This is a genomic window from Paenibacillus sp. J22R98, from assembly GCF_059383835.1.
Map to the genome: position 1 here is coordinate 1 of NZ_JBXENW010000012.1, position 115343 is coordinate 115343.

At 52.2% G+C, this 115343-nt stretch carries 100 protein-coding genes, 1 other RNA gene, 4 pseudogenes, 2 riboswitches and 1 other annotated feature (1 of these 108 running past the window's edge); of the genes and pseudogenes, 35 read left to right on the plus strand and 70 right to left on the minus strand.

The features are described 5' to 3' along the window. Positions 1-365: 365 nt before the first annotated feature. From AC50Y3_RS26280 to rpoE, 16 genes are all read right to left on the minus strand, one after another. The gene (locus AC50Y3_RS26280; protein ID WP_494821675.1) at positions 366-629 is read right to left on the minus strand and encodes a pro-sigmaK processing inhibitor BofA family protein; all 264 of its coding nucleotides are present in this window, start codon (positions 627-629) and stop codon (positions 366-368) included. Then, positions 626-904 (minus strand): YaaL family protein, encoded by a 279-nt coding sequence (locus tag AC50Y3_RS26285; protein WP_494821676.1) that lies wholly within the window; start codon positions 902-904, stop codon positions 626-628. The genes AC50Y3_RS26280 and AC50Y3_RS26285 overlap by 4 nt, the downstream gene beginning before the upstream one ends. Before the next feature lie 277 nt (positions 905-1181). Then, a complete protein-coding gene (recR, locus tag AC50Y3_RS26290; protein WP_494821677.1) occupies positions 1182-1781 on the minus strand; it encodes a recombination mediator RecR in 600 nt (199 codons plus the stop codon). A gap of 127 nt (positions 1782-1908) precedes the next feature. Further along, a complete protein-coding gene (locus tag AC50Y3_RS26295) occupies positions 1909-2220 on the minus strand; it encodes a YbaB/EbfC family nucleoid-associated protein (RefSeq protein ID WP_091225096.1) in 312 nt (103 codons plus the stop codon). Positions 2221-2278: 58 nt separating this feature from the next. Further along, positions 2279-4078 carry a DNA polymerase III subunit gamma/tau gene (dnaX, locus tag AC50Y3_RS26300; RefSeq protein WP_494821678.1) on the minus strand — a complete coding sequence of 600 codons (1800 nt, stop codon included), beginning with the start codon at positions 4076-4078 and terminating at the stop codon, positions 2279-2281. A gap of 141 nt (positions 4079-4219) precedes the next feature. After that, positions 4220-5677: an ATP-binding protein gene (locus AC50Y3_RS26305; protein ID WP_494821679.1), complete on the minus strand. Its 1458-nt coding sequence runs from the start codon at positions 5675-5677 to the stop codon at positions 4220-4222. Positions 5678-5815: 138 nt separating this feature from the next. After that, an RNA gene (gene ffs, locus AC50Y3_RS26310) (signal recognition particle sRNA large type) lies at positions 5816-6081 on the minus strand. 89 nt (positions 6082-6170) lie between these two features. After that, positions 6171-6560, minus strand: coding sequence for a hypothetical protein (locus AC50Y3_RS26315; protein WP_494821680.1), 390 nt, complete (start codon positions 6558-6560; stop codon positions 6171-6173). An 83-nt stretch (positions 6561-6643) separates the two neighbouring features. After that, positions 6644-6841 carry a 50S ribosomal protein L31 gene (rpmE, locus tag AC50Y3_RS26320; RefSeq protein ID WP_161746059.1) on the minus strand — a complete coding sequence of 66 codons (198 nt, stop codon included), beginning with the start codon at positions 6839-6841 and terminating at the stop codon, positions 6644-6646. Positions 6842-6972: 131 nt separating this feature from the next. Continuing rightward, complete coding sequence (locus AC50Y3_RS26325) at positions 6973-8232, minus strand: radical SAM family protein (RefSeq protein WP_494821681.1); 1260 nt, start codon at positions 8230-8232, stop codon at positions 6973-6975. A gap of 70 nt (positions 8233-8302) precedes the next feature. Then, positions 8303-9682, minus strand: a complete 1380-nt coding sequence (gene rho / locus AC50Y3_RS26330) for a transcription termination factor Rho (protein WP_494821682.1) — start codon at positions 9680-9682, stop codon at positions 8303-8305. Between the two features lie 229 nt (positions 9683-9911). Next, positions 9912-11159: a UDP-N-acetylglucosamine 1-carboxyvinyltransferase gene (murA, locus tag AC50Y3_RS26335; protein ID WP_494821683.1), complete on the minus strand. Its 1248-nt coding sequence runs from the start codon at positions 11157-11159 to the stop codon at positions 9912-9914. A gap of 190 nt (positions 11160-11349) precedes the next feature. Further along, a complete protein-coding gene (gene fba / locus AC50Y3_RS26340; protein WP_494821684.1) occupies positions 11350-12204 on the minus strand; it encodes a class II fructose-1,6-bisphosphate aldolase in 855 nt (284 codons plus the stop codon). Between the two features lie 256 nt (positions 12205-12460). Next, entirely contained in the window at positions 12461-12859 is a 399-nt protein-coding gene (locus tag AC50Y3_RS26345) for a response regulator (protein ID WP_091225104.1), read from the minus strand. Between the two features lie 125 nt (positions 12860-12984). Continuing rightward, positions 12985-14589, minus strand: a complete 1605-nt coding sequence (pyrG, locus tag AC50Y3_RS26350; protein ID WP_494821685.1) for a CTP synthase — start codon at positions 14587-14589, stop codon at positions 12985-12987. Positions 14590-14799: 210 nt separating this feature from the next. Further along, the gene (gene rpoE / locus AC50Y3_RS26355) at positions 14800-15375 is read right to left on the minus strand and encodes a DNA-directed RNA polymerase subunit delta (RefSeq protein WP_494821686.1); all 576 of its coding nucleotides are present in this window, start codon (positions 15373-15375) and stop codon (positions 14800-14802) included. Positions 15376-15766: 391 nt separating this feature from the next. Between rpoE and AC50Y3_RS26360 the strand changes: the two genes are divergently transcribed. After that, positions 15767-16906, plus strand: a complete 1140-nt coding sequence (locus AC50Y3_RS26360) for a S8 family peptidase (RefSeq protein WP_494821687.1) — start codon at positions 15767-15769, stop codon at positions 16904-16906. A gap of 31 nt (positions 16907-16937) precedes the next feature. Here the strand turns inward: AC50Y3_RS26360 and argS (AC50Y3_RS26365) are convergent, their stop codons facing one another. The 7 genes from argS (AC50Y3_RS26365) to speE form a co-directional block, all read right to left on the minus strand. Further along, positions 16938-18617: an arginine--tRNA ligase gene (argS, locus tag AC50Y3_RS26365; RefSeq protein WP_494821688.1), complete on the minus strand. Its 1680-nt coding sequence runs from the start codon at positions 18615-18617 to the stop codon at positions 16938-16940. Between the two features lie 68 nt (positions 18618-18685). After that, on the minus strand, positions 18686-19162 hold the full coding sequence (locus AC50Y3_RS26370) for a YwiB family protein (RefSeq protein ID WP_494821689.1): 477 nt from the start codon (positions 19160-19162) through the stop codon (positions 18686-18688). A gap of 90 nt (positions 19163-19252) precedes the next feature. Continuing rightward, positions 19253-20992, minus strand: a complete 1740-nt coding sequence (gene argS / locus AC50Y3_RS26375) for an arginine--tRNA ligase (protein ID WP_494821850.1) — start codon at positions 20990-20992, stop codon at positions 19253-19255. Positions 20993-21062: 70 nt separating this feature from the next. Then, positions 21063-21367: a binding site (T-box leader), on the minus strand. Positions 21368-21440: 73 nt separating this feature from the next. Continuing rightward, positions 21441-21962, minus strand: coding sequence for a DNA-deoxyinosine glycosylase (locus AC50Y3_RS26380; protein WP_494821690.1), 522 nt, complete (start codon positions 21960-21962; stop codon positions 21441-21443). 62 nt (positions 21963-22024) lie between these two features. Next, a complete protein-coding gene (locus tag AC50Y3_RS26385; protein ID WP_494821691.1) occupies positions 22025-22276 on the minus strand; it encodes a DUF7667 family protein in 252 nt (83 codons plus the stop codon). Between the two features lie 306 nt (positions 22277-22582). Further along, positions 22583-23452 carry an agmatinase gene (gene speB / locus AC50Y3_RS26390; protein ID WP_494821692.1) on the minus strand — a complete coding sequence of 290 codons (870 nt, stop codon included), beginning with the start codon at positions 23450-23452 and terminating at the stop codon, positions 22583-22585. Between the two features lie 19 nt (positions 23453-23471). Further along, a complete protein-coding gene (gene speE / locus AC50Y3_RS26395; RefSeq protein ID WP_091225112.1) occupies positions 23472-24299 on the minus strand; it encodes a polyamine aminopropyltransferase in 828 nt (275 codons plus the stop codon). A gap of 299 nt (positions 24300-24598) precedes the next feature. On the opposite strand from speE, the gene AC50Y3_RS26400 reads away from it, so the two are divergent. From AC50Y3_RS26400 to AC50Y3_RS26410, 3 genes are all read left to right on the plus strand, one after another. Beyond that, the gene (locus tag AC50Y3_RS26400; protein WP_494821851.1) at positions 24599-26629 is read left to right on the plus strand and encodes a transglycosylase domain-containing protein; all 2031 of its coding nucleotides are present in this window, start codon (positions 24599-24601) and stop codon (positions 26627-26629) included. A 696-nt stretch (positions 26630-27325) separates the two neighbouring features. Next, positions 27326-27781 (plus strand): VOC family protein, encoded by a 456-nt coding sequence (locus AC50Y3_RS26405; RefSeq protein WP_494821852.1) that lies wholly within the window; start codon positions 27326-27328, stop codon positions 27779-27781. 15 nt (positions 27782-27796) lie between these two features. After that, positions 27797-28492 carry an SDR family oxidoreductase gene (locus tag AC50Y3_RS26410; protein ID WP_494821693.1) on the plus strand — a complete coding sequence of 232 codons (696 nt, stop codon included), beginning with the start codon at positions 27797-27799 and terminating at the stop codon, positions 28490-28492. Positions 28493-28595: 103 nt separating this feature from the next. Here the strand turns inward: AC50Y3_RS26410 and AC50Y3_RS26415 are convergent, their stop codons facing one another. From AC50Y3_RS26415 to AC50Y3_RS26425, 3 genes are all read right to left on the minus strand, one after another. After that, positions 28596-30437: an ABC transporter ATP-binding protein gene (locus AC50Y3_RS26415; protein ID WP_494821694.1), complete on the minus strand. Its 1842-nt coding sequence runs from the start codon at positions 30435-30437 to the stop codon at positions 28596-28598. Next, positions 30434-32194 carry an ABC transporter ATP-binding protein gene (locus AC50Y3_RS26420; RefSeq protein WP_494821695.1) on the minus strand — a complete coding sequence of 587 codons (1761 nt, stop codon included), beginning with the start codon at positions 32192-32194 and terminating at the stop codon, positions 30434-30436. The genes AC50Y3_RS26415 and AC50Y3_RS26420 overlap by 4 nt, the downstream gene beginning before the upstream one ends. 174 nt (positions 32195-32368) lie before the next feature. Next, complete coding sequence (locus tag AC50Y3_RS26425; RefSeq protein ID WP_494821696.1) at positions 32369-32893, minus strand: YwhD family protein; 525 nt, start codon at positions 32891-32893, stop codon at positions 32369-32371. A 254-nt stretch (positions 32894-33147) separates the two neighbouring features. Between AC50Y3_RS26425 and AC50Y3_RS26430 the strand changes: the two genes are divergently transcribed. From AC50Y3_RS26430 to AC50Y3_RS26440, 3 genes are all read left to right on the plus strand, one after another. Further along, positions 33148-35148, plus strand: a complete 2001-nt coding sequence (locus AC50Y3_RS26430) for a M1 family aminopeptidase (protein ID WP_494821697.1) — start codon at positions 33148-33150, stop codon at positions 35146-35148. Between the two features lie 36 nt (positions 35149-35184). Further along, entirely contained in the window at positions 35185-36003 is an 819-nt protein-coding gene (locus AC50Y3_RS26435) for a hypothetical protein (RefSeq protein WP_494821698.1), read from the plus strand. Positions 36004-36322: 319 nt separating this feature from the next. Next, positions 36323-36482: riboswitch (cyclic di-AMP (ydaO/yuaA leader) on the plus strand. Positions 36483-36486: 4 nt separating this feature from the next. Next, complete coding sequence (locus AC50Y3_RS26440; protein WP_494821699.1) at positions 36487-36984, plus strand: C40 family peptidase; 498 nt, start codon at positions 36487-36489, stop codon at positions 36982-36984. A gap of 111 nt (positions 36985-37095) precedes the next feature. On the opposite strand, the gene AC50Y3_RS26445 is transcribed toward AC50Y3_RS26440, so the two are convergent. After that, the gene (locus tag AC50Y3_RS26445; protein WP_494821700.1) at positions 37096-37515 is read right to left on the minus strand and encodes a hypothetical protein; all 420 of its coding nucleotides are present in this window, start codon (positions 37513-37515) and stop codon (positions 37096-37098) included. A 687-nt stretch (positions 37516-38202) separates the two neighbouring features. Here AC50Y3_RS26445 and AC50Y3_RS26450 point away from each other — a divergent pair. The 5 genes and pseudogenes from AC50Y3_RS26450 to AC50Y3_RS26470 all read left to right on the plus strand — a co-directional run. After that, positions 38203-38904, plus strand: a pseudogene (locus AC50Y3_RS26450) (DEAD/DEAH box helicase); the annotation flags it as partial. A gap of 444 nt (positions 38905-39348) precedes the next feature. Then, a pseudogene (locus AC50Y3_RS26455) lies at positions 39349-41046 on the plus strand (helicase-related protein); the annotation flags it as partial. Between the two features lie 723 nt (positions 41047-41769). Further along, positions 41770-43107 (plus strand): annotated as a pseudogene (locus AC50Y3_RS26460) (Lhr family ATP-dependent helicase); the annotation flags it as partial. 261 nt (positions 43108-43368) lie between these two features. Continuing rightward, positions 43369-44589, plus strand: coding sequence for an MFS transporter (locus tag AC50Y3_RS26465; RefSeq protein ID WP_494821701.1), 1221 nt, complete (start codon positions 43369-43371; stop codon positions 44587-44589). A 30-nt stretch (positions 44590-44619) separates the two neighbouring features. Continuing rightward, complete coding sequence (locus AC50Y3_RS26470) at positions 44620-45579, plus strand: acetylxylan esterase (RefSeq protein WP_494821702.1); 960 nt, start codon at positions 44620-44622, stop codon at positions 45577-45579. Between the two features lie 258 nt (positions 45580-45837). Here AC50Y3_RS26470 and AC50Y3_RS26475 read toward each other — a convergent pair whose 3' ends face one another. Further along, positions 45838-46722: an alpha/beta fold hydrolase gene (locus AC50Y3_RS26475; protein WP_494821703.1), complete on the minus strand. Its 885-nt coding sequence runs from the start codon at positions 46720-46722 to the stop codon at positions 45838-45840. Between the two features lie 144 nt (positions 46723-46866). Here AC50Y3_RS26475 and AC50Y3_RS26480 point away from each other — a divergent pair, with 144 nt between their 5' ends. From AC50Y3_RS26480 to AC50Y3_RS26490, 3 genes are all read left to right on the plus strand, one after another. After that, entirely contained in the window at positions 46867-47370 is a 504-nt protein-coding gene (locus AC50Y3_RS26480) for a DUF5946 family protein (protein WP_494821704.1), read from the plus strand. 290 nt (positions 47371-47660) lie between these two features. Beyond that, entirely contained in the window at positions 47661-49235 is a 1575-nt protein-coding gene (locus tag AC50Y3_RS26485) for a methyl-accepting chemotaxis protein (protein WP_494821705.1), read from the plus strand. A gap of 346 nt (positions 49236-49581) precedes the next feature. Then, positions 49582-49992: a hypothetical protein gene (locus AC50Y3_RS26490; RefSeq protein WP_494821706.1), complete on the plus strand. Its 411-nt coding sequence runs from the start codon at positions 49582-49584 to the stop codon at positions 49990-49992. Between the two features lie 99 nt (positions 49993-50091). On the opposite strand, the gene AC50Y3_RS26495 is transcribed toward AC50Y3_RS26490, so the two are convergent. Both AC50Y3_RS26495 and AC50Y3_RS26500 read right to left on the minus strand, forming a co-directional pair. Further along, positions 50092-51006: a polysaccharide deacetylase family protein gene (locus AC50Y3_RS26495; RefSeq protein ID WP_494821853.1), complete on the minus strand. Its 915-nt coding sequence runs from the start codon at positions 51004-51006 to the stop codon at positions 50092-50094. A 23-nt stretch (positions 51007-51029) separates the two neighbouring features. Next, the gene (locus tag AC50Y3_RS26500) at positions 51030-52013 is read right to left on the minus strand and encodes an MBL fold metallo-hydrolase (RefSeq protein ID WP_494821707.1); all 984 of its coding nucleotides are present in this window, start codon (positions 52011-52013) and stop codon (positions 51030-51032) included. Between the two features lie 144 nt (positions 52014-52157). On the opposite strand from AC50Y3_RS26500, the gene AC50Y3_RS26505 reads away from it, so the two are divergent. Next, complete coding sequence (locus tag AC50Y3_RS26505; protein ID WP_494821708.1) at positions 52158-52937, plus strand: exodeoxyribonuclease III; 780 nt, start codon at positions 52158-52160, stop codon at positions 52935-52937. 57 nt (positions 52938-52994) lie between these two features. On the opposite strand, the gene AC50Y3_RS26510 is transcribed toward AC50Y3_RS26505, so the two are convergent. Both AC50Y3_RS26510 and AC50Y3_RS26515 read right to left on the minus strand, forming a co-directional pair. Beyond that, on the minus strand, positions 52995-53654 hold the full coding sequence (locus tag AC50Y3_RS26510; RefSeq protein WP_494821709.1) for an HD domain-containing protein: 660 nt from the start codon (positions 53652-53654) through the stop codon (positions 52995-52997). A gap of 30 nt (positions 53655-53684) precedes the next feature. Beyond that, positions 53685-54185, minus strand: a complete 501-nt coding sequence (locus tag AC50Y3_RS26515) for a CYTH domain-containing protein (protein WP_494821710.1) — start codon at positions 54183-54185, stop codon at positions 53685-53687. Between the two features lie 166 nt (positions 54186-54351). On the opposite strand from AC50Y3_RS26515, the gene AC50Y3_RS26520 reads away from it, so the two are divergent. Beyond that, positions 54352-54675, plus strand: a complete 324-nt coding sequence (locus tag AC50Y3_RS26520) for a 2Fe-2S iron-sulfur cluster-binding protein (RefSeq protein WP_494821711.1) — start codon at positions 54352-54354, stop codon at positions 54673-54675. A gap of 58 nt (positions 54676-54733) precedes the next feature. On the opposite strand, the gene AC50Y3_RS26525 is transcribed toward AC50Y3_RS26520, so the two are convergent. Both AC50Y3_RS26525 and AC50Y3_RS26530 read right to left on the minus strand, forming a co-directional pair. After that, a complete protein-coding gene (locus AC50Y3_RS26525) occupies positions 54734-55012 on the minus strand; it encodes an antibiotic biosynthesis monooxygenase family protein (RefSeq protein WP_494821712.1) in 279 nt (92 codons plus the stop codon). Positions 55013-55096: 84 nt separating this feature from the next. Further along, the gene (locus tag AC50Y3_RS26530; protein WP_494821713.1) at positions 55097-55675 is read right to left on the minus strand and encodes a TetR/AcrR family transcriptional regulator; all 579 of its coding nucleotides are present in this window, start codon (positions 55673-55675) and stop codon (positions 55097-55099) included. 168 nt (positions 55676-55843) lie between these two features. Here AC50Y3_RS26530 and AC50Y3_RS26535 point away from each other — a divergent pair, with 168 nt between their 5' ends. The 6 genes from AC50Y3_RS26535 to AC50Y3_RS26560 all read left to right on the plus strand — a co-directional run bounded on the left by AC50Y3_RS26535 (position 55844) and on the right by AC50Y3_RS26560 (position 61931). Continuing rightward, entirely contained in the window at positions 55844-56584 is a 741-nt protein-coding gene (locus AC50Y3_RS26535) for an SDR family oxidoreductase (protein ID WP_494821714.1), read from the plus strand. A 39-nt stretch (positions 56585-56623) separates the two neighbouring features. Then, positions 56624-57025, plus strand: coding sequence for a nuclear transport factor 2 family protein (locus AC50Y3_RS26540; protein ID WP_494821715.1), 402 nt, complete (start codon positions 56624-56626; stop codon positions 57023-57025). Positions 57026-57224: 199 nt separating this feature from the next. Continuing rightward, a riboswitch (guanidine-I (ykkC/yxkD leader) is annotated at positions 57225-57361 on the plus strand. Between the two features lie 51 nt (positions 57362-57412). Further along, positions 57413-58405, plus strand: coding sequence for an ABC transporter substrate-binding protein (locus AC50Y3_RS26545; protein WP_494821716.1), 993 nt, complete (start codon positions 57413-57415; stop codon positions 58403-58405). A 19-nt stretch (positions 58406-58424) separates the two neighbouring features. Beyond that, a complete protein-coding gene (locus tag AC50Y3_RS26550) occupies positions 58425-59033 on the plus strand; it encodes a cysteine hydrolase family protein (protein WP_494821717.1) in 609 nt (202 codons plus the stop codon). A gap of 181 nt (positions 59034-59214) precedes the next feature. Next, the gene (locus tag AC50Y3_RS26555; RefSeq protein WP_494821718.1) at positions 59215-59913 is read left to right on the plus strand and encodes a metal-dependent hydrolase; all 699 of its coding nucleotides are present in this window, start codon (positions 59215-59217) and stop codon (positions 59911-59913) included. A gap of 80 nt (positions 59914-59993) precedes the next feature. Beyond that, entirely contained in the window at positions 59994-61931 is a 1938-nt protein-coding gene (locus tag AC50Y3_RS26560; RefSeq protein WP_494821719.1) for a beta/alpha barrel domain-containing protein, read from the plus strand. Here AC50Y3_RS26560 and AC50Y3_RS26565 read toward each other — a convergent pair. Continuing rightward, positions 61916-63109, minus strand: a complete 1194-nt coding sequence (locus AC50Y3_RS26565) for an FAD-dependent monooxygenase (protein WP_494821720.1) — start codon at positions 63107-63109, stop codon at positions 61916-61918. The genes AC50Y3_RS26560 and AC50Y3_RS26565 overlap by 16 nt on opposite strands. Before the next feature lie 59 nt (positions 63110-63168). Between AC50Y3_RS26565 and AC50Y3_RS26570 the strand changes: the two genes are divergently transcribed. Then, positions 63169-64077, plus strand: a complete 909-nt coding sequence (locus tag AC50Y3_RS26570; RefSeq protein WP_494821721.1) for a nucleoside hydrolase — start codon at positions 63169-63171, stop codon at positions 64075-64077. Positions 64078-64132: 55 nt separating this feature from the next. On the opposite strand, the gene AC50Y3_RS26575 is transcribed toward AC50Y3_RS26570, so the two are convergent. The 6 genes from AC50Y3_RS26575 to AC50Y3_RS26600 form a co-directional block, all read right to left on the minus strand. Next, on the minus strand, positions 64133-66898 hold the full coding sequence (locus AC50Y3_RS26575) for an S-layer homology domain-containing protein (RefSeq protein WP_494821722.1): 2766 nt from the start codon (positions 66896-66898) through the stop codon (positions 64133-64135). 144 nt (positions 66899-67042) lie between these two features. Further along, entirely contained in the window at positions 67043-67975 is a 933-nt protein-coding gene (locus AC50Y3_RS26580) for a DMT family transporter (protein ID WP_494821723.1), read from the minus strand. Between the two features lie 28 nt (positions 67976-68003). After that, the gene (locus AC50Y3_RS26585; RefSeq protein WP_494821724.1) at positions 68004-68369 is read right to left on the minus strand and encodes a VOC family protein; all 366 of its coding nucleotides are present in this window, start codon (positions 68367-68369) and stop codon (positions 68004-68006) included. A 22-nt stretch (positions 68370-68391) separates the two neighbouring features. Further along, positions 68392-68769: a VOC family protein gene (locus AC50Y3_RS26590; protein WP_494821725.1), complete on the minus strand. Its 378-nt coding sequence runs from the start codon at positions 68767-68769 to the stop codon at positions 68392-68394. 4 nt (positions 68770-68773) lie between these two features. Next, positions 68774-69538 carry a sigma-70 family RNA polymerase sigma factor gene (locus tag AC50Y3_RS26595; protein WP_494821726.1) on the minus strand — a complete coding sequence of 255 codons (765 nt, stop codon included), beginning with the start codon at positions 69536-69538 and terminating at the stop codon, positions 68774-68776. A 7-nt stretch (positions 69539-69545) separates the two neighbouring features. After that, the gene (locus tag AC50Y3_RS26600) at positions 69546-69971 is read right to left on the minus strand and encodes a VOC family protein (protein ID WP_494821727.1); all 426 of its coding nucleotides are present in this window, start codon (positions 69969-69971) and stop codon (positions 69546-69548) included. Between the two features lie 277 nt (positions 69972-70248). Here AC50Y3_RS26600 and AC50Y3_RS26605 point away from each other — a divergent pair, with 277 nt between their 5' ends. Then, the gene (locus AC50Y3_RS26605; RefSeq protein ID WP_494821728.1) at positions 70249-70746 is read left to right on the plus strand and encodes a HugZ family pyridoxamine 5'-phosphate oxidase; all 498 of its coding nucleotides are present in this window, start codon (positions 70249-70251) and stop codon (positions 70744-70746) included. A gap of 19 nt (positions 70747-70765) precedes the next feature. Beyond that, positions 70766-71236 carry a DinB family protein gene (locus AC50Y3_RS26610; RefSeq protein ID WP_494821729.1) on the plus strand — a complete coding sequence of 157 codons (471 nt, stop codon included), beginning with the start codon at positions 70766-70768 and terminating at the stop codon, positions 71234-71236. 60 nt (positions 71237-71296) lie between these two features. On the opposite strand, the gene AC50Y3_RS26615 is transcribed toward AC50Y3_RS26610, so the two are convergent. Next, positions 71297-72115: a peptidoglycan-binding domain-containing protein gene (locus tag AC50Y3_RS26615; protein WP_494821730.1), complete on the minus strand. Its 819-nt coding sequence runs from the start codon at positions 72113-72115 to the stop codon at positions 71297-71299. Positions 72116-72470: 355 nt separating this feature from the next. Between AC50Y3_RS26615 and AC50Y3_RS26620 the strand changes: the two genes are divergently transcribed. The 3 genes from AC50Y3_RS26620 (at position 72471) to AC50Y3_RS26630 (ending at position 74206) form a co-directional block, all read left to right on the plus strand. Beyond that, entirely contained in the window at positions 72471-72917 is a 447-nt protein-coding gene (locus AC50Y3_RS26620; RefSeq protein ID WP_494821731.1) for a VOC family protein, read from the plus strand. Positions 72918-73083: 166 nt separating this feature from the next. Next, positions 73084-73590 carry a hypothetical protein gene (locus AC50Y3_RS26625; protein ID WP_494821732.1) on the plus strand — a complete coding sequence of 169 codons (507 nt, stop codon included), beginning with the start codon at positions 73084-73086 and terminating at the stop codon, positions 73588-73590. Then, on the plus strand, positions 73583-74206 hold the full coding sequence (locus tag AC50Y3_RS26630) for a TetR family transcriptional regulator (RefSeq protein WP_494821733.1): 624 nt from the start codon (positions 73583-73585) through the stop codon (positions 74204-74206). The genes AC50Y3_RS26625 and AC50Y3_RS26630 overlap by 8 nt, the downstream gene beginning before the upstream one ends. 64 nt (positions 74207-74270) lie before the next feature. Here the strand turns inward: AC50Y3_RS26630 and AC50Y3_RS26635 are convergent, their stop codons facing one another. The 9 genes from AC50Y3_RS26635 to AC50Y3_RS26675 form a co-directional block, all read right to left on the minus strand. Next, positions 74271-75257: an aldo/keto reductase gene (locus AC50Y3_RS26635; protein ID WP_494821734.1), complete on the minus strand. Its 987-nt coding sequence runs from the start codon at positions 75255-75257 to the stop codon at positions 74271-74273. A gap of 30 nt (positions 75258-75287) precedes the next feature. Further along, positions 75288-76913, minus strand: coding sequence for a response regulator transcription factor (locus tag AC50Y3_RS26640; protein WP_494821735.1), 1626 nt, complete (start codon positions 76911-76913; stop codon positions 75288-75290). After that, positions 76910-78688 (minus strand): sensor histidine kinase, encoded by a 1779-nt coding sequence (locus tag AC50Y3_RS26645; RefSeq protein WP_494821736.1) that lies wholly within the window; start codon positions 78686-78688, stop codon positions 76910-76912. Before AC50Y3_RS26645 ends, AC50Y3_RS26640 begins: the two co-directional genes overlap by 4 nt. A 39-nt stretch (positions 78689-78727) precedes the next feature. Further along, positions 78728-79612, minus strand: coding sequence for a carbohydrate ABC transporter permease (locus AC50Y3_RS26650; RefSeq protein WP_494821737.1), 885 nt, complete (start codon positions 79610-79612; stop codon positions 78728-78730). 13 nt (positions 79613-79625) lie between these two features. Next, positions 79626-80522, minus strand: a complete 897-nt coding sequence (locus AC50Y3_RS26655; RefSeq protein ID WP_494821738.1) for an ABC transporter permease — start codon at positions 80520-80522, stop codon at positions 79626-79628. Between the two features lie 96 nt (positions 80523-80618). Beyond that, on the minus strand, positions 80619-82343 hold the full coding sequence (locus AC50Y3_RS26660; RefSeq protein ID WP_494821739.1) for an extracellular solute-binding protein: 1725 nt from the start codon (positions 82341-82343) through the stop codon (positions 80619-80621). 150 nt (positions 82344-82493) lie between these two features. Then, a complete protein-coding gene (locus AC50Y3_RS26665; RefSeq protein ID WP_494821740.1) occupies positions 82494-84164 on the minus strand; it encodes a glycoside hydrolase family protein in 1671 nt (556 codons plus the stop codon). A 57-nt stretch (positions 84165-84221) separates the two neighbouring features. After that, positions 84222-85529, minus strand: a complete 1308-nt coding sequence (locus tag AC50Y3_RS26670; protein ID WP_494821741.1) for a glycoside hydrolase family 140 protein — start codon at positions 85527-85529, stop codon at positions 84222-84224. Positions 85530-85556: 27 nt separating this feature from the next. After that, complete coding sequence (locus tag AC50Y3_RS26675) at positions 85557-86699, minus strand: glycoside hydrolase family 172 protein (RefSeq protein WP_494821742.1); 1143 nt, start codon at positions 86697-86699, stop codon at positions 85557-85559. 306 nt (positions 86700-87005) lie between these two features. Here AC50Y3_RS26675 and AC50Y3_RS26680 point away from each other — a divergent pair, with 306 nt between their 5' ends. From AC50Y3_RS26680 to AC50Y3_RS26690, 3 genes are all read left to right on the plus strand, one after another. Further along, positions 87006-89576 carry a bifunctional 2',3'-cyclic-nucleotide 2'-phosphodiesterase/3'-nucleotidase gene (locus AC50Y3_RS26680; RefSeq protein WP_494821743.1) on the plus strand — a complete coding sequence of 857 codons (2571 nt, stop codon included), beginning with the start codon at positions 87006-87008 and terminating at the stop codon, positions 89574-89576. A 231-nt stretch (positions 89577-89807) separates the two neighbouring features. Continuing rightward, complete coding sequence (locus AC50Y3_RS26685) at positions 89808-90257, plus strand: MarR family winged helix-turn-helix transcriptional regulator (RefSeq protein WP_494821744.1); 450 nt, start codon at positions 89808-89810, stop codon at positions 90255-90257. Then, on the plus strand, positions 90254-91750 hold the full coding sequence (locus AC50Y3_RS26690) for a DHA2 family efflux MFS transporter permease subunit (RefSeq protein WP_494821745.1): 1497 nt from the start codon (positions 90254-90256) through the stop codon (positions 91748-91750). The genes AC50Y3_RS26685 and AC50Y3_RS26690 overlap by 4 nt, the downstream gene beginning before the upstream one ends. 56 nt (positions 91751-91806) lie before the next feature. On the opposite strand, the gene AC50Y3_RS26695 is transcribed toward AC50Y3_RS26690, so the two are convergent. The 13 genes and pseudogenes from AC50Y3_RS26695 to AC50Y3_RS26755 all read right to left on the minus strand — a co-directional run bounded on the left by AC50Y3_RS26695 (position 91807) and on the right by AC50Y3_RS26755 (position 101425). Next, positions 91807-92418 carry a DUF975 family protein gene (locus tag AC50Y3_RS26695; protein WP_494821746.1) on the minus strand — a complete coding sequence of 204 codons (612 nt, stop codon included), beginning with the start codon at positions 92416-92418 and terminating at the stop codon, positions 91807-91809. A gap of 78 nt (positions 92419-92496) precedes the next feature. After that, the gene (locus AC50Y3_RS26700) at positions 92497-93129 is read right to left on the minus strand and encodes a DUF2306 domain-containing protein (RefSeq protein ID WP_494821747.1); all 633 of its coding nucleotides are present in this window, start codon (positions 93127-93129) and stop codon (positions 92497-92499) included. A gap of 140 nt (positions 93130-93269) precedes the next feature. Further along, positions 93270-94478, minus strand: a complete 1209-nt coding sequence (locus AC50Y3_RS26705; protein ID WP_494821748.1) for a DUF2705 family protein — start codon at positions 94476-94478, stop codon at positions 93270-93272. Then, the gene (locus AC50Y3_RS26710) at positions 94475-95401 is read right to left on the minus strand and encodes an ABC transporter ATP-binding protein (RefSeq protein ID WP_494821749.1); all 927 of its coding nucleotides are present in this window, start codon (positions 95399-95401) and stop codon (positions 94475-94477) included. Before AC50Y3_RS26710 ends, AC50Y3_RS26705 begins: the two co-directional genes overlap by 4 nt. Positions 95402-95618: 217 nt before the next feature. Next, positions 95619-96221 (minus strand): DUF975 family protein, encoded by a 603-nt coding sequence (locus tag AC50Y3_RS26715; RefSeq protein WP_494821750.1) that lies wholly within the window; start codon positions 96219-96221, stop codon positions 95619-95621. A gap of 65 nt (positions 96222-96286) precedes the next feature. Beyond that, a complete protein-coding gene (locus AC50Y3_RS26720; protein WP_494821751.1) occupies positions 96287-96478 on the minus strand; it encodes a hypothetical protein in 192 nt (63 codons plus the stop codon). Then, positions 96478-96753 (minus strand): annotated as a pseudogene (locus AC50Y3_RS26725) (flavodoxin domain-containing protein); the annotation flags it as partial. The pseudogene AC50Y3_RS26725 and the gene AC50Y3_RS26720, both read right to left, overlap by 1 nt. Positions 96754-96996: 243 nt before the next feature. Next, positions 96997-97575 carry a TetR/AcrR family transcriptional regulator gene (locus AC50Y3_RS26730; protein WP_494821752.1) on the minus strand — a complete coding sequence of 193 codons (579 nt, stop codon included), beginning with the start codon at positions 97573-97575 and terminating at the stop codon, positions 96997-96999. An 87-nt stretch (positions 97576-97662) separates the two neighbouring features. Beyond that, positions 97663-98433, minus strand: coding sequence for an SDR family NAD(P)-dependent oxidoreductase (locus AC50Y3_RS26735; RefSeq protein ID WP_494821753.1), 771 nt, complete (start codon positions 98431-98433; stop codon positions 97663-97665). Positions 98434-98700: 267 nt separating this feature from the next. After that, a complete protein-coding gene (locus tag AC50Y3_RS26740) occupies positions 98701-98952 on the minus strand; it encodes a type 1 glutamine amidotransferase family protein (protein WP_494821754.1) in 252 nt (83 codons plus the stop codon). Between the two features lie 50 nt (positions 98953-99002). Further along, positions 99003-99644: a DUF2306 domain-containing protein gene (locus AC50Y3_RS26745; RefSeq protein WP_494821755.1), complete on the minus strand. Its 642-nt coding sequence runs from the start codon at positions 99642-99644 to the stop codon at positions 99003-99005. Positions 99645-99669: 25 nt separating this feature from the next. Then, positions 99670-100260, minus strand: coding sequence for a GNAT family N-acetyltransferase (locus AC50Y3_RS26750; RefSeq protein ID WP_494821756.1), 591 nt, complete (start codon positions 100258-100260; stop codon positions 99670-99672). Between the two features lie 73 nt (positions 100261-100333). Further along, positions 100334-101425 carry a branched-chain amino acid aminotransferase gene (locus AC50Y3_RS26755; protein ID WP_494821757.1) on the minus strand — a complete coding sequence of 364 codons (1092 nt, stop codon included), beginning with the start codon at positions 101423-101425 and terminating at the stop codon, positions 100334-100336. 137 nt (positions 101426-101562) lie between these two features. On the opposite strand from AC50Y3_RS26755, the gene AC50Y3_RS26760 reads away from it, so the two are divergent. Next, positions 101563-102450, plus strand: coding sequence for a LysR family transcriptional regulator (locus AC50Y3_RS26760; protein ID WP_494821758.1), 888 nt, complete (start codon positions 101563-101565; stop codon positions 102448-102450). Between the two features lie 68 nt (positions 102451-102518). Here the strand turns inward: AC50Y3_RS26760 and AC50Y3_RS26765 are convergent, their stop codons facing one another. Further along, positions 102519-107750 carry an SGBP N-terminal domain-containing protein gene (locus tag AC50Y3_RS26765; protein ID WP_494821759.1) on the minus strand — a complete coding sequence of 1744 codons (5232 nt, stop codon included), beginning with the start codon at positions 107748-107750 and terminating at the stop codon, positions 102519-102521. Positions 107751-108077: 327 nt separating this feature from the next. Between AC50Y3_RS26765 and AC50Y3_RS26770 the strand changes: the two genes are divergently transcribed. Both AC50Y3_RS26770 and AC50Y3_RS26775 read left to right on the plus strand, forming a co-directional pair. Further along, complete coding sequence (locus AC50Y3_RS26770; RefSeq protein WP_494821760.1) at positions 108078-108887, plus strand: CPBP family intramembrane glutamic endopeptidase; 810 nt, start codon at positions 108078-108080, stop codon at positions 108885-108887. Between the two features lie 140 nt (positions 108888-109027). Beyond that, complete coding sequence (locus AC50Y3_RS26775; RefSeq protein ID WP_494821761.1) at positions 109028-109828, plus strand: TetR/AcrR family transcriptional regulator; 801 nt, start codon at positions 109028-109030, stop codon at positions 109826-109828. Between the two features lie 50 nt (positions 109829-109878). Here the strand turns inward: AC50Y3_RS26775 and AC50Y3_RS26780 are convergent, their stop codons facing one another. From AC50Y3_RS26780 to AC50Y3_RS26800, 5 genes are all read right to left on the minus strand, one after another. Then, positions 109879-110670, minus strand: a complete 792-nt coding sequence (locus AC50Y3_RS26780) for an ABC transporter permease (RefSeq protein WP_494821762.1) — start codon at positions 110668-110670, stop codon at positions 109879-109881. Beyond that, positions 110667-111554, minus strand: coding sequence for an ATP-binding cassette domain-containing protein (locus AC50Y3_RS26785; RefSeq protein WP_494821763.1), 888 nt, complete (start codon positions 111552-111554; stop codon positions 110667-110669). Before AC50Y3_RS26785 ends, AC50Y3_RS26780 begins: the two co-directional genes overlap by 4 nt. 527 nt (positions 111555-112081) lie before the next feature. Then, positions 112082-114370: a glycoside hydrolase family 3 N-terminal domain-containing protein gene (locus AC50Y3_RS26790; protein ID WP_494821764.1), complete on the minus strand. Its 2289-nt coding sequence runs from the start codon at positions 114368-114370 to the stop codon at positions 112082-112084. A gap of 83 nt (positions 114371-114453) precedes the next feature. Beyond that, complete coding sequence (locus AC50Y3_RS26795) at positions 114454-114969, minus strand: GNAT family N-acetyltransferase (protein ID WP_494821765.1); 516 nt, start codon at positions 114967-114969, stop codon at positions 114454-114456. A gap of 133 nt (positions 114970-115102) precedes the next feature. Next, positions 115103-115343, minus strand: the 3' portion of a protein-coding gene (locus AC50Y3_RS26800; protein WP_494821766.1) for a hypothetical protein. The gene runs 44 nt beyond the window's last position; 241 of the gene's 285 nt are visible here — the last part of the coding sequence; the start codon falls outside the window, past its right edge — the gene reads right to left on this strand; it ends in the stop codon at positions 115103-115105.

Genomic DNA, 115343 nt, shown 5'->3' on the forward strand with positions numbered 1-115343 from the left:
TCGTCCTGAGCCAGGATCAAACTCTCCATAAAAGTGGTAAGCCCGAAGGCTTGGCCATTTTTAAGAATTCGCTTGTTAGCTCATTCAAAAAACTAGCTTTGCGAAACGTTAATTTCGCGATTTATGACCATTTGACTGGTCGCTCATTGTTCAGTTTTCAAAGAACAAATACTTCGTGTTTTGTGCGCCCATGTCTCAGCGGCGACTTGATTAATATATCACATTCGGTCATTTAATTGCAAGCACTTTTTTTAATTTGTTTTTGCAACTCATGTTCCGTCGTGTGACGCGAGATCTAATTTAACATATACGCAAGTCCTTGGTCAAGTGCTCTTTAACATTTCAGGCTTACTAATGTTATCCACCTATAACAAGGTCATTTGCAGACCCAAGATTAATGCAATCCCCGGGATACCGAGCAATACGGTGGTACCGATCGTCATCGGATTCAGCGGCACTTCCATTCCTGAGATCAGTCCCGAATAATTGAGGACATACAGGGTCAAAGCTGCCGCAACGAGATGTAAAGAAAATCGCCTCACCCACTGCAGCGGCAATCGGTGCCTCAGCATAACTACAAGTAAGAGCAAGGAAGATACAATTAGACTAACCAGCCAAATGATTTTCATCCACTTACACCTCCCTTTAAACTGGACCATTCTACCGGCAGCCGCTTCGCTTTTCTTATTAGCATTTCATAACGCTTCTCCGCCGCACCTATTGCAAATATGGCGTAGTCAATTTGATCTTTGCCGAGCGCATTGTCGAAATACCGATACGCATTATCCCACTCTTGTTTCGCTGTTTTAATCTCCGCGTAAAGCTCCATCTGTTCATCCTGCTCGCTCTTCTTATGCTTAAGTGCAGCAGCCTGTTTCTTCGTACGCAGCCACTTCGTCCACATCGCATTCACTCCCCGCTCATTTTTGTTTCGCTTACAGCTCGCAATTGGCACGGCATATAGTTGAAATGTATGAGAGAGAAAGAGAATTAGAACAAGCTTTCCTTGGTACAAAAAGCGGCTCAAACAAGATGAATCGACTATCGCCTTCCTTTTGGGGTCGCAGCGCGTTTCATTCCGGAACAAATAAGCTTAGTAGAAGATCAAACTTATACCAAGCTTATTTTCATCAAAAAGCCCCGCGAGAGGAATCTCTCACGGGGCTTGTCTTCAATTATGATTATCCTAATTCTCTGCGGCCTTCAAGCGCCTTGGACAAGGTAACCTCATCGGCATATTCCAAATCGCCCCCAACTGGGAGCCCATGCGCAATACGCGTTACTTTGATACCAAACGGTTTGACGAGCCGCGATAAGTACATCGCCGTTGCTTCGCCTTCAATATTGGGATTCGTTGCGAGAATCATCTCTTGTACACGTTCGTCGCTCAGTCGTCTCAATAATTCAGCAATGCGAATCTCGTCAGGGCCAATTCCCTCCATTGGCGATATCGCCCCCTGGAGGACATGATATTGTCCCTGAAACTCCTTGGTCCGCTCCATCGCAACCAAATCCCGCGACTCCTGAACGACGCAGATAACGGAATTGTCTCTGCTCTTGTCCTGGCAAATCCGGCAAGGATCGGTATCGGTAATGTTGCAGCATACGGAGCAATAATGCAGGTTGCGCTTGACGCTAACAAGCGACTTCGCGAAATCTATAACGTCGTCTTCCTTCATTTTCAACACGTGAAAAGCCAGTCTGGCCGCCGTCTTCGGACCGATGCCCGGCAATCGGCTGAAGGCATCAATAAGTTTGGCTATCGGTTCGGGATAATACAAGGCGCAGCTCCTCTACTCGTTTGGAACGTTTCAAGGTGAAACGGCTGTCGCCTTGGTGACGCAGCGCGTTTCAATCCGGAGAATTCTAAGCTCATTTATACATGTGAAACCAATAAATTCTTAGAATTTAGAATAGGCCCGGGATCTTCATGCCGCCCGTAAATTTGCCCATATCTTTGTTTGCCAGTTCATCTGCTTTAGTCAGTGCATCGTTAACCGCTGTCAGGACAAGGTCTTGCAGCATTTCGATATCATCCGGATCTACAGCTTCCGGTTTGATAATGATGCTTTGTACATTCTTATGGCCGTTTACTTGTACAGTAACGACACCGCCGCCTGCAGAACCTTCGATTAGCTTTGTTCCAAGCTCCTCTTGCGCTTTAAGCATTTGCTCTTGCATTTTCTTAACTTGCTTCATCATCTGGTTCATGTTGTTCATCGTGAAAGTCACTCCTCAATTATAGTTAGATTCGTAATCGCATTGCGCCTGCATGACATCACTTGTCTTCAATAACGACAAGATCTTCGCCAAACAGCTTAACAGCCTCTTCGACCCACTCCGGTTCCGAAGGCGCCGCACCTGCTTCATCTTGCTGAAGCATGAGCAGCTCGCCTGCGGGTGCAGGTCCGTTCTCGGTTGCCGTCTGCCATTCTTTCAGCATGACGGTAGCCAGGCGAATCGGCCGATTGAACGCTTCATGCAGCGCCCGTTCGATAACCTCACGATTGGCAGGCTTCTCTGTCGTTTCCCGGTGAATGGAGTTCTTGAACGCAACAAGGATTGTATTATCAGCAGCTGAGACGGGATCGCCATTCACGAACCACGCATGTGTCGAAATATTATTCCCTTTCACACGCTGCAAAATGTCGCTCCATCTCATGCGTACCTGCCCTGTCGCCTGGCTCTCCGCCGCGGCAAGGAATGGATCCAGCTTAACGCGGGCTATCGAGCTTGTGCCCCCGCCGGCTGCGCCGCCCTTCGCACCGAAGTTCGAAGAACCTCGCGCACCGCGCTGCGCCGCTCCCGCTTGATCGCCGCTTGGCGCTGCGCCGGCATCCGCGCGCACGCCGCTGGCGACAAGCTGTTCAATCTTGCGCTCCAATGCATCGATACGCTGCTGCAGACGCTGTACCTCTCCGGAAGAAGCGCCGCCCGCCGCGGAGTCTCCTGTGCCAACAGACGCCGAAGCGACAGCCTGTGCACCGCCGGCCTCTTGCATGGTGCAGATTTTCATAAGTGCGATCTCAAATATCGTTTGCGGCAGTGCAGCATGCTTGATCTCAAGCTGATAGCCGTTAAGTACGTCTATCATACGAAACAACAGCTCTGCGCTAAACGCTTCGGCTACCTCACGGTATTTGGCCTGATCAACGATCCGCTCTGTCGCGGCTTTCCCTTGCGGAGCAAGCTTCAACACAAGCAGATCCCTGAAATAGTATATTAAATTCTCCAGACACTTATCTGCACTCTTGCCGGCCTGCATCAGCCCTTCTACCAGCGGCATTACTGCCCCGGCATCACGGGCTCTGATTGCATCCGCCAGTTGTTCGAACTGCTCAGCAGCTAGTCCACCGGTTACATCCACGGCATCGTTCAACGTAATGCGCTCTCCGCTGTAGGCCGACACCTGCTCGAGTAAACTGATCGCGTCCCGCATCCCGCCATCCGACAGTCTCGCAATATAAGCGAGTGCATCATCTTCAGCATGAATGCCTTCTTCCGTACAAATTTGACGGAGACGTTCTGTCTGCTCCGGCAAAGAGACTTGACGGAAATCAAACCGCTGACAGCGCGAAATAATCGTAGCCGGCAGCTTATGAGGTTCCGTCGTTGCCAAGATGAAGATCACATGAGCCGGCGGCTCTTCAAGTGTCTTGAGCAGGGCGTTGAATGCTTCGGTCGTCAGCATGTGCACTTCATCGATAATATACACTTTGAAGCGCACTTCAGAAGGTGCATAGCGAACCTTGTCCCGAATATCCCTTATTTCGTCTATACCGCGGTTGGATGCCGCATCGATCTCCACAACATCCATAATCGTTCCAGCTGTAATTCCCCGGCACGCATCACAGACGTTGCACGGTTCGGTGGTCGGTCCACGTTCACAGTTGATGGCTTTGGCCAAGACTTTAGCCGCGGTTGTTTTTCCCGTTCCTCTGGGACCGTTAAATAAATAGGCATGGGATACACGATCTTCGCGTATCGCATTCTGCAAAGTTTGAATGATATGCTGCTGGCCGACCATGTCCTGGAACGTCTGCGGACGCCAGGCACGATATAAGGCGATATGTGACATACGTTCCGTTCCTTTCGGCTGCTGTCGTTCGCGGGGCAATAACGCCCGGTTCTTCTATTATACACGATGCCGCCAGCCAAAAAAACCGTTCCCCTGCACGTTTCTTCCTTCCCCTTAACAGAAAACGTACAAATCGAGGTTTTAACAAGGGAGCACGACCTGCAGAAGTGCCCCTGACTGTCTGTCCGCCGCTGTGACGCTTCCGCCAAAGTCATGCAAAATCCGCTGGCAAACCGAGAGGCCAAGACCGGTTCCGTTCTGTTTCGTCGTCACGAACGGATCGAATATTTTATCAATCAGATCAGCGGGTATGCCCGGACCTGTATCTTCAATTTCAATAAGCAGCTGCGACTTCCTTCCTGCCCTTACAACGGAGCCCTTTACGGTAAGCGTACCGCCGGCAGTCATCGCTTCTATGCCGTTCTTGCATAAGTTCAGAAACACCTGCTTCAGCATCTCGGCGTCTGCCAGCACCCGGGGAAGCTCAAGCTCTTCATCCCAAATCACATTTACATTATGAAGCAGCGCCTCACTTGCTACGACAGGCATAATGTCGCGCAGCACCGATCCCACTTGTATGGAGCTTGTCATGACTTCCTTTGGCTTACTCAGCAAAAGAAACTCCCCTACAAGATGATTGATCCGGTCCAGCTCGTTCAGCATAATGTCCGTGTATTCCTTTTCCTTGTTCATTTCACGTTCAATCATCGTTTTGCGGAACATTTGCAGGAAGCCCCGAATCGCTGTTAGCGGATTACGAATCTCGTGCGCAGCCCCCGCTGCGATTTGACCGATCATTGCGAGTCGATCGCTACGCTGCACTTGCGTCTCCAGCGAACGTAAATTCGTGACATCCTTAAATATGATGTAGGCACCTTCTCGACCTTCCCCACAGCTGCGAAGCAGTCCAACATCCATGAGCAGATCGCTTCGCTTCTCGTCGTGGATCCAGGTGATCGGATAGTTCCGAACCGGTTCCCCACTCTCCAGCGCCTGACAAATAAGTGCATATTCCTTCTCTGCGCTTGCGAAAAATGACGACAGCTGTTCATTTACGAGAGCTGACTTCGCAACGCCAAGCAACTGACAAGCAAGGGGACTGATGTCGAAAATTTGCAGCGTCTCCGGATGGAGCAAGATTACGCCGATATGCTCGTCTTGCAGCATGGTTTCCCCGAAACGCTCAATGAGGCTGGCACCCTGCCCCACTTCTTGATTATATAACAAGAGCAGACAACGAATCCCCTGCTCTGTTTGTGCAATAATGGGCACGGTCGTCGCGTGCATCACAACCCCGCCGGCTTTTCGTATATGTATCGAAATGGATTCTCGAGTAGGAAGAAGCAGATGTTTCACAATCGCTTCTATTGATTGTTCAGGTTCAGAACGAAAGAGCTTACTGTCCGCAACGCTGCGGAAAGCTGTATGGAGCAAATCCGATTCCGTATAGCCCGTTTCTTTCAGGAACTGCGTATTTACGTGGACCATGCGGGCGAACTCGTCCAACACAACAATCATTGTACCAGCGAACTGCGCACAATAATTCTCAAGCGCCTGCAGACTTAAGTGAACAATAGAAGCAGAAGGTATATCGTACATGCGTTATCCCCTTTACGTAGATCCAATCCGTCTCTATTCCTTTCGTCCACAAAAGTTGATAATCCTGCCAGAAAATAAAAAAACATCCTTATTGGCTCTTAACGAGTCAAATAAAGATGTCGTTTGTTGTTGTTAGGACCGTGCACCTAACTTCGATTGATGTGACATGGACGGCACTTCCACTCCCAGCTCTGGTCAAGCACTCCTCCGGCACATGAGCTAACCTGCTTATGGCTGCTTCCTTCCGGACCTGACCCGTTCACAAGCGCCCATTGCGGAGGACCCAACCGTCAACACTGTTCATGAACACCAGCCCCACATCAGCATAACCTCAGAAAAGGGATTCAACCTCGCTACAGCGGATTGCGAGCTACAGGGCACCGCTACCTCCCCGTCTAGCACGGCAAAAATAAGTATAGCTTGTTCTATCTCAAAGTGCAACCGCCTATTGGCTGGAAGTTGTCACTGGGTTGTCATGAGGGCTATTCTACTGCTACCCTGCCATTCGGACATGTACCTTATAACGCGGGAAATTGTCCCGTAATACCGCAAGTGCTTTTACCCGCAGCTTCTCTTTGTCTACACCTGGTTTAGCCTTGACGTTTACGTACATTTCAGGTCCTTGAAACATGATGTTGGCTCTTTCAACTCCATCGACCTTCTTCAGCTGCCGCTGCGCAAAATCCCCATCGCTATCATAATTCAGAAACTGACCGTTGCGGTTGGGCAGATGCGGGTTGCTGTTGGAAAGCCCCAAGTAACCATCGTGGCCATAGGAGTTCGAATTATAATGATTGGTGGCGTCTTTATTGCCTCCGCATGCAGATAACGAAATCGCAGTTATGAGTGTTAATGCGCTAAGCAGGACATGCTTCTTCCACATAAAAAAACCTCCCTTTAACCATTAGGATGGCTGCGGGAGGTTCTTGTATTCTGTTAATTTCCGGAAATCCCGGCCAATAAGGCTTAGATACCGTATTTCTTTTTGAATTTGTCGACGCGACCGCCGGCATCCAGGAACTTCTGCTTACCCGTGAAGAATGGGTGACAGTTGGAGCAAATCTCTACGCGCAGGTTCTGTTTGATCGAACCAGACTCGAAGCTATTGCCGCAAGCGCAAGTTACCGTCGTGACGTGGTATGTCGGATGAATACCTTGTTTCATCTCGTTCACCTCTTTCTGCCCTGAATCAACATGTGGATCCAGAGTGTATTGCATACATAAGAAGAGTATAGCATGGACGATCTAACGAAAGCAATGCTTTTGTGGGCGACCAAAAGCTTACCAAGGAAGCTCTATAATGGCTGCTTCACAGGCGCCGGAGGCACGTGGGTGTAGGATCCAACCACAACATCAGGCAGTTCATCCGCGAAGATTTCCAACATTTGCTTCATGCCATAGATCTCTCCTTGCGGCTTCGGAATAAGCTCCAGATAGCTTTCCGGATCTATATTCAAATTCCGCATTTGGATGAGCTTGAGGCCCGTACGTTTGACGAAACCGAGCATCGCTTCGATTTCTTCTTCACGATCCGTAACGCCAGGGAAAATAAGATAGTTGATGGACGTGTAAACACCCTTATCTGCTGCATAGCGAAGCGATTTCTCGACATTCGCCAGATTGTAGCCGCGCGGCTTGTAGTACGCATTATAGTGATCATCGAGCGCACTAATGGTACTGACACGCATCAGATTAAGGCCGGCATCCACGATACCGCGGATATGATCCGTCAGCCCCGCATTGGTGTTGATATTGATATAGCCCATCGAAGTCCGTTTGCGGACTTCGCGCATCGCATCAATAATAATTCTGGCTTGTGTCGACGGTTCGCCTTCACAGCCTTGTCCGAAGCTGATAATGGACTCCGGTGTAATGAGATGCTCCATCATGACGTCAACGATTTCTTCAACCGTCGGCTTAAAGTTCATGCGAGTTTGCGGAGCCACAAAGCCGCTATCGTCCGGTTGCTCCGAAATGCAGCCATAGCAGCCGGCATTGCAGGAGAAGGAAACAGGCACTGCACCTTCCCAGCGCTGAAGAAACGTATTGGATGCGGTTAAGCATTCATAGCCAAGCGCGCAATTCGACAGGTGCTTATAAAGCCGGTTCTCCGGATATTTGGCAAGCAGCCGCTCGACACCGACATTCAGTTCAGTCGTGTCGCAATTGAGTGGATTCCAGCGTTCCGGATCGTCGCTTTTCTGCGCAGTCACGTAGAAGCCGTCTTCCTTCCAAACTACAGCAGAATAACCGAAGAGCGGCAGCTTATGTGTCTTGTCACTCTTCATATAACCCGGGATGCAAAGACGAGTATAGCCCTGCGGCAAAAGTGCGCCAACCGCCTGCACGTTGCCCGGCAGCGGACGCATCTCACCAGACGCATTATGGATGCCGATCGGCCGCGTATGCGGCAAACCAACCATCGTTGCGCCCTCAGGAAGAGGAATGAGTTCATCCTCCATCAGCTCGACGATCATGTCGCCGCTGCGGCCAAGACCCGTCCAATCGGGATGATCGAACAAATTACCGTGTTCGTCTGCGTAAACGAGATTCATGGTGTACCTCCTAAAAGTTTTGCTTCAAGCATGTACGATGAAATGCCGCGTGAGCAAAACGACTTCCAATCTATGTTACAGGTGTCGTACGTGTTGACGGTCTTCTCGAAGCACTTGTTGCACTGCTGCTCGAGCCTGAGCTCGGTCTGCTGCTGCTCCCGCTTGTACCGGGTCTGTTTCTAGGCGCCGGTGGTGGCGTTACGGCAGAAGTGTCGAGCGAGGCCAAGAACTCCTCGTTATCCTTCGTATCCGCGAGCTTCTTCAAGAAGCCATCCACAAACTCCATGGAATCGTTCATGTTCTTGCGAATCGCCCATACTTTATCCAGCTGCTCTTTGGTTAAGAGCATCTCTTCGCGGCGAGTTCCCGAGCGCCGAATATCGAGTGCAGGGAAAATACGGCGTTCCGCAAGCTTGCGGTCCAGATGAAGCTCCATATTACCCGTACCTTTAAATTCTTCATAAATAATATCATCCATACGCGAGCCCGTCTCGATAAGCGCAGTTGCCAGAATCGTCAAGCTGCCGCCTTCCTCCACATTACGCGCCGAACCGAAAAACCGTTTCGGACGGTGGAATGCCGCCGGGTCGATACCGCCGCTTAGCGTACGTCCCGATGCAGGAACAACCAAGTTATATGCACGCGCAAGACGCGTGATACTATCGAGCAAAATAACGACATCCTTCTTATGCTCCACAAGCCGCAAAGCACGCTCGAGCACCAATTCCGCTACTTTAATATGATTTTCCGGCAATTCATCGAACGTTGAAGCAACGACCTCACCTTTTACCGAACGAGACATATCCGTTACTTCCTCCGGACGCTCATCGATAAGCAGTACAAATAATTCAATTTCCGGATTATTGGTGGAAATGCTGTTGGCAATTTCTTTAAGCAGCAATGTTTTCCCTGCTTTAGGAGGTGCTACGATAAGTCCGCGTTGGCCAAGGCCGACCGGTGCAAGTAAATCCATAATCCGAGTAGATAATTTAGGCTGGGCGGTTTCGAGAACTAGTTTCTTTTCGGGATAGAGAGGAGTAAGGGCTGGAAAATGAAGGCGTTCAGCAGCGTGTTCGGGGCTTTCTCCATTAACGGCATTTACTTGAAGTAATCCAAAAAAGCGTTCGTTTTCTTTGGGAGCTCGGCATTTGCCTGAAACTAAATCGCCTGTGCGGAGGTCAAACTTGCGGATTTGCGAGGCTGAGATGTAGATGTCCTCTGGACTTGGCAAGTAGTTAATCGGTCGTAGAAATCCGAAACCTTCCGGTAAAATCTCGAGTACACCCTGCATAAACATGAGTCCGCTCTGCTCTGCTTGCGCGCGCAGGATAGCAAAAATCAATTCTCTCTTCTTCAGCTGGCCATAGCCCTGTATTTGATGCTGTTTGGCCAGTTTATAAAGCTCTGTGAGCTTCATCACTTCAAGATCCGCGATCTGAAGTTCAGACATAGTATCACCACTTTTATCAAAGTTCAAGGTGAAACGGCATTCATCGTCTTTATGGCGGTGCAGCGCGCTTCACTCCGGAGAAACATAAGCTTAGTATAAAGTGAAACTTATACTATTCTATCGTTCACAAAATAATTCCAAGCCTCATCCATCATTGCCGGAATCGGCCTACTCTATTCCAGAGGCCGATTCCTATAGCGGAATAGCTTCCAGCTATCCGCCTATTCTACTACTCGCGCCAAACGTCTGCGCCGAGCATCCGTAAATTCTCGACCAAATTGTCATAACCTCGGTCAATGTATTCCACACCGGTGATCTCCGTAACGCCTTCACTCACCGTTAATGCCGCCACCACAAGCGCCGCGCCTGCACGCAAATCCGCTGCACGCACTTTCGCCGCATTCAGTGCACCGCCTTCGACAATCGCCGAACGGCCTTCTACCCGAATATTAGCGCCCATTCGCGTTAATTCCGGGACATGCTTGAATCGATTGCTATAGACATAGTCACTTAGGATGCTTACTCCTGTCGTCTGTGTCAGCAGGCTGGTCATGGGGGATTGCAAATCCGTGGCAAAGCCGGGGTACACAAGGGCTTTCACATCAATTGCTTCATACTTCGGCTGTCCGACAATACGAATGGACTCGTCCATTTCATACACATGAACGCCCATCTCTTGCAGCTTAGCCGTTACTGCTTCCATATGCTTCGGAATGACATTATCAATTAATACGTCGCCGCGCGTTGCCGCTGCAGCAATCATGTACGTGCCTGCTTGAATTCGGTCAGGTATGATGGAGTGTCTGCAGCCATGAAGCCGCTCCACGCCTTCAATACGAATCGTTTCTGTTCCGGCGCCTTTGATCTTGGCACCCATCGCGCTAAGAAGCGTAGCTACATCTATGATTTCAGGCTCTTTTGCCGCGTTTTCGATAATGGTTGAGCCTTTGGCCCGGGAGGCCGCAAGCATGATATTAATCGTCGCCCCGACACTTACGACATCGAGGTAAATCTTCGCGCCGCGCAGTTCCTTCGCCACAATCCGTACGGAGCCGTGGTCATTGGTTACTTGCGCACCCAGCGCTTCAAAGCCTTTAATATGTTGATCGATTGGGCGAGGCTCGAAATTACAGCCGCCCGGCAAACCGATTGTCGCTTCGCCAAATCGGCCAAGCAGCGCACCCATCAAGTAATACGATGCACGAAGCAGCTTTACTTTTCCGTTGGGCATCGGAATGGATTGCATAGCAGAAGGATCAATAACGATGGAGTCCCCGCTCCAATGCACATGTCCGCCAAGCTCTTCTAGTATTTCACTGTATACGGCCACATCGCTAAGGTGAGGCAAATTATCAAGCGTGACCGTCGATTCTGCCAATATGGCGGCAGGTAGTAAGGCAACTGCACTATTCTTCGCCCCGCTGATTTGCACGGTGCCGCGCAGCGGACGTCCGCCGCGGATCATTAATTTATCCATCAGTTCTTATTATCCTCCCATCCGGAAGAGAGCAACGAAACGAGCAGCCGCTATCCGGCGCATAACATAAACATAAACCCTATATGCCACAAAGCAAGCGCTCCTTCTATCAAGAGATTTCTTGACGGACGGGAGCGCCTGCTTCTGATTCGCGCTAAACGCGGCTGTTCGATTCTATAGCTTTCGGAAGTTAAGCCTGGTTGCTGCTGCCGAACAACCGGATTTTCTCTTGAACGACTGCTTTCATTGCGGAACGAGCTGGTACCAAGTATTTACGCGGATCGTAAACCGATGCACTTGCGCCAAGCACTTCGCGGATCGCGTTCGTGCAAGCTACTTGGTTCTCTGTATTTACGTTGATTTTGCCTACGCCTGCAGCGATGGACAAACGAATTGCTTCGTCTGGTACGCCGGAACCGCCATGCAATACAACCGGTACCGGAATAGCATCCGATACTTTTTGAATGATATCATAATGAATTTTCGGTTCGCCTTTGTACATACCGTGTGCTGTACCAACAGCAATCGCCAAGCAGTCAACGCCAGTTTCTTCGTAGAAACGGATTGCTTCAGCCGGCTTAGCAAGCGATGCATCTTCTTCGTCAACGCTGATATCATCCTCAACGCCGCCGATTGTGCCAAGCTCACCTTCAACGGATACGCCCATAGCGCGAGCCGCTTTAACAACTTGTTTAGTCAATTCGATATTTTCTTCTAGTCCGTAGTGGGAACCGTCAAACATAACGGAAGAGAATCCTGCACGGATACATTTCATCGCAACTTCAAAGCTGCTGCCGTGATCCAGGTGAAGTGCGATTGGCAAACCGGATTTCTTCGCTGCTGCTTCAGCAATAGCAACTGTGTACTCAATACCCATATATTTAAGGGCACCTTCGGATACACCAAAAATAAATGGCGAGTTCTCTTCCATAGCGGCTTCTGTGATCGCTTGCGCGAACTCCAGGTTGTTCATGTTGAACTGGCCGACCGCGAATTTGTTTGCTTTTGCCTTTGGCAGGAATTCATTCATCGAAACGAGTGGCATGGTTCTCTACTCCTCCTAGTGTTTTATGAAACTTACCGCTTCATAAATTTGTCTTTGATATGCGACGCTTCGCAAAACCGCCTCAGCACGGATGCTGACAACCGGCATTGAAGACATGCGCTTATATAACGAAAACACGCTTCAAATATCGCACCAAATGATTATAACACAATCATGAATCGTTTGGTACAAGTCTTGGTAATCGAAGCCTTGTTCCCCTGTTATTCGACAAAAAAAAGCAGCAGGATCCTTGTGCTTAGGATCCTACTGCATACCAGCCGCCCGCTTCTTCGCTGCGCAGCTGTAAGTTAACCGCCATTCGCATCTCATCGATATCGAACGGTTTGGTGAAATGCATAAGCGCGCCGTGATCAGTCGCTTCTTTAATCATGTCAAGCTCGCCATAGGCCGTCATCATGATGACTTTAATGTCTTTGTTGATCGCTTTGACATGCTTCAATATTTCCAATCCGTCCATACCCGGAATTTTCATATCAAGCAAAACAAGATCCGGTGCTTCGTTTCTCACGATCTCCAATGCCAACTTACCGTTAGGAGCTTGGAAAGTAGTATAGCCCTCGCTGCTGAACACTTCCATCAGCAAAATGCGAATACCATTCTGATCATCGACAATTAAGACTTTCTTGTTTTCCAACTTGAAACCCTCCTATGAATGTACGACAACCATCGTCACGATTGGATTGGAATTCCATATTCGTTAATGATTTCGAGCCATGTCATCCATATTCCTGCTTTTGCTGGAAAAAAACTTCAAAACGATTATTTCTCCGCTCTCTCAAGCGCCGCTCTTACGAATCCGCGGAACAAAGGCTGCGGTCTGTTCGGACGGGAAGTAAACTCCGGATGGAACTGAACCGCCAGGAACCATGGGTGCCCCGGAAGCTCTACCATCTCAACCAGGCGGCCATCCGGGGATGTACCCGTAATGCGCAAACCTGCGGATTCGATTGTTTCGCGGTACTCATTGTTGAACTCATAACGGTGACGGTGACGCTCGTAAACAAGCTCATCATCGTACTCACGTGCGGACAGGGAGCCCGGCGTCAGCTTACAAGGGTATAGTCCAAGGCGCATCGTGCCGCCCATATCTTCAATGTCCTTCTGCTCCGGCAGCAGGTCAATAACCGGATATTGCGTAAGCGGGTTGATTTCGGAGCTGTTCGCATCCTTCAATCCCGAAACATTTCGTGCATATTCAATGACCGCTACTTGCATGCCCAAGCAAATACCGAAGAACGGCACCGCATTCTCACGCGCATAACGAATCGCAATGATTTTACCTTCAATACCGCGATCGCCGAAGCCGCCCGGTACCAGGACGCCGTGCACACCGTGCAATTTATCAGCAACGTTCTGATCCGTTAATTCTTCTGCATTTACCCAGCGCACTTTCACATCCGCATCCGCGTCAAAGCCTGCGTGGCTAAGCGATTCCACAATACTCAAGTATGCATCATGAAGCGCAACGTACTTACCGACAATCGCAATTTCGGTTGTACGGCTAAGCTGCTTTACGCGGCGAACGAGCGCTTCCCACTCCGTCATATCCGGAGGAGTAGTAGTCAGCTTCAAGTGATTAACAACGATATCGTCAAGGCCTTGCTCGCGCAGATTCAGCGGCACTTCGTAAAGCGTCGATGCATCGCGGCATTCCACGACGGCATTGGCATCAATATCGCAGAACAGCGCGATTTTGCGTTTCAAATCGTCTGCCAGCTCATGCTCCGTACGACAAACGATCACATTCGGCTGAATTCCGATGCTTCTCAGTTCCTTCACGCTATGCTGTGTCGGCTTTGTCTTTACTTCGCCTGCCGCTTTAATGAACGGAATCAGTGTAACGTGAATGTACATCACGTTATCACGGCCGATATCGCTCTTAATTTGACGAATCGCTTCCAGGAACGGAAGGCTCTCGATATCGCCAACTGTACCGCCGATCTCCGTAATCACAACATCCGCGCCTGTTTCTTTCCCTGCACGGAATACGCGATCCTTGATCTCGTTCGTGATGTGGGGAATAACTTGAACCGTTCCGCCCAAATATTCACCGCGACGTTCTTTCGAAATAACGGTGGAGTAGATTTTGCCCGTCGTCACGTTGCTGTTCTTCGACAAATTGATGTCTATGAAACGCTCATAGTGACCCAAATCCAAATCCGTCTCGGCACCATCGTCCGTTACGAATACTTCACCGTGCTGGTATGGACTCATCGTTCCCGGGTCCACGTTGATGTACGGGTCGAACTTCTGGATCGTCACTTTAAGACCGCGATTCTTGAGCAAACGCCCAAGCGATGCGGCTGTGATCCCTTTGCCCAGCGATGATACGACACCGCCTGTTACAAAAATGTACTTAGTCACTGATGATACCCTCCACGCCTGTATGTTAAGTATAGGTTCTCCAATTTCCGAAGAAAAATGGTCATAAAAAAGAAAAAAGTGACACCCGTATAAACGGGGCACTTTCTGTTTTCGCTTATTGCGTGCATGTCCGAACTTGAAGCCCATGCAATAGTTTACTCTGCGCGGATACCCCATGTCAAGAGACTCTGGGGTCCCGCAGAATCGAACCTATTTCTCTTCTTCGTCTTCCTCATCGTCGAAGTCTTCCTCAGCATCTTCTTCGTCAGCCGCGCCATCTGCGCCCTCAACGTCGTCAATGCCGTCCTCTTCAAGCTCTTCGTCGTCGATGACAACTTCCTCGTCAACTTCCGCTTCTTCTTCGGCTTCGTCGAAGAGTTCTTGATCCTCATCATAGGAATCGAAGTCATCCTCTTCCGCAGCGTAGGTTTCTTCTTCCTCGTCCGGATAGAGATCGTCGTCGTCCTCTTCATCATTGATGATGCGCGAACGCTTCGCATTACCGACCGGATCCTCATTCTTCTCTACCGGATACCAGCGCTTCAATCCCCACATATTGCTGCCAACGCACGCGAAACGTCCGTCGATATTAATTTCTGTATATACTTGCGCAATCACTTGGTTGATTTGATCTTGGGAAAAGCCCCGAACTTTTGCAATCTCCATCATTAGGTCGCGATAGTAAAACGGCGTATTGGCCGCTTTCAGCAATTCAAATGCCAAATCAACCATCGGCATTTCCTTGATGCGCTCAGGATCGATTTTCAAGACAATCTCGCTGCTCATTTCGGACACTTCCTCTCATGTCAAACTGCATGAACGCTAGAAAACCGACTTCGCTGTCCTAAGCAGGTGAAATCGTTTTGCGCGTTAGCAATCCATTATCAAATTATAGTAAAACCTATTTCTTTGGAAAAAGCAAGCGTACCTGCTTACGAGAGCAAAAAGAAAAAGCGAAGGAGGCGCCTTCGCTTTGACTGTATCCTTCCGGATGAGGCGTTGCCGCTGTTTCCGGTTATAAGAGCCCGTTAATGACTCTTGGTCTATACTATGTGCCCGTACGGCGAATGACACGGTTTGCAGCCTAATTATGTGAAAAAAGGCAAGTTGCTCATACAGCTTGTTGCGCTCGTTCATACAATACTGCAGCATGATTCGCCATGGAGGGGAAGCCAACTTGGACAGATCCGCAGTTCTCCGCCTGCTGCACAGCGCATTAACTCTTACTACATCAGCCGCCAAGCGACGAATCGTCCGCTTCCGGCAAAAGAGCGACTATGAGCGCTTCCTTCAAGAATGGTCGAATGTCGACAAAACGGCGTCGAGCGCAGCCGATGCCATCCGTCATCTGCCATTCATCCAAGGCTTCTCTTTGCGCGTGCCCAATGATGTGCTTCGCTCTCTAACCCATGACGGAATTTGGATCGAGAATGACCCGCTCTTATCCGTGCATTCCTCCTCCATATATAAACCGGTGATCCGTGAGAAAGGCATTCCTTGGGGCGTGCAGGAAATTAAAGCACCGCTGGCTTGGAGCACAACCACCGGCCACCGCGTGAAAGTCGGCGTCATTGATACCGGCGTTGATTTCAGCCATCCGGATTTGAAGCAATCGCTTGGCCGCGGCATCAACCTGCTCAATCGCGGGTCGCTTCCACATGACGACAACGGACACGGCACCCATATTGCCGGCACGATCGCCGCAGCCAATCAGGTACATGGCATGATTGGCGTCGCTCCGCGTGCGACGGTCTACCCCGTGAAAGCGTTCGATCAGAATGGAAGCGCCTTTGTCTCAGATATCGTACTCGGCATCGACTGGTGCGTGCGCAATAATATGGACATCGTGAATATGAGCTTCGGCATGAAAACAAAGAGCAAGTCGCTGCTGACCGCGGTAACCAATGCTTACAACGCAGGCGTCATCATCGTCGCTTCCTCCGGAAACGACGGCAAACGAAAGTCGATCGACTATCCGGCGCGGTATCCGCAAACGATTGCCGTCGGCGCAACAAACCGGATGCGGCGAATCGCCCCGTTCAGCAACCGCGGATTGTATATCGACGTGTATGCGCCGGGCGACAAGATTCTCTCCTCTTGGCTGCGGGGCAAATACAACGAAATGAGCGGCACCTCGATGGCCACTTCACATGTGAGCGGCGCCATCGCTTTGCTTCTCGCGCACCGGCCCGGATTGTCGCCAAACGACATTAAGGCTGTCGTCAAACGTTCCATGCTGCCTCTAAGGGGCACAAAAGCTCCCCGGATCACCGGAGAGCTCGATGTAATGCGAATGCTTCAGGCCGGGGACCGATAAGGTTCGCGGCCTTGATTGTTTGCAAGGCGGACTACATGCGCTCCGGCGCGGAAACTCCGACCAAACGCAGAACGTTCGCGATCGCTGTGCGAGTCGCACCAAGCAGGGCGAAACGCGCTTGGGTTTGAGCCGCGTCTTCGGTAATAACGCGATCTGCGCGGTAGTAGCTGTGGAACAGTGACGCCAGCTCGTAAACGTAACGAATCAAGCGATGCGGCGCGTATTGCGATGCAGCTTCCGCGATTTCCTGCGGCAACTCGCCGATTTTGCGAAGAAGATCAAATTCATGTTCCGTTGTCAGCTGGTTCAAATCCACTTCCGCAAGCGGCAAGATCGCGATGCCTTGCTCCTCGGCCTGACGGAAAATGCTGCAGATCCGCGCATGCGCGTATTGCACATAGAATACCGGATTCTCATTGGAAGTCGAGATGGCGAGATCCATATCAAAATCAAGATGAGAGTCCATAGAACGCATAGTGAAGAAGTAACGGATCGCGTCGATACCCACTTCCTCGCGCAGATCCTCCATTGTAACGGCTTTACCTGTCCGCTTGGACATCTTGACCTTCTCGCCGTTCTGGAACAAGCTCACCATCTGTGCGATGAGGACGACCAGCTTCTGCGGATCGTTGCCCAGCGCTTCCATCGCCGCTTTCACGCGCGGAATGTAGCCGTGATGGTCGGCGCCCCAGATGTTGATCATTTTGTCGAAGCCGCGGCCGAATTTGTCGCGGTGGTAAGCGATGTCCGGCGTCAAATAGGTGTACGAGCCGTCATTTTTCACAAGCACGCGATTCTTGTCGTCTCCGTAAGCCATCGTGTTCAACCACGTTGCGCCGCCTTCTTCGAACACTTGGCCACGCTCGCGAAGCGCTGCCAGCGCCTGCTCGACTTGACCGGATTGATACAGCGAAGTTTCGCTGAACCATACGTCGAATTCCACGCGGAAGTCGCCGAGGTCGCGTTTGATTTTATTCAGCTCACGCTCCAAGCCGTAGTCACGGAAGAAGGTAAAACGTTCTTCGTCGGATAACGATAGCAGACGGTCGCCTTCGGAAGCTGCCAGTTCCTTGGCGAAACCGATAATATCTTCGCCGTGGTAGCCGTCTTCCGGCATTGCCGCATCTTGGCCAAGCGCCTGCTTGTAGCGTGCCTCAATGGAAAGCGCCAAGTTAGCAACCTGGTTGCCTGCATCATTAATGTAATATTCTCTAGTAACCTTGTACCCTGCAAAATCGAGCACATTACATAGTGCGTCGCCAACCGCCGCACCGCGAGCATGACCCAAATGCAGACTGCCTGTCGGATTCGCGCTGACGAACTCCACTTGTACGGTTTCTCCCACTCCGGTATCAATCCGTCCGTAGTCGGCACCTTGCTCAAGCACTTGACCCACTACCGGATACAAGTAGCTGCGGTCCATCCGGAAGTTAATAAAGCCGGGACCGGCAATCTCTGCGCCTTGAATGGAAGCTTTCTTCGTGTCGAGGTTCGCGATAATCGCTTCTGCGATTTGACGCGGGTTCTTCTTCGCAAGCTTCGTCAGCTGCATCGCCGCATTCGTTGCGAGATCGCCATGCGCCTTATCCTTCGGCACTTCCAGTACAAACAATGGAAGCTCTTCGCGGGCTGCCAGCCCTGCCGCTACGACCGCATCCGCGATCGCCTCTTTCACCTGCTCATGCAGCTTTACTATCACATTCGTTTCCATGTAATTCTTCAATCCCCCTGGTTCGCTTATCAATCTGTAAGGTAAAGCATTATCGATATAGGTAGGTCCTAGGTCAACGGCTCCTGCTCCTGCTCCTGCGCCTGCAGCCGAAGCCGGAACTCCCCTGTCGGTTCATCGTTAACAAGCAGCGTATAATGCCATTCGAGCAGCATAGGCAAATTCGGCTTCAACTGGCCATCGCTCGGTCCGGGCTTGGTCAAATCGCCGAACTGAACCCAAAGCAGCTTCGTCTCCGTCTCCAAATGAAAGGCGGCATGCGCCGATTCATAATGACCGGTTCGCTTGGTGCCTGCGACAAACGTCTGCAGCGACTCCACATCGCCGCGGCGCGTCACACTCAGCTCGCCGTCCCGATAGCGAATAATCGTCCGCACGACGCTGTCGCCTTCCCCTTCGCTGGTTTCCTCATAGCGGACAAATACGGATGAGCCTTTCCGAAACCACTCACCGCTAAACGTATTCTGTTCCACTTCCCCATCGATGTCGCTTCGCAGCGATATCGTTACATTCGCTCTGTCTGTCATGATCACGGTCTCCCGTCGCCTGAAATGCTTATGTCCTCACTATATACAGGAGCACCCCTAATTTCAATGCCTGCGCGTATCGGCGCGCTTCTAGATCTGTGCCGGTGTCCGCAGTCCGAGCAAGGCCAGCCCCGAACGAAGCACGCCCGCAACCGCCGCAGTTAACAGCAGCTTCGCTTCCGTTTCCGCTGGATTCTCCGTCAGAATGCGCTCCTGATGATAGAATCGATTGAAGCGTTTGGCCGCATCTAACAGGAAACGCGCCACAACCGCCGGTTCATTCTGGCGCAGTGCGCCGGCAATCGCCTCGGGATAGGCAGCCAGCAGCTTCATGCACTCCCATGCCGCCGTCCCTGAGAGATAGCTCCCCAGCTCGCTGCCGGTCACGGCACCGGATAAGCTGCGCGATTCGGTTTCCGCCAGCGTCAGCCCCCCTTTGGCCAGCAGCTTGAACGCTCTTGCCGCCGTATATTGCACGTAAGGGCCGGTTTCTCCCTCGAAGCGAAGCGCCTCATCCAGCGAGAAATCCACCTCCAGCATCCGGTGGTGAAGCAAGTCCCCGAACACAATCGCGCCAATTCCCACTGCCTCCGCGGTATCCTGCGCATCCTCCAGATCAGGATTCTTCTCTGCGATAATGGCCGCCGCCTTGGATACGGCTTCGTCCAGCACCTCATCCAGGAAGATGACCTGCCCTCTGCGCGTGGACATTTTGCGGCCTTCGAATTTCATCAGCCCAAATGCCAGATGGCGGCACTGGTCTGCCACTTCCTCCCCCATACGCTTCAAGACGGAGAACACCTGTTGAAAATGCAGCTTCTGTTCCGCGCCTACCACATACAGCAGCAAATCCCCGCCCATCTCCTTCTTTCGATAGAGAGCCGTAGCCAGATCACGAGTAGGATAGATCGTCGTGCCATCCGACTTGAGGATGAGGCACGGCGGCAATCCTTCCTCCTCTAAGCGAACAACCTGCGCACCGTTACTTTCCTCAAGCAGCTGCAGCTCTTGCAGGCGTGATACGACGGCAGCCATTTTATCGTTATAGAAGCTCTCGCCGAGCGTATAGTCGAACTGCACGCCAAGACGCGCATACACACGGTCAAATTCCTCCATGCTGAAGGATACAAAATAACGCCACAACCGATGCGCTTCCTCATCGCCGTTCTCCAGCTTCCAGAACCAGTGGCGCGCCTTGTCTTCCAAAGTCGGGTCCTGCTCCGCTTCTTCATGGAACTGGACGTACAAACGCAAGCTCTCGCGAATCGGCTCTTCCTTGAGTTTGGCTTCGTCTCCCCAGCGCATGTACGCTTCCATCAGCTTGCCGAATTGCGTGCCCCAGTCGCCTATGTGGTTGACGGTGACAACCTCGTAGCCGGAACTGCGGTACATATGAGCGAGCGAGTTGCCGATCATCGTAGAACGCAGATGGCCGACGCCAAATGGTTTGGCGATATTCGGAGAGGACATATCGATGATGACGCGCTGTCCCGTCCCGACCTGCGATTGCCCGAAATCCGCAAGCAGCAGAGGTGCAAGCAGCTTCGGCGCCCATGCTTCCCGTACGAGGAAGAGATTGAGGTACGGGCCTTTCGCTTCGGCGCGAATCGTCGGTGACATTCCGGAATCGGCACCGGCACCGATCTGCTCCGCGAGCTCTGCAGCTATTGCCGCAGGCGCACGTTTCAGTTCACGCGACAGGGCAAAGCAAGGAAATGCGACATCGCCAAGCTCCGGGTTTGGCGGAAGCTCCAGCAGCGCCACGATGTCTTCATAGGCCAGCGATGGTACATGCGGCTGCAGTTGTGAGGCTGCCCACTGCAATAACAGGTTCATCATGTTCATCCTCCCCGAAATGTGGTCACAACCCTCTAGAGACAAATAAAACCCCCGTCTCTAATAAAGAGACGGAGGTTGATTTCCGCGGTACCACTCTTCTGGTTTCCAATATGGCTGCACAAACAACGAATAGCGGCGGCCATGCTAAAAACCTCTCAAGCACGATAACGGGGTGACCGGATTCATCTACTTACAGAGGCACACTTCGCTTGATCAAGCTGCCCTGCCTGCATGTTCAATGGATCTACTCCCGGGTCCGCTTCCCTTACGCCGCTGCACCGGCTTTCACCAAGGATGATTTGATCATCCAACCCGGCTCGCTGCTAGCACCGATCTGCAAGGTACTGTCCCGTTCATCGTATGTAGCTGTTATAACTGACTGTGTTTTCCCTATTATATGCAACCTCGCGAAAAAAGCAAGCCTCTTGTGAAGGTTTGCCTATGTCTGTTCGAGCGGAATTAAATGCGGCAGCAAAATGCGCCAAGCTTCGATCCGATCTGCAGTCGTGCGCATGGCAGCCGTCGGGATGGGACTGGTCGAGGGCAGCTTGAGCAGCGTGATTGCCGTGCTGAGCTCGGGTAAGCTCTTAAAATACTTCAGGAACGTGTCATACGACTTGCTCCCGTTACAAACAATGCAGCTGATCTCCGGATAATCCGCTAGCAAGCCCGGAATGTCGTTAGGCAGCTCCTCGCGAATGTTCACGTCGAGACTGCCCTCCCGTTGGCAAGAGGCAATCACATCCCAGAGCGCAATGCCACGTGCCTTGGCAAAAGCGAGCCGTTCCTCGTAATCCTCATCGGGCGTTAGGCCGAACAAGCCATACACCACCGGCCATAGATGGTTGCGCGGATGTGCGTAATATTGATGCTTCGCCAGAGAAGCCGTTCCCGGCATACTGCCAAGGACAAGCACCCGCGCACGAGCGCCGATCTCCGGCGGAAATGAATGTACTCTCATCACGCAGTCCCTCCCCTCTTCTCCATAGGAAACCAGAAAGAGACATTTTAATCAAGCCCCATCTAGAGCTGGGGCGATGCAGGCGGCGTTCCGGTCAATCGTTCGATTTTGCGACATATGTCGTGCTGCCACTCCGTATCGCCTGTCATCGAAGCCAGCAGCGAGAGATTGTACAAATTAGCAACTTGCCGGCAAATCATCGCATTCACCGCCAAGCAATGCTCAAAGTCTGCCAGCTCCTCCGCCGAGAGCGGCCTCTTGCTTCGAACCGTCCACAGCTCCGCGAGCCGCTCGTGAATTGGCAATAAGCTCATAACTTGCTCGCCCCCTCAATTGTTAGAATACTACTATTCATTATGACCAAAAAATGAAGCCCTAAGCCGGCGGGCATACGGTAGTACTCTAAACGAAGGTGCTTTCATGTTATTTTATAGCTGATTCCGACACTCGGAAACTTGACCGCCGAAAAAGAAGAAGCCTGATTTAGTATGGAGAATAGAGCGGGTTCCGCTGTTTGAAGAACAAGACGGCAAACATTCCGCAACTCGTCCCCCTGCGCTAAGCCGCTCATTTATCGGGCTAACAAAAAAGGACGGGAGCGTCGCTCCCGTCCTTCGTTATTATTTAATAAAGCCAAGCAGCATTTCGCGGATGACTTTCGCCGCGACGATCTGTGTTTGTTCCGTAGGGTCGTAGGCCGGCGCAACCTCAACAAGGTCACAGCCCACAATGTTCACGCCGGAACGCGCGATCGCGTGTACCGCATCGATCAATTCCTTCGACGTAATACCGCCTGCTTCTGCCGTACCCGTTCCCGGCGCTGCCGATGGATCCAGCACGTCGATGTCGATCGTCAGATAGACTGGACGGCCTTCGAGCTCAGGCAGTACTTTCTTCAAAGGCTCAAGCACTTCAAACGGGAAGAAATTGATGTTCTCGCGTGCAAACTGCCACTCTTCGCGGGAACCGGAACGGATACCGAATTGGTAAACGTTCTTGCCGCCGATTAGGCCGGCTGCTTTGCGAAGCGGCGTGGAGTGCGAAAGCGGTTCGCCTTCGTACGACTCCCGCAGATCCGCATGGGCATCAAAGTGAATGATCGCCATGTCCGGATACTTCTTGTACACCTCTTGGAAAATCGGCCACGATACGAGATGCTCGCCGCCAAGTCCTACGGGCATTTTGCCATCGTCCAATACGCCGCGAACGAATTCACCGATCACTTCCAGCGAGCGAGCCGCGTTGCCGAAAGGCAACAGCAAATCGCCTGCGTCGAAATATTCGATATCTTCCAGGCTGCGATCCAAGTACGGGCTGTACTCTTCCAGACCGATCGACACTTCGCGAATACGCGGAGGGCCGAAACGGGAGCCTGGGCGGAACGATACGGTAAAGTCCATCGGCATACCGTAAATAACGGCTTTGGACGTGTTATAGTCATCCGAGCTAAGGATAAACACATTGCCGGAATATTTTTGATCGAGTTTCATAGGTTGTGTTGGTCTCCTCTTACTTCACCAGGTCTTCCACAAATTTCGGCAGAACGAAAGCCGCTTTGTGCAGACGCGGGGAGTAATATTTGGTGTCGATTTCCGGGATGCTGGACTCGTCCACTTCAAGCGGATCGTATTTCTTGCTTCCCATTGTGAATGTCCACAGGCCGCTTGGGTACGTTGGCACGTTAGCCCAGAATACGCGAACGATCGGGAACACTTCTTTCACATCGCGGTTTACGTTCGAGATGAGCTCAGGTGTAAACCAAGGGTTGTCCGTTTGCGCTACGAAAATACCGTCTTCCTTCAGTGCATCGTAGATCCCTTGGTAGAAGCCGCGCGTAAACAAGTTTACCGCAGGGCCAACCGGCTCCGTGGAGTCAACCATAACAACATCGTATTCATTCTTGTGATCGTGGATGTGCATGAAGCCATCGTTCACGATTACTTCTACGCGAGGGTCGTCCAGACCGCATGCGATTTGTGGAAGGTACTTCTTGGAGTACTCGATTACTTTGCCATCGATATCAACCAGAACAGCCTTCTCCACGTTCGGGTGTTTCAGGATTTCACGGATTACGCCGCCGTCGCCGCCGCCAACAACAAGCACTTTGCGCGGATTCGGGTGTGTGTATAGAACAGGGTGAGCAACCATTTCATGATAAACCCACTCGTCTTTATCCGTTGTCATAACCATGCCGTCCAGAACAAGCATCGTGCCGAATTCTTCCGTCTCAATCATATCGAGCTGTTGGAATTCCGTTTGTTCGCTGACATAGGTTTCTTTGACTTTCATCGTAATCCCATAAGTCGGGGTCTGTTTCTCCGTGTACCACAATTCCATTGCTAAATCCCTACTTTCGTTTATGTAGTGGTGCTATTGATCATATGGTCCAATGTTTCAATCTGTATTATAAGTTAACGGGGGGAAAAAGCAACCTTTTGCCAGCTCCGCACAAAAATTTCATATTACGCAAACCCTCTTTCTGAATAGGGTGTCCCATTGTTTTCCATACTAGTTGGATAAAGCGGACTTTCTTTCGGTTAGGAGACTTGCAGATGAAAAGATGGTTGAAACCTATATTCAGGCAGGGCGGCGTTATGAAGCGTCGACTGCCTGTTTCTATTCAATTGGAAAAATGGATGCCGCTTCTGAAGCATGTCAAAAGGTGGCTGATTTATTCGGGTGCTGCGTTACTGCTGTTGTTCATATGTGCCTTCGGCTTCCTCTTTTATTTGCGGGAACAGGCACTCCCCGCTTCGGCGATCAGCCAAACGTCGCAAATGCTCGACGCGCAGGGCCATATCATCGACACGTTTCATGCCGGCGAGAATCGCCAATCGGTGCCGTTGAAGCAAATCTCGCCCTATCTTGTAGAGGCGACGCTCGCCATTGAGGATCAGCGTTTCTACGATCATCTCGGTTTCGACATGAAAGGGATGGCCCGTGCGGCGGTCGTTAACGTTGAAAACATGTCGCGCAAGCAAGGAGCAAGCACGCTGACCCAGCAGCTCGCCCGCAACCTGTATTTGACGCATGAGCGAACCTGGTCGCGCAAGCTGAAGGAAGCGATGTATACGATTCAGCTGGAGATGCATTACTCCAAGGATGAGATTTTGGCCATGTATTTGAACCAAATCTACTACGGCCACGGTGCCTATGGCGCTGAAGCTGCAGCGGAGTTGTATTATGGGAAACACGCGTCGGAGCTCACTTTAGCTGAGAGCGCGATGCTCGCGGGCATTCCGAAAGGCCCCAAATACTACTCCCCTTATATGGATATGAAAAATGCAAAGGACCGGCAGCGCACCATCCTGCAAACGATGGTGGACCAAGGGATTTTGCTGCAGCCGGATGCGGAAGCGGCGGGTGCTGAGTTGCTGCGGTTCGTGCCGCTTGGAACGAGCAAGCAGGCCGGGACCGCGCCGTACTTCCGCGATTATGTGCGGTATATGGCGGTCGATAAGCTTGGCATCGATGAGCGGACCATGAGCGAGGGCGGCATTCGCATCTATACGACGCTGGATCCCGATGCGCAGCGTGCGGCGGAAGAGGCGGTCGCGGCCGGTATCCCGGCGGATTCCGAGCAGCAGGCTGCGCTCGTCTCCGTCGATCCGCGTACCGGCTATATTAAAGCGATGGTCGGCGGTCGCGACTATAAGACCAACCAGTATAATCGCGTCTTCGCGAAGACGCGGCAGCCGGGGTCGGCTTTTAAGCCTATCTTGTATCTAACTGCCTTGCAGGAAGGCGTGTTGACGCCTGTTTCGCAGTTCAAAAGCACGCCGACGATCTTCACCTACGATGAAGGCCGCAAGACGTATTCGCCGAGCAACTACAACAGCAAATACGTGGGCGATTTCATTAATATGCGTCAGGCTATCGCGAGCTCCGATAACATCTATGCGGTCAATTCCATCATGACCGTCGGACCGGAGAAGGTCATCGCCATGGCTCGGAAGCTTGGCATAGAGAGCCCGATGAAGCCGGTGCCTTCCTTAGCGCTTGGCACGTTCCCGGTCAGCCCCTTCGAGATGGCATCCGCATTCAGCGCGTTCGCTAATGGTGGTATTCGCATGGAGCCAACGGCGATCTTGCGGATCGAGGACGCCAAAGGCGAGGTGCTGTATGAAGCACAGCCTACTTCCTCCACCGTTGTAGATGCCGCGCATGCGTATGTGCTCACCAGCTTGATGGAGAGCGTGTTCGAAACCGGCGGAACCGGCAACCGCGTGTCGGCGATGATCAAGCGCCCCGTCGCAGGCAAAACCGGCACAACCGCGACGGATGCTTGGCTGGTCGGCTATACGCCGGAGCTGGCTACGGCGGTATGGGTCGGCTACGACAAGGGCCGTAAGCTGACGCCTGTGGAAGCTCGCCGCGCCGCGCCGATCTTCGCCTCGTATACGGAAGCGGCGCTGTCCGCCATTCCGCCGAAGATCTTCCCGCTGCCCGATGGCGTCGTATCCGTCTACATCGACCCGCAGAGCGGCAAGCTCGCCGGGAAGTCCTGCCCGGACCGGCGGCTCGAATCGTTCGTCAGCGGCACCGAGCCGGTGGAAGTGTGCGGCGTGCACGGCGAAGGCGATGCCTCCGCTTCGCCGGACGGCGGCGCACAAGCCGAGCAGACGCGCCACTGGTGGAAGCAGCTCAAGCGCTGGTGGTCGAATTAGCGCCGCAGCTGTCTAAATGCTAGTCGCGATGGAACCAGGTTAAATTGAAAAAGGGTTGCCTCGTCATCCAACGTTCTTGGATGATGTGAGGCAACCCTTTTCTTGCGTTGGAAGGTGATGTAGCTCTCCACGTGTGCCTCTTTGGATAAAAAACCTCAATTTCCTCCTATGTAGATCTCCTCATTAGCTTCATTGCACGAAAACTCACGCTTTACTCACATGTAGACCTCTACGCGCGCATCTTACCTAACTACTCCAAACTATGAACGGTAACCAATACCTCTCATGAGCCAAACTCACGAATTCCACTCAATGTGCGGTAACCTGTTCCTCTCTTCGAGCTAAATGGCCGTGTTATATCCAATGTACGGTAACTGTTACCGTACATTGGGATATCATCCGTCAGTAGAATGTGTGGCTCTAGAAGCAACTCTTATGCTACTTTCTGCGTTTTCCCACAGGTGTATGACCTTAGAAGCTACTCTTGAGCTAATTTCGTTACTTTCCAACCAATGTGTGGCCCTGGTAGCTACTCTTTCACTATTGCATTGGATACCACAATAGACTAAGCACGAGAGTGAGGGTAATGGGAATTGACACTCATTTTGCCGATTGGATAAGATAGCTGTGTAAGTGTTGTGGAAAATTGTGTAAGAGTCTATGTCTAGCTTCCCAACTATGGAGAGGATGTGTTCGCTGTTGTCAGGACTACTCGGCAATAAAGTCATTACGCAAATCGGCATACTCGTCAACGATATCGACAAAGTGAGTCAGGCTTATGCGGATTTTTTTGGGATCGAGAAGCCGCAAGCTATCATTACCGACACGCTGGATAAGGCGCAAACGGAGTTTAACGGTGCACCTACCGTTGCGCGCGCTAAGCTTGCTTTTATTGATATGGGATCCTTGCAGCTTGAACTGATCGAACCGGACGAACATCCGAGCACGTGGCGAAACTATTTGGACGAGCATGGCGAAGGACCTCATCATATCGCTTTTGAAATTGAGGGTATGAAGGAGAAAGTCATGCTGCTGGAGGGCAAGGGTTTTCCGCTTCAGCAGAAGGGCGAATATACCGGCGGACGATATGCTTATATCGATACTATCCCAGCACTGAAGGTACTCGTGGAGCTGCTCGAGAACGATAAATAGGAGTGATCAGGGCACATGAATATACTACTAACCGGCGCAAGCCGCGGACTTGGCTTAGCGATTGCCGCCGAGGCACTTGAGCGCGGACATGCCGTGATTGCCGGGGTTCGCGATGTGAGCGGCGACAAGCTGGCGACACTTAGCGCGACGTATGGGGACCGGCTCATTATAGCCGAGCTCGATGTTACCAGCGAAGAGAGTGTTGCTGGGCTCGCCTCCGCATTGAAGCGCGAAGGCCGATCACTAGGCGCGATCATCAACAACGCTGCCATCCTTAATGCCCGCAACACTCAAATAGAAGAGCTCGATATGAGCGACGTTGCGCAAGCATTCGAGGTTAACTTGTACGGGCCTATGAGGGTCGTGAAGCATTTTCTGCCTCTGCTTACGGAACCAAATGGCGCACTCCTGAATATCTCGTCCGAAGCAGGCAGCATTTCGAACGCCTATCCCGGCGACTATCCCTACAGCATCTCGAAGACGGCGCTCAATATGTTCTCGCAGCAGCTTCACCGCTATGTGAAAGAACGCCATATTCAGGTGCTTAGCATTCACCCGGGCTGGATGAAGACGGATATGGGCGGCGAGAACGCCCCGACTGACCCGAATGCCAGCGCCCGTGGCATCGTCGCCCTATTGGAGCGCCGCATTGTCCCGGAAGAACTCCGGTTTCAATTCGTAGACTACACAGGAAAAGAAATGCCGATCTAGCCGGATCGGCGTCGTTGCAGTTTAGTTATACGGCCCACCTGTATTCACCACACAAAAAAGCCTCTACAGCTACGGCAACACGCCGTACCTGCAGAGGCTTTTCTTAGAGTTTGGGCTGAAGCGCTAACCCTTCCGTCGCATCAGCGGGCAAGACGGCATCCGCCGTCCGTTCGTCGCCGCTCCACAGCTCCTGGAAGGTCGCGCTTGTGCGCAGCAGCTCTTCGGCCGTCCCTTCCGCTTCGATGCGGCCGTCCTTCATGACGATAATATGATCGGCATGCGTCAATGCCGCTCTTCGGTGCGAAACGACCAGGCAGGTGGCATCGCCTCTGCTCTGGAACAGCCGCTCCCACAGCTTCTGCTCGGTCTCGACGTCGAGCGCGCTCGATACGTCGTCGAACACATAAAGCTGTGCGTCGCGCACGAGCATGCGCGCGGCTGCCGTCCGCTGCATCTGACCGCCGGAGAGCTTCACGCCGCGCGGACCGATCAGCGTCTCCAGTCCGTTCTGCAAATGATCGAGGTCATACTCCATCACGGCAGTATGGATCGCCTGCTGCAAGTCATCCCCCTGCTCCTGTTGACCGAGCAATATATTGTTGCGCAGCGTATCGCTGTACATACGAGGAATTTGTGCCGAGTAAGCACTGTTTGCCGGTGTGAAGAAGGTACCCGGATCGCGAACCGGCTTTCCATTCCACACAATCTTCCCTTCATCCATAGGCAGCAACCCAAGCAGCGTGCGGACAAGGGTCGTTTTTCCAGAGCCGATCGCGCCGGTCACAACAGTAAACGAGCCGCCCTTCAGCTGAAGCCGAATATCCTCGATCCCTCTGCCCGTCTCCGGAAACCGATAGGTCAACCCTTCGACTTCCAGGGAACGCAGCGGTTCAACAACCGCCTTATCGGTTGCCGCAGTACCCACCGATAAATTCTCCTTCGATGCGCTGCCTTTACTTAACCGCAGCCCTTCCTTCAGGATCAGCACACCGGCAGGCGCGCCCTGAAGCAGCCCCTTAAGCCGATCCAGCGCCACGCCCATCTGCTTGAAATACGTAATGAACTTACCCACATTCGTAATAATCGAGGTTACGAACGTCAAGTAATAGACAAACAACGAGAAATCTCCGACGGTGAACGTGCCTCCGCGCAGCTTCTGACCAGCCAGCAAGAGAATGAGTCCGATGCCAAGGTTCACGGAATTCGTAAAGATGGAATCCAGCACCTCGCCCATCAGCTTATCCTTCAGCATCGTTTGGCGCCTCGTATCATTAAACTTCCGGAACCGTTCAATGACACGTTCTTCTGCACCGGCAATCTGAATGGCTTGCACATTGCCGAACATCTCGCTAATCGCGCCCGTCACCCTGGAGGTCGCTTCGCGGCTCGCCGCGCGGTACTTCTGCAATCTTGAGGTCGCAAGCTGCGCAACCGCAATAACGATAACGATCGGCACAAAAACAAGCAACGTCATTTGCGCGTCGATCCCGATCAGAATATAACTGGAGACGAGCGCGAAGCAGGTCATTCCGAACACATCGACCGACCAGCTAGCCGCTTCCTCGGACTGCTCCACGTCATCGCGGAAATAGCTAATTGCCTCTCCCGGCGAGCAGGGAATCGCGCGCGCACCGGGCTGCTTCAGCACATGCTTCAGCATATTGCGTCGCAGCATCATCCCCATGCGGAATCGAAAATTGACGTCGGTTATAAACCCGACAATGATTAGAACGACACGCGCGAGCGCTGCTGCGAGAAGCAGCGCGATAATGCCCCAAGTGCCCATCTTCAGGGATGCGTCACCTGTGAGCGAATCGAAGAACTCTTTCGTAATAAGCCCCGGTATAATAGGCACCATGTAAATGACCGTCCAAGCGGTCGCATTAATGACGTAACGCCATGTCCGGTACGTAATGAGCCCCATCAGAAATCGAAAAGTCGTCATACGAGCACCTCCTCAAGACCGGTCGCCAGCATGGCACTGAAACGCGATGACGGATCGGCTGCTAGCGCCGTTCTGCTGCCTGCTTCGATGACGCGGCCATTCTCGAGAATCAAGATACTGTCAGCCCGCTGTACGGTAGCCAATCGATGCGCAATGATAATACAAGAACGGTTCGCAAGCAGCGTGCTGATGGCCTGTTCAATGCGCTGCTCCGTCATCGGATCCAGCCGTGACGAAGCTTCATCCATAATGACAAGGCCCGGATTCGTCAGAAAGACGCGGGCAAAAGCGAGCAGCTGCGCCTCTCCTGCAGAGAGGCTTCCGCCGCCGGAAGCAAGCCTGGTGTCCAGCCCCTCCGGCATCGCCTCATACCAGTTCGTTAACCCAAGCTGATGCAATACGGCAATGATTTGCTCATCCGGAATAGCCTCATCATAGAAGGTCAGATTATCCCGGATCGTGCCCTCCATAATTTCAATTGTCTGCGTAACCATGGCTACACGGTTGCGAAGCTGACTTAGCTTCAGCTGGCGGATATCCGTCCCACTCAAGGAGACGCTGCCTTCCTGCGGATCATAAAACCGAAGCAGCAGCCGGGCCAGCGTCGACTTCCCGCTCCCCGTCCGGCCGAGCAAGCCGAGCACCTCGCCGGGCTTCAAATCCAATACCAACCGATCCAGCGTAGGCTCGCCCGTACCATCCTCGTAGCTGAAGGTAACTTCATCAAACTTTACGCCAAGCGCGCCCGCGGGAAGCGTAGCACCCGGTCCGTCCACAAGAGCTGAGCGCGTTTCGAACAAAGCCCGAATTCGCGATATGCTGGCGTCCGCTTTCTGCAAATCTTCCATCTGTGTGCGGATCTTCTCAATCGGCTTAGCGAGCAGCTCCGTGTAATAGAAAATCAAATACACCGTACCGATCGAAATCGAGCCCGCCTTCCATAGATACGCGCTGATTGCGAAAGCCATTGCATTGCCTAATGCAAAAACCACGATGGTCGTGCTCCACATCGCGCCAAAGCCGAGAAAAGCCTTCACGCGAAGCGGCAGCATCCGCTGCAGCATGCCGTAGAAGCGATTCATAACGAACCCGGATGCCCCATTGGCCCGAATATCCTCGGTTCCTTCCAGCTGCTCGCCGATAAAGCCGTACATATCGGCATTCGCTTGCCGCCAGTCCTTCCACAGCGGCGCAGCCATCTTCCGTATACGCTGAATGACCAGAATCGCCAGAATCACAAACACCGTCATGCCTGTGCCGATCAACCAGCTCTCCCGAAACAGCAGAACCAAGATGCCCACCATTAACAGGAAGTTGCCGACCAAATTAATGATCATGCTGGAGAAGAAATTCGCCAGCGCATTTACGTCACCGTCTACCCGTTCAATAATAGCCCCTGATGTATGCGTCTTATGAAACGGCATATCCAGCGACAGGCAATGCGCAGCCAAGTCGCCGCGCAGTACATTCGTTGTTTTCCAGCCTACGTTCTCACTGAAATAGGTAGCCGCGACCGACACCACCCCTTGAGCGAGGGAAAAGCCAATGAACAGGCAGGCCGCGATGAGAAGCGGCTTCATACTGCCTTCTGATTGTGCGGTATCAATAAAGAAACGAATGATTTGCGGGTTGATCAGCTGTAAGCCAATCGAAAGGAAAAGAAGTGCGGCAAGGCCGATTAATGTCCGCTTCTGCGGGAGCAGATAGCGCCGGAGCAGCTCCGAATAATGATTGCGCGATTCGCGCGGTAAATTCATTCCAGTTCCCCCTAATTTTAGAACAAATGTTCTGTCATTCGACTATACCATAATTAGGATGCTCTTCGAAACAACAGAATAATAAAAAGCCGCTTCACCCTTCTCCACATAAGAGAGACGGCAAAACGGCCTATTCGGCAGCAAAAGTGCTTGTCATGCGTTACGTGATTTACATTAAACGTCCAATGCTTCCTTCAACTTATCCGGCGAGCGGTCCCACCACTCCTGATTGTTGGTGACGAGCAGCTTCTTAAGCGCCGCTTTCTCGTCCGTTCCAAGCTCATCAAGCACGAAACGGCGTTTGATCGCGTAGTCCAAGTTGTTTACGTGCTGCGCAAGGATTTTCCAACCTCTGCGTGCTTCCGTGTCCACCAGCATTGGGCAAGCAGTAGCCCCTGCATAGAATGAACCTTCTTCATTGCGGTCGACGGCAACCCAGACGATCCAGCACAGACGGCCGTTAGGCACATCCTCTTTGTTCGTGCTGAATTTGATCCCCTTCTCGATCTTGCTCTTCGCATGCATCGCACCTACATCAATGTAAGCCTCGCCGTTATCGATCATGACGCAGGATACGCTGCTCAGGTCAATCGTCCCTGCACCAAAGCCCTTATGTTCCTTATTGCTCACCACGTTCAAAGAGAGAGACTTCTTCTCTTTCTTCTCCACGGGCTGTTGATCTTTCTCTTGTTCACTCATCTTACGCTTCAACTCCCATCTCCAAGGTGAACCGGCTGTCGCCGTCCGTCTGGTGGCGCGGCTCGTTTCATTCCGAAGAAATCTCAGAGAAGGATATCGATATTCTATCCTTCCTGAGATTTCCAAAACGCTGCGATTCCACGTCCGGCGCGGTTTTAGCGCCTGTCCGCACATTAATTCCATTTTAGCTAATAATCTCGGAAAAGCAAACATATACATGCTTTAGATGCTTGTCAACGGGAGGGAATCTTTCAATGAATCCACGTCACGCCAAACGTTTTCTACTCTTTGCCCTCGTCGCCGTGATTCTCGGCTTAACGGCAAGGCAAGGGTTCGGAGATGCCTGGATTTCGCAATATACATACGCCTCCGCTCCTGCCAAGAAAGACACGGCGCCGAAGCCTGCTGCTCCGTCCACCGCGCCGGAGCCCGATATTGTGATGCAGCCAAAGCCGGTTGCGCTCAGCAAACGGGTGACGGAGTACCACATCGATGTGAAACTCCAGGAGGATACGCATATGTTGATCGGGGAGCAGTCTGTCACATGGACAAACCCCGGCAGGCAGCAGGTGTCCGAGATGTATTTTCATCTGTATCCGAACGCCTTCCGCTCCAAAGACACCACCTTCATGAAAGAGTCCGGCGGTCAGCTCCGAAATGATAAAGCGACTGCGGACAGCATCGGTTATATGAACCTGCTCTCATTGGAGACGACTGAAGGCTACAGCCTTCTCCCGCGCCTGCATTATGTGCAGCCAGACGACAACAATCCCAATGACTTAACGCTGGCCAAGCTGCGGCTGCCCAACGCTGTCGCACCGGGCAAGAGCGTTACGCTTCGCATGAAATTTGAGGTCAAGCTCCCCGAGGTATTCGCGCGGATGGGCTATTCCGGCAACTTCATCATGGCCGGCCAATGGTTTCCGAAGCTGTGCGTTTACGAAACAGCAGGCACACGCGGCCGAGCAGCCGAGGGCTGGAACATTCATCAGTACCACGGCAACTCGGAGTTCTACAGCGACTTTGGTATCTACAGCGTGAAGATTAACGTCCCTGACAGCTATAAAGTAGCGGCAACGGGCTTCCAAACCAAACCTTCCGTCGTAGCGAATGGGCGCAAAACCTACCAATACTACGCCGATGATGTGCATGATTTCGGCTGGTCGGCCTCACCGGATTTCGTCTATGCGGAGGAGCCATTCTCCACGGACGGCGTTCCGGGCGTTCGAATCAAGCTCTACTTGGATCCCCTGCACGCGAAATTCAAGGACCGCTATATGCACGCAGCCAAGTCCGCGCTCGCCAAATATGCCCAGTGGTACGGCGCTTATCCATATACCACGCTCTCTGTCGTAGTTCCGCCTAAAGGCGGCAACGGTGCGGGCGGGATGGAATATCCGACACTGATTACCGCATTCTCCGCAGACAACGATAACCCCGGCTACGATCTGGAGCGAACGGTCGTCCACGAGATCGGCCATCAATATTGGTACGGCATGGTCGCCTCCAATGAATTCGAAGAGGCATGGCTCGACGAAGGCTTTACCTCCTATGCCGAGGACAAAGTGATGGAAAGCGAGTATGGCGTGGAGCCGAATTTGCCGGTGGAAGCAAGCTACATGACGAACCCGGCCCCGCTGAAGCAGCTGTCCTGGTCGTATCACAGCAACAATCACTACGCGGAAAATGTGTACATGCGCGCGAAGCTTGTGCTCTTCGGCATTGAGAAACAAGTAGGCGCACAGACAATGCGTAAGATCATGCGGACTTATTTCCAAAAATATAAATTCAAGCATCCTTCCACCGCCGACTTCCAGCGTGTCGTAGAATCCGTAACGAAGACGAAGTGGAACGATTACTTCAGTCATTTCGTGTACGGCGATGAAATGTCCGACTACTCGGTCGCTTCCATTCACGTACGTCCGGTGAAACAAGGCAATGAGACACAGTATGAATCGGTTGTGCTCATTAAGAAGACAGGCGGCAGCTCCGGGCCGGTGTCGGTGGTGTTCCATTTTGCCGACGGAACGCTGATGCCTAAAGTGTGGGATGGCCGAGAATCCCACATTCAATATAAAATCGTCCATTCCTCCAAGCTGCTATGGGCCGCCGTCGATCCGCACAACGACAACGTGCTCGACAACAAGCATATCAACAACTTTATGAAAGCCGAGCTAGCTGAGAAATCACGCACACGCTGGAGTGTCGGCGTCTCCAAGCTGATTGAGAGTATTTTTGCTTCCATCGCATGGTGACGAGCCTCGTAAAAATGATCTGGGAGGTGATGATAAATGAGAACGCACATGAAGCAAGGCTGGCGACTGACCGTTAAGCACTTCTACATTATCATTATGTTGTTTCTATATGAGCTGATATGGGGCTTCTTCCTCTATCGAACCATCGAAGGCATTACCGTGCCGCTTCTAAAAAGGTTCCCGGACAGCATCGGCAGCAGCGGGACGGCCGTTCAGCTCTTCATGACGGAGGCGCAGTTCCAGCTCATCAAGACCGATCTGATCCGCCCATACATCTGGCTCTTCTGCGGGCTGCTGGCTGGGCGCATTGTGATCACCCCTTTCCTGAATGCAGGGCTGTTCCACTCTCTCCATCATGTGACGGACGCGGACGGAACAAAATTTCTAAAAGGCATTCGAGCGGCTTGGAAACCGGTAGCGCTGCTCTACTTGGTGGAGACGACGCTCACGCTCCTCCCGGCCATCTGGCTGCTGCCTCGGGCTTTAACAAAACTACTGGCAAGCAATTCACTGCTGGAGTTTGCGCAGCATGCAGGTCCGTGGGCGGGTGCTTGGCTCGCTTGGGCGGTTCTGATCCACCTGCTCTTCCTCTCCATGCAGTTCGGAGCGGTCGCCGGAACCGGCACCCTCCGGTCCTTATGGACATGTATTGCGAACTTCCTGCCTTTCGCCGGCATTTCCCTTCTCATGTGGGCCATCGGAGCCGTGCTTAGCATGACCATTGCCTCCGTCTCGCTGCTTTGGGCAGGTTTGCTGGCACTTATCCTGCATCAAGGCTACCAGTTAATCCGAACCATCATGAAGGTGTGGACGGTAGCCGCCCAGTACGACGCCTGGCAGTCGAAACAAGTCTAATCCGTGCGCAGAGGCCGCCCACCATGTCATGTTAATGGCAGTGGGACGGTCTCTTTTTCAACTAATAACTGGCATATAAAAGACAAACCCCTCGACAGAGCGGGTTTTTTTGACATGCGTCTTTATTCAAGATGAGACATGCTTTGCAGGGATGGGCTGCGCGTGAGCGCGGTGGTGAGCGAGACCCAAAACGGCTCAAACCAGCGGCCGCTATACGAAAATGAGAGGTAAAAGGTTGCATTCTAATAATTTTAATTTGTGAACAAGTTGTGAACTAGGAAGGAGAAGGAAGAAAATGATCGAATAATTATGCCTAGAAATGAAAATTTTGCCGAATTCCCATCACGGGAAACGGGGGAACCATCTTGGGTGAATTGATCCCGACATCCGCAAAGCGAGCCGCGGAATGCCAGAGGTGATCATAGGGAGCCTTCAACCGAACCCCACAGCTAACCTCGTAGGCACTGGAAGGAGTTTCCCGTTTTGAAAAAGATTTCTGCACTTTTGATCGGACTGGCGATGCTTCTACTTTTTCAAACAGGAAGCGTTTTCGCGCAATCCAAAATGGATGGGGTCATCTCAGATCTGATCGGTACACCTTATGTGTACACCGGCACGACAACGAAAGGGTTTGACTGCTCCGGATTCACCATGTACGTGTTTAATAAACTCGGCGTGGATATCCCGCATGCATCCCGTTCGCAAGCACAGCTGGGCAAGAAAATCGCGAAAGCGGATTTGATTGCCGGCGACCTCGTATTTTTTAATACGACAGGCAAAGGAATCTCGCATGTTGGCGTCTATGTTGGAGAAGGCAAGTTTGCACATTCCTCCAGCAGCAAAGGTGTGACCATCAGCGCACTAAGTGATTCCTACTATTCCAAACGGTACGTTACAGCACGTCGCGTGATGAGCCCGGAAACGTATGAGAAATACGCGAACGAGCCTTCTGACGAAGCAGATGGCGGCGACGACGAGTAAGTTTGATTGCACCTGCCTAGGTGCCTGTGTGAGCACAAAAGAAGCCGCAGCTGTTCGTCCTTCGGGACAAGCATCTGCGGCTTCTTTTGTTTCACTATAAGATATTCGGGATTACCGCCTTAAGTAGCGCACCCACCAGAACGTTCGGCCAACCTGGATATCGAGCTTGCTGCCAAGCGGCGCAAAGAGATCATGCAGCTCGATTGGCGTCGCACAGCCCTCGCTCCGGCGATCGGCCATGACGACGATCGCGCCTGAGGCAAGCCGCTCATGCCAGGCTTCGAGAAAGTTTTGACGCTCACCTGCCGGCAGCTCACCGAGGCAGAAGCAAGCAAGCCCCGCATCGAACGTATCCGCTACTGCCTTGAGCTCCTCTTGACGAACCGCCTTCGTCACCGGCGTTGTCAGACGCGGCGTTCTCGGCCCAGTCACCCGCAGCACACGCCGTCCCGCCAACGTATCGGTTAACCCCACCTCTAGCTTCTTCCACTCTGCTCGCCGATTCTCTAAGCTGTCCCGCCATCCTGCCATGCCGGATTCCTCCTGTATGGGTTCTTTTTTTAAGTTTATGTAACGAAGCCTAACAAATGACCGATTTTTGCAGCCGCAACCGGTGGGGACTGTCTAAAGAGGAATCGATTGACTCATGATGAATAGTAGGATGATAGAGATGGGGATGAGCGTCGGCGTGACCGTGGGGAAAGGCGCTGGCTCGACGGTTGAGTGCCGAGAGAATGGGAAGGCGTCGGTGTGACGGCTGGTACGGACGAAAGGGCGAAAGGCGCTGGCTCGTCGGTTGAGTGCCGAGAAGGTCGTTTCATTGCAGTGGGGCTGCTGTTCGCCTGGACGGCGCTCCGGGCCGGGGTCAGCGGCAGTGGTCCTCCGTGTTAATGCAGTGGTTGCACGCTAACGAATCGTAGAGGTCTTATTTTAGGGAAAATCGCTACTTTTCGATTCTAACGAATCCTAGCGGTCTTATTTAGGTGAATTGGGCTGGAAAAGGGCAGTTTCCGGCCAAATAAGACCTGTAGGATTCGTTAGATTTTTATATCGTGATTATTGGCCGAAATAAGACCTGTGGGATTCGTTAGAATTTTTTAGCGAGTTCGTTTGCTGAAAAAAGGGCTCTGAGGTGCGCTTTACCGTTAAAAGTAGCTGCTAACGTCTTCTGGAGATGGAATTATACGTTTAAGTTTTCATAGATAAGGAGGTTTCGCTATGTCACTCTCTTCTCCCGCGCTCGCGGGATTTCATAAGACGCTGGCCGGTTGGTTTGGGCATACGTTCGGCGAGCCTACGCCTGTCCAGCTGGAAGCTTGGGCCGCCATTGTGGAAGGCCGTCATACGCTGATTGCCGCGCCAACCGGCTCGGGCAAAACACTGGCAGCGCTGCTGCCCTGTTTGAATCGGCTTGCTCAGCGCAAGCTGGCTGCTGCCGCACGGGGTAAAGCCCTCTCGGCAGGCGTCCGTGTGCTGTATATCACGCCGCTAAAAGCGCTCAACAATGACATTCAGCACCATTTGATTGGATTTATGGAGGACATTGAGCGGTTTGAAAGTGGCGAAAGCGACGACGCGACTGAGACATGGCCGGGCATCCGCTCAGCGGTACGGACCGGCGATACGCCTTCAAGTGAGCGTGCCCGCATGGCTCGGCGCCCTCCCGACGTGCTCGTGACGACGCCGGAGTCCCTCTATTTGCTGCTCACCTCGGACAAAGGTCGCAGCATGCTCGGAACGGTCGAGACCGTTATCGTCGACGAGATCCACAGCCTTGCCGGCGACAAGCGCGGCGCGCATTTGTCGCTCTCGCTGGAGCGGCTGTCCGCGCTCGCGGCGCAGCCCGTGCAGCGGATCGGCGTGTCTGCGACGCAGAAGCCGCTGTCGCGGGTCGCGCGATTTCTTGGCGGATGGGAGCCGGCGGCCGGCGCGGGGTTTGGCGCAGGTGCACGCGCTGGAGAAAATGTAGGACGAGACAGTGCGGGGCGCAGCGAAGGGCTCGGTGCGGGCGAAAGCAATGCGGTGCGCAGTGACGGGCTCGGTGCGACCGATGGCTATGCCTTGCGGAGTGACGGGCTCGCCGCGGGCGATGGCTATTCGGAGAGCAGTGGCGGGCTCGGTGCGAGCGATAGCATAGGTGCGGCACAGCGCGGCGGTTTTGGTGCGGACGTAGCCGATAGCGGAGATGCATCGCGAGATGGCGGCGAGGCTATTGGCGCATTCGCCTCCGGGCGGCAAGACGAGCCCGAGCAGGCGCATCCGCTCGGCTACGCGCAGCGCCCCGTGGTCATCGTCGAGAGTACGATGACCAAATCCATAGAGGTCCGGGTTACGATGCCGGACCTCAGCCGCCCTGCCCGCACGCGCGATGGCGTGTGGCAGCCCATCATCGAGCGGATGATGGCGCTGATGGAAGGCGCACGCTCCGTGCTGCTGTTCGTGAACAGCCGCCGCATGTGCGAGCGGCTGGTGCTGCGGCTCAATGAGCACGCCGGTTACGAGCTGGCGCGCGCGCATCACGGCAGCCTCTCGCGCGAGCGGCGGCTCGAGGTCGAGCGCATGCTCAAGGCCGGCGAGCTGCGCTGCCTCGTCGCCACTTCCTCGCTCGAGCTCGGCATTGACGTGGGCCATGTCGACCTCGTGATTCAGGTCGACTCGCCTAAAGCGGCTGCCGCGGGCATCCAGCGAATCGGCCGCGCCGGCCACGCCGTTGGCGACGTGAGCCGCGGCTTTATCATAGCGCGATCACGCAGCGAGCTGCCGGAGGCGGCTGTGCTCTGCCGCAACATCGGGCGGCGCGACATCGAAGCGATCACCCTGCCGCGAGAGCCGCTCGATGTCTTGTCGCAGCATATGACATCCATCGTGGCGGCGGAAGATATCTCGGTAGATGCGTTATACAGACTCGTCATACAAAGCGAATGTTTCCGCAGCTTCCCGCGAGAGCGGCTGGAAGCGGCGCTCAAGGTGCTGTCGGGATTTTACCCATTTGCACGGCCTTTAATGGAATGGGATCGCAGCACTGATATGCTTCGCAAGCGGGCCAATACATCTATGGCAGCTATCACCGGCGCGGGCACGATTCCACAGAGCTCCGCCTATCCTGTTCATCATGCTGACAGCCGCACTCATTTAGGCGAGCTTGATGAAACCTATATTGCCGAGAGCCGTGTTGGGGACGTGTTTCAGCTGGGCACGAGCTCTTGGATGATTAGCAGCATTGAGAACGACCGCGTATATGTCCAAGAAGCACCGAACCGCTTCAGCGAGATCCCGTTCTGGCAGGCGGAGAATGCCAGCAGAAGTGTCGAGGTCGGCATTCAGCTCGGCCATTTTCTGGAGCAGCTATCCACTAGGCTGGCACTGGATGACCCCACTAATAAAAGCGACTCCGAGCTGGAAAAAACACGGGAAGACGTCACCATCGCTTGGCTCGACGCGGAATATGGACTTGATCATTATGCTGCTTCTGAGCTGATCGGGCTCGTCCAATCCCAGCATCACGCACTCGGATTACCGACCGAGCGGCGGATCATTATCGAGCATTATCGCGATCTGATGAACCAGACGCGCATCATTATCCATAATCCGTTCGGCAGACGCATTAACCGAACGTGGCTGCTCGCAATCGAACGGCAATTTCAGCGGCTGCTGCCCTATTCGATGTACGGCAACGCCAAAGACAACGGCATCGAGCTTGTAGTGCCCGATTGGGATGCCTCCTGGCTGCAGACGCTGTGGCAAATTACGGCCGACAGCGTGGAGTCCCTCCTCACAGAGGCGATTACGGGCTCACCGTTTCTCGGACTGTCCTTCCGTCGTATCGCAGAGACGTCGCTTCTTCTCTCCCGCAGCTTCACGCGTACACCAATGTGGCAAAAGCGTCTGCGCTGCGAAGAGCTGCTGAAGCAATCGCTCCCTTATGCTGAGCAGTTCCCTTATCTGGAGGAGGCTATGCGGGAATGTCTGCATGACTACCTCGATACGAACGGGCTGAAGCAGCTGCTCGAAGCCATTACCGCAGGTCAGATCGAGGTGCTTGTTAAGGAATCGCATGCGCCATCGCCTTTTGCCGTTCAATTCCTCTCCGACTACGCCAATATGATGCTCTACGAAGGCGACGGCTTGAGTGAAGCGACCCAGCTCCAATTGCTCAGTATAAGCAAATCGCTGGCCGGCCAGCTCTTCGGCGAGGAAGCCGTTCAGCGAGCGGTCGATCCCGGCATTGCACAGAAGGAGCAGGAGCGGCTGGAGACAGGCGGCCGACAAGTCCCGTCAAACGCCGAAGAGCTGTATATGTTGCTAAAACAGCGCGGCGATCTGTCGACCGAAGAACTTATCGCCATTGCCGGTGAAGGGGTGCCGGGATGGCTGCAAGTTCTTCAGCAAGCAGGTCGGATAGCGGAGCAGACGATTGGCCGCGGGCAGCGCCGCTGGATATGCGCGGAAGAGCAGGACATGTACGCTGCTTTCCCGAAGGGCGACAGCGCCATTGCCTTTATTGCCGGTCGCTTTGCAGACCACCGGCTGTCTTTTACCGAGGAGGAGCTGCGCGAGCGCTATCCTCAGCTTTCGCCAGCAGATACAGCACGTATTCCTGAGGTGCTGCTGCAGCTGGATCGGATCGAACCCGCTCCTTTCGCCGAAGGCGATGAAGAGCGGATATGGACGAGCCGGCAAGTAGCCAAACGCCTGATCCGCCTGACCATGGAGCAAGCACGAAAGCAAGCTGAGCCAATCGATCCCATTCGTTGGTGCACGCATATGTCCATGCTCCAGCATGCTCTTTCGGGCTCGCAGCTAAGCGGCATCGATGGTCTGCGCATGGTTATCGAGCGGCTGCAGGGTTTCTTCTTGCCCGCTTCGCACTGGGAGTCCGTTGTGTTCCCTTCGCGGGTAATCGGCTATCGCAAGGATGACCTGGATTTGCTCTGCGCCTCCGGCGAGATCATCTGGATCGGCCGCAAGGAAGAGAGCGAGAAAGAAGGCAAGATTGCCTTCTTCCTCTCGGAATCCAAGCCGCTCTATGCGCCTGTCATCGCACGAGCCGTCCAAGCTGCCGACAACACCAAACATCCTCGCCTGCTTGCACTGCTGCAGGAAGGCGGGGCCAGCTTCCTGACTAAGCTAAGCCGCGACTATGGTAAAGTACCGTCCGAGCTGCTGATCGATCTGCTCGATCTGATCTGGGAGGGCACGGTCTCGAACGACCAGTTCGCGCCGCTGCGTCTGCAGCTGCAGACCAAGGGCAAGCAGCTCGCCCGCACCGGTTCCGGCCTTGGGCGCTGGTACTGGACGGGTCCGCTCAGCGAGCAGCCCGCCCGACCAGCCTTGCCCGTTGCGCCTGCCGTGCCCGCCCAACCCGTTCAGCTCGGCCAGCACGCCGATCCCGGGCGGCCCGACCTTGCGGCCAGCGCCTTAGCCGCTCCGATCGACGCCGCCCAGCTGCGCTCCGTATCCTCCGAGCTGTCGGAATCGGCGCTCCACTGGACGCAGCATTTGCTGGACAGCTACGGCATCGTATCCAAGGATCTTGTCGCCCAGCTCTCGCCATTCAGCTGGGAGGAGCTGCTGCCCATGCTCAAGCAGCTGGAGCAATGGGGCGTCGTAACCCGCGGCCTGCTGGTGCAGGGCGTGCAAACCTTGCAGTTCGCGCGCCGCGAGCAGATCGCTTCGGTCCGCCAGCCGCTGCCCGGCCAAGACAATGCCGCCGTCACTGTCCTCGCCGCAACGGACCCGGCCAATCCATTCGGCCTGGCTGCCGATTGGCCGAGCGTACGCGGCACCGGATTCGCTCGCAAGAACGGCAATTACCTCGTGCTGCAGCACGGGCAATGGCGCTTCTGGCTCGAAAATAACGGCCGCCACATCGTCGACCTATCTTCATTATCGTCTTCGTCCGATGCCGCCCCACCAAGCAGCAACAGCAATACCGTCGGCACGGCCGAGCTCAAAGAAATTTTCCGCATGCTGCTTCGCCAGCACGGACTCAGCAAGATCAAGATCGAGCGCTGGAACGGGGAGCCGATAACCGAATCGGCCGCCGCCCAAGAAATGCTGCGAGCCATGGGCGCCGAGCGCGATAACCGCTCACTAGTGCTGTGGCCAAGCAACCTTCGCTAATACAAGCAGCTTCTCTTTCCACAACCAATCAACCGTCACAAATACAAGCAGTCTCTGTTTCTGCAATCAAGTAACCTCGCTAGCACTAGCATCTTCTGCAATCAAGTAACCTTCGCTAAACACAAACAAACCTCTCTTACCGCAGACCTATGCTGCGGGCAGGGAGGTTATTTTGTTATGGAAAACCGTTATATTTTCATATCGTTCCTCTCTCCCAGATATGTTATGGTGGAAATAATCTATCACGTGAGGAGCACGAGAATGTCTCGGTTAGTCTATCTGGGTTGTTTCGCTTATCTGGTTGTCGGGCTCGGTCAATTGGTCATCGGCGCTATCATGGAACCGATGGTTCACGCTTATGGCGTACAGTACGGTGATGGCGGTCAGCTCGTCATGCATCAGTTTCTCGGGGGTATGGTTGGTATTCTGTGCGCACCTTGGCTCATCGGGAAGATTGGCAAAAAAGCGGTGCTGCTGTCCGCCATCGGCTTCATGACGGTAGCTGAATTCCTATACACACTGCTGCCGCCATGGTGGGTGATGCTCACGATTGCGCCTTTTGCCGGGGTTGGTCTTGGCATGACGGAAGCGGTCGTAGGATCCTTTATTATCGGGGCATCCGGGGAAAAGGCCAACACGGCGATGAGCCGCGTGGAAACTTTTTTCGGCGTCGGCGCTTTGCTAATCCCGTTCGCGGGCGCAGCATTGATTGAGGCTGGATATTGGAAGCTTTCGTTTGGCATTGTCGGCGTTCTCGGTGCTGTCACCTTCTTATTGTGGTCGATCTGGTGGCCTTCCGTTCTGAATCAGCCTGCTTCATCGGTAGGCATTGCCGGCCATAGCGGGCATCAAGCCCATGCGGGAGCAGTACCGAAGCTCACAACCCGCTCCCTCATAATTCTGGTGGCATGCGCGGTATTCTTCATCGTTTATGTGGGTCTTGAGATGAGCTATATCCACTACCTGCCTTCCCTGCTTGTTCAAACGAACGGTCTCGTGGAGTCATCAGCTACATTGGCGCTTAGCCTCTTCTGGGGTGCGATGGTCATCGGCCGTTTGGTTGCCGGGCAAATCGCCGACCGGGTGGGCGGTTCGGTCTACTTGATCGGTACTTGTATCATCACTGCTGTTCTATTCATCCTCATGACCTTGTTCACCGCCGCATTACCGGCATTCGTGCTCGCTTTTGCCGTCGGTTTGACGATGTCAGGCATGTTCGCGATCGCGCTTGTGTTTGCCAACCGGGCAACGCCCGGCAGGACCGAACGGACGACCAGTCTGCTCATGGCTTGCGGCGGTATTGGCGGCGCGCTGCTGCCTAAAGGAACCGGCTGGTTCCTCGACCAGCATGGTCCGGATGCGGTTCGCTGGCTTTTCGCAGGTACGGCGGCATTAATGCTGCTTGTTATTCTCTGGGCTTCTCTGTCATCCCGTCGATCTGCTTCAACGACTGCTTCTGTACTCATGACGATGCACAAATAATACTCAATACCGACTTGGAGGCGTATCCTTGTGAACGACGCGATTTCTCGCCGCAAGCGCGAGCTTATGAATTGTTCTGCTGAGCTGACGATTGATCCGGATCAGCTTACTTCCTTTTGGGACCGTGTTTTGCAAAAATACGACGATATTCCGCTGGAGCTCCGGCGCGTGCGCGAAGAATCCCCTTTCCCGGGCGTTACCGTCGATAAAATTACCTATAAAGGCTACGATGACACGCCGATTCACGGCTGGTTTATCATCCCTCCTCACACAAAGGCAGACGAGCAGTTCCCCTGTATCGTAACCTTCCCGGGCTATACCGATGATCGCGGGTATCCGGAACGCTACGCAAGCTGGCTGCTTCTCGGCTATGCCGTATTCGCTGTTGATGTGAGAGGCCAAGGCGGCGAAACCGGCAATTACATGCCGGAGCAAGCCGGCTCGGTGAAAGGCTGGGTTTCCAGCAATCTGCTCGAGCCGGAAGGCTCGTACTACCACGCCCTTACGCTCGATGTCGTACGTGCCATTGATGCCGCTGCTGCTCAGCCTGAGGTTGATCCGGCCAGACTCGCTTCGGTCGGCGGCAGCCAAGGCGGCGGACTCGCATTAATCTCGGCAGCGCTGAACAGCAAAGTAACGGCCGTCATCGCCGACATTCCGAACATGTGCAATATGGATCACGGCGTGCTCAACTCCGGCAGCTCCTTATCGGAAATTGCTCAACATCTCAAACGTTATCCGGAGCAGCTGGAGCCTGTTCTCCACACGCTGGCTCACTATGACATGCTCAATCTCGCTTCACGCATCAAGGTTCCCGTCTTAATGTCTGTTGGTTGGAAGGATGGCGTCTGTCTGCCGGAGACGATCTATGCGGTTTACAACCGGATTACATCGGAGAAAGTCATCTTCGATTACCCGTTTAGCGGCCATGAAATCGGCGAGTACCACAATAGGGAACGGATTCTTTTTCTGCAGAAGCAGTTTCGCTAAATTCCGTCAAAAATAGCGATGGACGCCTTGCTTCAATCCGCTATAATTTAGGTAAGTCTGACTACGGTTACCTAAAGGAGTGAGCAGAATGAAGCGATCCCTCTTGCCTCTGTTTCGTACGGTTAACATGATGGCTCGTCATGCTGCTACGCCTCTTTTTACCGGTGGTCTGGCTGTGCCGCCGCCATGCTCGAATTTGCCATAACACCCGGGTTCAACCGGGTTACCCGGAAGAACCTCTGCCACCCGCTGCGCCTTTTACAGCGAGCTGCCCGAGGTTCTTTTGTTCATTGGCAGCCCTTCTCCGCCAAAATACCGCTTCAATCGCTCGGCAATCTCCTTCTGGTTGAACAAGTCCGGCGCATTATGACCAAGTCCCTCCATTACGGAGTACGATGCGTTCGGAATGACAGCCGCGGCCGCGCTTGCGCCTTTGAGCAGAAATGCAGGACTAGTGCTGCCGGCCAGAATGAGGGTGTCTATTCGAATGGCGCTGTAGTTTTGGAAAGTGGAGTCGAGGCGGAACACCTCATCCATCTCTTTAATGAGCGTCGGCAATTTATCGCGAAGCTTACGCCCTTCCTGGAATAGCAGGGAAGGAAGCAGCATCAGCTTGATGAGCCAACGCGGCAGTTTAACCATCTGCTCCGTCGTTCCGATTCCTTTGAGGAAGGTAATGAAGGCATCCAAGTCTTTGCCCTTCTCCATTTGCCGCTTATAGTCGGCCATCCAATCGGAAGGAAACTCGTCGTCGACCGAAACAGCCGGTTCATACACGGCTAGTTTCGCCATCATGGGCTGGGCAGTTCGAGCAAGCTCCAGTGCGATCAATCCGCCAAAGCTGTGGCCAAACACATAGGGAGCCCCCGTTGCTTGAAGAACGGCCAAGGCATCCTCGCATTCCTTCTCAATGCTGTACTGCATCCCCTGCGGCCCGCTGTATAGGCGACCGCGCCGATCAACGACAAAGACGGTAAACGTGTCGGAGAGCTCCTGCGCCAGCTTCTCGTATTCATGTCCGGATACGAAGGCGCCATGAATGACGACAAGCCCAGGGCCATGACCCGACTGTCTGTATCCGATGACAGTTCCATCCTTGGAAACGGTGCTGAGAAGGGTATAGCTTTTCTTGTTCTTCTTCATCCCGTGCTGCTCTCCTCTCTATGCTCATCGTGTTGTGTTGTGTTGTCCGTCGTATAGCCGATTATGTAGATTGATGGGATTCATTTTGCCGAAGCTTGATTATGCAGCGGACGCAGTTTATCGATTAGAGGAGGCGGAATGTCCATGAAACAATCCATCGTCAAATGTCCCGGGTGCGGTCTGATGCTGCCCAATCAGTATTTTGCAGAACCCTCGCGCTTTCATGCAACCGGCGAATGTATGGAGCTGTTCAATCAATTATCTTATTACACGACGTCACACGGACAGCCCGAATTCATTCATCAGTTAGCACTGGACTCCTATGGCGCGCAGCATTCCGGCGGAATCACTCGTCCCATTACGACAGCCTTCTCGCTGATTGGTCTCTATCTGGTCGTAGAGCACGGGTTTACAGGTAAACAGGTGCAGCAAGCACATATGGAGTTAGGCCGTAAAAAGATCGCATGGCCCGAGCTCGCCCCGCCGCAAACGAGTGCAGCCATTACGATTCAAGAAGTGCTCCATGCGGAAGCCGGTGAACCTCGAGATGCGATGATTCACCAATGGGTTCACGCCGTTTGGAACAGCTGGGCGCACGCCCATGATTGGGTCAAGGAAGCCGCTCAGCCCGTCCTTCATGCCGAATAGCCAAAAAAGGGTCTCTTCCAAGCAGCTGCTGCTTAGAAGGGACCCTTTCTAATTTTGCGCCTGTGCCCGGGTGATTCATAGATACGCTGCCCACGATGAACTCGCGTTCTTGTTCATAGTTTTACTATTTTCCCTGTAGCGCGGCTCAAATATACGACTGTTTATGAGCGACCTGCTCAAAATCAAACACAATTTAAACATTTACTGTCAAACTTCCTAAACACCTTGTCTCTATAATGGGCTCTAAAGCTGCCAAAGCTGGCTTGGACCAAGACAAAGGGGTTGTCCGGATGCTGAATAATATTTCGTTAAAGAAGAAATTGAGTGGCCTGCTTGCCATTCCGTTAGTGCTCTTTGTTGTTGTTTGCTTTTACTTGATTCAGAGAAATAATGCCGATTTGAGTCACATGAAAACAATGATGTACGACGTCAGTGCGCAAACCACTTCGCTGATTCTTAATGCTGACCGCGACATGTACCAAGCACTGGTGGCTTATCAAACCATTGAACACGGTCATTTGGCCGATGATGAACTGCAGAAGCAGCAGCAAGATTTGAGCGATAATATCGGGCAAATCGCGGAACGGGTCGGAAGTGCCGGTAGCATCCTGACCGAGAACGGGCTTTTGGCCGAAACGCATGAGCAATCCAAATTAACCGTTCAGCAGAACCTTGATCGGTTCAATACTCATTTCGCCGCTTGGTCCGATAAGACCGCTGCAGGTACGAGCGACATCGCTGATTTCGACACGGCCAGAGAGAGCTTGAATGAGCTTGGTGAGTTTCTCGACACGACCGCCATTACGCAAGCAAAGCTGATTCAGAAGACCAACGAGAGCATGCATGTGTTTATCTATATCATCATCGCCCTTTGTGTGTTAATTATTGCGGTGACCGGTTTTGGCATCATTCGGCGAATTACGAAGTCTGTCGATCATATTTTGCATCGCGTGAAGCAGGTTTCCGAAGGTAATCTTCATAGCGATGATCTAGCCCAGCATTATAAGGACGAGCTTGGCACCATCACGCAATCCATCGATAACATGGCAAATGGACTTCGGGAGCTGATCAGCCAGGTGCTGACATCCGCCGAAGCCGTGACGGTAGCCGCTTCAGAAATTTCCGCGACAACCGATGAAGTAGCCAGAGGGAACATGTATCAAGCCGAGTCGGCACAGACGGCTTCGGAGGTCGTTACGAAACTTTCGGAAGGCGTGCGCACCGTTTCGCAGCGTGCCAAGGAAGCGACCGAGCTCACCATCAACACCAACAAAGATGCCATTGCTTGCGGCAAAACGGTGCAAGAATCCCTCAGCAGCATGAATCTACTATCGCAGCGAATGAATGAGCTGGAGAAGGATTCGAATCAAATCGGCAACATCATTGGTGTCATCGACGACATCGCCGAGCAAACCAATTTGCTCGCGCTGAATGCCGCAATCGAAGCGGCACGGGCTGGCGACCAAGGGCGCGGCTTCGCAGTCGTGGCAGACGAAGTGCGCAAGCTGGCTGAACGCAGCGGCGAAGCCACGAAGCAGATCGCCGATATTATCAAGGGGATGCAGCATAGTACGCATGAGAGCGTAAAGGCGATGTCGACTACCGAAACGCTCTACCGGCAAGCCGGTGACGCGCTCGGCAGCATTGTGCTTCGAGTGGGTGAGGTAACTGAGCAGACCAAAGAGATCGCATCCTCGAGTGTCAGCCAAGCGTCGCAGTCCCAAGAAGTCATGAAGCAGATCGAATCCATCGCTTCCATCAGTGAAGAAGCCGCCGCAGCCGCCCAGCAAACGGCGAGCTCCTCCCAGTCCCTCGGCTCGCTCGCGTATCAGCTCAACACGATGGTCAAGCGATTCCGTATCTAACAGAGCCGTTTGCGAAAAGGCCGGGTTCCATAATGGAACCCGGCCTTTATTGTGCGTTTAGAGAGTAGTTGAAATGCTCTCCTGGTGCGCTACATGAGCTTGTTTCGCCAAATTCGCTCCGATGTAGATCTCATAGTGCGCTACATGAACTCGTTGCGCCGAATTCGCTCCAATGTGCTACACGAGCTCGAACAAGCTAGAAGAAGCTGAGAGTACGGAAATCGAACTCTCAACTTCACACTTACCAACCATGTACTTCCTGCTTCGGCAGCATGTCGCCGAGTTAGCTCCAGTGTAGTTCTCCTGACGGGCTATTCCCCCACCTTTCCGCTCAGTTCCACCCGATGTGTTGCTCTACGAGCCACTCATTCGCCATTTCCGCTCGTTTTCCACCAATGTGTCGCCCTACGAGCTACTCATTCGCCATTTCCACTCGTTTTCCACCAATGTGTCGCCCTACGAGCTACTCTTCCGCCATTTCCGCTCGATTCCCGCCAATGTGTTGCTCTACGAGCTACTCTTCCGCCATTTCCGCTCAGTTCCACCCGATGTGTTGTCCTACGAGCCACTCTTCCGCCATTTCCACTCGTTTTCCACCAATGTGTTGCTCTACGAGCTACTCTTCCGCCATTTCCACTCGATTCCCACCAATGTGTTGCTCTACGAGCTACTCTTCCGCCATGTCCGCTCGGTTCCCGCCAATGTGTTGCCCTACGAGCTACTCATCCCCTACACTCTCTTGCCGGCGCATCTGTAGCTACTCGCGACTAACGAACTTCTCCTCCCCGCGCCTTACGAGCCACCCGCACCTAGCGAACTCCCGCTCGCCAGCACTAGCGTCGCCCACCGGCGACCGCTACTTGCGCAGCAGCTCCGCGCCGAGCGCCCAGACGGAGCGAAGGCGCGATGCGCGGCCATGCTGATGGATGAAAGTGTAGTCCGTCAGCGTGACGCCCACGTCCTTCAATGCAGCGTGCATATCGTCATCGAGCATGAGCCGGTATTCCCACACCCGCTTCTCCCAGTGGGGAATCGCCGCCAGCATGGCGGTATCCTCTACAGCGGGATGGATATACGTTTCGCTGATGCCCTCGGGTAGGCGGTACATTTTGGCGATGATGGATTGTTTGAAGGACTCGTATGTTTCTCCTTCTTCCACCTCGAAAGGATGCGACAAGAGATAGTCCGGTATCGCTACGCCGAGCGTGCCCGCGAGCGCCGAAGCCTTGCCGACGGCACGCTCCACGCCGGGAACAGCGGCCATCATATCCTCCGGATGAACGTGGCGGAACAATCGAAACGACACTTTCCACTTGGCGCATTTCATCAGAACTTGCGGAATGTGGCTGCGGCCGGTCGCTATGCCGTACAGACTGCCCATGTGGTTGTCTGCATGCGTAATGGCAATGCCCGCTTGGCGCACCCGCTCATACTGAGCATCCATCTCCTGCACGACCGCCGCTGTATTCGCACCTCGCTCGAACGCCTCAACAGTCTGATACATATGCCCGCTCGCATCATGCAGCGATGGATGGCCCGTCAAACTCCCCCATCGAAGCGCATCGAATTCGCTGGTCAGCGTCAGGTGCAGCCCGATATTGGACTGCCCGCGTTTCTTGCACCAAGCCGCCGCTTCCTCGAAGCCGGGCGCCGGCGCCATGATCGTTGCCGACGACACTCGCCGCTCCTCCAGCAAATGCATAATGGCCGCATTCATCGGCGCGCTTTGGCCAAAATCATCGCAATTGATGACGAGATACTTCCCTTTCATCACGTTCTCCCCCTCCAAGGACACTATCCCCGCCACCAAGCAGCAGTTGGATAATCCGCACTGCCTACGGTAACGGTTTCTCCGATCTGTGGTGTTGCCACTTTAACGCCCTGTGCATGAGCTGCTCTCACGGCACGCTCAACCGGGTCCGTCCAATCGTGGTAAGCCAGCGTAAAAGCACCCCAATGAACGGGAATCAACAGCTTCCCCCTTACATCGCTATGCGCCTTCACCGTTTCCTCCGGCATCATATGTATCGCCGCCCAGCGCTCATCGTATTGACCGCACTCCATGAGCGTCAGATCGAATGGGCCGTACTTCGTGCCGATCTCTTTGAAATGCGGCCCGTAGCCGCTGTCCCCGCTATAAAAGACCCGGTTGCGCTTCCCTGCGATCACCCACGAGCACCACAGCGTACGGTTCCGATCGAACAGCCCTCTGCCTGAAAAGTGCCGCGCCGGCATACACGCAAGCGTAAGCCCGGCCAGCTGCAGCTCATCGCCCCAATCGTGCTCCGAGATTTTCGCAGAATCTACGCCCCACTTGCGAAGCCGTTTCGCTACTCCGAGCGGGACGATAAAACGGCCCACCTTGTCCTTCAGCTTCCGAATCGTGCCCTCATGCAAATGATCATAATGATCATGCGACTGAATGACCGCATCGATAGCCGGAAAATCCTCCGCCTGCAGCGGAAGGCCGCCGCTATAGCGCTTGCCTCCGAACAGCGCTACCGGAGAAGGCGAATCCGCAAACATCGGATCAAAAAGCAGCCGTTTTCCTTCGATCTCGAGCAAAAACGCAGAATGCCCAAACCACGTCACCTGCAAGCCTTCTGCCTGAGGCTGAGCCGGCAGCGACAGCTTTTTATACGGAATCGCCTGCGCCGGCTGACGGTTCGGGTTGCCTTTGAACTGATCCCGAAGCATGCTGACGATCGCCTTGAAGCTCATATCCATCTTAGTTTCTATGGCGTTGACGAATTTATTGTTTTGCCGGGTGGAAGCCATCTGCGATCATGCCCCTTCTATTGTCCAATTCATCCTTATGATTCCCATTATAGTGCAAAGCGGTACCCAGCCACCATGAGCGCAGCCATCTGTGCTAAACTGGTAGTAATTCATTCGATAAGCAGCAAGGAGAAGAACGAACCGATGAAATTGGTCTCATGGAATGTAAATGGGCTGCGCGCCTGTGTGAACAAAGGGTTTATGGATTATTTTACGGAGATGAATGCGGATATTTTCTGCTTGCAGGAGACGAAGCTTCAGGCGGGCCAGATCGAGCTTGAGCTTGGTGACGACTACGAGAGCTACTGGAACTATGCGGAGAAGAAGGGCTACTCCGGTACGGCTGTTTTCACGAAAATCAAACCGCTATCCGTGCGCTATGGCATGGAAGAGGATTATGAGCCCGAAGGCCGCCTTATTACGCTGGAATTTGATGATTTCTACCTCGTCACCGTGTACACGCCGAATGCCAAACGCGATCTGGCACGGCTCGATTACAGAATGGAGTGGGAGGATCGGTTCCGGAACTACCTGCTGGAGCTCGATGCGAAGAAGCCGGTCATCGTCTGCGGCGACCTGAATGTCGCCCATGAAGAGATCGACTTGAAGCACCCGAAGCCCAATATGGGCAACTCAGGCTTCACGCTCGAGGAACGCGGCAAAATGACCGACCTGCTCGCGTCGGGCTTTACCGACTCCTTCCGCTATTTCTATCCGGACCTCGCTGATGTGTACTCATGGTGGTCCTACATGCCGAAGGTCAGAGAGCGGAACGTGGGGTGGCGGATTGACTATTTCCTGGTTTCCTCCAGACTTGCGCCGGCACTGACCGATGCGCAAATCGACTGCCACATCATGGGCAGCGACCATTGCCCGGTTGTGTTAACGACAGGCGAATTAAGCACCACTGCAGCAGCAAAATAAACGAAAAGCCGGGCTTTCTCCCTCGCGGAGAACACCCGGCTTTCTTATTTCCCCACGCTATTCTCCATTCCACTCCTGCATGAACCGTTCTACATATTCCGCCATGTACCGGTGCCGCTCCTCGGCAATTTCTTTGGCCGAGACCGTGTTGATTCTGTCCTTCAGCTTCAGCAGCTTCTCGTGAAAATGGTTAATCGCCGTGCTTTTCCCTTTGCGATATTCACCGGGACTCATCTCATCGCGCGGCTGCAGCTTCGGGTCATAGATGGGATCTCCCTTCCAGCCCGCATAGAGAAAACATCGCGCAATCGCAATGGCCCCGATCGCATCGAGCCGATCCGCATCTTGCACCACTTGTCCCTCCAGCGTCCGCATCGGCGGGTTCGTACCGCCATTAAACGACATCGTGGCGATGATCTCCATAATGTGCGCCTGCTCCTCTTCTGTCAGCGTTTGGCTAGCCAGCCAGCTGCTCACCTTACGCAGGCCGCTCTCCTTAGAATCGTTGAGCTTCTCGTCTGCCACATCATGCAGCAAGGCCGCAATGATACAGATTTCCGCATCCGCACCTTCCCGCAGGGCGAGCCGTTCAGCCATTTGTACGACGCGGTGCACATGCCACCAATCATGGCCGGTGGCATCATGCTCCAGCTCGGCTCGCGCGAACCGTTCCGCTTCTTCAATCACGTGCTGCTTCTCGCCAAGTTGGCGCTGCATGTTCACAACCACCTTTTTCACGACTTCGTATTAGTTGCTGCGTTCTTGCAGCTCGCGCCAAACCTTCTTATTGCTGTATTGCTTCTCTGTGCTGATATCCTTGCCGAACCAAACGGGAGGTTCAAACGCCACAGCTGCCTCTTCGGAATCAAACTCTACCTCGAGCACCATCAGCTGAATTTGATCATAGATATCAATCTCCACCACTCTATCGCCCCAATGTGCGGTAAGGCGGTTCTTCGTCAGGGGAACAGCCCCGAAGGCTTGGATAACCTGTTCGTAAATCCCTTGCGAGATGCTGTATTCAACCTCTTCGCGCGCCAACCCATGGCCGGATTTGAAGGTATGCGTGTAGCTCACCTCATCCGTTGCGAGATCAACAATTCTGCGGACTCTCAGCTCCTGCGGGCCATCAAGTGCCAGATAAGTCTGCTCGATCCGATGCTCCGACACCCTCAGCAACTCGCCGGTGCCAATAAGCCCCTCCGGGAATTCGGTCAACAAAAACTTGCGTTCAATTTCTAAAGGCATAACGACATCTCCTTACGGGGTAGACTGCTTGGAATCCAATACGACTAGTATAGCTGTCCGCGTGTAACTATGTTATACGTTCTGCAAAAATAAGCAAATGCTTATGCGCTGACTCCTCTGTATAACAGGCGGCAATATGGCAACGATGAGGGAAGGAGGGATTACGATGCCAACTGTTCAAGTTCAAGGAAGAGGTACATTCGAAGCAGAAGAGGGCAAAAAACTTGTCCTCGTGCTCGAAGACAATGGGGTTGATATTCTGCACCGCTGCGGCGGCAATGCGAAGTGTACCACCTGCAGCGTCGAGGTATTAGCCGGGGATGCCGGGGAAATGGGCGAGGCCGAGGCGGCCGTTCGACAGGCAAAAGGGATCACAGAACCGAATATCCGCCTCTCCTGCCAAATTCGGGTACATGGTGATCTCACCGTGAATCCGCTCAAGACCGCCACTTCGACAGGTTTAGAGCCGGGTACTCGTCCGCAGGATTAATCCGAAATGCAGAAATGGCGGTGCCACGAGTCCGGCGCCGCCATTTTCATTTCCCAAGCTATACCTTGCTGAGCCAAAACCCTTCCGACGCGTCCTCCCAATCCTCGAACGGATCGTTCTCAACGGCTGAACGCGCAGCATTCACGCCTGCCCGAAACGCCTCCTCGGATTCCCAAATCGCCAATCCGATTAGCTTGCCGGTACGGCTGTCCTGCAGTGTGTGCACCTCTCTTAAACCGGCTGCTCCTTCAAGCGCGCTTCCGAAACGGTGCATGGAAGCAATTAGGTCCTCACTTTTACCCGGCTTTGGATGGTGGATCGACATATGAACGAACATAAACTTTTTGCCTCCCTGTCGGCTTATTTTGTTGTCGGAAGTCAAGAACATTGTCCCATTCCCGACTGTCCAGCGATGTCTCGTTTAACTGATGAGGTAAACGTCGTACTTCTCGAACAATTTCCATACTTGCTCAGCCATATAGCTGGGGGGATGCGGCATCCGATTCACGATCCACCATTCCACCATGCCGTAGAAAGCGGAAGACATGAATTGAACGGTTAATTCCTTATCGATATCCCGGACGGAGGAACGACCTTTCAGCTTTCCCCTTAGATTGACTTCCATGATCCGCAGCATCCGCTCGCGAAACAGAGAAGCTCGGTTGTTGGCCAGCATGGAAGAGAAAAACAGGAAGTTCTTCTCAATATAGAAGAAAATCGGAAGCAAGGAGCCGATAAGATCGATCGGTTCGCCGTCCGAGCTGTCTCGTTTGCAGTTCGTAAACATGTCGGCCAAATGATGCTCGATGCTCTTATCCAGCAGATCGTATTTATCCAAATAATGCAGATAAATCGTTCCTCGGTTCACGTTTGCCCGGTCGGCGATCTCGTTGATCGTGATTTGTTCGAACGGTTTCGCGGAGAAGAGTTCGAGAAACGCTGTGTTGATCGCTTCTTTCGTTTTCAAGACGCGTCTGTCCGTCTTCGTTTCGTTTCCCATCTTGGGGAACCCTCCTTCGGATAATAAACACTTTCCGGTCGATCGTCGTTTATGAAACAAACCGCCGACGATTAACGATTGAGCCAATATCCAAAACCCCTATAATAATAATCAACAACGGTAAATTAATCAACACCTGTTGAAATTATAAATAGAGGAGAGACGAAAATGAACAACACAGCATCCAAAGTCGTCATCATAACGGGAGCATCCAGCGGAATCGGGGAAGCGGCGGCGAGGCTGCTGGCCAAACAAGGAGCGAAGCTCGTCTTGGCGGCAAGAAGGGAAGAGCGAATTGCGGCGATCGCGAAGGAAATCGAACAGGAAGGCGGTTCCGCCGCGTATCTGAAAACCAACGTAACCTCAAGAGAAGACATGCAGTTGCTTGCGCAGTTTGCTCTTGCGAAATACGGACGCATCGACGTGTTGGTCAATAACGCCGGCGTTATGCCGAATTCCTATCTGCGTGACTTGAAAGTCGATGAATGGGATCAAATGATCGACGTCAACGTCAAAGGCGTTCTGTACGGCATCGCCGCCATATTACCGATCATGAGGGAACAACAATCCGGACATATCATCAACGTTTCTTCGATTGCCGGACACGAGGTCCACGAGACGATGGCCGTTTACAGCAGTACCAAATTCGCGGTAAGAGCCATTTCGGAAGGGTTGCGCAAGGAAGAATCGCAGACTAGCCGCATTCGTTCGACAATCGTTTCCCCCGGATTTACGGGAACCGAGTTGTACCTCACTATCAGCAATCCCGAGATAAGAGCGTACGCGGAATCGATACTCGATCAGGCGATTTCTCCAAATAGTATTGCCAAAGCGATCGCATACGCGATCAACGAACCCGACGACGTCTCCGTGGGCGAGATTATCGTTAGGCCTACGATGTTCGCTTAACTCGTTCTTTGAAACCTCTGTAATCGAAAGGAGTGTACCATGGAAAAGCAGCCTATTGGATTTACGAATGCCGAACCCTTTTTTAACATCGTTATGGATGGACTTAAAGGCGAAGTTGACGGGGAACACTTTTGGGATGCAGTAGCGAATGATGCAGTATTTGATTTTATATATAACATTCCTGGATTTCCAAATCGGATGGACCGTTCGAGATTTATGAGTTGGTTTAGTAATTATGGTGTGAAGCTAAATAAAGCCGACAACCTTAAGACTTATAAAGTGCAGGGAGAAAATATTATCGTCATGGAGTATCAGGTCCACGGAATCCAACCTAACTCCGGTAAGCCTTACGATAATAGATTTTGCTCAATAGTTACGATTAAAGACCGAAAAATCGTTTACTGGAGAGACTATATGGATTCGCTTGCTGTTATGCCGTAGAACAGCAGCTAAAAGAAACCGATTCATGAGACCCCCAGGTCCAGTAATCGGTTTCTTTCTGTATTGAACTGCACATCGATCGGATTATGTTACATTCGCGTTATATATATCGGTAAATTTAATTAATTTTTGAATTATATGTAATGTTTATTGACACATAAATCGTCCGTAGGCTACAATTCAAACTAACAACTACATAGAAACAGCTTTCTAGGGTTCCGCCAACCTAAATGTTCGGTTTTAACGTAATATAACCTGACAATTAGATTGGGTTTGGTCCGAGAGGAAGCGGCTGATGCTGCATCAGCTACACGGAGGGATAAAAACCCGGGAGAGTAGATACCATCTATTCTCCCGGGTTTTATTTAGTTTAGAGGAGGGTTTGAGATGAGAACGAAATTACCGCTTCTGCTGCTCATGATCATGCTGACGTCTGCCCTAACGCTTTCCGCTTGCAGCACATCCACATCCGGTTCGGAGAAAGATGATATTACGCTGCGGGTCGCTTACAACCTCTGGGTCGGAAGTGCGGGACTGTTTGTTGCTGAAAGCAAAGGTTTCTTCGAGGAAGCCGGCGTGAAGGTTGAGCTTATTCAATTCCCAAGCCCTACCGAAGCAACGCAAGCCTTAATCAGCGGCAACGTGGATGTGGCTCTCACAACTCTGGATACGGCCGTGATGGTGAAGACCAATGAGCTGAAGGATCAGAATTTGAAGGTATTTAGCTTCACGGATCTATCCATGGGGGCAGACGGCATCGTCGCTTCGAAGGATATTAAAACGATCGCGGACCTCAAAGGGAAAACTGTAGCGGCTACGATCGGAACGGTGAACCACTTTCTGCTCAATCATGCGCTGCAGCTTGCCGGGTTAAGCGAGAAGGATGTGAAGTTATCCAACGTCTCGCCCGAACAAACCGGACCGCTGTTTATCGCCGGCCAAGTCGACGCAGCCGTAACCTGGGAGCCCTATCTCTCCGAAGCCTTAACAGGAGGCGGTAACCTGCTCTACTCCACGAAGGATGCACCTGATCTTATTGTCGATGGTGTCATGACTCCTCAAGCGATGATCGACGATCATGAACGGGCACTTCGCAACCTGGTTGCCGCGATCGATAAAGGCACGGCTTTCTATTATTCCAACACCGACGAGGCTGCCGACATTGCGGCCAAGAAGCTGGAAACGACCAAAGATGAAGTCATAGCCATGATGGGCGGCGTCAAACTGCTGAAGCAAGATGAAGTCAAAGCGATGTTGACGGGCAAAGACAGCACGCTTAAAGCCCGGACTGAAGAGTACTCCTCCTTCTTCTTCGAACGTAAGCTGATCGACAAGGAAGTCAAAGCGGACGACATTCTGGATTCCTTTTTATTCAAATAATCAGTGGGAGTGATTGCTCATGAAGAAGAAAATCGATACCATCGTCGGAAAAGCCGCACTATTAATTATTGATGTGACCAAGGGTTCCTTGCTTCCACCTGAGAAAACGCCTATTCCGATCTTCGACGCGCAGACGGCCGTCGACAATATCGGAAAGGTACTGGAAACTGCGCGGCAGGCGGGCATTCCGGTTATTTTCTTCCAAGAGCTGCATCGCGTCGATCTGATTGATTTCGGCCGTGAGCTGGAGGGCGTTGAGGATATCCACTGTTTGGAAGGGTCTGAGGATGTTGAATTTCTTGATTATTTGAAGCCTGCCAAGGGCGAGTATTCCATCGGCAAGCGCCGTTACAGCTGTTTCTTCTCCACCGATCTCAATATTCTGCTGAAGGGACTGAAGGTGGAGACGCTGCTTGTTACCGGCTTCCTAACGGATGTTTGCGTGCATTACACCTGCGCCGACGCGCATCAGCATGATTATTACGTTCGCGTGCTCCATGACTGCGTCAGAGGGTCCAGCCCCGAAGCGCATCAAGCCTCGCTTAACGCAATCGAGTACCTGCAAACCGCGTCGAAAACCAACTCTGCCGAGATTATCTCCCTGCTGGAGCAGCGGGTGACGGTTTAACCCAATCAGATGCCCTGCCTCTATTGAGGCAGGGCTTTTATTATTGCGGCTGAGCCGCTCTCTGTATTTATTAGCTTCTTGTAAAAGCAGCCGAACTCCCTGCCTTCAAATTGCTTCCAGCTCCATAATCTGGCACTATGGAAGATGTACCAATTATTGAATCGAAGGAGCGATCTATTAGATGAGAATCCATTTCCATGGCCATGCTTGCCTCCAAATCAGCACCGGCGATAAATCCCTTGTTATTGATCCCTTCCTTAGCGGCAACCCTGTTGCTGTCATGAAACCGGAAGCGCTGAAAACCGACGCTGTGCTGCTGACTCATGCCCATCAAGATCATATTCTGGATGCCGCTCCGGTCGCGATTGCCAACGATGCACCGATTGTATCCATTGTCGAGCTTGCTACCTATATGTCCTGGCAAGGCGCAAAAACAATCGGAATGAATATGGGCGGAACGGTCGATCTCGGATTCGCGCAAGCGAAAATGATTCAAGCATTTCACAGCTCCGGCATCGTCGATATGGAAACGAAACAAATCATGTATGCGGGTATGCCTGCCGGATTCCTCGTATTCGCGGAAGGCCTCACCATCCTGCATGCCGGAGACACATCGCTATTCGGCGATATGAAGCTGATTGGAGACCGCTATGACATCGATGTCGCTTTCGTGCCGATCGGTGACCACTATACAATGGGACCGGAAGATGCGCTTCAAGCCGCAAAATGGTATAACGCGAAGCTGACCGTGCCAATCCACCACAGCACATTCCCGCCTATTAAGCAGGACGCGGAGAAGTTCGTGCAGCAGCTTGAAGAAAACGGACTCAAAGGCCGCGTCATGGCACCGGGTGACGAGCTTGAGGTTGAAGGCCGTTAGTTCCGGGTTTTAGCTTGGCACGCGGCGCATGTGCGGTAGCAGGTACCTCTTATAATTAAAATGTATTGGGGAGTGAGCGTATGCCGGATTGGTCGTATAAAACGTTGTTTCTTCCTTTGCTGCGGCGGCTTCCGAATCGGCTCGCTCGCTCCGTCACTCTTGGCGCTATCGGCACCTTGAGCCGCCTGCCGCTGGGCTCCTTCGTCATTCGCACGCTGGGGCATATGGAACCCGCTCCTCTACTCCGCAGCCACACAAACGGCGTCGATTTCATCACGCCTGTCGGTCTGTCAGGCACGGTTGATCCTTCGGGCACCGCCCATCGGGCTATGGCGCAGTTCGGGCTGGGGTTTATGGAGATCGGGCCGATTACAACTGTGCCCCTTCATATCGCAAGCACGGCGCCCATTCTGCTCAATCAAGAGGAGCGAAGCATCACCTATCCGTTCTATGCAGACAATGACGGCGCAGCCCAAGCAGCATCGCGGATTGCGAAACCCGGCCACAAGCTGCCGCAGTTTGCAAGACTGCTGCCGCTGCCGGGGAGTACGCCGGAGCAGTCGCTCAATCAGCTGCTGACCATGATCGGGCAGCTGCGAAAGGCCGGCGCGGCAGGCTTTTATCTTGATATTCTGCAGCAGCCGGCATCAACTGAACACATGGTCGCGCTGCTCCAACTGATCGCGGTATCCGAAGCGGCTGCGGATAACCGCTTGTTCCTTTATATCCCGCATGACGCAGCAGATCACACGCTTCAACTCGTGCTCGATTCCATTGATTTCGCAGCGTGGAGCGGCGCCGTTGTGGGCGAAGCCCGCGCAAGTGACGGCGGGTTCACGGTCAAGCCTGCAGATAAGCAGTCTTGCACGGCGAAGCTTACCCTGCTTCGCCGGTTGGGCCCGCAGCACTTCGTGCTCAAAGCATCCTGCGGCGTCTATGACCCACAGGACGCCCTGGACTTCATGGCCGCTGGCGCCGACTACATCCTGCTGCATGGCGGGCTCATCGATACCGGACCCGGACTGCCCAAACGGGTCAACGAAGCGATCCTGCACGAGCGCGTCCGGCAGCTTCCTGAGCCTAAGTCCGAATCCTTCTGGCGTCACTGGGGCTGGATGTGCTTGCTCGGCATCGGGATGATCATCGGCGGCCTGCTTGCCTGGATAATAGCGACCACAACGGTGCTGCTTCCTTATGACGAAGCGTACCTCGGTATCAATCGTGACATGCTGCATCATTTGAATCACCGCCTGCTTCACTTCATGTCGCATGACCGCATTACGCTTGCCGGCACGATGATTTCCATCGGCGTACTCTATTATCAGCTTGGTAGACACGGACTGCGGCACGGGATGCACTGGGCAAGAACCGCATTGCTCGTGTCCGGTATTACCGGTTTCGCCAGCTTCTTTCTCTATCTGGGCTACGGCTACTTCGATCCGCTGCATGCGGTCGTCGCACTCATTCTTCTCCCTATGTTTCTGCTGAGTATGCGCGCTAACCCCGACCAACCGTTTCGCAATCCCGTCAACTTACGCAGCGACCGGGTGTGGAAGCGAGCCATGTGGGGACAATTCTGCATGGTGGTGCTTGGTTTCGCGCTCGTAATCGGCAGTATCACCATCTCCGGATTCGGTGTAACTCGCGTGTTTGTGCCGCAGGATCTAGCCTATATGGGGCTCACATCCGAGCAAATCGCGGCCATGAATCCGCGGCTCATTCCGCTCATCGCCCATGACCGTGCCGGGTTCGGCGGTGCGCTCTTCTCTGATGCGCTGGCGCTGCTCACGATGGCATTATGGGGAATACAGCAAGGAGAACGCTGGCTGTGGTGGACATTTCTAATTGGCGGAACTCCGGCATTCTTCGCTGCCTTCTCCGTTCATTGGCATATTGGCTACACGGACTTCGTTCACTTGTCGCCTGCTTTCTTCGCCTTATTGCTCTATATAGTCGGCCTAATATTACTTTATCCTTATCTGACGCAATCACCGGTCACCGCTCAGCGCACGACATAACCAACGATTGGATCAAACCGCTTCATATAAGCAGCTCCGGGCGTCGCGGCCATAATCGCATTCCTACAGCGAATGAGCAGCGCATTCTCCAGCTGCACCATCCTCCCCATGGAGCGCGATAGGCGAACGATTCTATAGGCTCGCGCCTTGCGCTCCTTCTCGTAAGCCCGCAGTGCAGCAGGCACATCCAGACGCACTGACGCCGTCCCAGCCGCCTGCTCCAAGCACCGCGCCAGCACTATGGCATCTTCGATAGCCTGAGCGCCGCCCTGCCCCAGATTAGGCAGCATCGGGTGCGCTGCATCGCCGAGCAGCGTCATGCGGCCGGAGCTCCATCGAACCAGCGGGGCTCGGTCTACGATGTCATGGGCCAGAATCGTCGACGGATCTGTCGCCTCGATCGCATCGACAACCGGCTTGTACCAGCCGCGAAACAAGTCCAGCAGCGCAGACTGTCGCTCCGTCGCCGGCAGCACGGTTCCTTCCGGCGCATTAATCGCCGCAAACCAGAACACGCGGCCATCGCCCAGACTGGAGAATCCGAACCTTCGGCCCTGTCCCAATGCCTCAAATCCGCCGCCATCGACGGCGCCAATCGGTATATCTGCCAATGTACATACACCTCTAAGCGCAGTATAGCCGGAATACCGAAGGGGACTTGCACCGAATAATTGCTCTCGAATCGCAGAATGAATGCCATCAGCTCCGATAACAAGCTCAGCCTTCTCGCGAGTCCCATCGCCAAACACAGCCGTAACGCCATCATCCGTCTGTTCGCCGCGAATCCACTGCTTTCCGGTGTACACCTTGGATTTCGCCATAACCGCTTGCAGGAGAATGGATTGCAGCTCCGCTCTATGAATGATGTAGCTGTGCGTGCCATATTTCGCCGCTTGCTTCGTAGCAGGTAGGCTCGTGATCAGTTTACCGTCCCATGTCCGAATGTCCGCTTGCATGACCGGGGCGCCTGCTTCTCTAACATGCACGCCAACACCTAACAGATCCAGCGCCTTCATCGCATTGGCTGCAAGCACGATACCCGCCCCTGCTTCCCGGAGGGCGACAGCTTTGTCATACACCGTCACCTGCCACCCGCGCTGCTGCAGCGCCAGTGCTGAACACAATCCGCCAATACCGGCTCCGATTACTATGGCTTCACTCTTGTACACGTTGTTCATCCATACATCCCCCGCTCTTCTCCTATCACTGGTTCCATCATACCCAAGGAGGAATGACCATGACCACCCTTAAAGTTTGGCTCGACACCGACATTGGCGGCGATATCGACGATGCGCTTTGTTTAGCTTATCTGCTAGGCCAACCCAATTGTGAGCTTATTGGCATTTCAACGGTAGGCGGCGAGGTCGAGAAACGAGCCATGGTTGCGGATGCCATCTGCAAAGCAGCCGATCGAAGCATCCCCGTGTTCGCCGGTTCAGACAATCCAATCATGCCGAGCAGCATTTATCCTACACCGGACGGTGCATCGAAGCTGCCCAATTGGCCGCATGAAGCACATTTCAAAGCAAGCCAAGCCGTCGACGCCATGCGCGCCGCCATCCACGAGCATCCCCATGAAATCATGCTGCTGGCCGTTGGCCACCTGACCAATATCGCGCTGCTTTTTCTGCTCGATCCTGAGGTTCCGAAGCTTCTGAAGGGGCTTTACATCATGAGCGGCGTATTCTCCGAGGAGCTCGAGGCCGGGCCGGATATGCCAATGGCCAATTGGAATTCCTGGATGGACCCGCATGCCTGCGCCATCGTGTATAACACGCCGGTGGCGATACATCGCACGTTCGGATTGAATGTGACATCGCAGCTTGTCCTTGAACGGAGCGAGAAAGCGGACTTATTCGCGACGCCGGTTATGCAGGCCGTAGAGGACTTTGGCTCCCCCTGGCTGGAACAGCATGTGATGACCTTTCATGATCCACTAGCCGCAGCCTGTTTGTTTGAACCCCAACTATGCACATACCAACGCGGCTCCGTTGAAGTAGACTATACCCACAGGGACACGTTCGGCCAAATGACATTCCAAGCAAGCAGTACCGAAGGAATCCACGATATGGCGACAACCGTCGATCGCGAGCGATTTTTCGAGCATTATTTCTCCATGACCGGCCTCCAGAGCCGCCCTCTCTAACCCAGCGCGCCAAAAAGCCTCTTAACCGCAGCAACGCGATTAGGAGGCTTCTTATCTACACCTTTTTCAATACATACAGTAAACGATAAATCAGCTCCGCGCATTCCGCACGGCTCGATTTCTTATCTGCCGCGATGCTTATGCCCGGATCATTTTCCTGGATGATGCCTTCCCATAACAGATTGTGCACCGCTTGCTTAGACCAATCATCATACCCTCTGGATGCATCGGCAAAATGCAGCAGCTTCTCCGTACTCTGCGGTTTATAGCCGCCATATAACAGCGCTTGATTGATGATTTCCAAGGTCTCTTGCTGTGTAATCGTCTTGTTCGGATGGAACGTCCCGTCCGTATACCCTTTAATCAAGCCGGCGCGCGCACTTGCGGCAACCACGTTGAAGTACCAAGCACCGGACTTCACATCTTTGAAATACGTCCCGCTATCCGAAGGGGCACTAAGCGCTTTAACCAGCATCGTCGCAAACTCCGCACGGGTCACAAGACTCTGCGGCTGGAAATAGCCGTCTTTATAGCCTTGTACCACTTTCATAGCCGCTAAGGTTTCAATAGCAAACTTGGCAAAATGGTTAGGCAGCACATCCTTAAACGTATTCCTCGCCGTACGATTATCTACCAGCGGGATGATTGCTTTGGCATCCTCCCATTTCAGCTGGTGCTCAGCAAGCACGGGAACCACTCCGATTTTCTTCACGGTTGATGGTAAAAGCTTCTTGGAAACCAGCTGATGCGAGTACATACCGTTAGGCAGCTGCTCGTAAGGATATACGACATCTACATCCTCAGAGAGTTTAACGGGCTGATTGTTCTCGTCATAATATTGGATTTCATAATGCTGCACCAATTTTCCCAGAAACCCTGGGCGGAAATTGACCTTGCCTTCAATGATCTGCGGCGCCGACTGCCGATCCACGAATCGACCTTCCTGCGGGCGAAGCCGATTGAGAATAGCCGTTCTCATCGTATCGAAACTATCGAATCGATAGAGAATGTTGGCCCCGTTTGATACCTGCTTACTGTCCTCTGCATAGAGAAATATCGAGCCGTCTCGTTTGCTATAACCGTAGGAGACAGTGAATGGCAGCTTGAACGTTGGATTAAACGTATCTCGGTTATAAAAAGCATTATCGGCGATTACCATGCTTCCTCTCGCAAACAGCAAACGGGCGTCATAGTAGTAATCGTCTTTATACTCCCCATAGAGAATGCCTAGATTATTAGCCGAGAACCTTCTTCCCGCGTAATAAGCCATCTCTCCGTCTTCCAGAACAGCCTTCGTACCGTAAGAATATCCGTCCTCCGTTTTCCCTACGATCTCCCCGGTGTCGGGGTTTATTTTATACAGCCTGCCTCCCGATGTTCCGGTTTCACCAATCCACAGAGTAGACCCATCCGCACTCGCAGTCAGCGCCGGATTACTCAGATAGTTCGTGTAGGCTACCGTCTCCGCCGGCCATTCATGCAGCTTGTTCCAACCATTGCCGCCGCCACTGTAAAACAGCTTGCCATTCCCGGTCGCCGCAACATCTTGCGTTGCTTGGCCCACTTCGAGCTCGGTCAGCGGCGCCATGAAAGTCGTCTCGTGATTCGTATTTAGTTTGACCATATGCGTGCTGCCTTTAAGCGAGACATAAAGCACGCCATCGCGTATATCGATATCCGAAGGCTGTGAGCCAATATAACGATCACCTGTTACAGCGAAAGTAGCCGTATCAATCTGCAGCAGGCGATTGGCTTCAGCAGATATCGCATACAGATACCTCTCATTGTCGCCCATAACCCATGCCGTAATGGACCGGTTAAAGCTCATCATGCCATCACCGACATCGGCGACTTGCACCGCCTTCTGGGATGGGTTTAGCGTGTAGGCTCTTTTTATAATTTCTCTTGAATTGACTCCTGCATAGCTATAGACATTGCCGCTGCTGTCAGCCTGAGCGACGGCATACCGAGGCAGGGAAGCATAACTCGCAGCTAACGCCCCTTCACCCTTCGTATATACCCCCGCCGAAGTGTAAATAAAGTTGGCATTTACGTACAGCACTTCGCCGCCAACAGACGTGGAAACAATACGCCGCGAATCAGGATCAACGAGCGTGTTTCCGTAATAGATGTCGCCATTATCCATAATGAGCGAATTGCTGAATCCCCCGCTAAATTCAGGATTCATCGTCCACAGCTTCTCACCGCTCGCAGTATCATAGGCATTCAACCTGTAGCTCGATGAACTGCGCTGCCCTGCGTAAAGACGGTGAGTAGACCGGTCTACCGCAAGCTCAAGCTCGCCTATATTCTTGTCTATGATCGAATCCGCGCCGTTTGTAAGATCAATCCGATGGATGCCTCCCCAAGTGTCATCCTCTCCATAGAACAAATTGCTGCCATCTACAGCCACGCTGATCGGCTTCGCTTGCGTAATAATCGTGGATTCCCGCTGCTTTGTATCGAGGTTCACGACTGCAATTAAAGTTGCGCCCTCCAGCGCCACATAGAGCTTATTCCCGACCTGCTCCATGGCGCTTGGATGCGAGCCTACGGACAGCCGTTTCTCAATCCGCATCGTATCCGGCTTTATAAACAGAAGTTCGTTCGTTTCCGAAGCGGTGGCGTAGAGATAGTCCCTTTCCTTGTCGATTTTGAGCCGCTCCAAGTACGACCCGGTATTAAGTTTTGACTCCTGGACCACAGGTGTATACGACGCAGCTGCAGCATGTACCGCCGCGAGTTTTCCTCCTTGAGGTAACACGGTTGCTAGTAATAAAGCCGATAAACTTAGCAGCATCGATTTTTGAAATAAACGCATGTAACTCTTCTTCCCTTCCAAGACAATCTCCAATCACATCCCTCTATTATAAGCCGAGAGAAGGCCGGAAATCGTGAGTTGAAGGATGCCAAATATAAGCAAAAAACCGGAAATCGCCTCCTACTGGAGTGACTTCCGGCTTACTCACACTTCATTCAACACATCATTCTTCTCCCCTGCCCCAAGCACGCTCCCCAGCTTCTGCACCGGAACACTGGACAGGATAAGCAGCGCCGCCAGACCGTCCATCAACGTCAGCCGCTCGTCGAGCAGCAGCACGATAAACAGCAGCGTCACGAACGGAGTGAAGAAGGTAAAGCTGGCAATGAGCGAGGCCGGCGAATAGCGCAGCGCCCGAAAATAGAGGAAGAAGCCGAGCACGATGTTGCACATGCTTAACCAGAACACACCGCCGAAATCTACAAGCCGCGGCAGCGTTAGGTTCGAATATATCAGCAAACTGCCTGCAGACAGCACGAATGCTACAACCGTGATCAAGAAGGTGCTGATCAGCATATCTTTCTTGTTTCTCTTCACCAGATTGGTGAACAGTCCCCAGCTGACAGCTGCCAGAATCGCCAGCACATCGCCGGTCAAATTAGTCAGCTTTAGCGATGTCATATCCCCTTTTGTCATGAGCAGCAGCGTCCCCGCAAAGCCCATTACGACGGAGAGCAGCTTGTATCGATTCATTTTCTCCTTATGGATGGGGATTGCGAAGATGACAATAAAGATGGGGAACAGATAATTCAGCATGGAGGCCTCGACCGCCGGAATGCGATCAAGCGCCTGCAGGTAGAGCGCATCATACAAGAACGCGAACAGCCCGCAGGATACAATAAGCGCCGTTTGTCGCCATGGCCATAGACGCAGCGTTCTCCATCGCACTTTATACAAGACGATGCCCGCGAACACGACAACTCCGATTCCATTCATATAAAATAACACCTGGTAGCTGTCCAATTGGCCCAGCACCAGCTTGCTCACTGCCGCAACCGAACCCCAGAGCAGCAGCAAAATCGGCATGAGCACATAAGGGCTCCGCGATAATTCCGTCTTCGTCTGACTAGCTTGCATCCCGTCTACTCCTCACTCCACCTGTTCCTTAACGGCGATCGAATCGGCAGATCATCAGCGCATTGCCTTCGCAATCCTTGAAGGTAAAACAGACATGGTCGCTGTATTCCCGAATAGGCTCCGGACTCACGCCAAGCTCGGCTAACCGTTGATGCGCCAGTTTAATATCATCCGTATCAAACGTGAATGGCGCCTGCGATACCAGCCCGGCTTCACCTTCTGATTGTAGCAAATGCATGACGTAACGACCATCAATTGCAAGCTCAACGAACGAACGGTAGTCATGGGCTGTTATCGTAAATCCGAGCGTGTCGCAGTACCATTTTGCCGCAGACTCCAAGTCCCGTACATAGTGCATGACCCCGATAATATCTTGCTTAATCAATGGCTTCATCCGCTTCATCCACCTCGCTTGGTTATTTGACAACTCCGTATTTGTTGCCGTCCGGATCGTACAGCGGGAAGCCGGTTATGCCGTCATCATAATGGATGATCTCGCCGATGTTAGCTCCCTTGTCCTTCAAGTTTCGATAGGCTTCTTCCACATCGTCCGTATGAAAATTAAAATATTGCTCTACCTCATAATCGTTCTGCGGAAACGCATGCTGCACGATGTTATACGACTTCACGAGACAGAACATGATGCGATAGTCATTCATCATCATAACGGTTGCTTTGGGTTCGTCTCTGCCTGTAATCTCGAAGCCCAGCACCTCCGAATACCATTTGGTAGAACGCTCCAAATCGCTTACCGGGACAAAAATACCTACGCCAAATAAAGACGGTTTACTCATCTCTTTATTCCTCCTGCTCGGATGGATTATTGGATCTGAAAGGCGTCGACACCATCAGGACATTGCCATCGGGATCTTTAAAATAAAACCAAGCCTGCCCGCGGACCACCGTGACCCTGTCGATCGTGATACCCGACCCGGACAGCTCTCGGTAGCTGCGGAACATCGCTGCCATATCCGCTTCGCGAAACGCGCTCACGAAGGATTCGAACAGCTCCTTGCCGGACTCCCGATGCATCGTCTTCTCCTTCGGGGAATCAGCTTCCTCCAGCCAGTGAAGCTGCCGCTCGGCTGCTTTCTTCAGCCTCGTACGCGCTCGGTGAAGCACAGCCTTGATCGCGGTTACCGGCTGCGCCAGTGCCTGGCCGGTTTCTGTCGGGGAGAAGCCGAACACATCCGTCAGCAGAATCAGAACGACCTGCCTCGGCTCCAGCGCGTCCATTAAATATTCAAGCGACTCTCGTATGTCATGTCGGTTCCATTCGGTATAAGCCAAGTTGTTGTAGTCGGTTAGCAGCTCCGGCATGAAGGCGATTTTGCGGCGGCGGCAGCTATCAAACCACGCATTCGCGGCGATGCGGTACAGATATGGCTTGCTCAGCTCGCGCTCCGGCCAGCGGCTGAATCTGCGATAGGCTTTGAGCATCACCTCTTGGTACAGATCCTCGCCATCCCAGGCCGACCCGGCTAATTTGCCGCAATAGCGGAGCAGCTCCGATTGATAGGGCGTCGTCTGCTTCTCGAACGTTTCGTCGTTGTCGGATTTCATGGATCCGTCAACCGTTGTTGTATTTCTGCTTGTGCGAATAGTACGCCGAATTCGGCAGATCTTCTACAATGCCGATTAGGTTGCCGTCCGGATCCAGACAATCGAAGAAGCGCGTCCCGCTCGCATCATGCGCAATCGGCAGCACTTCGGCCCCTTTCTCGCGAAGGGAAGCGTGGGTGTACTCAATATCAAAGGACTCCAAATTGTAATACGGAATCCGCACGCCTCCTCCCGCATCGAACTGCGTAGGCACAGGCTGTTCTACTTTCCATAGATTAATAAACGTAGCCTCCCCCGGAAAAGCGAGCCCTGTGCAGCAGTTCGATAGATCGATCGTCTCCAGATCAAACATCCTTATGTACCAATCCGTGGAGCACTTCATATCCGTTACAGGAATAAAGATACCGCTAATTCTACTTACGCTTCGTCGCATGAGGCTCCCTCCCAATTGGACATTCACTACACCTATCATAACGTGGTCGGAAGGCGCGCAGATACGGGGTCAAAATAATATTTTTCTGGATGATAATCGTTATCATTTACAGTGGATCTATTGAATATTGACATATGCTGTTATAAAATAGACTTCATTGATAATGATTATCACTACCAATTAGTGCATTGGAAGCATTTGTCCATGTTCGCAGATGAACAGCTATTTAACCTGCTCCATAGCCATCGACTACTATCCATTACAGGGAGGCACTTCCATGAAACAGCCCAGCATCGAAGAATCACGCGCGAAGTACATCGACTTTATTGAAAGCCGCAAATCGCTTATTCTGAGCACGCTAGATGCCGAAGGTACGCCTTTCATCAGCTATGCGCCATTCGTTAAAGTAGACGGCAAGCTGTACATCTACATCAGCCGTATTTCCGATCACTACCGTTTTGTAGAGAATAACGAGCGGATTCACGTGATGTTAATCCATGATGAGTCGGCTACGCCGAATGCTTTTGCGCGAGAGCGCGCTCGCTGGGTATGTGAATCGCAGAACCTCGGCAACGAAGGGTACGAAGCGATCTTCACTGCATTCGACGAGAAGTTTGGCGACAAAATGATGACCATGCTGCGCGGCCTCGACTTCTCCCTGTTCGAGCTGACACCATCGGCAGGCCGTTATGTCGTTGGTTTCGGACAAGCGTTCGATGTCGATCTGGCCGGCGACCGTTTCGAGCATGTCGTCGTAGATCGCAAAGATAAATAATGATGAGGACGGTGCAGGCATGAGTTATGAGGCGGTTGGTCCAATTTGGCGCGTTGTCCGTGATCGGTTTCAGAAAATGGTGCAAGGATTGAAAGAAGAAGAGCTTCGTCTGGCAATGACTTCAGAATCCTCTTCTATTGCTCATATGATTCGGCATAACGCCGAGGTGGAGTATATGTTCGCGGAGTGGTTCTTCGGCGCAACTGTGCCGGAAGGAACAGAATACATAGCGAGCGGTCAAGGCGGCGCTCAGAATGAGCAAATCCTAACGCTGCAAGAGCTTGTTGCATTCTCTGCTGCAGCAGACGCTTTTCTAACGGAAGCGATGAAACAACTTAGCGATGATGCTTGGGATACGATCGTCGAATCGAAGATCGGACCGTCCTCGCCGCGCGAAGCGCTGGGCCGTGCCATCTATCATACGGGTCTGCATGCGGGACAAATCGGGCTTATCCGTAAACATGCACCGCAACCATCGGCAGCGCAGTAATACATCAAAGAAGGCAGGACCTCGTGAATGAGGCCCTGCCTTTATCTTGTTCAGCCGAGCTTAGTGACCTTTGCTCTTGTTATCTGTATTGTCTTGATTGTCTTTGCTGCCTTGATTGTTTTGGTTGTCTTGATTGCTTTGGTTGCCGCCTTGCGAACCACCGTTATCCTTGCCTTGTTTCTCAGGACCTTCTTGCTGCGACTTCTCTTCTACTTGGCCTTTCTCTTCTACTTGGCCTTTCTCTTGTCCTTGCTCGGTGCCTTGCTCTTGTCCTTGCTCGGTGCCTTGCTCTTGTTTTTGCTCTACACCGCCGCCTTGGCCACCGCCCATGCCGCCGCCTTGACCTTCGCCCATGCCGCCGCCTTGACCGCCGCCTGCACCGCCACCTTGACCGCCGCCTGCGCCACCGCCTGCACCGCCGCCTGCGCCGCCACCTGCACCGCCGCCTGCACCACCGCCTGCACCGCCGCCGCCACGAATACGTTTGGCGCCTTTACCGATACCTTTGCCCATGCCTCTGCTCTTCGCCTTCATCTTTACGCCCGACTTCTTAGCGTCATAAGCGTAAACCATCGACTTCAGCGTACGTTTATCTACGTTGCCGGTCATCGGCAAGCCGTGCGACTTCTGATAATATTTGACACCCCGAACAGTCAGCGCATTGTAATGTCCATCGATCGGCCCGGAGTAGCTGCCTAACGATTTCAGCATCCCTTGAATAACGTAAACATCCGGCCCCCGTGCCCCTTTACCAATCGCCGAGCCGACATTTGGCGCACCAACAAGAAGGGTTAGCACCAACAAAAATGATCCAAGAAACTTAGCAGCCGATCTCAAGGATTTACCTTTAGATCCATGAGAACGTTTATTTGCCTCCATGTAACAAGACACCTTCCTTTTGGATGTAGTGAGCATGATTTGCCACAGCCCTTACTATACCCAATACCTATTTTCCATTATGCTTCTTCGCAGTAAAGGTTTGCCCGCCCCATAACGATGTTTAGAGCGGATATTTCTTAAACATACCCACTGATTGAGGAGCCGTGTATGCAAAACCGAATTTCTGGTATAATCTGTCTGCCGACACGTCGGCGAGCAAGCTCACATAAGCACCGCCCGGTGCATGAGTATTCATGTAATTCATCAGTTCTGTCATGAGCAGCGCAATACTTGCCCTTGAATCATGCAGTTATTTTCGCTCGAAAATCAACACTTTTAGGGAGGAAACCCGTTTATGATCCTTAATCGTTCCGTTCCCGTAAACCACGTATTGCCGCACCTTTACTACGAGAATGTTGCAGAAGCGCTGACATGGTTAAGCCAAACCTTTGGTTTTCATGAGCACTACCGCTTCGAGCTCCCGGATGGGCAGCTGCATGGCGCGATGATCTACCTCGGCGAAGTGTGGGTGATGCTAAAGAGCCTTGGCCAGCTAACGGCTAGTCCTGCCAAGCTCAGTGCAACGACACAGTCGTTAATGATCTTCGTGAGTGACGTCGAGGCCCACTATAACCACTCCAAATCGGCGGGGGCACAGATCGTTGAGGAGCTCTTCGAAACGGAGTACGGGGAGCGGCAATATTCGGTGGTGGATAACGAAAATCACTTATGGCAATTCTCGCAGCATGTCCAAGACGTGGATCCTACTGCGTGGGGAGCCACGCTGGCAGATCGTTCATAAACAAGAATGCCGGGCGCTTCTCGTGAAGAGAGGCCGCCCGGCTTTTTCTATTTACATGGATTTAATTGACATTTAAACGAATTTTTTATAAAATTTGATTAAGTAATCAGTTTTTTGACTAAATGCTCAGATCATTATAAATCCGTATAATTAAAGGAGAATGTCCATGAACAATCCTGTCAACGAAACCTCATCCGTTACCGGCTGGAGATCACTCCCCTTAACCGCGCTTGGTTGGCTCGGCGTGTTGGCCGGAATTGCTTTTCCACTGGCCACTTGGCTGCTTTTCCGCAATTCTTGGGGTTCCCCGGACCTCGATTGGTATCAGTGGATCACCCCGTTAGCATTTCTGCTGGGAGGCGCATTGAGCTGGCTTGCAGCAGTGATGCTGTTCAGCCGCAAAGCCGCCGGCCGCGATGTGCTGGAGCTTGCGATTGCGGTCCTTCCAATTACACTCGCGCTGCGCTTGTTGATTGTCATCGTTGTGTTCATCGGCACGGTCGCTCGCAGATTGCTCGATGGGTCGATTGTTGATTTTTTCACGGATTTGGAAATTTCATCCGGCAAGTTAGTGCTTAATCTCGCGCTTATCTTGGTCATCATCACCCTCATCATCATGCGTACCCATGCTAAAACCAAACCTCAACCCCCGAAGGAGAACAAAGATGACTGATCGTAAGGAGGGCGAGAAGCAATCGTTTATAACCGAAGCCAGACGGTCGCAGATCATGAATGCGGCCATCGCAACGCTCGATGAGATCGGTTATGTGAACGCAAGCCTCGCCCAAATCGCTAAGAGAGCCGGCATCAGCACGGCGCTCATTTCGTACCATTTTAAAGATAAGAACGATCTGATGGACCATACGCTGCTCATGCTTGTTCAGGAATCCTCCTCCTATGTGCTGGAGAGAACCGCTACCGCAGCTACGGCCACCGAGAAGCTTCGTGCCTATATTAACGCCAGCATCGCCTACCAAGGCACTCGGCCCAAACATAATACGGCGCTGATTGAAATCGTCTTCCATGCTCGAACACCCGATAATGTGCCGTACTACAAGCTTGGCGACGATGAGGATGATCCAACGCTTGCTCAGCTCAAGCAGATTTTGCATGATGGGCAAGCAGCAGGCGAATTCTGCACTTTCAACATCCTCATCATGGCGAGCACCATTCAAGGCGCTATCAGCGAGTATCTGGCCAATGGGAGTCTTATTGCGCAAGTGGACATGGAAACGTTCAGCGCCGAGCTTGTGAGTACCTTTGAACGGGCTATTCTCGCTCCACAATAGTGGAACCCCAATGACAATGAAAAGCCGAGTACTCACCTCATGAGGTGAATACCCGGCTTTTCTATTACATCGGACTTCCGCCCGTTAGATACAGCAGTTGATCCTGCGATAGTGTTATCGTTCCGGCTGCGCAGCTATCCAGCATGTATTCCCGCTTGTTCGCTCCGGCAATCGGGAAGACTGGCAGCGGCTGCGAGGTCAAATACGCGAGCGCGATGCGCGAAGCCGTCGTTCCGAGCTCTGACGCGAGCTGCTTCGCGCGATCCAGCCGGTCGAAGCTGGCCTCGTTGAAATAATGCGCTTTGACGATATGGGCGCTGCCGCCCATCTGAATGGCCTGCCCTCTGAAATAGCGTCCGCCAAAGAAACCGTTCGCCTGCGAAGAGAAAGGAACGATTGCCATACCGAGCTCCTTGTAGTAAGCAAGCGACCTCTCGTCCATAATGGCAACCGTAGGATCGGCAATTATCCCTTCATTCAGCACCGCCAAGTTCCATAACGGCTGACTCGCGGCAAAGCTCGCAATTCCTTTCCGCTTGGCATATTGGCGTGCTTCCTCGATACGTTCAGCACGCCAATTCGAGCAGCCAAATGCACGAATCTTGCCGGCGGCCAGCTGTTCATTCAGCGTCTCCAAGATTTCTCCCGCAGGAATCGACGGATCGTCCCGATGGAGCCAGTACAAATCGATGTAGTCAGTCTGGAGATGACGTAAGCTCTGCTCGAGATCATGCACAATCGCTTCCTTGTTTAATCGGGAAACCGACATGGACTGCAAGTCCGGATGACCGCCCTTGGTCGCAACAATCCTCCGATCCCTGCCGCCGCGTAACCGGAGCCATTCCCCAAGTGTTCGCTCACTCGTGCTCTTTCCTTTGCCAAGCCAGTCTTCGTATACATTAGCCGTATCCAGAAAGTTGCCCCCGAGCTCGGAGAATAAATCCAACAGCCCAAAAGCCTCTTCCTTCGGAAGCGTACCGCCATAAGCGGACGTTCCTAGACAGATAACGGAAGCCTCGATCGGCGTTCCCGGTATGGTGCGCTTATTCATCCTGATTGCCTCCCCATTAAACGTTGAACGTTACTCCGATGACCGAATCGCCGCTTTCTCCCTATATTCCTGAGGGGAAAGGGTCGTCATTTTCTTAAAATAACGGGAGAAGTAACCCGGGTCCAGCCCAATGCGGAGTGCGACCTCGCCAATCTTAAGCTGAGGATCACGAAGCAGCTCCTTGGCTTTGGTCAGCTTCAGCTCGGTGATGTACTCGGATAGACCGCTCCCCGTCAGCTGCTTATACAATCTGCACAAATAGCTCGCATTCAATCCTACCAGATCAGCCAATCGAGACAGCGAGAGGTCCCCTTCGATATGCTCGTGTATATAGCCGTGGAGCTGATCGACGACCTCATTGCTCTTCGCCGACTTGTCCTGATCCAGCAGAGCGAAGATAATTTCCGCCGTTCGTTTCAGATAGTCGCCTGCCTCCTGCCAGGATACATGGCCATCCAAATGAAGCAGCCGGTTAATAGGAAGCTTGTGAGATACGGCCTCGTAAACGCCCCATCGATTCATGTTCGAAAGCAGCAAGGTTGCGATCGTATAGTAGGTTTCCTGCACGATACCGTACGACCTTCCGGCCGCTCGTTCCAAGATGCTCTCCAGCAGCTGTAGAAAGGCATCCCGGTTACCGCTCTCAATCAAAGTACCCAGTTGATTAAACTCGCTTTGCCAGCGGGAGCTGCGAGCTTCCGAATCAGGATCCTCCTGTTTCTCATACAGCAGCATGCGATCGCCTTGTCCAAGCCCCCGAATAAGGAGCCGGTTAAGGCGCCCGTAATACTCAGGGAGATCGTTCCACGCAATCGGCTGCTCCGTCGAAGCGAGCGATACCGGTACATGAAGCAGCAATTCGCATTGATTCTGAATAAAGTCGAGTGATTCCTGAACAAACCGAGATGGGACTTCGGCTTCTGCTTCACTGCTTCCCACTTGAATGATCCAGAAGAAACGTGAACGATCATTCATCACGGGATAGAATGCGCCGGCATGTCCCACCACTTCTTCCGCGATATTCTGCACGGCATACAAGAGCAGTTCCTTGTCCATGGCCGAATACTTCTCATCCCAGCGGTCAATGCGACCGACCACAAGCATAAACGGACGGTCAGCCTGCAGCCCCAGCTCCAGCTCTTGAAATCTCTTCTCTCTGGTTGCGTCTGCAATAGGCTCGCCTTCCGCAAGCTCGGTCAGAAACCCTCTTTGCAGCAACGGCTGCGCCTGCCGCATACGCAGCTGCGCCTTCTCCATCGAGCTGTGCAAACTCTGTTCGCTGTTCATATTGGCGATGACGTTCGCTACGGCAAGCACGATTTCCTCTTCATCGTCCGTCTTAAGCAGATACCCCGCACTTCCTTGCCGAAGGGCCTCCTGCACATACGAGAACTCATTATGCCCGGATAGGAAAATCACTTTGCAAGCCGGCCATCTTCGGCGAATTTGCGCGAGCAGCTCAAGCCCTGTCATGCCGGGCATACGGATGTCGCTGAGCACGATGTCGATTCGCGTCTGCTCCAGCCTCGCGATGGCATCCATAGCCGAGCCTGCACAGTAAATATCCAGTTCGAGATGAGCCGCCTCCTCGAACAATTCCTTCAAACTAGAGACGATATAGGGCTCGTCGTCTACAATCAATAGCCGGTGCATCATGATTCCTCCTTTACCGGAATATAAAGCTCGACTTTCAGTCCCCCGAGCATCTCACTGGCCATTACACGTATACCGCTTTCCTTGCCGTACATGAGTTGAAGCCGCTTGTGTACGTTGATCATGCCCGTAATTTCCAGCTGTGCCTGCGAGTGGCTGAGCTTACGGTTCAAGGCGTACATGTCCTCCTCGCTCATTCCTTTGCCGTTATCTTCGATGACAACGGTCAACAAACCGTCTGCTTGCCTGAATGAAATGTGCAGCTGTCCCCCGGATACAACATCCTCCAGCCCATACTTATAGCAGTTCTCGATAATCGGCTGCAAGGTGAGTCTTGGCACCAGCAAATCCGCATAACGCTCAGGCAGGATTTCGATATTAATCTGGATGCGATCCTCAAACCGTATTTTCTGAATCTCCAAATACGACTGCGCAAAAGCCAATTCTTCTCGCAGGGCAACCTCATCCGAGGCATCACGAGTAATGAATTTAAAATAGTTGCCTAAGTGCTTCGTGAACGGCTTCAGCTTCGGATAATCCTCTACCTTCACCATCCGGTTCAGAATAAAGAAGGTGTTGTAGAGAAAATGGGGATTGATCTGCGCCTGCAGCTGCTTTAGCTCCGAACGCTGCGAACGGATTTTCTGCTCGTACACTTCTTCGATTAATACGTTCACTCGTCCGATCATGGAGTTGAACTGGCTGTACAAGTATTCGAATTCATCGCGCGTTGTCGGATTCAGACGCACATCAAGCTGCCCTTTCTCCACTTTGCGGAACGTTCGGACCAGCTGCTCAAGCGGCTTATGGATGACCCGGTAAATCCAATACGAGAAGAACAATACGATAATGAACGAGGTGAGCGAAAGCACCCACAGCCATACGTTATATTTTGCAATCGGCCCCAGCGCGTTCTTCACCGGCATGTACATGACAAGCGTCATATCAAAGGAAGGCTCATGCTCCAGGGTAAGCATGTAGGGCGTCCCCTCAAAATCGATCGTGTCCATCGCCGTCACCGTGTCGCCCTTCACTAGGCTCTTGGCGACTTGCCGTATATGTTCAATCAGATCGGAGTGATCGTCATTCGTAATCGACCAATTAAAGTTAGTTCCAAACAGGATCGCTTGCTCGCCTTGAATATTCGAAAATTGCTGCAATTCCTGCCGAATGGCCTTCTTCGAAATTTCTTCGTTTAAGAAGAAGGTGAGGGAATCGGGATACCCGATATCGGGGTATTTCTGCGTGATGAACAGCCGATCCTGCCATGACTGGACAATGGGATGGATACGGTCTGATTCGTCGATCAGTGTCTGCAAATAGGCTTGATCTGCAGAATCATAATTGTTCTGCGAATTGATGACCTTGCCAAGAGCCGGTATATAGGCGTTAAAGCTGGCAATATAGTTACTGGAGTTCTTCACAAGCGCAAGCCGCTCTTGCAGCCTGATTATCGCCTGTGTCCTCTCGTTGTCCGACATAATTTCGCTCGTTACACTCAGCTTCTGCAGATCGCGATCATTGATGAAATCCCACTGCAGCCGCTGTATGCGCTCAAACTCCACAACGAGAGATTGAATATAGAAGTGGACTCTGCCTTTCATCGATTTCGTAATTTCATCTCGGACGCTGGCTGCGCCCCACTGATTCAAATAGAGGCTTATCGTATACATCGGAATAATGACGAGCATGAAGGCGATGACGAGCTTGCCGAAAATCGGAATTCGGAGCTTGGCGGTGCGTCTCAGCGGAATCGACTTCCTTTCGGATCCTAACATTTGCTCATTATAACATGCCCTTGCACGCCACCCTCGCTGCTACTCCTTCACACTGCCAAGCACGATCCCTTTGACAAAGAAACGCTGAAGAAACGGATAGATCATCAGAATCGGCAGCGACCCCATGAAGATTTGAGCCGCTTTGGAGGTGCGATCCGACACCAGCGCAAGGGAATCCAGATCCTTCGCCGATTGCATCGCCAAATCGATCTTAATGACGACCGTGTGCAGATAGCTCTGAAGCGGATAATTTTCCGGGCGATGCATGAAGATAAGCCCATCGAACCAAGAGTTCCAGTGATGAACGATCGTAAACAGCACAATCGTCGCAAGTGCGGGCATAGACAGCGGAACGAACACTCTCCACAGTACCGTCCACGCGCGAGCGCCGTCTACGAATGCAGCCTCCTCCAGCTCCTTAGGTAATCCGCGGAAGAAGTTAAGCAGCAAGATCACGTTAAACACCGGCACCGCTCCGGGGATGATCAGCGCCCAGATCGTATCCATTAAATGCGTCTTCGAGACCACGATATAACTCGGAATCAGTCCGCCGCTAAACAGAATGGTCAGCACGAAGAACCAGGCATAAACAGTGCGGTATTTGAACGTCCGTACTTCCTTGGACAACGGATAAGCCAGCAGTATGGTTAGAAACATATTGATGAGCGTGCCAAGCGCAACCCGCTCCAAGGTGACGATGAATGATTTAGAGAACTCCGGCTTATGAAGCACGTATTCGTAAGATTGCAGCGTGAAATTAACGGGCCATAACACGACGTCCCCCGCGGCAGCCGCGGTTTTGTCGCTGAGCGATATCGCGAATACATGAAGCAGCGGTAGAATGCACAGAATGGACAATCCGATAAGAAAGACATAATTGGCTGCTTGGAACAGCTTCCGGCTGGTCGTTAATTGATAAGACAAGTTCGCGCACCTCCTAGAATATGCGATAGTTGGCCAAACGGTAGGCGAGTAGATAGGAAGTCGAAATGAGCACGAACGAAACGAACGATTTGAACAATCCGACTGCTGTCGCAGGTCCGAATTGCGCTTGCTCAAGTCCAAGGCGATAGACAAGCGTATCGATAATGTCTCCGCTATCGAAGACCTGCGGGGAATAGAGATTAAAGATTTGATCAAAGCCCGCATTAAGGACATTGCCAAGGCTGAGTGTCGTAAGCAGCACAACAATCGGCACCATGCCCGGAAGCGTCACATGCAAGGTTTGCTTCCACCGGCTCGCTCCATCCACGACCGCCGCTTCATAGAGCACCGGGTTAATGGAGGTCAGGGCAGCCAAGTATACAATCGTGGAGAACCCAAATTCCTTCCACAGATCGCTGATAACGATCGTAAATGGGAACCACCGATTATCACCAAGAAAATAGATCGGCTCAATCCCAAAGAGGCCAAGCACTTGATTCACGATGCCGCTCGAGGGCGATAATACATCGATCAGGATGCCGCCTAGGATAATCCAGGACAAGAAGTGCGGCAAATAGATCAGTGTCTGAATCCCCCGCTTAATCGCGGTTTTGGTCACTTCATTAAGCAAGAGCGCAATGAGCACGGGAAACACGAGACCCGCTACGATTTTCATAACGGAAATATAAATCGTATTCCAGAGCACGGTTAAGGTTTCCGGCATTTCCCACACATACTTGAAATTGTCCCATCCGGTCCACTCCGAGCCGGAGTAGCCAAGCGCAGGAATGAAATGCTGAAACGCCATAATAATGCCGAGCATCGGACCATAACTGTAGATCAGCACCAGAATGACGCCCGGAAGCAGCATCAAATGAAACGGCATCTGGCTGATTCTATTCTTTACCATTGCGGTCCCTCCGTCTTTCGTATGTCGTAATTTGGGTAGATGAAAGAAGAAGAAGGATAGGAAGATCACTATCGTTCTTCTTCTTTGTCTTCTGCATTATTTACTTTGCTGCGCAGCCCATTCGGCAACCTCTTGCGTGATTTGATCGCCGCCAAGCTTCTTCCAGTCGGCTACGAACTTATCGAAATCTTCGATTGGGGAGCCCAGAATAATTTTGGTGAATACTTCTTTTTGCATTTTATCAAGCGTCGCCATTTTCTCAGCCATTGTCTTCGTCTTAGAGCCGTAGAACTTCGTGAAGTTGATGTTCTGCTCTTTGTTCTTATAGATGCCATCCAGAACGCTGTACGCACTTTCCGTACCGAATACGCGCACCGTGCCCCAAGTTGTACGGTCCCCGCCTTGGAAGGCAAGGATCTTGTCGTAATAGCCTTTCTCTTCCGGATTGAGCGCTGTTGCGTCCTTGGAATCAAGCGCCCCAATCACTTTCTTGTAATGGCCATAGTTTCCGATCGGGTCAGAGCCTTTGACCATCATGACATTCTCTTTGAAGTGTGCGTACTCTTTGTCCCCAACGATTTCCGTATGGTACACTTTAGGATCCGCTTCACCGCCATAGAGCTTCTCTTGACTGGTGTTCAGCAGCTTGATGAGCGCTTCAGGGTGCTCCATCTTCTTGCTCACAACCATGTACTCGTTGAATTCCAATGCGCCGGTATACTGAACCGGTTTATCCGTAGCCGAAATGCCCGGAAGCACAACCCAGTCCGCATCCCCATTCTTCGTCACACTGTCTTGAAGAGGCCAAAGTGGATTCCACAGCGCGCCGAAGTTAACGCCGATCCGGTTATTGGCGTAATCCTCGCCGACCTTACCGGAGTCCTTCACCCCGAATTCGCGGTCGATAAGTCCCTTGTTCTTCATGTCTTGCAGCTTCAGCAGCGCTTCTCTCACTTCCGGTTGAATACCGCCGTAGCCGATTGCGCCATCTGCTTGCTGCACCCATGTGTAGGGCTGCGCGCCGAATGCGTTGAATACGCCCGTCGCTTCCGCAACGCCGTTCTTGTACAGATCTTTCGTCAGACCCATACCGAACGTATCCTTCTTGCCATTGCCGTCCGGATCCTGGTTCACGAATGCATCCATGACCTTCTCCAGCTCCGCCCAGGTCTTAGGCACGTCCAGGTTCAGCTTCTTCAGCCAATCCGCCCGGATGTACATCAAGGACAAGCCGCCTTCGTAGGAGCCTTCATCGGGCGGAATCGCCATCAGCTTGCCGTTAAACGTCGCGGACGCTTTGGCCAGAGGCCCCATCTCGATCGACTTCTTCGTTAGCTCAGATGCATATTTGTCGTACACATCCGTTAAGTCCGCAATCAAATCAGCATCAACCAGCTGCTTCAATTGTGCGCCGTTTACTTTCATAATGTCCGGAATATCGCCGGAAGCGATTGCAACGTTGAGTTTCTCATAATATTGGTCAGATGGAGCGATCCAATCGTACTTTAGCGTAATTCCAAGCTCATCCGCGTAAGCTTTGGTCCAGTTATTGTTCTCGAAGTCTTCCCCTTCTTTGAGTGCCATGGACGGGTCTTGATCTCGAATGGCAGTAACGGTAATCGGCGGATCATACTTGGCGTTAATGTCGATTACATCATCAGCCGCGCCGCTTGATTGGTTTCCCGCAGCAGCTCCATTCTCATTCGCATTGGCGCCGGACGATTCATTCGAGTTCGAATTCGAGTCCGAGTTGCCGCATGCTGAGGTAAATACGACCATGGTCATCAGAGACAACAACAAAACATGTTTCATTGATTTCATCTTTGCAACCTCCCGTTATATATACACTGTCATTCTTGCTGCTTCATCATACCGAACTCGCCGGGAGGCGAAAATATGAATGTATTGACATGAAATGACCAATCTTTACTTTAGTCAACGAAAGAGCAAGGAAGTCAATACTTTCCTTATCTAGCTGAAGAGAATCGGTTTCTTAGCTAATGTATCCGGCTTCGCAGCCTCACGGATTGGGCGATAGATAGGCGCGAATTCCTGCTCATTCTCCTCATTCCGATACACAGCGTTTCCTACCGGCGCAAGCGTCGTGTCCACTTGAATGAATGAGGCCTCGACGCCAAGCGGCCCATGAAGGAGAAGCGAACCATGACGCAGCGTAAACAGAGCTTGGCCGTCTGATGGTTTGCTGCTTAGGACCGGGATGTGCTGCAGCGCAATGTCGAAGGACAGCTCCAGATGCGTGCCCGTTGTAAGTGCAGCTGTAATTTTGATAAAACCGTTGCTCGGCATTGCCCCGTCAACCCGTTCACCGTTCAGTCGAAGGGTAACCGAACCCGATACGGAATATCCGGGTACAAACAGCTTGATGGTCTTCTCTATCGCGCCCGGGCTGCTAACGACGGTTAGTGCCACCTGACCCTCATAAGGGTACCGTGTCTCCAGCTTGATCGTCACCGGACCTTCCGCAAACGGAAGTTCGACCAGATTCGCGTGATAGAAGGGCACTGTCACTTCGTCGTCTCTCAGCCAATAGCTGTATTCCGCTGCGCGTGACAGCCCTTCTCCCCCGCGCATGGTGCAGCACCAATACGCTTCATATACATTCTCGAGCGCATACAACGAAGGCTCCTCTTCACGGGTACAGCAATCGCAGCCGAAGCCGCCGTTCTCGCGCTGGCCGTGACTGATCGCATTATAGTAGATGAGATGCGCAGTCTCGAGATAGCGGGGTTGATCGGTATACCGCCACAGCTCTACGGCGGCCACGAACGAATCCACGACCGCGCACGGTTCCGTCCACCATGGGCGATTGAACCAGTTGCGATTCGCGTAATTCTCCGTTCTCCCTTCACTCATATAGAGCGAATAAATAGACTCCGCCGCATGCAGCAGGCTCTTATTGCCACTCATGCCATAGTAGCGAAGAATGCCCCTCAGCGCAGACAACGTTGCATGTGTCTGAGCGTTGATGCCCGCAAGGTCGATTTCGAGGAAGCGCTTGATCATTTCTTCGATGGTCGCCTTCAGCTCCGGCCATTTCAGAAGCTCGTATGCATGTGTCGCCCCATCGAGCATAATGAAGGCACAGCCAATGTCCGTCGACAGGTACCAGTCGCGGACTGTCTTGTCCGCGAGCGTACCGGACGCTTCGCCGCCCTCCGCCCGCTCAGACGGATCGGTCGGATAATGCGCAAAGTGGCTGTGGGCGGGCAGCAGCAGGTTCTTCACGATAAGTCCGATTTGTTCCAGCACTTCGGGTTCTTGCCTCCAAGCATACAGCTCGCACAAGGCGCGCAGAAACCAGCTGTTGCCGGAAAGCTGCTGCTCATCGGTAATTCCCTCAGGCAAAATACGTCCAAAATAGCCCAATCCGTTCAAGTGGAACGGCAGCTTCTTCAAGATGGCATCCAAGTGAACGGCATCCTCGCCTGTTGCGCGAGCGGTCAAGATTTGAGCGAGCAGTGTTCTGCCTTCATTATCACCCGGCCAATCATAGCTCAATGGCTTAAAGACTTCTTCTGGGCTATATAAGGCATCTGCCAAACGAGCAGCATTGGCATGTAATCGATCGAGTAAATCCCCTTGTACAGCAATATGTTCCAGCGCTATCGTATTCCGAGACATAGCGATCCCCCTTATCTCCTCGTATTCGGGCCAATCTTCTTTTCAGTGCTCCCCAACTTATACTGCAGTATCGTCTAAAATAAGGACCCAGTCCTCGCCGATTCCGGAGGTGGGCGGCACGAATGTTTTCATACCCTGATTCGGAATGACCTGCTTATGTGCGATCAATGTCTCCCCTGTGCGCGGATCGTACCAGCTGGCGCGAACGTGGTCGCCTGAGATCCGGCCCATGCTCACTTCGAACGATTGACCGGTCGCACTATATACATACAAATAACTGCGCCCTCTAGCCGCCCGAATGTGGTCCGCCCCTTCCAGCTGATTCTTGATTAAGCTTTGATCCGGCACCAGCTCCAGAAGCGGCCGCGATTCGAAGAGCGCCCGCACATGCTTCATCTGGGCGGCGCCCGGGCGGCTCAAAGCCTCATGCCAATGCAGTTTAGCTCCGCTGTAGGCTGTCCGCCCGGGCTCATAGAATTGCCAAACGCTCGTATGGCCGTAAACATGACCAAAAGCGCCCGCCAAGACTGCCCAGTATGCCGCTTGCCTCACATCATAATCAAGGAAGAAACCAAGCTCCTCGTTCCAATTAACCGAGTGGTCTTCATAGCGAGGCTCCCCATCGATCGTCGGCTTGGGCGGGTAGATATGATAATCCTTTGCAATCAAATTGTAGTTCGCCAAATGCCGGCCGAAATGCCCGGATTGATGCGTATGATAATCGCACCATTCGTCGTGATGGAACCAAATCGAAGAGGAGAAACCGCCCATCGGATGGTAGGTGATCAGGTGACTTCCCCCATCTCCTTCGCGCAACCCTCCTGCCATCAACCGCCATACTGCAATCCGCTCATCCGGGTTCCGATCTCCGCCGAGAATCCAGACGATATTCGGCTTGTCCTTGTATCGCTCACCTACATAACGGCCGAATTGGCGCGCATTGTCCACGTTGAAGATCTCAGGTCCCTTTGCAAAGGGATTGCCAAGCAGCACCTTATCTCCCCAAGTCGGCACGATGCCTATGACGAGGTCCAGCGATGCCGCATAATCCACAACGTAATCAATGTGATTCCAATAATCATAGCAGTCCGCGATTTCCGCGGGACGCGATGGATCGAAGCTGCCCGCTTCGTTCTGCAGCAGCGGCACCTCGCCATACGCGTTCTGCTCAGCCAGCCCTTCAAGCTCGAAGAGAATAACCGCTTGTATGACATTGAAGCCCTGCTCCTTACGGGTTTCTAAATAGGCCGCCGTCTGTTCACGATCCAACCGATGAAACAGCTCCCATGCGGTATCACCCATATAGAAGAAAGGCGTACCGTCCTCTTTGACCAGAAATCGTTTATTCTCAGCTATGTTCAGCATCGTCAGCTTCTCCCCTCTATTGGCGCGTTAACCTTGCGGTCTCTGCGACCGCCACTCATTGCCCCACAGCTTCGTTCCTCCGCCGAACGCTTTGCGGTATTCCTGCCGCCAATAATGCACATCGTGCAGATTGAGCATCGGCATATTTTGCCGGCCGGCCCGATCAGGCAGCTTCGGATAAGGCTTATGCGGCTCTGACTGATACCAGTATGCAACCGTGGCGAGATCCAGCGTCAGTACGTTTCCATGACCATGTTCTATACTCGCGCGCAGCGATTTCTCGAAATACACCGGATCCTCGAGCATGAAGCGATAACAGTGCGTCCGCCCAAGAAACCCCGTTTCCCCCTCGTTGATCTTGGCAATGCCGAAGTAAGGATGCATATACACTTCCTTCGGGCACCATGCGGTATTGAAATAATCCTCCGTCCCCGTGCCATGCAGCGATCCCGGCCATTGTTCGCCGTCGATCATCCACATGTCATCGCCTTCGCCGTACCACATCGGACTCGGATTATCGACGAAGTAATTCAGCCCGACGAAATGACCTTTTCCTTCTATATCTGCAAACACATAATTGTTCTTGTCATCCAAAGTCGGTTTCAGCGGCACGATTTCAAGCAAACCTTCGTTCTCGCCATCTTCGGCATCCGCCTCCGCCAGCTCGCGCCGCCAATGCGCATGGAATCTCCCTATACCATCTTCAAGCTCGTCATGCTCCTCATAATCCACATAGTAATAGAGGGCATCCATGGGCTGGTCCGAGTCATTCTCTACCGTAATGACAGCCCCTCGCCCGAAAGGCATTGGAAAATAGCAATTCAGCGCCTTGCCCCCTTGCGGAGCGGCTGCCAGCGGCAAAGATAGGAACGGATAGGACTGGCCCCAGCCTTGTCCGAAGAAATCACCGATCGGCGATTCCACGCTCGGCTCCTTTTCCCCATCCCAATACATGCGCAGCACCGCGTTACGGCGAATCATGGGATCGCTCGTACTGATGGTCATCCAGATATGGCGGATAATGCCCCCGCCTTCGATTCGCGCAATTTCCTTGACCTCTCCTGCGCCGATTGGCACCGAATCCTTATTGAAGCCCGCTCGATCATAGCTGGAAATCCGCTTCGTTCTTCTGCCGCTTTGAAGCTTATAGATGCCGTCAAGTATGGACATGATGATCGCTCCTCTATGAATCTAATAGTAATCCCAAAAAAAAACTCCTGATCCTTAGCGGTCAGGAGTTGTCCTATTACGCATACTGTGCAGGTCCGTCATTCGCTTCCTAACTCGATTATAGGGCTGCGAAGATACGGCAACAACGTGAAATCATTGACTCATCTTATCTTTCATTTACTTTTTTACGCGACCGAGATACATTTTTTAACGCTGGCCTTTTGGTGTCACTTCAACTAAGATAAGAGAGGTTCAAAATTCGTTCAATTTTTTTTGAACAAACTTTTACTTGGGGAGTGGAGCAGCATGAGAAACAGAGAAAATAAACGAGCTCGTAAATGGGTTGCAACTACATTAGCAGTAGGATTGCTTGCAGTGCCAATGAGCGGAATTGTTTCCGCAGAGGCTGAAGGCAGCTCGACCTTGAAGCTTAGCATTATGGAGACAACGGACATTCATACGAATCTGATGTCCTATGATTACTACAAGGATGCTGCAGCTCCAACCGTAGGTTTAGCCAGAACGGCGAACCTCGTCAAACAAGTTCGTGAACAATCCCCGAATACGTTCTTGGTCGATAACGGAGACCTGATTCAAGGTACGCCGCTCGGCACGTACAAAGCGAAAGTGGCTCCGCTGAAAGCAGGCGAGATTCACCCGGTTTACAAAGCGATGAATCTCATGGGCTACGATGTAGCCACGCTTGGCAACCATGAGTTCAACTACGGCCTTGATTACCTGAACCAAGCGATCAAAGGCGCTAACTTCCCTTACATCTCCGCTAACGTCTATGTAGATGATAAGGATAATAACCCTGATAATGATGTAAACAAATTCGAGCCGTATAAGATTATTGAGAAAAAGTACAAAGACGAATCCGGACAAGAGCAAACACTCAAGATCGGCGTCATCGGTTTTGTACCGCCGCAAATTATGGACTGGGACAAAGCTTCGCTTGAAGGCAATGTCATCACGAAGGATATTGTGGAAACCGCTGAGAAATTCATTCCCGTTATGAAAGCAGAAGGCGCGGATATTATTATCGCCATGGCGCATACAGGCTTTAACGGCAGCGCTCAAGCCCATGTGAAAGCTGAAGATGCCGTATTGCCGCTAAGCAAAGTGCCTGGCATTGATGCGATCACGTTCTCACACACGCATAAGGTATTCCCGGCAGTTGACGAGAAGTCCCTTGATGCGCTGTTCAAAGATGCTTCGGGCAAAGTATTGCCTGGCATAGACAACGCGAAAGGTACAATCAACGGCGTACCTGCGGTTCAAGCCGGTTACGGCGGCAGCGACCTGGGCGTAATCGACCTTACGCTCGAGAAGCAAGACGGCAAATGGAAAGTGGCGGCATCCCAGTCCTCCACGAAATTCATCTATGACAAAGTAGCGAAGAAATCGCTTGTCGAAGAAGATCCTGCCATTGTAGCAGCTGTTAAAGCTGATCATGACGCGACTATTCAATATGCGAACAACCCAATCGGGACAACGACTTCGCCGATTCACAGCTATTTTGCCCTCGTTCAAGATGATCCATCTGTTCAAATTGTAACGAACGCGCAGAAATGGTATGTCGAGAAATACGTGAAAGACAATTTGCCGCAATACAAAGATACGCCGATTCTGTCGGTTGGCGCTCCGTTTAAAGCAGGCCGCAATGGCGTGGAGGAATATACCGAAATCAAAACCGGTCCTCTTGCGATTAAGAGTGCAGGCGATCTCTACCTTTATGACAACACGATGAAGGCGATTCTGGTTAAAGGCTCTGTTGTGAAAGAATGGCTTGAAATGTCGGCAGGCAAGTTCAATCAGATCGATCCGACTGTCAAAGAAGAGCAAGCTTTGCTCAACCCGGGATTCCCGGTGTACAACTTTGACGTCATTGACGGTGTAACGTATCAAGTCGATGTTACGAAACCGGCTAAGTATAAAGTAGACGGCACGGTCAGCAATGCGGATTCCAGCCGTATCATCAACCTGAAATACAAAGGTAAGGCAATTGATCCGAACCAAGACTTTATCGTAGTAACGAACAACTACCGCGCAAGCGGCGGCGGTAACTTCCCAGGCGTTAAAGGAAGCAAGTACATCATTGATTCCACCGAAGAGAACCGTCAAATTCTGATGGATTACATCACGGAAAATAAAGAGATTAACCCATCGATCGACAATAACTGGTCCATCGCGCCAATCTTCGGTGATGTGAATGTAACGTTCGCTTCGTCTCCGAAGGCTGAAGGTTATGCGAAAGCAACGAGCAACATCCGTTACTTGGACAAAACAGATGACAAAGGCTTCGGTATCTTCTCGATCAACTTGAACAAATCGTTCCGCGACGTGCCTGCTTCGCACTGGGCTTACCCATCGATTCAGCGTCTGGCGGCTAAACAAATCGTACAAGGCAAGAACGAGACTGACTTTGATCCCAACGCACAAGTGACACGCGCTGAGTTTGCAAGCATGCTTGTGAAAGCACTGGGTCTTAAACCGACAGCAACTACAGCAACGTTCAAAGACGTTCCGGCTGGCAGTTGGTACGCTGATGCAGTTGCAGCAGCTTTCGGCAACGGCTTGGTTAAAGGCATCAGCAACGATCTGTTTGCTCCAACGGCAAGCATCACACGCGAGCAAATGGCTGTGATGGCTAAGAACGCGCTGGATCTTCAAGCAGCGGAAGCTGCAACTGCGGCTGCCGTTGCATTCACAGACAGCGACATGATCAGCCCTTGGGCGAAAGCCAGCATCGATGCAGTAACCGGCAAAGGCATTATGAATGGCCGCGGCAACAATACCTTTGTGCCAAAGGCTACATCGACGCGCGCGGAAGCAGCAAAAGTTATTGATCTGCTTATGACAAGCGCAGCAAAATAAGCATTGTCAGAACATAAGACCCGCAGGACGGACACTTAAATCCAAGTGGACTCTTGCGGGTCTTTTTTTGAGCCAAATTTCTTAAAACAGGGTACCCTAATCAGGTACCTTTTTCTATTTTATATATCAAAATTGACATATGAAAAAAATCGGAGCATAATACTTCGTATACGAAATTTCGTATGCGAAGTAAATTTCGGAATGCTGCAATCCGCTTAGGAGGTAGCCCACTTGAACGAACAACAGCGAATACTTGAAATTTTCCATAGCTATCGCGAAGTGAATCAGGCCTTCTTCCAGGTGATGAAGAAAGTGGCGCAGCAGCACCATCTAACACCGCTGCAGCTCATCGTCATCCGCATCTTGAGGGAGTACCCGGAGATCAAACTGTCGGAACTGGCCGAGAAGTTAAGCCTTGGCAACAGCACGACCAGCGGTATTATCGATCGGATGGTGCGAGATGAACTCGTGTGCCGCGAACGGACCGAGGCGGATCGCCGGGCCATGACGCTGACGCTCACCGATAAAGGAAATGCGTTATGGGAAGAATCGAACGATACGCGCACAATGATGTTCCAGCCTCTTCTTGGTTTGTCCGATGATGACCAGCAGCAGCTGCTTCGTATTCAAACCGAAATTTTAGGCATCTTAAGAAAAGTGAAAGAGGATGGTGCTATATGACCAGCATGATAAGTTCAACTCTACGCAAAGGCCCGATTATGGCCTCCCTGCTCCTCGCGGCATTCGTAGCGTTGCTTAGCCAAACCGTATTGAATGTCGCCTTGCCCAAAATGATGGCGGATCTCGACGTCAACGAGAGCACCATTCAGTGGCTGTCCAACGGCTACATGCTCGTAAACGGCGTTCTCGTACCGATCAGCGCCTTCTTGTTCAACCGTTTCTCCACGCGAAAGCTATTCCTGGTGGCTTCATCCCTGTTCGCCATCGGGACGATCATTTGCGCCTTCTCCGGCGACTTTGGCATTCTGCTCTCCGGGCGCCTTGTGCAAGCAGTCGGTGCCGGTATCCTAATGCCGCTCATGTCTGTTGTCATTCTAACGATCTTCCCTGTAGAAGAACGCGGCAAAGCGATGGGTATGATGGGGATCGCTATGATTTTCGCGCCGGCTATTGGTCCAACGATGTCCGGTTGGGTCGTCGAGCATTACGACTGGCATGTTCTGTTCTACATCATCATGCCGCTTGCCATCTTGGCCGTTATTATCGGCGCTATCTTCATGAAGGATGTTATCAAAACCAGTCTTCCTAAGCTCGATATCCCTGGGGTTATCCTATCCACCATCGGTTTCGGCGGACTCCTGTACGGCTTTAGTGACGCTGGCTCTGCCGGCTGGAACAGCACAACCGTTATCGTCTGCCTCGCACTCGGCGGACTATCCTTATTGCTCTTCATTATCCGATCGCTCACGGCCGAGAAGCCGCTGCTTGATCTGAACGTATTCAAATATCCGATGTTCTCTTTGACGACACTGATCAACGCGATTATCACGATGGCGATGTTCTCCGGTATGATTCTGCTTCCGATCTTCCTGCAGAACATCCGCGGCTTCTCACCGCTGGACTCCGGCTTGCTGCTGCTGCCGGGAGCCATTCTAATGGGGATCATGTCCCCGATTACGGGGATGATCTTCGATAAAGTCGGCGCTCGCTGGCTGGCTGTGGTCGGTCTCATCATTACGACGATCACGACGTATGAATTCAGCCATTTGACGGCCGACTCCACTTACAATCATATGATGCTGATCTATACGCTTCGGATGTTTGGGATGTCGATGCTTATGATGCCGATTCAGACAGCCGGGATGAACCAGCTTCCGCGCCGTCTAAACGCACACGGTTCAGCCATGTCGCAGACGCTTCGTAACGTCTCGGGCGCACTTGGTACCGCGATTCTGGTCACACTCATGACGAACAAGACAGCGTCCCACGCCAAAGAGCTTATCATAGCGGGTAAAGTCGATACGACCGACCAAACCAAAATGGCGGAAATCACGCAAACCGCCATGATCTACGGTATCAACCACTCCTTCGTTGTTGCTACTTGGCTGACGGTGGCCGCGCTCGTACTGGCGTTCTTCATCCGCAAGGTGAAGCCGCATGAAGAGCCTGCGGCTTCACGCGCCGACTTCACTAATTTTGACGATGTGGAATAATACAAAAGGCCGGGAATTCTCCGCTTTCGGAGATCCCGGCCTTCTTTGTTGCCCTATTAGGCGACGATATGGTCTTCTTGCCTGCCGAAACGCAGATCCTCATAGAAATGAGCCATCGATGTGCTGAAATACGGTCCTAACCAGAGGAAGCCAACACCAAGCGTTGGAATGCACAACAGAAACCAACCGAAGAAGGATAAGTAGAGCACAAACAATCTCCATTTGTTCCCCGCCATCATGGCCTTACTGCGGTTAATCGCTTCCGTAGGCGCCATGCCCGGGTTATCCCTCAAAATATAATAGGACTGCGAGTAGCGGATCGCCGCGATGATACCCGGTACGATGAACAGCAGCGTCCAAAGCAAGGTAAAGATCGACATGACGACGTAAAGCACAAGCGAATCTCTATACCGCTCAAATCCTCTAAGAACACCGGCAGCTTCAGGCACATTCCCCCGAGCATAATCCAAGTAATGGTTATAGATTCCATACGTTAACGGAGCTTCCATTAGGATACTGATTATCCATCCAATATAATTAATTTTATTGGTGACCGTACTAACGATAATCGAAATAATCACGAACATTAAGAAGTGAAGAACAGCCGGCTTCCACTTGCCGGATAAGCTTTGTCTTGCTCTGGCACGAATTTGAGGACGAGTGAGCATGCGTCGAATTTCCCCCTGGTATCCAATAGTGGCTTGCAATCCTATCTTACCTTGCCAAGCTGGGACTTCACAACCACTTTATTTCCATTGTCTGGCTATCATTACCCATTCTACAATAATCAGATCGATGATGATTGCCGTCCAAATATTCACACTCAATACCGCCTCAATCATCCCCTCCCTACCCGCCGGTAGAGAAAAGCCATTCAGCACACCATAGGTTAGCAGCAAAATCGGAACCACCAAGCGCGCGCACACAGCCACCAATGTGACTCCGTAACTGCGAATCATCCATTTGCGATGCTCGTCAAACCTCCGAAGTACTGCCGTGCGGTACCCTTTCCAGCTCGTAAACAGCCAGAGGAAGATCAGCATGAGGAAGGACACCGCTACTGTAAAATTCTCTACATACAGAGTAACCACCAGCGATAAACTCCCACTTAGAAAGACACTGCCGACGTACGCACGTCCCAATAGTCGGTGCACGCGAGGATACCGATTGCGTATACGTCCTACGAATTGAATCCATCCCGTCAGCAGGGCGATAAACGCAAAGGAGATATGCGCAACAAGCGCCGGATACTGAATGTTCACGGAGGAGACGGTTATACGGCTGCGATCCGAATCAAAGGTCAAATAAGGGAGCATGAACGGAATCATCACCCCAAGCGAAACAACAAGCACAATCCACCAAAGCCTCTTCGTCCTCACAACTACCACGCCACCTACGTTTTCTTTTCATTGTACCTGTTCATTCTATGGAAACCGTAAAGGATTTCTAAAAAAAGACTAAAAACAAAAACCGGACGTCCTCCACTTGGAGTCCATCCGGCTCTGCCCTCACGTTGTTATTATTCGAGAACATCCCGCTTCGTAAAGATATAATGGCCGATGGCATACAATGCAACGGTCCATGCAAGAAGGGAAAGCAAGTTGCTATTGAGCGTGACCGGGAATCCATATTGCATCGACAGCGATCCCGACCATGCGTAAGGCAGTCCAAAGCATGAGGTGATAAAATACTGCATCCACTTGACCCCGCTAACAGCATGAACACCGATGGGGCCAATAATGGTGGCGGCCAATGCAATGCCCGTACTCACCGTTGCCGAGCGAACGAGCACGGAACAGAAGAATCCAAGCGTACACATCGCCACACTCGCCAGGATCGTCAATAACATCGCATAAATGCTGAACGCCATGGCGGAAACAATGGTTTGCGTCGACGGATCAGCGGCTACCGTATTTTTCATTTCGCCGCCCACCATCTGCGTGACTTCCATATAACGAACGCCTACCGAGACCGGTTGATCCATGCCGCCGGTTCCGAACATCGCGATCAGCAGCCCCGTCAAGACAGCAAACATAATCGTGATAACGACGATGGAGGCACTTACTGCAACCAAGTACTTTGCAAAAAGAATCTTCCCCCGTGAAGCCGGTCTAGTCAGCAGCAGCTTGATCGTGCCGCCGGTCTGTTCACCTGACACCATATCAGCAACAAGCAGCACGCACAGCAGCGGAAAGAACAGCTGACTTCCTACGTCGAGCTGGTCGCCGATTGCACTCCATGTCGTCATCCCAACCGGACCATTCATCGGAAGCTGATGCTCCAGCGTATATTCCAGCTCCCCTATCCTCAACTGAAGCTCACCCAGTTCGACCTTCTTGTCAGGCGTCAGCAAAGAAATCTGTTTCTTCAGCGCATCAATAGACTGCCGGGTTTCTTCAGCGTTAAATAACGTTCGGTCCGGCTGCGGCTTCTTCAGTTCCTCCAAGCCTGCCTTCAATGAGTCAATGCCTTCAGTAAGCCTAATCTTCTCCGCCTTCGACAAATCCGAACCGGTGTCTAGCGCGATCTGCATCTGGTCCATCTGCTCTTGCATCAGATGTGCTTGTACCGCTGGATCGGCGTCATGCTTTCTTTGCTTGGAGTTATCATAGGCTCCGGATACAAAAAGTCCAACAAGTGCGATTGCGAAAATCAGGACGACAAGAAACCGTCTGCGCCGGATCAGCTTGATCCACTCATTCTGATAAATACGCCATAGCTCGGTCATACCTGCGTCCCTCCTGTCATGCTTAAGAAGATTTCTTCGAGTGTTTGTTGCGTTCGCTCGATGTTCAAGATCTGCACATCATGCTGCAGCAGCGTACTTAGCAGCGAATTGAGTATCTCCACCTTGCCGTGAATGTCGATCGTATTCGTATGACTTCCCGCAAGCTCGAATCGCAGCTCCGCATGCGTGGCTTGAAGAAGCTCCAGCGCCTCATGCGGCTTATCGACTTCAATGGATAAGCGATGTTGCTCCGACATCTCCCGCAGCTCCGACAGCATCGCTGTTCGAATCCATTTGCCGTGATCAATAACGCCGACGCGGCTGCAGATCATCTCAAGCTCAGCAAGCAAATGGCTGGAGATGAGAATACTTGTGCCCTGCTTCACCAATTCAAGGAGGAGCTCCCTGAACTCGCGGATCCCGCTCGGGTCCAGACCGTTCGTCGGCTCATCGAGAATGAGCAGCGCGGGGCTATGGAGCAGTGCCTGAGCAAGCCCTAGACGCTGTCTCATGCCAAGCGAGTAACGGCGCACCTTATCATGGATGCGATCCTCCAGGCCGACCAAACGGATGGTCTCGGACAGTTTCTTCTCATCGATCTCCCCTGACAGCCTGGCGAATTGACGCAAATTCTCGTAGCCGGTTAGATAGGGATAGAGCTCGGGATTCTCCACGATCGTACCGATCCGTTCCATCGCTTGTCTGCGATCCCTCGCAATATCATAGCCGCTTAATGTGACTGTGCCGCTGGTCGGCTTGGCCAGACCGACGAGCATCCGAATCGTTGTCGTTTTGCCTGCCCCGTTCGGGCCGAGCAGGCCGAATATTTCGCCTTTACGCACATCGAAGGAAATACCGTCTACCAGGGTCTTTCCGCCGATCTGCTTCGTTAATCCTTGTACCGATAGCACAACATCGGACATCGTTCCAACCTCCAGTGAAAAATGGGTTCATTATCGCCGCGCAGGTGATGCAGCCCTCTTAGCGTAACGGAAAATCCCCCCATATTCTATAGCCTGTAGGCCAGAGTCATCCTAGACTGCAGACTAGGATGAAGGAAGGAACTTTAACCAACACAAAAAGGCCGAGAACCTCCACTTACGCGGAGATCCCGGCCTTCCTTCACCTATTATGTTCACTTCATGCCGTACGCCCTTGTGACCCTGCAAGATCCTCATAGAAATGGCCCGCCGCCGTGCTGACGTATGGTCCCAGCCAAAGGTATCCGATACCGAGCGTCGGGATGCACAGTATTGCCCATCCGATGAAGGACAGGTAGAGCGTGAACAAGCGCCACTTGTGCCCCGCCATCATCGCCTTGCTGCGGTCGATTGCTTCAAGGGGTGCTATGCCCGGATTATCCCGCAATATGTAATAGGATTGCGAGTACCGGAGTGCCGCGATAATACCCGGAACGATCAGCAGGAGCGCCCACAGCATCGTAAAGATCGCCATGACAACGTAAACCACGAGCGACTCCTTGTACCGCTGAAATCCGCGAAAAACTTCCGTCGCCTCCGGCACCTTCCCCCGGGCGAAATCCAAATAATGATTGTAAATCCCATAAGCCAGAGGAGCGCTAAGCAGAATATTGATGATCCACCCGATGAAACTTATTTTGTTCGTGACAGTACTTATGAGGCCTGAAACCACCATGTACAACAAGAAGTGCAGAACAGCTGCCTTCCAGTTGCCCGATAAGCTTTGCCTTGCTTGAGCGCGAATCTCAGAACGACTAAGCATGTATCAGTTTCCCCCCAGACTAGTATCGTTTGGCTTCAAACTATACTACGTAGGAGAACCCGGATTTAGTCCGGTACGGTGAAATTCACCGCAGTCTTGCCTTGTACGACCGCATGTACGTCCCTGCGGCTAATTGGCCTTGCGAGCAGTTCGATCAGTGATAGAGGCGTATCCGCCATCTCAATTTGATCTCGCATGTCCGGACGATCGCCTTCCATCTCTTGCATCGATTTATACAGGTTATATAACAATCCCATTATACAGATCCTCCAACTTCGGCGAGCATGCGGACAAATTGTCTGCCAAACTGTTTGCAGATCTCTTTCTCGGCGGGGCTCGGCCCGAATTCTATTTTTAGCCCTTCCAATACAACATCTGAGCCTAATTCCTTGAGTTTATCCATCAGGATGTCTACAGCAACTCCATACGCAGGGTAAGAAGAATCACAGGAGCCGAACACGGCCGATTTAGTACCCTGTAATTGCAGGCCGTTCATTAGAGCATAGTAATCAAGAAACTCATCAGGCAGTTCTCAGCATCCACAGCATCCATTACTATTTGAACCTTGAGTGTTCCGCCTCCGCCTGCCTCACGAATGCCCTGTGCAATTGCATCCAATTATCATTGTCAATTAATGTTTTGAAAAACATTCCCATGCCTTTATGACGTTTGTTCATTTGGAGAACAATGTGCGGGTATGGACGTTCAGGTTATGAGGAGTCTGCATAAAAAAAGCCGCAATCCCTTTTGCAGAAAGGGATTGCGGCTTTTCATTTTATTGGTACAAGATGCCCTTTGCCATATCGGCTATACGATAAAGCTTGTCTTTGTTCGTTAACGATCGCGTTAGCACTCGCAAGCCCAGTAAATTGTTGTGCAGGCTTTCGGCGAGCTCCTCGGCGCTGCGCTTCGACGTAAATTCGCCGTTCTTCTGTCCCTTGCTAATAACATCTGCAAGAGTTTGCTCCCAATAAGCGAAGCTCTCGCTCACTTTGGCTCTTGCTTCGGGATCGCTTGAAGCCAGCTCAATGGCCATATTCACCAACATGCAGCCGACAGGATTATCTTCACTCGTGCCCTGGATCGTGTAATCGAATATGAAGTCGATCGCCTGACTGGGCGTAGAGTTCGGAATGAGCGAACCAATCCGATTATTAGTCAGCGCTCTGTACCGGTCAAAGGCCCTAAGATATAGCATATGCTTATCACCGAACGTGTCGTACAGGCTCCTGCGATGAATGCCCATGCGCTCGACAAGATCATTAATTGACGTTTTCTCGTAGCCCTGCTCCCAGAACAGCTTCATTGCCTTCAGCAGCACGACATCTTCTTCGAATTCTTTAGCTCTAGCCATAAGCATGCCCCTTTCCAGTCGATTTTACCATATTGAGAACAATCGGTAAAGAATCCCCTGACAAGGCGTCCGTTAATTCGGCGGCTTTTATGCTTGACGATAGACCGGAGCGCCGAACGGGGATGAACCGCCGCCTCCGTCAACACTGATTTCGGCACCTTGCACGTACGAAGCATCATCCGAAGCGAGGAACAACGCAACGTTGGCGATTTCTTCCGGTTCACCCAAACGGTTTAGCGGAACCGATCGTGTCAGTTTGGATTCCATTTGCGCCAGCCCTTCCGGCTGCCCCCAGATCGGTGTGCGAGTAGGGCCGGGAACGACTGTATTTACGCGAATGCCGCGCGGTGACAATTCGGAAACAAACACTTTCGCCATGCTCGCAACGGCCGCTTTGCTCGCTGCATAGGCCGCCCATCCCGGGCTTCCGGCATTAGCAAGCACCGAGCCATTCAGGACCACCGAAGCGCCTTCCTTCAGATAAGGCAATGCAGCTTGCACGGTGAAGAAGACGCCTGTCACGTTCACGTTCAAGACTTCCTGGAATGCGGCCAGCTCCGTACCGCCGAGCGGAGTATGACCACCGATGCCGGCATTGGCGAAAACAACATCGATTCGGCCAAATATCGCAACTGCCGCAGCCGTTGCCTTCTCCAAGCTTTGCGGATCGGTTGTTTCTGCTTGAATTCCGTAGCTAACCGCCGTGCCAAGCTCCTCCACTGCTCTGTCCAGAGTAGCTTGATTGCGACCCGTGATGACAACTTTAGCACCTTCCGCTACAAACAATTTCGCAGTTGCAAAGCCGATCCCGCTGTTACCGCCTGTAATGAATGCTACTTTACCGTCTAGTTTACCCATATCATATCGCTCCCTTGTCATGTGGTGTTGTTCTTACTGCTTGCTATACTTTGCCGCCAAATGGACTGCTTCACCATATGGGAATGATCGTTCTAATATTGCGAATAAAAAAGGAATGCATCCTCTCTACACGATTGCTTCCCTCTTGCTTACGAATTGATCATACCAAATTGAGAACGATCAGTAAAGAATAAATTTAGAGCTAGCCCAATTAATGCTGTGGAACAGCTCAGTTTCTTCATGAACGCAACCTCATGATGTCGGTCACTATACCCTTACCCAGTCATATTCCATCAATCTGGCCGCCTGGAGTGCCCGCTCCTCGCCAAGCAGCTTAGCGATCACATATAAAGACGCATCGATTCCGGCCGATACCCCAGCGGATAAAACAATCTTCCCGTTGTCCACATAACGCGCTTCTTCATCTATCTCAGCAGATTCCGGAGCAATTGCCCGCAGCTCATGCATCGCAAGGCGGTTCGTAGCCAGCTTCAGCCCCTCTGCCAGCTGTGCCCTCACTTTCTTGCCTGCCGCACCTGCTCCATCTCATCATCTCCCATTCTCGCAAATCAATGATAAGTGCTCCGTTGTCTATAAACCACTCGAATGACGAACTCGGCTGCAAGCAGCAGGAAGAGGATCGCCCCATAAATGCCGATGGTGTAACTGTGCGTATACGATAAGCCGAATCCTTGGTGAACCACATAGGTAATCGCGTGAATACACAGATTCGTGTAACAGAATGCGTAGCTCCTCACCATCCAATTACGATGGGCGATGCGCTGTTTCCTTCTTATTTTCGCAATCGCAATTACCGTCATGGCCGTCCACAGTATGCTCAGGAGGTTAAGCGGAACGCTGTTCAGCTTGCCACCGGTCGCATAAGGCGCCATGTAGCCGGAAGTGAGCACAACGACAAGGAGCGCGCCAAAATAAACATAGCCAATCGCTCTGTGCGCCCGCCGATAGTGGTTCTGTACCAACGCTGCGAAATTAACCGCTCCCGCCACCAACGCGATGCATGCACTCACCACATGAACATACATCACATTGAGCCAAACCGGCTTGTTTAGCGGATGCTTCAGGTTGATTTTATGGCTGAGAAAATGCTCTGCCTGCGGATCGACAAAGAAATTCATGCTGATCACATAAACAATAAAGCATATCGCGATTGCCAGCATGCACCTATAAAGAATTTTCGATTTCTGCATAACTAGGTTGTACCTCGTTTCAACATTAAAACTCTATGCCCCGCACCTTTGCATAGATCACCGTATTCTGCAAACGTCCTTCCGCATCAAGCTTATCGTTGCGCAGTATCCCTTCCTTCATGAAGGCCAGCCGTTCGGCAACGCGGGCACTTCGCAGGTTCCTTGCATCAACGCGAATCTCAATTCGGTTCGCCTGCAGCACATCAATGGCGAATTTCGTAATTCCCTCGACAGCCTCTGTCACATATCCTTGCCCACTGAACGCCGTATGGACCCAATAGCCAATCTCGAACTTTCGCGACTCCCAATCAATGCGATGAAGGCCGCTGCTGCCAATAAAGCGTCCCGTCTCCTTGCAGATCAGATACAGCCTAAGGTCGGAGCGCTCCAAATAATGAATCCTGCCTTGCTTCGATATAATCTCCGATTCTTCGACTGTAGGACGCTGTTTTGCCCACGGCATCCAAGGCCGCAGCTCCTCGAAGCTTTGAAAGATGGCTTCATTCACCATTTTCCCATCGTCCCAAAGCGGTGCGCGTATAAGCAGCCGATTCGTCTCCAAGCTCTCCGGGATCGACAGCAGAATCGGATTTACGGAACTTGAACTAAGACTCATAGGTTTCCCCCCAATAAAAAATGGTGAGGCTGCAGCATACACACATTCTGCTTACAGCCTCACCACTGTTGTATTAACCTTCGCCGACTTCTACTTTCTTCACCCAACCAAAAGGATCTGCAACGGCCCCGGTTTGGATACCCGTTAACGTGTCATAGATCGACTTCGATAGCTGCCCTGTCACGCCTTCGCTGATTAGGAGCTTCTCTCCGTTCCAGTTCATCTCTCCGATAGGCGAGATGACAGCAGCTGTTCCGGTTCCGAAAGCCTCTTCCAGTGTACCGTTACGGCCTGCTTCATAAAGCTCCTCAATAGAAAGCACTCTCTCTTCAACAGGAATGTCCCAATGCTTAAGGAGTTGAATAACCGAGTTGCGTGTAATACCTGCAAGGATACTGCCGTTCAGCGCAGGCGTAACAACTGTGCCGTTAATCTTGAAGAACACATTCATGCTGCCGACTTCTTCAATATATTTATGCTGCGTGCCATCGAGCCATAGAACCTGCGTGTAGCCTTCTTCCTTAGCAGCTTGCTGCGACTTCAAGGCCGCCGCATAGTTGCCGGCTGTCTTCGCTTCACCTACGCCGCCTACAACTGCACGAACATAATGAGATTCCACGTGGATTTTGACCGGATTGATTCCTTCCGGATAGTAGGCACCGACAGGCGACATGATAATGATGAATTGGTAATTCTCGGATGGAGATACACCAAGCGTCGCTTGCGTAGCAATGACGAATGGACGAATATACAGCGACGTACCCGGAACATCCGGAATCCAGTCTTGATCGACTGCGATTAGCTGCTCAAGCGCTGCAATCGCCACATCAATATCGAGCTCAGGTACACTCATACGATCGTTGGAACGGTTCATTCGGGCAAAATTATCACGAGGACGGAATAATTGAATACCGCCGTCTTCGGTCTTGTAGGCTTTCAAGCCTTCGAAGATCGTTTGTCCATAATGGAACACCTTCGCGGCCGGATCAAGTACGATCGGCTGGTACGGTGTGATACGCGGGTTATGCCACTCTTGCTCGACGCTATAATCCATCACAAACATGTGATCGGTAAAATAGATGCCGAAACCAAGCTGATCCTGCGCTGGCTTCGTCTTCTTGCTCTGACTGCGTTCAATCGAAATGGCGTTATTGGCTGTTGTCATGGGTTATTCACTACTCCCTTGCATTGATAATTGGTGATTGCATACTACCACTCGTTGAGGTATATATAAAATATCTATTCTGTTCACTATCCATACCTTTAAGGTATGGAAGGGGAATTAATGTTGGGGATGCTTACATGGACTTTCGACAGTTAAAATACTTCTTGGCCATTGCGCATGAGAAGCAGATTACACGAGCAGCGAAGCTGCTTCATATGGAACAGCCGCCCCTTAGCCGGCAGCTGATGCTCATGGAAGAAGAGCTTGGCGCCCAGCTGTTCGAGCGGAGCCGAACCCAGCTGACATTGACCGCTGCAGGGCGATTGCTTAAGGACCGGGCGGAGTCATTGCTGCTGCAATTAGATGAAACGATGAAAGAAGTGAAAGAGCTTGAGCTTGGCGTACGCGGAACGCTCTCGCTAGGTGCTGTTGTTTCCTGCGTTTCCATTCTCCCCGGGCCGATTCAGCAATTACGAGAGAAGTATCCGCAGGTCACGTTCAAGATTGCCGAGGGCGATCATTATCTGCTCGGTGAAATGCTGGAGAGACGGTCGATTGAGCTCGTCATATCCCGATTGCCGTTTGAGGCCCATCTGCTTCCGAATAAGCTGGACATGCTCCCGCTTCCTTCCGATCCCTATGTTGCCTTGATGCCTGCCGCTTGGGCTTCCTCTGGCGGAAGGAACGATATCAGCATCGAGGAGCTCGCCCAATATCCGCTGCTAACGTTAAAGACCGATAAAACGATCAAAATGCATGAACAGGTCGTAAGCGAATTCCGTCGTCATGGCTTTGAACCGAATATCATCTGCGAATGCTCCAGCGTCGCCATTATTATGTCCCTAATTGCCGCAGGAATCGGCGCAACGGTATTTCCGAAATCGGTTATTTCCTCGTTTCCCTCCGGGGACGTGATTACGCTCCCTATTCGCGATGCCGATTTCCAATCCGAGGTGGGCATCCTGTGGCTGAAGGATCAGCTGCTGTCCAAGCGGGCTCAGCATTTTATTGAATGCTTTCAATAACCCGGCCGTTATAAATAAGACCGAGTGCTCTCTGCCAGGCAGATGCTCTCGGTCTTATTTTTGGCCTTCTACGGGTTAATAAAAGCGAGCTGCTGCAGCATGCGCTTCAATGCTACAACGGCATTGGCTCTTGTAACGGGTAGTGCCGGTTCGAATTTGCCTTTAAGTTCGGCTTCCAGAATGCCGGATTTCAGCAGTTCATTGATATCCTCGGTAGCCCATGCAGCAATCGAAGCAGCATCCGGCAGCTTATCAACGCTGATTGCAGTATTGGCCGAACCTGTCCCCGGCTTGACTGCCACGTACTTCATGGCTCTGCCGATCATGACCGCCATTTCTTGTTTGGTAATGATACCGTTCGGGGAGAATCTGCCATTTGTATCCCCTTTAATCAAACCCGTTTGATCTGCAACACTCGCTACACGTGCATACCAAGCGTTCGGCTGAACATCGGTGAACCGCAAGGAGCTTGCTTGCGGCGTAGCCAGACCGAGCGCCCGTACAAGCAGCGCAGCAAATTCCGCACGCGTTACCTGCTGATCCGGGTTGAACGTTGTAGCTGTCGCACCAAGAACCACACGTTTCGAGGCCATGAACTCGATATCTTTTTGGGCCCAGTGTCCCTCAATATCCGTGAAGGTCTTCGAGGCGCTGGCCACGGTATACGTACTGTTATGAGGCACCTTTATATCCAGAACTGTATTATCCCCTTCCTTATGTGCAAAAGCAGGAACAAAGCCGGTGGTCCCTGATTCCGGATCATAAACAAGAGCTGTAATGTGATTCGTATCCACGTTGCCTTTGATCTTAAACGAGCGGGTAATATAAGTACCATTGAAATCATTCCACTCCGTGCTCTTACCGTTCTTCTCCAGCATAATGGTAAATGCGATGGAATCCGATAGTGGCTTAAACCCTTCTTGAGCCAATTGCTTCGTAATCTTATTGCGTGTCAGATTGCTTGATTTGGCGATGCTAATCTCTACTGTCATATCATCCGTAATCACAGTACTGCCTGTATTCAAAAATGCTTTGACAGGCAGCTCATACGTGACATCATGAGATTGAACGACAAGAATCATATCCGAATATTTCTTACTTGCCTCCAGCAGTTCACTTGATGGCAAAGCCACCGATAGATTCACTTCAAGCTGTTCAAGGTTAATGACAACCTTCGGAACAACAGGCTTGCCCTCTTGATTCTCCTGTTTATCAGCCTGCTCCTGCGCCTTAAGCAGCGCTGCACGGAGGTCAGCTGCCTCCAATTCAAAGTGCATGCCTGAATTATCAGTTGTCGTCTTCATATCATCCGGACCTAGTTTCACAGAGGGATCTACCGGCTCTGCAGGGAAGAATCCACCGAAGAACCCACCTCCAAAGCCGCCTCCACTGTTATCGCTTCCGTTATTCTCGGAAGGGTCCGGTGAGTTTGGCGGAATTGGACAACCGTTTACCAGCGAGCTTGCAGCTTGTGCGACAGATTGCCCTGTGATCGACGGCTTGCTCAAGCCAGGAAGCGCGGTTGGTACGAGTGAGTACGGCGATAGCGTCGTCTGGCCTCCCTCACTGTAAGCGATAAGCAGCTCGTCCTGTTTATCGCCCGGCAAAATATCTACGATCGTGGCCGGCATTGCAAGCTGCTGTTTAAGCTGGAAAGTCGCATAGTCGTACACATTAATAGTATGTCCGTTTAACGCATAGAACGTTGTCAGGTCTTTAGAGAAGACAACTCTGCTAAACGGCTCAATCGTTCTGACATACCGCATATCATCTGCTTTTGTAGTTGAGCTCGTAAATATCGTACCGGCTCCATTGAACAGGTATTTATAATCCGGTGAAATCTGAAAGTACGTCGACATCCCATAATCCCCATGATAAGGGGAGTCATAGCCACCCGGGTACAACGGCTCCATAAAATGCCCGGAATCATCAATGTTATATGCACGGATGTCCCTAGGTGAACTATCGGTATCAATCGAATACAAATGATTTGGACTGTATTGAAGATAGGATGCCTGTGAAATATTAGCTTCTTGAATGAACTCGTTAGCAGGTGAATAGGACCTGAAGTTCGTCCACTGCCCCGAACCCGACGAAACATAAATATAACCGTTATCATCTACAACAAGATCAAAAGGATCAAGCGTAATATCGAACTGGTCAACCTTCTCCAACGTATCTTCCTTCAGTATCGCAATACTGCCCGTTTGATCTTCTTCCCACCAATAATAACTATGAGGGCGATCCACTAAAGCTACATAAAGCTTCCCTCCCGATACATACAACCGTTCAGGTTGACGATCAAGTGTAATCGAATGGATGTCACCCGTCTCAAGATTAATCGAAGATACGCTATTACTTGCGTTAAAGATGCCATAGATAACCGGCTCGGTCGGATGCTTTATCATTTGTTTCAAGCTTCCATTCAAATGAGCCCAGCCTGCTCCGGCACTCACCCCTGTTATCCCGGTACGGTTTGAAACCTCCAGCATATAGAAAGCAGGGATGTTATTCCCGCTGAAGTCAGTTACCCGTACGACGGTTGAGACTGGCGTGTACGAAATCTTCACCAGATCTGTTGCGTTTACTTTATCATCCAAGGTCAGTATGATCTTTCGTCCAACAGAGGTGATTTCGTAAAGCATAACTGGCTTATTATTGACTTCTACATGAAACGTGTCCCTAACTGCGCCATATGCGTTCTTCAAAGGTTCATTATAGGTCAACGTTAATTGATTCCCATTAATTCGGGCCGTGCTTAATACGGGCTGCACCGTATCATCCGCCAGGAAATACCCGTTCGTCGCATCGGGGCGCACGCTGCGGCCATTGGTTCCTTTCAAGCCTGATACCGTAATCTTATAGCCGTTCTTGGACACAAGCGCCGAAGTAGTCAAATAGACGACATTGACATAATCGCAATCCACTTCCACTTTCGTAATTTGGGGATTGGAATAACCGGAAATCAACGATTCCAGCTTGTAATTAGCTATATTGCCAAGTCCTGAAACGCTCATCGCTTTATCAAATACAACCACTACCGTTGTGTTGTTCTCAGCATACCCGCCAACAACCTTCGGGCTATCAGAATCCTTGATTGCCGTGACCGTCCATGTTTGAACGGCTTTATTCTCGGCTGTAACGGTATACGTGACCGGCCGATTCAAGTTCACTGTACTACCATTGGCAGGTGAAACCTTTGCACCGGCTGAGACCTCAACCGTTGGCTTAAGGCTTGATACGTCATCGCTTGATTCCACATATAACGTAACCGTGTGCTGAATAGGATCGATAATGGCCGGCCCCGTCAATACATCCGAGTTGAATCCGACAATATTACGTTCTGCCTGCGGATCAGCGACAGATCCTTGAATCATCCACGTCTGTGACTGCCCATTCTGGGAAGTTACGGTGTAAGCGACCGGATTCGTGAAGTTCTGCGCGACATGAATATCAGGCGTAATGCTGGCACCCGGTGAAATACCAATCTGCGGAGCAAGTGCAGTCAAGTTAGTCCCATATGCAGTCGAGAAGGTAACGGTATGAGCTAACGCGTTAATGTCCGGATTTCCGATTATACCGGCGACACTGAAGGAGACAATACCGTTCTCATTATTCGTATAAGGAAGGCCAACTGTAGCCCATGCCGCTTTCACAGCTTCAATAACAGCATTCTTCTGCTCTTCCGGAAGTGTAAGGTCATTAGCAGCAAGGACAAAGGAGTCCCTCGCTTCAATAAAGCCTGAAGTAGGCGTCAAATAGGAGGTCAGGGCCTTATAGGTGATATCACCTAAGATCGCTCGTCCTTGACCTCTCAAGGCAGGCAAAGCATCAATGCCGGTCGCGATTAAATACGCAGCATGATTGGGAATACCGCTATTCGTATGAACGCCGCCGTTATCGTGTTCTTTATCCTCAGGCAGATTCTCGTATCCCGTCATAGTCGAAGGCTGCGGCGGCACGCCGCGCTCCGGATGCTCCAAATCACGCAGAACGCCGCTTCCACCTGCAACGCCGGCATTCTCGGCAATGGACCAATCTTGATCATCGTATACGACAGCCATAATGTCGGAGATGGATTCATTGAGCGCTCCGGACTGTCCTGAATATTCCAAGTTCGCAGTATGTTCAGTTACTGCATGTGTCAGCTCATGGGCAATGATGTCATTCGCGCAAGTTAAGCATTCGAATAATTCGTCCCCATCACCATAGACGATCTCATACCCATCCCAATAGGCATTATCGATCGCTCCCGCATTCACGACTGAGATAATGGACATGCCATTGTCGTCCAAACTGTTCCGATTGAACCGGCTCGCATAGAAGTCATACACTTGACCTGCAAAATAATGCGCGTCAACCGCTTCGGGGTCATTAAACGACGACGATGTTGAGTTAACAGGGAAGAAAGGATTCTCGGCATCGTAAGTTTCGATTACACCCGTTTCAATTCCATTCTCCAAATGATACATCGGTTTGGTTTTGTCAGAGAGGTAATAGGCATTACCCTGATAGGCCACATGAAGTTCCCTTGTATCCCCGTAGTAGCCTCTGCCCCAGCCGCTTGTGCTATCATCCGGGGCTGACTGCTCTAATCGACTGAACTTCTTAAGTACAGTGCCCGTATGCGCATCGACGAAACCAATCCAGCGTCCCAATTTTGGCTGCATGTACTCCATATCTACTTTATAAGCCAAACTGAAGGTTCCGTCCGACGGATATACCATCAATTGGGCTTTTGGTTTGCCCAGCTCTCGAGAAGCCAGTTGTCCGCCCAGCGTAATGGTATAGCCGACTGCTTGTTCCACGTCCGATTGGAACGCGGCAGCTGCTTGGTTCTCATCCATAGTGGGCTGTGTATCTAAATGGATTCCTTCAAGTTCCGTAGAAGCATCATTCGTAATGGCATACATCCGCTTATCCGTGCCGACGTGTGCCGTTATGTATTTACCGTAAACCGGAAGTCCATGGTATTGCTGTTGCAGCAAATAGTGCTGCCTGCCTTGCTCGTCTCCTGTTTTCTTCACAATCGCCAAGCCAGTCTGAGCCTGGGACTGTCTAAGTGTTTGTTGATTCGCTGTGAAGTATTGAATAACGTCCGCATCGGTACGTAATTCACCGGAAAGTTTACCTTGCAGCATACGTGGAGCTTGTTCCTGTGAGCCCCCCAGCACATTGCCGATACCCGGCGTCAAAGGGCCGTTTAATCCTGACGCCATCGCCGGTGGAATGGCAACAGATAGAACGAGTATGCCCGTAAGCATGCTTAAACAGATGGACTTGAAACGACGAGACAGCACTGATTATCCCCCTAGGAAATTAAATTCAAAAAATTACCACTACAATAGAATATAGTAAAATTATCAACGCTGACAATGCTATTTACTAGATTTATAGATAGTAGATTTTACCTAAACCTTAGTGGACCAGCACTCGATCTACCACTACGTCGTGTACTGCAAAAAGAAAGGCCGATATCGCTCCGTCGAAGGAGAATATCGGCCTTTAGCTGGGTGCTTTGAAGATGATTCCTTACACAGATGCATGGCTGGCATAGACACACCATCTCACGAATATGTTGTCTTGTACCTCCGATGTAAGGAACCCATTTAAAGGGGCGAGCCGGAATGATGAGACGATACCTTGGTATGCTTGCGAATGTAGTGCTGTATGCGGCCATGATTATTGCCGCGATTGTGATCTATAATGAAGCCGTAAACCCGCTGGTCGGGTGGGGAACCTTCGGGGAAGGCGAACAATTGCCTGCGCAAGCCTTTATCGTGCTGGTGTTGTCCGCCTTGTTGTGTTATCTGGCCTATACGGTCAAATACAAGCTGATGGATTCGCAGACGCCGCCCGGCTTTATACGGATGCAGCAGTACCTGCCGATCTCAACCTTACGGGCCGTACATATGGTCACCGTCGGCATCGGGTTTGCCTTCTTCTTCACCGCTGCGCTTAAACTCCTTCTCCATCAAGGGGTTAGCGAACTGGCAACCTTCACGGATCAATACGCCGATGTTCCGGCCAGCTACCTGATCATCTCCGCCGTCATGAACACCGCGCTGGAGATTATCTTGTTCATGGGCATCCTCTTCAATGAAGCGCGCCGCAATGTGGCGGTCTTCTGGGCGGTGCTCGTCGTTTCCCTTATAATCGCCGCTCTTCAGCCGGGGGGAATCGCTATGCAGCTGCTTGGCATCCCGCTTGGTTTCCTGTATGGCTATATGTATATCCGGCTAAGATCCATATGGGCGGTCATCCTCATCGGATGCATGTTTAATGTGTTGTTCTTTGCTTTTGTCAAAACGTCTGCTTTCGACTGGTTCGACAAGCTTCCCAATGGCTGGCTTATCGTCATCATTGCCGTGACAGCCATATATATGGCTGCGAGCGTCATGAAGTACAAACCGAAGAAGAATTCGAGTCCCCTGTAAGCAAAAAAAGGCGTCTCTCGCATGAGAGACGCTGCCACACCCTAGTAAGGCTCTACATCATCTCCGCGACAGCGAATTATGATATACTGTCTACTACGTATACACTTATGGAAGCAGTTAGCTGACGGAGGAATAATGGCATGTCCGATACCAAAAATCACTATGATGATGAAGCGATACAGGGCTTACCGGAGAGCGTAAAACTGAGCTGGGGAATTATTAAACCGTCACGAAGAGGGCCTAAGGGCGAGCTTAGCATTCCCAAAATCGTGGACACCGCCATTGCGATCGCCGATCAAGATGGTCTGTCCGCCGTATCGATGAGCCGCGTTGCCGGAGCACTCGGTTTCACGACGATGTCCCTTTACCGCTACATAACAAGCAAAGAGGATTTGCTGCTGCTTATGCAGGATCGCGTCTGCCCGCTTCCACCGGAAGAGGAGCTGAAGTCGGGGGAGTCAAAGAAGCATTGGCGCGAGGAAATGCAGGACTATGTGCAATTCTGCATCCGTGTTTTTGTGGAGCATCCCTGGTTCGCCGATATTCCCATTCGAAGCGTCCCTATGATGCCCGGCAATCTTCGTATTATTGATTGGATGCTTCGCATTATGCGCGAGTTCCCTGTCAATGATTTCGAGAAAATGTCATTCGTTCTCCTGATTAGCAGCTACGCAAGGGCTTGCGGCATGATCGCCCGGGATATGGATTCAGTCATCAAAGCAGGCGAAAGCGTCTCGACCTTCACCGGATTGAGCTACACAGCCGCATTGAAGCAGCTCATTTCAGAGAGCAGTTTCCCGGATCTGCATGCGATTGTCATGTCAGGCGCCTATACAGGCGAGGTAGAGAGTCCGATCGGAGACGATTTGGCTTTCGGACTTGAACGTATCCTTGATGGCATCGAGCAGTATCTGGAAGTAAGGCGCCAAATTAACATTTAAAAAAAGCAGCGATTCAGAGCTAATGGGCTCGAATCGCTGCTTTTTTTATTTTATCGTTGGCCGGCTTTCTTACGGAACGCTAGCGTGCACCATACTAAAGCCAGAATCAGGATGGCTGTGCACCAGCCGATCGCCCACCAGCCGTTGTCTCCGATTGGCGTGCCGGAAAGCAGCCCGCGAATGGTCTCGATGACCGGCGTGATCGGCTGATGATTGGCTAATCCTTGAAGCCATGAAGGCATCGTGCTCGTCGGCACGAAGGCGCTCGACAGATACGGAAGGAAGAGCAGCGCGAAGCCGTAGCCGCTCGCGGCCGACGGACTGCCGGTCACCAGGCCGATCGCGGCGAATAACCACGTGAACGTCAGGATGAACAAGATGATCACGCCGAGCGCTCCCGCCCACTCTAATACGCCGGCGTCCGAACGGAAGCCCACGGCGAGCGCGACGCCGATGACGATACAAGTCGCAAGCAAATTACGGACCAGACTCGCGACCACGTGTCCAACGACAACGCTCAGCGAACGAATCGGCATCGTACGGAACCGATCAATGATGCCGTTTGTCATATCTGTCGCGACATCGACCGCGGTGCTTGAGGAACCGAAGCCCGCGCACAGCAGGATGATCCCCGGTACAACGTAATCGACATAATCGCCAGAGGGATCGATAGCCCCACCGAACACATACGTGAACAAAAGCATGAGCATCACGGGGAGCATAATTGCCATCACGAGCGACTCGACATTGCGCAGACTATGACGGAGACTGCGTACGATGAAGACTAGGTTTGTTACGCCGAAGGATGCGGGCTTCGGTGCCCGTTGCTGTAACGTTCTCATGCCAGTGACGCCTCCTTCTTGGTGGTCGTTAACGCTAAGAACACATCGTCCATACTCGGCTTGCGAATACTGAAATGCGTACCTTCCGGGAAGGAATGAACGACGCTCCCAAGCGTTTGCCACACATCAACTATAGTTCCGCTCGTTGGAATCGTTCGAAGCAGCTCATTGTCTTTGCTTCGCAGCTCGATTACTTCGCCGCCCACACGCGTCTTCAGCTCGGCGGCCGTCCCCGATGCGACCACTCGCCCATGGTTTATGACCACGATCATGTCGGCTAATTGATCCGCTTCCTCCAAATACTGCGTCGTCAGGAAGATCGTAATCCCCTGCTCCTTCAATTGCTGAATATTCGCCCATAATGCGCGGCGGCTCACCGTGTCGAGCCCCGTTGTCGGCTCATCCAAGAATAGCACCGGCCGGTGCACGACGAGACTGACGGCAAGATCCAGCTTCCGGCGCATCCCGCCGGAATAGGTCTTCACGCGTTTGCCGGCGGCTGCCTCCAGATCGAAGCTTCTCAGCAGCTCCGCCGTGCGGGAACGGCTTTCTGCAGCAGTCAGACCAGACAGCCTGCACATCATGTTCACATTCTCAGCCCCGGTCAACACTTCATCGACTGCGGCGAATTGACCGGTTAAGCCGATCGACTGTCGCACCTCTTTCTTACTCGCCACAATGTCATAGCCTTCAATCCTCGCGCTGCCGTCATCGGGTTCAATTAAGGTAGATAGAATATGAATAAGTGTCGTTTTGCCGGCGCCGTTTGGGCCAAGCAATGCGAAGATCGTCCCTTTCTCGACCGCCAAGTCGATGCCTTCCAGCACCGTTTGACTGCCGAAGCTCTTTCGCAGCCCAGCAGCTTCTATAGCCAGCTTTGCCATATAATCGTCCTCCTCATTAATTGTGTATTGTATAATCAGTATATTATGTACACAGTTAATTTACAACAAGAAAAAAGGGTCCCTTGTATCTAATTTAGATACAGCTTGGACCCTTTGCTCTTCGAACCAACCACTTAAAACCGCCGCGATTACCAGCACTCCAGCTGCAATGGCGAAGGTTGTACATTATCGCATTTCATAGAGGTGTCGCCGCGCCCCCCGGCTGCTGCTGTGTATTGAGAGTTTCATTTTGGAACTCTCGGCGAGATTGCAGTGTGTTTTTGAAGCTGAGAGTTCGGTTTTGCGACTCTCAGCTCCAGTCGTGGGGCTTGATTGGTTAGTTTGAATGTTGAGAGTTGTGTTTTGGAACTCTCAGCGTCATTTCGACGTGTTTTTGGTGCTGAGAGTTCTGTTTTGCGACTCTCAGCTCCAGTTGTGGGGTTAAATTAGTTAGTTTGAATGCTGAGAGTAGGATTTCGGAACTCTCAGCGTGAACGCAGTGTATTTTTGGTCAGGTGATTCCCTTCTCACTTTTGAACCGGCAAGACGCCCGGCAGCTCCGCCTGCCCGAGCAGCGCGTTTATACCGGCTCTAATATTCGGTTCTTGCTTCCCATAGAGCGCCACAGCTGATTTCACGTCGCGCAAGTAAAGCAGCTCATAAGGGTTGCCCAGCGATACAAGGGAGTATCGTTGGCCTAATTTATTCAAATCATCAATAACCGTCTGGTAATCCGACCACCCAAACTGACTGGCTACGTTGCGGAATTGGTAGGAGGCCAACATTACGTAATCCGCGCCTTTCAGCTTAGGCAGCGCAGCCGCTGTCTTCCCCGGCCCGATGATTACAATCTCTGTACTAAGATGCTCGGAGGCTCCGGCTTGGCGTAACTGTTTCTCCAGCTGCTTCCCGATCTCTTCGTCGGCAGCAGCAATGACAACACGGTCGCCTTGTCCGATGCGATCGGGATATTTTCCATCTCGCCCGGCCAGCAGCGTGACCGAGCGCTCGGCTATTTCCCGCTCGACCTCGCGGTGCGGGGCAGTGCCGATAACCGCCGGCAATGCAGTAAGTTTGGAAGCGAGGCTCTCTCCTCTGCCGCTAAACAAGCCATATTTTGCTTTCAGCTGCAAAATCCGTTTCACCGAAGCATGAATCGCATCCGAGGAGAGCGTTCCGTTATTGACGGCCTTCACCAGCGCCTGATGCGCAATGGCCGAATCCTGCGGCATAAGAATAATGTCAATGCCTGCGGATACCGCGCGCACGACAGCCTGCTCCTCGCCAAAATGCTCCGCGATCCCGTTCATCGTAAACGCATCGGATATAATAACGCCTTTGAAGCCCAGCTCTTGCCGCAGCAATCCGGACAGCACCTTCTTCGACAGGGTCGCCGGTACGGGTACGCTGGTGCCATCTTTGCGAGAGATGACCCGCTCATTATCTACGGCCGGGAACGCGATATGCGCGCTCATGATCATTTCCACGCCGCTCTCGATGGCAGCGCGGAAAGGCTTCAGCTCGACCGCGTCCAATCGCGCGCGATCATGCGTCAGCACGGGGAGCCCCAGATGGGAATCCACCGTCGTGTCGCCATGCCCCGGAAAATGCTTCACCGCCGGGATGACGCCCGAGGATTGCAGCCCCTTAATCTCTGCCAGCCCAAGTCGTGTGACCATATCCGGATCCGAGGAGAAGGAGCGCATCCCGATAATCGGATTGTCCGGATTACTGTTAATATCGAGCACCGGGGCAAAATCCAGCTGCATACCAAGAGCCTTCAGCTCCTCACCTGTCAGCTTCCCCGCGGCTTCAGCCAGCGCTGCATCCCGCGTTGCTCCAAGCGCCATCTGCCCAGGTAGATTCGTGCCGCCGGGAATCCGCTTAATTACGCCGCCCTCTTGGTCGATCCCAAGAAACAGCGGAATATCGCCTGCTTCCGCTTGCAGCCCCTGCGTGAGTGTCGTGACCTGCTTGGCATCCACGATATTTTTCTCAAACAGAATGAGGCCGCCCAGATCCTCGTTATGAATTGTCTCCTTAATGCCTTCATTTACCGTCGTCGTGGGCTGCCCATTCCACTGCCGAATATCCGGCATAAGCATTTGCCCTATCTGCTCGCTCACGGTCATGTACGACATGAGCTTATCCCAGTCCTGCGCCTGAATGGCGTTCTCTCTCTCGAACCGAATGACTCTTGTCATAAACACCGCAAACTCTGCGCGCGTCACGGATTTATCCGGTCGATAGGTGCCGTCCGCATACCCGCCGATCAGTCCATTCGAGCTCATAACCCCAATAGGCGCAGCAGCCCAGTGCGTTGCCGTATCAGACAGACTCACTGAGCGCTTCCCGGATTCAAGGGCATAAGCACGAGTAAGAAAAGCGGCTGTTTCCGCACGGCTGATTGAGGCATCGGGATGAAAGGTACCATCAGGGAAACCGCCGGCTAGGCCCATCCTTGCTGCTACCGCAATCTCTTTATAGAATGGGTGGCTTTGCGGTACGTCCTTATAGGTCTGTTCACCGTCAGCCAACTGCTGCGGGTACAGCTCTCGCACCATGAAGGTGACCGCCTGTGCACGAGTGACCGCTCCATCAGGCTTGAACATGCCATTGCCGTAGCCGGCTACCGTTCCCCGCTTTGCCATATATGTAATACTATCTGCCGCCCACTGGGCTCCCTTTAAATCTGTAAATCGTTCTACTGTTGGAGTTGCCGCTGCATTTGCATTAGCCGCTTCCGCTGTCCCTGCCCAGACCATAAAAGCAATCCCGGCAGCCGCTCCAATCGCGGTTGATTTCCATTTCGTCATCTGTTCCACACCCCTGTATTTCTTTTCTAGTTGTATAGACGCAGAGGAACCTGTTTTGTTACTTGGCAGTCATTTCCAAATTATCAGCTCGACTGCTGCACCTTGTAATACAAAATCGTAGCATCCAGTCCACCATCCGCTGACTTGGCATAGCCCGGAATTCTTCCTGCTTGGATATAGCCCATCGATGTATAGAGAAGATTAGACGGATCGCCTTCACGTGTATCCAGCACGATTAAGGACCGTCCCTCCCGCTTCGCACTTTCTTCTGCTGTCTGCATGAGCGTTCGTCCAATTCCCATTCGGCGATATTCGGGATGCGTCATCAGTTTGGCAATCTCAGCTCTGTGACTGCCGTTTGGCTTCGCACACAAATGCACCTGGATGCTGCCAACAATCCGGTTGTTCCTCGTTGCGATAAACAGTTGCACCTCTGGTGCCGGCACATTCGCCCAATAGTCTGCAGCTTCTGCATGGCTTAGCGGCGGAAGAAATCCAAGCGAAGCGCCATCACGAACAACCGCGGACAACAGCTCCGACAGCCCATCCAATCGATCGTGAATCGAAGCGATTCTCTCTATTTCTACTTCATGGCTCATCAATCTCCACACACCTTTGTCCAAAATTACGATGTCTGGCAGCACACCTCACACCGCATAGGGAAATGATACGCTCGGCAGCTTGATTTGTATAACGAATGTTATCTATTGCATTAATCAATATTTTGAATGATTAGGATGCAAAAACATAGACCAGCAATACAGCAATGCCGGCTACCCAGATCAGTGGCACGGCGTTTATCGCCTTCGCTAACCCTTTACGGCGCTTATAAAATACCCAGGCAAGGATCGAGCAAACAATTGCAGCCACCGGATATGCCGCAAGGCTGGAGACAAACGCCACATTCCAGGTGCTGAAGCCGCTGTCAAAGGACATGAAGGACATGAGAAATATCCCGAACCACGGCAATAAA

Bases quoted from the DNA above. Each gene is read 5' to 3' on its own strand.
- AC50Y3_RS26280 (WP_494821675.1), bottom strand. From the start codon at position 629: ATGAAAATCATTTGGCTGGTTAGTCTAATTGTATCTTCCTTGCTCTTA.
- AC50Y3_RS26545 (WP_494821716.1), top strand. From the start codon at position 57,413: ATGAGAACGAAATTACCGCTTCTGCTGCTCATGATCATGCTGACGTCT.
- speB (WP_494821692.1), bottom strand. From the start codon at position 23,452: ATGAAACTCGATCAAAAATATTCCGGCAATGTGTTTATCCTTAGCTCG.
- AC50Y3_RS26505 (WP_494821708.1), top strand. From the start codon at position 52,158: ATGAAATTGGTCTCATGGAATGTAAATGGGCTGCGCGCCTGTGTGAAC.
- AC50Y3_RS26775 (WP_494821761.1), top strand. From the start codon at position 109,028: ATGTCCGATACCAAAAATCACTATGATGATGAAGCGATACAGGGCTTA.
- AC50Y3_RS26625 (WP_494821732.1), top strand. From the start codon at position 73,084: ATGAACAATCCTGTCAACGAAACCTCATCCGTTACCGGCTGGAGATCA.
- AC50Y3_RS26790 (WP_494821764.1), bottom strand. From the start codon at position 114,370: ATGACGAAATGGAAATCAACCGCGATTGGAGCGGCTGCCGGGATTGCT.
- AC50Y3_RS26720 (WP_494821751.1), bottom strand. From the start codon at position 96,478: ATGGGATTGTTATATAACCTGTATAAATCGATGCAAGAGATGGAAGGC.
- AC50Y3_RS26525 (WP_494821712.1), bottom strand. From the start codon at position 55,012: ATGTTCGTTCATATGTCGATCCACCATCCAAAGCCGGGTAAAAGTGAG.
- AC50Y3_RS26410 (WP_494821693.1), top strand. From the start codon at position 27,797: ATGAATATACTACTAACCGGCGCAAGCCGCGGACTTGGCTTAGCGATT.
- rho (WP_494821682.1), bottom strand. From the start codon at position 9,682: ATGTCTGAACTTCAGATCGCGGATCTTGAAGTGATGAAGCTCACAGAG.
- AC50Y3_RS26590 (WP_494821725.1), bottom strand. From the start codon at position 68,769: ATGAGTAAACCGTCTTTATTTGGCGTAGGTATTTTTGTCCCGGTAAGC.
- AC50Y3_RS26425 (WP_494821696.1), bottom strand. From the start codon at position 32,893: ATGAGTGAACAAGAGAAAGATCAACAGCCCGTGGAGAAGAAAGAGAAG.
- AC50Y3_RS26475 (WP_494821703.1), bottom strand. From the start codon at position 46,722: ATGAAGAAGAACAAGAAAAGCTATACCCTTCTCAGCACCGTTTCCAAG.
- AC50Y3_RS26380 (WP_494821690.1), bottom strand. From the start codon at position 21,962: ATGAGAGTACATTCATTTCCGCCGGAGATCGGCGCTCGTGCGCGGGTG.
- rpoE (WP_494821686.1), bottom strand. From the start codon at position 15,375: ATGAGCAGCGAGATTGTCTTGAAAATCGATCCTGAGCGCATCAAGGAA.
- AC50Y3_RS26385 (WP_494821691.1), bottom strand. From the start codon at position 22,276: ATGAGCTTATTGCCAATTCACGAGCGGCTCGCGGAGCTGTGGACGGTT.
- AC50Y3_RS26510 (WP_494821709.1), bottom strand. From the start codon at position 53,654: ATGCAGCGCCAACTTGGCGAGAAGCAGCACGTGATTGAAGAAGCGGAA.
- AC50Y3_RS26770 (WP_494821760.1), top strand. From the start codon at position 108,078: ATGATGAGACGATACCTTGGTATGCTTGCGAATGTAGTGCTGTATGCG.
- AC50Y3_RS26435 (WP_494821698.1), top strand. From the start codon at position 35,185: ATGAGAACGCACATGAAGCAAGGCTGGCGACTGACCGTTAAGCACTTC.
- AC50Y3_RS26695 (WP_494821746.1), bottom strand. From the start codon at position 92,418: ATGCTCACTCGTCCTCAAATTCGTGCCAGAGCAAGACAAAGCTTATCC.
- AC50Y3_RS26325 (WP_494821681.1), bottom strand. From the start codon at position 8,232: ATGAATCTCGTTTACGCAGACGAACACGGTAATTTGTTCGATCATCCC.
- AC50Y3_RS26560 (WP_494821719.1), top strand. From the start codon at position 59,994: ATGCCGGATTGGTCGTATAAAACGTTGTTTCTTCCTTTGCTGCGGCGG.
- AC50Y3_RS26675 (WP_494821742.1), bottom strand. From the start codon at position 86,699: ATGTCCATACTTGACGGCATCTATAAGCTTCAAAGCGGCAGAAGAACG.
- AC50Y3_RS26465 (WP_494821701.1), top strand. From the start codon at position 43,369: ATGTCTCGGTTAGTCTATCTGGGTTGTTTCGCTTATCTGGTTGTCGGG.
- AC50Y3_RS26575 (WP_494821722.1), bottom strand. From the start codon at position 66,898: ATGCGTTTATTTCAAAAATCGATGCTGCTAAGTTTATCGGCTTTATTA.
- AC50Y3_RS26715 (WP_494821750.1), bottom strand. From the start codon at position 96,221: ATGCTTAGTCGTTCTGAGATTCGCGCTCAAGCAAGGCAAAGCTTATCG.
- AC50Y3_RS26540 (WP_494821715.1), top strand. From the start codon at position 56,624: ATGGAAAAGCAGCCTATTGGATTTACGAATGCCGAACCCTTTTTTAAC.
- AC50Y3_RS26285 (WP_494821676.1), bottom strand. From the start codon at position 904: ATGTGGACGAAGTGGCTGCGTACGAAGAAACAGGCTGCTGCACTTAAG.
- AC50Y3_RS26745 (WP_494821755.1), bottom strand. From the start codon at position 99,644: ATGCAGAAATCGAAAATTCTTTATAGGTGCATGCTGGCAATCGCGATA.
- murA (WP_494821683.1), bottom strand. From the start codon at position 11,159: ATGGATAAATTAATGATCCGCGGCGGACGTCCGCTGCGCGGCACCGTG.
- AC50Y3_RS26555 (WP_494821718.1), top strand. From the start codon at position 59,215: ATGAGAATCCATTTCCATGGCCATGCTTGCCTCCAAATCAGCACCGGC.
- argS (WP_494821688.1), bottom strand. From the start codon at position 18,617: ATGGAAACGAATGTGATAGTAAAGCTGCATGAGCAGGTGAAAGAGGCG.
- AC50Y3_RS26480 (WP_494821704.1), top strand. From the start codon at position 46,867: ATGAAACAATCCATCGTCAAATGTCCCGGGTGCGGTCTGATGCTGCCC.
- AC50Y3_RS26485 (WP_494821705.1), top strand. From the start codon at position 47,661: ATGCTGAATAATATTTCGTTAAAGAAGAAATTGAGTGGCCTGCTTGCC.
- AC50Y3_RS26630 (WP_494821733.1), top strand. From the start codon at position 73,583: ATGACTGATCGTAAGGAGGGCGAGAAGCAATCGTTTATAACCGAAGCC.
- AC50Y3_RS26615 (WP_494821730.1), bottom strand. From the start codon at position 72,115: ATGGAGGCAAATAAACGTTCTCATGGATCTAAAGGTAAATCCTTGAGA.
- rpmE (WP_161746059.1), bottom strand. From the start codon at position 6,841: ATGAAACAAGGTATTCATCCGACATACCACGTCACGACGGTAACTTGC.
- AC50Y3_RS26295 (WP_091225096.1), bottom strand. From the start codon at position 2,220: ATGAACAACATGAACCAGATGATGAAGCAAGTTAAGAAAATGCAAGAG.
- AC50Y3_RS26600 (WP_494821727.1), bottom strand. From the start codon at position 69,971: ATGCGACGAAGCGTAAGTAGAATTAGCGGTATCTTTATTCCTGTAACG.
- AC50Y3_RS26785 (WP_494821763.1), bottom strand. From the start codon at position 111,554: ATGGCAAAGCTGGCTATAGAAGCTGCTGGGCTGCGAAAGAGCTTCGGC.
- AC50Y3_RS26795 (WP_494821765.1), bottom strand. From the start codon at position 114,969: ATGAGCCATGAAGTAGAAATAGAGAGAATCGCTTCGATTCACGATCGA.
- dnaX (WP_494821678.1), bottom strand. From the start codon at position 4,078: ATGTCACATATCGCCTTATATCGTGCCTGGCGTCCGCAGACGTTCCAG.
- AC50Y3_RS26580 (WP_494821723.1), bottom strand. From the start codon at position 67,975: ATGCAAGCTAGTCAGACGAAGACGGAATTATCGCGGAGCCCTTATGTG.
- AC50Y3_RS26520 (WP_494821711.1), top strand. From the start codon at position 54,352: ATGCCAACTGTTCAAGTTCAAGGAAGAGGTACATTCGAAGCAGAAGAG.
- AC50Y3_RS26665 (WP_494821740.1), bottom strand. From the start codon at position 84,164: ATGTCTCGGAATACGATAGCGCTGGAACATATTGCTGTACAAGGGGAT.
- AC50Y3_RS26315 (WP_494821680.1), bottom strand. From the start codon at position 6,560: ATGTGGAAGAAGCATGTCCTGCTTAGCGCATTAACACTCATAACTGCG.
- AC50Y3_RS26605 (WP_494821728.1), top strand. From the start codon at position 70,249: ATGAAACAGCCCAGCATCGAAGAATCACGCGCGAAGTACATCGACTTT.
- AC50Y3_RS26660 (WP_494821739.1), bottom strand. From the start codon at position 82,343: ATGAAATCAATGAAACATGTTTTGTTGTTGTCTCTGATGACCATGGTC.
- AC50Y3_RS26430 (WP_494821697.1), top strand. From the start codon at position 33,148: ATGAATCCACGTCACGCCAAACGTTTTCTACTCTTTGCCCTCGTCGCC.
- AC50Y3_RS26565 (WP_494821720.1), bottom strand. From the start codon at position 63,109: ATGAACAACGTGTACAAGAGTGAAGCCATAGTAATCGGAGCCGGTATT.
- AC50Y3_RS26595 (WP_494821726.1), bottom strand. From the start codon at position 69,538: ATGAAATCCGACAACGACGAAACGTTCGAGAAGCAGACGACGCCCTAT.
- AC50Y3_RS26535 (WP_494821714.1), top strand. From the start codon at position 55,844: ATGAACAACACAGCATCCAAAGTCGTCATCATAACGGGAGCATCCAGC.
- AC50Y3_RS26760 (WP_494821758.1), top strand. From the start codon at position 101,563: ATGGACTTTCGACAGTTAAAATACTTCTTGGCCATTGCGCATGAGAAG.
- AC50Y3_RS26735 (WP_494821753.1), bottom strand. From the start codon at position 98,433: ATGGGTAAACTAGACGGTAAAGTAGCATTCATTACAGGCGGTAACAGC.
- AC50Y3_RS26640 (WP_494821735.1), bottom strand. From the start codon at position 76,913: ATGATGCACCGGCTATTGATTGTAGACGACGAGCCCTATATCGTCTCT.
- AC50Y3_RS26635 (WP_494821734.1), bottom strand. From the start codon at position 75,257: ATGAATAAGCGCACCATACCGGGAACGCCGATCGAGGCTTCCGTTATC.
- AC50Y3_RS26530 (WP_494821713.1), bottom strand. From the start codon at position 55,675: ATGGGAAACGAAACGAAGACGGACAGACGCGTCTTGAAAACGAAAGAA.
- AC50Y3_RS26690 (WP_494821745.1), top strand. From the start codon at position 90,254: ATGACCAGCATGATAAGTTCAACTCTACGCAAAGGCCCGATTATGGCC.
- AC50Y3_RS26570 (WP_494821721.1), top strand. From the start codon at position 63,169: ATGACCACCCTTAAAGTTTGGCTCGACACCGACATTGGCGGCGATATC.
- AC50Y3_RS26610 (WP_494821729.1), top strand. From the start codon at position 70,766: ATGAGTTATGAGGCGGTTGGTCCAATTTGGCGCGTTGTCCGTGATCGG.
- AC50Y3_RS26500 (WP_494821707.1), bottom strand. From the start codon at position 52,013: ATGGCTTCCACCCGGCAAAACAATAAATTCGTCAACGCCATAGAAACT.
- AC50Y3_RS26585 (WP_494821724.1), bottom strand. From the start codon at position 68,369: ATGAAGCCATTGATTAAGCAAGATATTATCGGGGTCATGCACTATGTA.
- AC50Y3_RS26515 (WP_494821710.1), bottom strand. From the start codon at position 54,185: ATGCCTTTAGAAATTGAACGCAAGTTTTTGTTGACCGAATTCCCGGAG.
- AC50Y3_RS26370 (WP_494821689.1), bottom strand. From the start codon at position 19,162: ATGACAGACAGAGCGAATGTAACGATATCGCTGCGAAGCGACATCGAT.
- fba (WP_494821684.1), bottom strand. From the start codon at position 12,204: ATGCCACTCGTTTCGATGAATGAATTCCTGCCAAAGGCAAAAGCAAAC.
- AC50Y3_RS26680 (WP_494821743.1), top strand. From the start codon at position 87,006: ATGAGAAACAGAGAAAATAAACGAGCTCGTAAATGGGTTGCAACTACA.
- AC50Y3_RS26620 (WP_494821731.1), top strand. From the start codon at position 72,471: ATGATCCTTAATCGTTCCGTTCCCGTAAACCACGTATTGCCGCACCTT.
- AC50Y3_RS26415 (WP_494821694.1), bottom strand. From the start codon at position 30,437: ATGACGACTTTTCGATTTCTGATGGGGCTCATTACGTACCGGACATGG.
- AC50Y3_RS26420 (WP_494821695.1), bottom strand. From the start codon at position 32,194: ATGAATTTACCGCGCGAATCGCGCAATCATTATTCGGAGCTGCTCCGG.
- AC50Y3_RS26750 (WP_494821756.1), bottom strand. From the start codon at position 100,260: ATGAGTCTTAGTTCAAGTTCCGTAAATCCGATTCTGCTGTCGATCCCG.
- speE (WP_091225112.1), bottom strand. From the start codon at position 24,299: ATGGAATTGTGGTACACGGAGAAACAGACCCCGACTTATGGGATTACG.
- AC50Y3_RS26445 (WP_494821700.1), bottom strand. From the start codon at position 37,515: ATGGCAGGATGGCGGGACAGCTTAGAGAATCGGCGAGCAGAGTGGAAG.
- AC50Y3_RS26755 (WP_494821757.1), bottom strand. From the start codon at position 101,425: ATGACAACAGCCAATAACGCCATTTCGATTGAACGCAGTCAGAGCAAG.
- AC50Y3_RS26655 (WP_494821738.1), bottom strand. From the start codon at position 80,522: ATGGTAAAGAATAGAATCAGCCAGATGCCGTTTCATTTGATGCTGCTT.
- AC50Y3_RS26645 (WP_494821736.1), bottom strand. From the start codon at position 78,688: ATGTTAGGATCCGAAAGGAAGTCGATTCCGCTGAGACGCACCGCCAAG.
- AC50Y3_RS26400 (WP_494821851.1), top strand. From the start codon at position 24,599: ATGCCGCTTCTGAAGCATGTCAAAAGGTGGCTGATTTATTCGGGTGCT.
- AC50Y3_RS26730 (WP_494821752.1), bottom strand. From the start codon at position 97,575: ATGGCTAGAGCTAAAGAATTCGAAGAAGATGTCGTGCTGCTGAAGGCA.
- AC50Y3_RS26670 (WP_494821741.1), bottom strand. From the start codon at position 85,529: ATGCTGAACATAGCTGAGAATAAACGATTTCTGGTCAAAGAGGACGGT.
- AC50Y3_RS26780 (WP_494821762.1), bottom strand. From the start codon at position 110,670: ATGAGAACGTTACAGCAACGGGCACCGAAGCCCGCATCCTTCGGCGTA.
- AC50Y3_RS26550 (WP_494821717.1), top strand. From the start codon at position 58,425: ATGAAGAAGAAAATCGATACCATCGTCGGAAAAGCCGCACTATTAATT.
- AC50Y3_RS26710 (WP_494821749.1), bottom strand. From the start codon at position 95,401: ATGTCCGATGTTGTGCTATCGGTACAAGGATTAACGAAGCAGATCGGC.
- AC50Y3_RS26305 (WP_494821679.1), bottom strand. From the start codon at position 5,677: ATGTACGATATACCTTCTGCTTCTATTGTTCACTTAAGTCTGCAGGCG.
- AC50Y3_RS26705 (WP_494821748.1), bottom strand. From the start codon at position 94,478: ATGACCGAGCTATGGCGTATTTATCAGAATGAGTGGATCAAGCTGATC.
- AC50Y3_RS26495 (WP_494821853.1), bottom strand. From the start codon at position 51,006: ATGAAAGGGAAGTATCTCGTCATCAATTGCGATGATTTTGGCCAAAGC.